A 92,317-nucleotide genomic window follows, 5' to 3' on the forward strand; every position below is an offset into this window, starting at 1 on the left:
TGGCCGGAGAAAGCATACCCTTCGATCACCACTTGAGGTTTCAGTTTTCGTGATTTGGCTTCATCGAGGTCCATCAATAGGCTGACTGCAGCGCCGTCTGTAATGGGTGATGCATTGCCTGCCGTGATGGTGCCATGTGGACGGACAAAAGCCGGCTTTAAGCTACTGAGTTTTTCTAGCGATGAGTTTGCATAAAAGGTATCATCCTGTACAACCAAAGTGAATTTAGGCGGTATGGCCAATGGGCAGACTTCATCTTTAAACTCACCGGCTTCCCATGCAGCTGCAGCATTTTGGTGTGAACGCAATGCAAATTCATCTTGGGCGATTCGAGAAATACCAAATTTAGCGGCCAATTGATCGGCATCGGCTCCCATGGTCAAACCTGTTGAAAATTCAGCAATTGCTGGCGCTTCTGGGGCCAATGAACTGAATTTAAAATCTTTGAATACTTGCCATAAGCCTTTTAATCCTTTGGCTTTCTGTGCTTGTAACAGTGTTTTTTTCAACTTATGGGAGATTCTGACTGGTGCATCCGAAGAAGATTCAACGCCACCAGCTATGGCCACTTTGGCCGCTCCTGACTGAATGGCGTTGGCGGTATTGGTGATGGCGACATTGGCTGATATACAGGCCATGGTGACCGAATAGGCTGGGGTGTCAAGGTTTATACCCGCGCCAATCATCGCTTCTCTTGCTATGTTTGATGTGGATGCATTTTGTATCACGCTGCCCATGGTTACCAAATCACAGTCATCTTCTAAAAAGGGGTAACGGTGTTTGATGTTGTTGATGGCTTCACGAGCCAGGTCATAGGCTTTTAAATCTTGTGCTTTGCCGGTAGGCGCTTTCATGAATGGCGTTCTCAGGCCATCAATCACCGCTACTTTTGAATCTTTAAATATCATAAGTTTACATTATTGGTAGGATTGATTTATTTTCACCATACGCATGCGTATTGTCAAGTGAAACCGAACAGTTCGTACTATATATAACTTATTTTAACCCTTTTAATCATCATGTTCTTAAGCTGTTGGTCATGAATAAATGAAGATTGGTGAATGGCAGGTTAAGGCAAACTGTGGCGTGATTACAAATTATTCAATGGCAGTAAAAGCGTGGAGGTGGCATGAGAGACCTGAATGAGACTGTTGTGTCTGAAATGGGTGGTATTTATACCAACAATTTTTGCAGTTGTGTAGGTATTAATTGACTGTTCAGAATTTGTTGCCTATGATAATTGTTGTTAACAAAATCTTAATCATTTAGAGGAGTGAATATGAACAACGTTTGGGTAGATTTATTGGCACGCTGGGGTCATGGATTATTTGGTATCACATGGATAGGTTTGTTGTATTATTTTAATTTTGTACAAGGTGAATATTTCAAGGAAGCATCCAAAGATGCCTTGCCTGATGTCAAAGCTAAACTGGCCACCAGAGCGTTGTGGTGGTTCCGTTGGGGCGCCATGATGACCTTCATTACCGGGGTGGTTTTACTGGGTGTTTTGGGTTCAAGTTTATCAGGTTGGATCTTATTAGGTGCTGTCATGGGAACATTCATGATGTTGAATGTGTGGTTGATTATTTGGCCCAAACAAAAAGTCGTGCTTGGTTTGGCCTCGGGTGATGTGCCATCCAGCGCTGCAAAAGCCGGTTTGGCATCCAGAACCAATACCTTGTTTTCTGCGCCGATGTTGTTTTGCATGTTGGCATCAAAACATGGGGGTGCGGTGATGGAAGGCATGGTGCCTATCAGCAGTGGTTTGTCCAACGGTTTAATGGCAGCTTTGGCATTGGCAGTGGTACTGGAACTGAATGCCATTTTTGGCAAAATGGGTCCTATGGCCAGTGTCAAAGGGGTGATTCATATGTCATTGTTGTTGACTGTAGCAATGGTTGCTTTGGTGGTTTACCTATAAGGTCATTATAAAGTCAGTTAGTGCAGTTCAATATGCCGGTTCACGTAACTTATATGTGAACCGGCATTTTTGATTGAAATTGAAGAAAATGACCCAATATCTCACGAATTCCTTAACCTGAGCACGCTTTTATAGTATGATGCGCGCTCTTTATGGCCTATAAAGATTTTGAGAGACTTTTGTCTAGTTTGTTGGTCAGAATCATTAATCTAAAATAATGATTCTATTCAGCAACTTAGACAAAGGTCTTTTAATCGTAATTAGACCAATTTTTTAACTTTATCCCAGTGATAAATGACATAAGATTAATGACATGACAGAATTAGCAAAATACAGAAATATTGGTATCTTTGCTCACGTAGATGCGGGTAAAACCACCACTACTGAGCGGATTCTTAAATTAACCGGTAAAATTCATAAATTGGGTGAGGTTCATGATGGTGAATCAACCATGGATTTCATGGATCAAGAAGCTGAACGTGGTATCACCATTCAATCAGCGGCAACCACCTGTTTCTGGAAAGACCACCGTTTTAACATCATCGATACGCCAGGTCACGTTGACTTCACTGTTGAAGTTTACCGTTCTCTGAAAGTTCTTGATGGTGGTGTGGGTGTATTTTGTGGGTCTGGTGGTGTAGAGCCTCAATCAGAAACCAACTGGCGTTATGCCAATGATTCTGAAGTGGCTCGAATCATCTTCGTCAACAAATTAGATCGCATGGGTGCAGATTTTTACCGTGTTGTTAAACAAGTCAAAGAAGTCTTGGGTGCTACACCATTGGTCATGACGTTGCCAATTGGTATTGAAGATGATTTTGTCGGTGTGGTTGATGTATTAACCAAAAAAGCCCACATCTGGGATGATTCTGGTCAACCAGAAAATTTCGAAATTCAAGACGTGCCAGCTGACATGGTTGACAAAGTTGATGAATATTACGAACAATTAATCGAAACTGCAGTCGAGCAGGACGATGACTTGATGATGGCTTATATGGATGGCGAAGAAATATCGATGGATGACATCAAACGTTGTATCCGTAAAGGTACTCGTGATTTGGCATTCTTCCCAACTTACTGTGGTTCAGCGTTTAAAAACAAAGGCATGCAATTAATTTTGGATGCGGTTGTTGATTACTTGCCGAGCCCAGTTGAAGTGGAACCACAAGATTTGACGGATCCAGAAACGGGTGAGCCCACTGGTGAAAAAGCCATAGTGACCGTTGATGAGCCGTTTCGTGCGTTGGCATTCAAAATCATGGATGACCGATTTGGCGCTTTAACCTTTGTGCGAATCTACTCAGGTAAAATTGCCAAAGGCGACACCATATTGAATTCAGCTACAGGTAAAACTGAACGAGTCGGCCGTATGGTAGAGATGCATGCTGATGACAGGAATGAATTAGACAAAGCCCAGGCGGGTGACATTTTAGCCATTGTGGGTATGAAAAATGTACAAACGGGCCACACTTTGTGTGATCCAAAACATGAATGTACCTTAGAGCCAATGATCTTCCCAGATCCAGTGATTTCGATTGCTGTGGCGCCTAAAGACAAAGGCGGTTCAGAAAAAATGGGTAACGCTTTGGGTAAAATGGTTGCTGAAGATCCATCGTTCCAAGTTGAAACTGATGAAGATTCAGGCGAGACTATTTTGAAAGGCATGGGTGAATTGCATTTGGATATCAAAGTTGATATTTTGATGCGTACTTTTGGTGTTGAATTGGAAGTGGGCGCGCCACAGGTGGCATACCGCGAGTCAATCACTACTAAGATTGAAGATTCATACACTCACAAGAAACAATCAGGTGGTTCTGGTCAGTTTGGTAAAATTGATTACACCATTGAGCCAGGTGAAGTGGGTTCAGGCTATGTTTTCGAATCTACAGTAACTGGTGGTAATGTACCTAAAGAATATTGGTCAGCGATTGAAAAAGGTTTTCATAGCTTGATGGTTGAAGGTCCATTGGCCGGTTATCCGTTACAAGATTTGAAATTCACCTTACAAGACGGTGCTTACCATGCAGTGGATTCGTCAACCATGGCGTTTGAAGCCGCTGCCAAAGGTGCTTACAGACAGTCTGTGAAGAAATGTTCTCCACAAATCATGGAGCCAATCATGAAAGTTGACGTATTTACGCCAGACGATCATGTGGGTGACGTGATTGGTGATTTGAACAGAAGACGAGGCATGATCAAGTCGCAAGATCCTACAGCCACAGCTGTAAGAATCAAAGCAGACGTGCCATTGTCTGAAATGTTTGGTTACATTGGTTCATTGCGTACCATGACTTCAGGTCGTGGTCAGTTCTCTATGGAGTTCTCGCATTACAACCCTTGTCCAAATAACATTTCTGAGCAAGTAATTGCAGATGCAAAAGCCAGGGCTGAAGCCAAAAAAGCTTAAGTACTGCTTTTCATAGAAAGTTTAAAAGGGCTGCCTATTGGGTGGCCCTTTTTTTGTCTCTCTATTAATGATTAACCGACGCCTTGTATTGAATCAACAGTTCAGCAGGCCACTTGCCGAGCCAGATTTTACCTGGTAAATTATTTGTCTTCATCAGGTTTACAAATACATGAATTCAATGAGCAATGAAAAAGCCAAGAAACTAGCCAGACAATTGCGCAATGTTGGGCCCAAATTGGCCCAACGGTTAATTGATTCAGGAATAGAAACACCTGCAGCGTTGCGAAAGTTAGGCGCTCAAGAGGCCTTTTTGAAAATGTATCAAACAGGTGATGCCTATGGTGATTATAATGCCGCTTATTTATATGCACTGGAGGGTGCAATCCAAGATTGTGATTGGCTGGGAATTGGTGATGATCTCAAAACAAAACATCAAAAATTTGCACATGCATTACAAGCCCAAAAAAAGCCGAGTCAATAAGTCAGTTATTGATTCTTGAATGGATTAAAATGGTGCCATGGAATCCAAACAAGCAATTAACTTCAAAACCAAACTCAATGTCAACCGACCTTATGACAACAGCAAAAAGGCCAGTGAAGATCCTGTACGCATTGAATATGCCTTGGAGTCTGATCGTGGGCGCATCATTAATTCAGCATCAGTCAGGCGCTTACAACAGAAAACCCAAGTCTTTCCCTTAGAACGCAATGCAGCGGTCAGGTCGCGCTTAACCCATTCGATGGAAGTGCAACAAAATGGGCGGTATATTGTGAAAACCCTGTTTAAAAAATTAGGCACACGAGTGGATGAGTTGGGACTCAATGGCTTACAACCAGCAGTTGAGTCGTTGGTTGAAATGGCTTGCTTGATGCATGACATTGGAAACCCTCCTTTTGGGCATTTTGGTGAAGTGGCGATTTCTGAATGGTTTGCGGCTCATATGGTGGATTTTCCTGCTTTGAAAAATGCAGGCAACCCAAGCTTGGCCAAGCAAATGCTCAATGACTTATTGCAGTTTGAGGGCAATGCCCAGGCCATCCGCCTGACATTTTCATTACAACAAATGAACCTGACTTATGCGCAATCGGCCAGTATATTAAAATACACCCGAGCGGCTTATGAACCCAAACCTCAAGCCAATGATCCATTGAGCTATCTTAAAAAGAAACCAGGTTTCTATTTATCAGAACAACGCTTTGTCCAAGCCATGAATCAGCTGCTGGATATGGAAATAGGGCACAGGCACCCGTTCAGTTATGTGATGGAAGCTGCCGATGACATAGCCTATTGTTTGGCTGATTTAGAGGATGCTGTTGAAAAAGGGATTTTAAGTCTGGATGAATTAACTCGACTGTTGAAAACCACTTATGTGTTAAACGGTGGTAATTTGAATGAGTCCAATGTGTTGTCTTTTATGGGAAACCACAACAGTTTAGAGTCGATTCTGGCTATGGCCAATGAAGCCGGTCACAGAGACACCATCAATCACAATCATGAGTATTTTGTTAAGCTGCGAATTAACTTGATTCACCACTTAGTTGACCATGCCAGCAATCGATTTATAGAAAACATTGATGCTGTCTATAAAGGTAGCATGAACCAAGCTTTGTTGGAAGATGGCAGTGTGGCCAATCAAATCATCAAAACATTCAAACAAGTGGGTTATGAACACGTGTTTAATCACCAAGAAGTTCAGGATTTGGAATTACAGGGGCACCGAATCATCACTGGCTTATTGGATATTTACCAATGTTTACTGCAATTATCCAAAAACCAATTTACTGAACTTTCACAAGGCGCCAATTATGGCATGAGCTACCAAGCATTGTTGTTGAATCGAATTGATTCAAAAATCATAAAAGCATACATCAAAAGTACCCAGGAACATCAGGCTGAAGACAGTGGGCTATGGGAGTTCTATTATCGCTGTCGTTTGATTCAAGACCATGTCAGTGCGATGACTGATCACAGTGCATTGGACGAATTTAAATTATTAACCGTTGCCAACTAAACTGATTATTTGCAGCCAGTAAAAAGGCAAACCTTGGTTTGCCTTTTTACTGAGCTTTTGCAGTGATTAAGGTTGAGGTGCTTCAAAGCCATTGCCAAAAATTAAATCATTGTCGGCAGTGTAACAAGCGCCACCATCAACAAAAATACACTCGACCCATTCAGGGTGATCAATGAAGGGGTTTCTGTTTTCTTGTTTGGTAAAGATGTAATTGTTGCGATTTCTTTCGATGTCATCGACTGGGTCAGCTGCATGCCATTGCAGCAATGTAGAAAGCAAACCCATATAGGGACCATAGCCATTGTTATTGGCAAGTAGGTTGGTGTCATCGGTTAAGACCAAATCAACTTCGTCGATGGCATCGCCTGAATACCGAACATCCATATAAAACATGGCACGCGCAATGTCCCCTTTGCGAAAATTCCATACTTCAAACGAATCTGCGTCGAACCAATTTGAATTGCCTGGATAAACGCCAGAGCCACCACCAATGGTATCGACTTCAGGTGTATTGGGGTCGTCGTGGGTATCAGTAGGCCTTTCATTGCATTGGGCATTGCAGTTATCAAAATAGAGGTTGCCACGGTCTCCGTTATAACCTACATCAGACAACATCAAATGATGGGTGTCTGTTCTGGCTGCATTGTTATCGCCTAAAGAACCTGAGCTGAAACCACGGGATTGAGGCCATGTGTGCTCGCGATTATAGGCTTGTTGTCCACCACCTTGGTAACAATAGTCATTGTTCTTATAAACCATCCAAACATATTCAATCACCTCGCTTGGGTCATTGGTTGGGCAGTCATCTGTGGTTGGGGCTTGATCAGCATATGAAAGCACGTCCCAAGTGTCTTCTGCACCCGATGAATAAGGAAAAACAATGTGGTCATCAATGATGTTATGTAATGAATCTCTGAGGGTTTGTGCATTGCTGGTGTCGGCTGAATCATAATAACCATCTAAGGTGACGCAGTTGATATTTTCAGTGCCAGGTGACGGGGTGAATGCCTTGAATGAAGAGGTGTTCAATTGACCACCTGAACCATTGGTACAACGAATCAATGATTCATTGGTGGCATTTCCATTGGCGTCCTCATCAACTTGTAATTGACCAGGATTAAGTAAGGTCAGCAACTCAGTATCAGGAGGGCCGGAACCATAGACCACGGCATCCATTAAATCGGTATAAGTGATTGGATCACCGGTCATATAATTAATAGAGTCTGCTGCATAAAGGGCCACTGCATCGGCACCATCTTGTAGTTCATTATTGATCAATAAATACCCATTGGTATCTGTGGTCATGCTGTTTAAGCTGATGACACTGGTTGATAAATCAGTGTCACCGTCATACAAAACCAAAGTGTAACCATCCGTTGAGGTGTTTGGATTGCCCAGCAGCTCAATAAAATCAGCAGCTACACTGATGGTATCAATTTCATTGATCACAAACTGTGCAATGGGAGGTGTGATGTTGGAGGCCGCATTCGGGGTCGGCATGCCTTCACCAAAAGTGAAATCTGTATTTTCTGATGTTTCGTCACTGCCAGCAAAACCATTGCCGCCAGATTGAATTTCACCACCTTCGCTTAAATCAATGCGTTGCCAGCTGTTGCCACTGTTGTGAGTACTGGTGCTGATGACCACTTGGTTGGCAATCGATGTGTCATTGAGGTATGTACTGGTATCAGAGTCGGCATCTGGGCCGTCTATGGCTACACTGGTTTTATCAATGGCCTCTACCTTATCCCCCCAAACCACATAGTCCAAGTCTTGTACCAAGTCAGTCACACCATCCCAAGAAAATAAGACCACCACCTCGCCACTGTTGTCTGTTAAGTTTCCTTGACCATTGATAGAGCCAGCAAAAGCTTCTCGCATGTCGGCAATGGCATCTGCTGTCCCGTCTTCATACAGCTCATAGGTGGGGTTTTCTCCATAAGCCGTGAAAAATGAGTTTGAGCCTGCAATTGCGACCGTTTGGTATTCGCCAGCATTGATGGTTGCACCAGCAGGAAATCGTGCAAAAAAATCGGAAAAACCACCGCCACCACCACCGCCGTTAACAATCTGATAATAATAAGTGCCATCACCAGAAAAAGTGGCATCAGTTAAGTAAACGTCTGAAAGGTCAATGGGGTCATTACCGTTGTTATAAATTTCGATGAATTCGTTGCTGTTGGGTATGATGCTGATTTCAGAAATCAATAGGTCTTCTACGCCTGATTGGGCAGAAAATGCCATGCCGATGCAAAGCATTAAGGTGGAGATTTTTTTCATGTCATGTTTTCCGTCTTTTTTTCGAACACAGAATTTTACATGAATTGGGTTACATTTGTGTGACCGAATTAACAGCTGACATTTATTGTATATTGATGGACAAAAAAGGCCGCAATTTATGCGGCCTTTTGATGGTTGTTTTGGTGATTTGCATTATCCGGTGGGTGTAATGAATCGATCGGCAATCATCAGGACAACTCCGGTGGCCATGAAGGCGATGCCAGTGGTGGTCATCACGAAAAACAACGGCAAACCAATTACAATCAAGCCCAATCCTTTCGAAATAAAATCTGACTGGATGGGGTGATGAGTGTCACCTTTCATGAATTGAGTGAGGATGTGGTCCAAACTGAATTTTCCAGCGCCTGAGAATATCAGTGGTAATAACAAAATGACAAACAACAGTGGCAGTTTAAAGTTACCGGCACCTTTGTTTGTGATGGCATAGCCTTCCCACAGCTGACCCAATGATGCATAACTTTCAGGCCAATGCACGGCTGCTGTAGCCACTGCAGTAATCACCAGCAATGACACGGCTGCAAATCGAGTGAATAAACCTAATAGCAGCAAAATGGCAAATATATATTCCCCCCATGCCGCCATAAACCAAGATACATCGGCTGGAATGTGGTTAAACGGGAATGGAAAGTTACTTTGGATGCCAGAGAACCAATTTTCCCCATTGATTTTTTGGCTGCCAGCTTCATAGAATTCCCAAAAAAGTATCAATCGAATCATCAGTGGTGGCACCCATTGCCCAACTGAATTCAGTCTACTGGTTACATTTTCCCACAGGGTTTGCGCATTGTTTAATGACATGGTTGGTTCCTCTTTATTTGTTTTTGACGGTTAAAATGATGTCTTGCTGGTGCCATTGGTTTAAGGTTTGCAGGCCAAATTGTACGAATTGGGCAAGGTCAGGGTGTTGATGTTGTTCACCCAATGTTTCCAGCACCTGTTGTCCTGTTGCTTTTTTGTTGTTAATCAATGTTTCTAACAGCAGGGCAGAAAAGGGGTTCAGTTCTGAAAAATGAACTTGGTATTCAGTGTCTCGCCAAATCAACATAAATAAGGGCTGGTCCAATGGTTGTTTGGGTTGATTACTGGCTTTTATTTGATGCACCGGAAATTGATAAGCCTGAACCTTCACCAGTGGTGAAACTTCGGGTATGGCCATCAATAAATCATTGGTATCAATTGCGGGGTTTTTATTGATTTCGATGTTGTGTTTTTCAAGGTGTAACTCAATCCATTCATAATGGGCCAACTCATAAAGAAAAGGTTTGTTTGGATCGGCTTGCCGGTGTTTTAAGTATTCGACAAATTCCCTGGGTATTTCAGGAAAGTGAGGGGTTTTGTTGTTTTCCATGCGATAAAAATCTCGCACTAAATTTTTCCATGCAGTTTCTTTGTACAAAGACCTGATAACCGGGAAAGAACCAGCAAGCAATCCAGCAATGCTGTTAATGAATAACTCCAGATAAATGGCCATTCGGCGGTGTTCAATCTGATCAGGTATTTTGTTGGCTTCAGGGTTTCTGATGTGTGCCGCGAAATCGACTTGAGCCTGTTTAAATGTTGGCTTGTTTGGCATGGTTGTTACTGTCGCTTTGATACTTTTGTTGTAACTGGTCAATTCTAGAAACTTCTGACAACAGTTCAGCAACTGGGGGAAAATTAAAATCACGCTCTAAGAGGGTGGGGAATACGCCGTAATTTTTATAAGTGTATTCCAATATATCCCATACATTTTCTATGACCTTGGCACCATGGGTGTCAACAATCAAATCTTCGGCTTCATTATAATGGCCTGCAATGTGGATATAGGCGATTCGATCGGTGGGCAGTTGATCTAAAAACTGCAAGGGATCGTAACGGTGATTGATGCTGTTGACATGGATGTTATTGACATCCAAATGCAACAAACAATCCGCTTTGGAGATCACTGCATTGATGAATTCAATTTCAGTCATTTCCGAATTTGGTTGAGTGAGGTAATAAGAGACATTTTCTAGTGCCATTTGTTCGCCAAGAATGTCTTGAACCCTCATGACCCGCTCGGCCACATGATTCACGGCTTCTTCAGTGAATGGTATGGGCATCAAGTCATACAATTGTCCACCGTCTGTACAGTATGAAAGGTGTTCAGAGTAAATGGGGGCATTGATTTCGTCTTTGAATTTTTTAACAGCTTTGACAAATGGAATGTTCAGTTCATCGGGTCCACCGATTGATAAGGATAAACCATGAAGAATCATTGGGTAGCGTTCAGCAAAAGTTCGAAAGTCATGACGGGCTTTGCCACCAACAGTCATCCAATTTTCTGGTGCCACTTCCATGATTTTTACTGGACTCAGGTCTCCGTAAGATTGAAACGGGGACACAAGTCCCCGTCTCAAACCGATACCGGCACCCGAAATGTTTAATAAACTCATTTCAGATTATCCAGTTATTCGCCGCCGCACTTACCTTCGCCGCATTTACCTTCGGCTTTATCGGCTTTATCGGCTTTTTTGTCGTCGCCACATTTACCTTCACCGCATTTGCCTTCGGCTTTTTTGTCATCGCCACATTTGCCTTCACCGCATTTGCCTTCGGCTTTTTTGTCATCGCCACATTTGCCTTCACCGCATTTGCCTTCGGCTTTTTTGTCGTCGCCACATTTACCTTCACCGCATTTACCTTCGGCTTTTTTGTCGTCGCCACATTTACCTTCACCACATTTGCCTTCGGCATCTTTGTCGCCGCCACATCTACCTTCGGCTTTTTTGTCGTCACCGCATTTGCCTTCGCCACATTTACCTTCGGCTTTATCACCTTTGGCTTTCTTGTCGTCGCCACATTTGCCTTCGCCACATTTGCCTTCTCCAGACCCATCGACTTTGGCAATGCGTCCATCAGCATTTTGGTAACCATCACTTAAGTCAGTTTGACCAAACGGGTTATCAGTACCGCTCATCAAAGCGCCAGCTCCAACAACAGTAACGGCTGCAGCAATAGCGGCATTGACTGGTTTTATTTTAAAATTTTTCATAAATATCTCCTCCGAGGGAATGATTAATTAATGTATTCGCAAAACGGTCATCGATTTCAATCGGTTAAATTACCAACCATCAATAAATTGTTTCGGTGTTTATTATAAGCACATAGAGTTGACCATGAACAATTTAATTTATTACAAAAAAAACGCCCAATTTTTGCAAATTGGGCGTTTCAATGGTGCAGTTAATGAAAAATTAACTATTATCTGCTTTTTGCCAAATCTTTAATCATGGCAGCTAAAAACCTAGCAGCTTCACCACCGGTAACTGCACGGTGATCAAATGTCAGCGAAAGAGGAATGATTCTATGCGCTTCCATGCCGCCTAATACGGGCACCACTTCATGTCTGAGTTTGCCTGCTGCAATGATAGACACACATGGCGGGGTAATCACTGGCGTGGCGTAACGACCGGCATAAACGCCGAAGTTTGATAACATGATGGTGTAATCCTTCATGGCTTCGGGAGGGATACTGCGAGTTTTGACCTGTTGTTTAATGGTGTTCATTTCATTTCTGATGTCTTGTGGTGTTAAGGCATCACAATTTCTCATGGTAGGTACAAACAAACCATCTTCAGTGTCTACGGCTATTCCGATGTCGACGTGACTGATCAGTCTTCTGGATAATTTGTCACCATCAAACCAAGCATTCAATGTAGGCTCAGCTTCTGCCGCCACCACCAGTGATCTGATCAATCGTGCTGTGATGTCTTCACCAACTTGCCAGTTGTTGATGTCAGCATCGTCCATGATGGTGGTAGGAACCACGTTGGCATGGGCATTTTGCATCACTCGTGCCATGGTTCTGCGTGATCCTTTGACTTGTTGCCATTCACCATCGGCAACTACTTTGCTTTTGGCTGGTGCCGATTGTTGGGTTACCGCTTGTACGGCTGGTGGTGCTTTGGCTGGTGTTGCCGTTTTTTCAACGGTAGGTTCAGCTTTTGGTGCCGATTTGGGTGTTGCTGTTTTTGCAGGGTTGGCAGCGGCAGATTTAACATCTGAAGGGCGAATCACTCCGCCTGCACCAGTGGCTTCAACCGTGCTCAAGTCTACGCCCAATTTTTTCGCCAAGGCTCTGACCGCTGGGGCGGCTTTTTTGCCACCAAAATCGGTCATGCTGTCAACCACATTGTCAGATGATTCCATTTGTCCTACCACAGTACCGATGGCTTCCTTGGCTTTGGGTGTTTCGTCACTGTCTTTGTCAAGGTCCATCAATACTTGTTCGGCTTCAGCCCTCAGTTTGGCTGGGGTGTCAACTTCATCAGAAGTTTCAGATGCAGTTGAGCTTTCTCCATCAATGCTGAATTCGACCAATGGTGAGCCGGTGTCAATCACGTCACCAGGTTCGCCGTAAAGTTTGACTACAATGCCTGCAGTAGGAACCGGAACATCTACCACGGCTTTTGCTGTTTCCATAGAAACCATGGGCTGGTCAACTTCGACTTTGTCGCCAACCTTAATATGCCATTCAACAATTTCAGCATCAGGTAAACCTTCGCCTAAGTCGGGTAATTTAAATACGCTCATGAAACCTCCATTACTTGATTGACTTTTTCTAATATTCTGTCCACAGATGGCATGTATTTTTTCTCCAACTTGAACAGCGGCATAATGACATCATAACCGGTCACGCGCTTAACGGGTGCATTCAAGTTGTATAAACCTTGGTCTGCCAAGTTAGCCGCAATTTCAGAAGAAACCGAACAGTGTTTGGCTGCTTCTTGAATAATCACACAGCGACCAGTTTTAGCCACTGATTCATGAATGGTGTCCATGTCAATTGGGCTGATGGTTGCCACGTCAATGACTTCGGCTGAAATACCTTGTTCAGCCAGCTTGTCGGCGGCCTCCAGGGTTTCTTTCATCATGGCACCCCATGTCACTAGGGTCACGTCTGTCCCTTCACGAATAACAAAACACATGTCTAGTGGATATTCTTCACCGTCATCTTCCACTTCTTCCTTATTTAAATGGTAAACCCTTTTGGGTTCAAGGAATAATACGGGGTCTGGGTTTCTGATGGCAGCCAACAACAAGCCATAAGCCCTGCTGGGTGATGAGGCCACCACCACGCGGATACCCGGCATATGGGCAAACAAGGCCTCGGTGCTTTCAGAGTGGTGTTCAGGGGCATGGATACCACCGCCATAAGGCGCTCTGATGACCAGGGGACATGTTAATCTGCCGCGGGTTCTGTTGCGCATTCTGGCCGCGTGACAAATGATGTGTTCAACCATGGGATAAATAAACCCCAAAAATTGTGCTTCAGCAACAGGTCTCATGCCTTGAGTTGCCATGCCAACGGTCATACCCGCGATCATGGCTTCTGCCAACGGCGTGTCCAAAACCCGGTCTTCGCCATACTTTTGAGCCAAACCACTGGTGGCTCTGAAAACGCCGCCATTGATACCGACATCTTCACCCAAAACAATCACGTCTTTGTCATGTTCCAACTCATGGGCCAGCGCCATGGTGACGGCTTCTACCATTGTAATTTTAGCCATTAGACTTCTCCTCCAATGCCATCGCATAAGCTTTTTGTTCTGCCAAATCATGTGGCAACTCTTCATACATATAATCAAACATATCCGCCACACTCAAATCAGAAGCATTCTGATACTCTTCTACAGCCGCATCAACTTCAATTTTACAGGTGTTCAATAATTGATTTTCTAACTGTTCATTCCATTGACCTTGGCTGGTCAAGTATTTGCGCATGCGTTTGATGGGCTCAAACTGTCTGGCGTTTTCTACTTCGTCGTCAGGACGGTACCTTGATGCATCGTCAGCTGTGGTGTGATCACTTAATCGATAAGTGATTGCTTCGATGACCGAGGCACCTTTGCCTTCATAGGCCCTTCTTAGTGCAGCTTTAACCGCTGTATAAACAGCAATGTAATCATTGCCATCAACTTGAATCGAGGGTAAACCACCGGCCAGGCCTTTTTGTGCCAAGGTTCTGCCTTGGCTTTGTTTTTTACGTGGGACCGAAATGGCCCATTGGTTATTTACAATCATCAGTACCATGGGTAACTGAAATGCACTGGCTGCATTGATGGCTTCAAGGAAGTCGCCTTTTGAGCTGCCACCATCGCCCACCACTGAAACAGCGGCCCGTTTTTCACCACGCAATTTAAATGCCAATGCAGCGCCTGCCGCGTGGGTGCATTGCGTGGCAATGGGTACACACCAAGGAAAATCGTGCTGCGGACCTGAGAAATTGCTGCCGCGTTCGTCGCCGCCCCAATACAATAAAACTTCAGAGAGTTTGACTCCTCGAAAAAATTGGGCGCCATATTCACGGTACATGGGAGCAAACACATCGGCTTCTGCCATGGCAGATCCGATTCCAATATGGACTGCTTCGTGGCCTAAGCAAGAAGCATAAGTGCCTAGTTTACCGGTTCTTTGTAATGCCACAGCTTTGGTGTCAAAGGTGCGGGTCAAAACCATCAATTCATAGATTGATTTTAACTGTTCAAAGTCGGTTGCGATGGCAGGTTTTTTGTCTCCAACCAGTTCCCCATTGGGCGTCAGATACTGCAAATAGTCGATGTTAAATGATGCAACTGTGGTCAATTTCACTCTCCGAAAATGTTGGCAAAGGGTGTCTCTATAGCGCAACTGTTAAACCAGCGAATGGTGTATTCGTCGCATGGGTTTAATAGCTTGTCACTTTGAGTGAAAGAAATCTCAATTATTTATGCACAATAAATATGAATAAAAGGTCATTGTGAAGACTTCAATCATTATAATGCTTGCAGAACTTGGAGTATATATACTCAAGTTGAGCGGCCAGTATTATATAGGAACGAGCCTTTTTAATAAATGCCATATAGCACATATTATTCGCTTATTTTGTCGGACTTAGGGTTTGTATTGATAAAATAATCGATTGAATTGAATTTAGAATTTGTTATGACTGAGAAAAAAAATATCAGGAAGTTAGAAGAAGGGATTAAATTAGAAGTTTCTGAGCGAAATAATTATGGAGGTTATCTTTGTTTGGATACCTTGTTTTCAGCGCAAAAGCCCATCAGTGACCCTGAACATCATGATGAAATGCTGTTTATTATCCAGCACCAAACCTCTGAATTGTGGATGAAGTTAATCATTCATGAGCTGAATGAAGCGATCCATTGTGTACAAATCAAACGATTGGGTAGGGCTTCAAAAATTTTGGCTAGGGTGAAGCAAATTCAAAAACAACTGTATGAACAATGGTCGGTATTAGAAACTTTAACGCCCAGTGAGTACATGCAGTTCCGACATGTCCTTGGCAATGCCTCTGGATTTCAGTCAGTACATTACCGTCAGGTTGAGTTTTTACTCGGTAATAAAAATGAAAAAATGGTCAATGTTTTTCCCGCAGGATCTGAGTCAAGAAAAGTATTGGAGACGGTCTTGGATTCACCCAGTATTTATGACGTGTTTATTAAGCACTTGTTTGATGAAGGCTATAGTGTGCCAGAAAAATTAGTCAACCGGGATTTGCGCAAACCGCATGTTTTTAACCAAGCATTGATGGAAGTTTTGGTGGTGATTTATAAGCGACCCGATCAGCATTGGGCGATGTATGCTTTGTGTGAACAATTGGTGGATGTTGAACAATCCTTTCAACAATGGCGTTTCAGACACATGAAAACGGTCGAGCGGATCATCGGCTTTAAACAAGGAACCGGCGGCTCATCAGGTGTGGGCTTTTTGAAAAAAGCTTTGGAGTTGACATTTTTCCCTGAACTGCTGCGCTTAAGAACTGAGTTGTAAATTTCAGAACACCATTGCTTCACATTGCTTTTCATTCTATTGACTAAAATAAAGTTTTCTTGAACCAAGGTTTTGTCATGAGTCAACATGAAAGCATCGAAGTGGCTTTATTTCCAATCCCTGGAATGGTTGCATTTCCGGGCACCACTGCTCCATTACACGTGTTTGAGCCCAGGTACCGAGCCATGATCAATCATTGCTTGGACACGGGTGCCTTGTTGGCAGTCAGTCACACCAGGAAAGCCTTACATGCAAACTCAAGCCCGAAAATTAAAAAGATACCAGTGAACAGTTTGGACTTGAACAGCAACTTGCAAACATATGAAGCATTTGAGGTGTTTTCAGCGGGCAATTGTGAATTAATTGAAACCACTGAGGATGGTAGGATGCATGTCGACATACCATTCAAGCATCGGTTGCGCCAACTGGAAGTTATACAACAAGTTCCTTTCAAGACGGTGCGCTGTGAAATATTTGAAGATGCGGAATCACTGCTGGCACCACAACAGCTTGATGACATGCTGGCGGGTTTGCAACAGTTGGTGCTGGCCCTCAGTCAAAAGGCCAATCCAGAGCTGCATGCGGTGTTGATGCAAGATGATTGGCAAAATTTAAGTGCAAAAGCATTCAGTTTTCAGCTGTTTACTTACTTTAAGTTTGAACCAGATTTTATGCAGACTGTGCTTGAACAAGACCGGGTAGAGGATCGATTGAGGTTAATTTGGCAAGGATTCAGCCACAGCATCTGAATTATTCAGTTGAATCGAACTGAAATTGAGAAAACCCCACATTTGAATAGGTTCCTTCCGGTACTTTGGTTTCATGCTCTTTAATCAATTCTGACATGTCTTTTTGGAATTGTTTCATCTTTAAGTCTATCAATTGATTGATTTCATTGTGTTTGCTGTGTGGGATTTTGCTGGAATAAATCGTTGCTTGGTTCAAATTTTGTTTGTGGTCGGTGGCAAACATCTTTTTATAAAAAGTTTGGAACAACCTTTTGGTGGTGACATCGACTTCTTCCGCCAATGCTGCTTGTTTGATCAATTGTTGATTCAATGATTCTGCAATGGTATATGAATTACCATGTTTGGTGATCATTTCATTGCTGATCAATTCTGTGATGACCGCTTTGGCTCTTATGTGATTGCCGTAGATGTTGTCAATCAATGAGCTGAGATTAGAATGTGAAAGCTGAGTGCTCTGAGATTTGGCTTTTTGTAATGCCAAAATTATCATGTCCATTTTGTTCAACACATCTTTTTGTTGATTGTCTTGGCCATAAAATTCAGCAATGGCTCTTCTGTCAATACCTGTTTTGACCGCGATGGCTTGGTTGGTGGGTTTGATTGCTGCTTCTATCAACAGCTCTTCAGCTGCTTGGATGTAAGCTTTTTGAATGTTGGCTTTGAATTCCTGGCATTGTAAGCCAAACTTAATCACCATTTTACTCACAGGTATCAGTGCTTTTTGTAGTTGTACCAGGTGTCTTTTGTCTTGTTCCATAATATTTTGCGCGCATATTTGTACGCAATATTATCACGACACGTAATTGATGTACAATTTACTTAACCTGTACGTTGATACATCATTTTTATCTCATTTCGCAATATGTGAAACGAACAGGGGGAGGTCAAATTTATCTCCAAATCGTGGGACTTAAACAATCCTACACCAGCGGGGCAATACAGAGTTTTGTGGGTTGACGTTTTCTCTCTGTATTGTCCTTGCTATTTTCAGTTCGAATTTTCATTCGACATTAATCATTCTCAATTCATATTTCATCATGTAAAATTCGGACTTTGAATCAGTTTGAATATTTCAATGACTGCACTCAGTGTTAATTTAAATAAAATTGCGCTTTTAAGAAACTCACGTGGAAGGAATTACCCGCATGTGGTTGGTTATGGCGAAAAATTGATTCAGTTGGGTGTTCAAGGATTGACGGTACACCCAAGACAAGATGAAAGGCATGCCACCAGGCAAGACACTCGAGATTTGGCTTTGTTAACCAAACAACACAGTCATGTGGAGTTCAATGTTGAGGGATACCCGGGTGATCAATTTCTGCAACTGATTGAAGAAACCAAGCCAGACCAGTGTACCTTGGTACCAGATGCACCTGATCAATTGACCTCGGACCACGGTTGGAATTTAACCGAGCATTTTGCATGGGTCACTGATTTGGCACAACAGCTCAAAACCATGGGCGTCAGGTCTTCCTTATTTATTGATCCGGATGTGGCACAAATTAAATTGGCAGCTGGAACTGGCGTGGATAGGATTGAACTCTATACCGAATCGTTTGCCAACAGTTTCGCCGCTGGGAATCATGCTGCCGTATTGGCCCAATATGCCGAAGCGGCAGGGTTGGCCCAAGCTTTGGGTTTAGGCGTTAATGCAGGCCATGATTTGGATTTACAAAACCTGGCTGAATTTTTGACCATTCCGGGGATTTTGGAGGTTTCTATTGGTCATGCTTTGACTGTTGAATCACTGGAGTTTGGCGTGGCTGAAGTGATTAAAAGGTACCTGAAGATTTGTACCCCTTAATCTGCTGTAATAATTAGTAATGACAACTTTTTAACATGTTATAATTTCCCGCCTTTTAATAACCATCGAAATTGATAAGAATGGGGATTGTCCCTTTTCATTGGAATACATCATGATTACTGTAACTTTGGCTGATGGAACTCAGCGTAAATTTGATCAAGCATTGACTGTTCAGGCAGTGGCTGAAGACATTGGACCTGGTTTGGCCAATGCGGCTTTGGCTGCCCGCGTAGACGGTGAAATGGTTGACCTGTCACACATCATCAATAAGGACGTTGAATTAACGATAGTGACCGGTAACACCGAAGATGGTTTAGAAGTCATCAGGCACTCTGCTGCCCATTTAATGGCGCAAGCAGTACAGCGACTTTTTCCTAAAGTGGAAGTCACCATTGGACCGGTGATTGAAAATGGCTTTTACTATGACTTTGCGTCAAAAGATCCGTTTCATGAAGATGATTTGGTCAAAATAACCGCTGAAATGAAAAAAATTGTCAAAGAAAAGTTGCCCGTTGAACGGTTTGAGATGTCTCGCGATGAAGCCATCGAATTTTTTGAGCAAAAAGGTGAGAAATATAAGGCTGAAATCATCAGAGACATCCCTGAGGATCAGGTTTTATCTATGTACCGCCAAGGTGAATTTACCGACTTGTGTCGTGGCCCACATGTTCCCAACACAGGGAAAATCAAAGTCTTTAAGCTGATGAGCATCGCTGGCGCTTATTGGCGTGGTAACAGCGACAATGAAATGTTGCAACGGGTCTATGGAACCGCGTGGAGCGACAAAAAAGAACTGAAAACATATTTACATCTGTTGGAAGAAGCTGAAAAGCGTGACCATCGTAAGTTAGGCAAGAAAATGGATTTGTTTCATTTTCAAGAAGAAGCGCCTGGAATGGTATTCTGGCATGATCGTGGCTGGTCAATTTACCAGTCAATCCAGCAGTACATGCGTAAAAAATTAAATGCCCGCGATTACAAAGAGATCAACACCCCATCTGTGGTTGAATACACTTTGTGGGAAAAGTCAGGTCATGCCGATAAATTTGGTGATGACATGTTCAGCGTTGAGTCTGAAAACAGACAATTTGCTGTCAAACCAATGAATTGTCCATGTCATGTTCAAGTGTACAACCAAGGTTTGAAGTCTTATCGGGATTTACCGATACGATTGGCAGAATTTGGATCCTGTCACAGGAATGAGCCTTCAGGGGCTTTGCATGGTTTGATGCGGGTTCGTGGATTTGTTCAAGATGATGCCCATATTTTCTGTCAAGAAAATCAAATCAGTGGCGAAGTTTCACAGTTCATTGATTTCCTGCATGAAGTTTATGCTGACTTTGGCTTTGATGAAATCATTTATCGAATTTCAACCCGTCCTGAAAAACGTGTGGGCAGTGATGAAGTTTGGGATAAATCTGAAAAAGCATTGGCCGATGCTTTGGATGCCAAGGGCATAGATTGGGAAGAGTTGCCAGGTGAAGGCGCTTTTTACGGGCCGAAGATTGAATTTTCGTTGAAAGATTGCTTGGGCAGGGTTTGGCAATGCGGCACCATTCAGGTTGATTTTTCGATGCCCAATCGATTAGAAGCCACTTATATTGATGAAAATGGTGATAAGGTGACACCGGTCATGTTGCACCGAGCCATCCTGGGTTCTTTTGAAAGATTCATCGGTATTTTGTTGGAACATCACGCTGGTAATATGCCTTTGTGGTTGGCGCCAACTCAGGTCGCAATTTTGAATATTACGGGTCAACAGTCGGAATATGCTGAAAAAGTAGGCAAAAAGTTGAAAAATCAGGGCTTTAGGGCAATTTATGACTTGAGAAACGAAAAGATCGGCTATAAAATTCGCCAGCACACATTAAACAAGACAAATTATTTGGTTATTGTGGGCAACAATGAACTGGAAAGTGAAACCATCACTGTGAGATCACATGATGGACAAGACTTGGGTTCAATGAAAGTTGAGGAGTTGGTTCAATTGATGGACCTTCAAATCAACGAGAAAAAATAATTATTTAGGAGGATTGACTAATCGCTAGAAATGACAAAGTACGCAGGAACAACCAAATCAGGGTTCCTGAAGTTAGGCTAATAGACCAACATGGTGAACAAGTAGGTATCGTATCAACATCGGAAGCTCAGGACAGGGCTCGAGGTGCGGGGTTGGATTTGGTGGAAATTTCACCCAAAGCAGCACCGCCGGTATGTAAGATTATGGATTATGGTAAGTTCAAGTTTGAACAAGCCAAGAAAAATCAAATAGCCAAGAAGAAACAAAAGAAAGTTCAGTTGAAAGAGGTTAAGTTCAGACCCAATACTGAAGAAGCGGATTATCAAGTCAAGCTCAGGAATTTGAGAAAATTCATTGATCAAGGTAATAAAGTCAAAGTGACCATCATGTTCAGAGGACGTGAGTTGGCACACAGAGACATCGGTTCAAATATGTTGGATCGATTGGAAAAAGATTTAGTGGATGAAGTGGTTGTTGAACAACGGCCAGCGAAAATGGAAGGTCGATTTATGATTATGTTGTTGGCGCCGAAGCCAGCAAAATAATCATGACAAACCGCGTATCGATAAATACAGTTGGTGAGTGCAACGAATCAGCCGTATTTTCATAAACGCAGTCGCAGTGATTACGGTTTCGCGCAGCGAAGAAGTGGTCATGAAGACACTGAAGCCAAAAGCTTCAAACCGCGTAGCGATAAATACAGTTGGTGAGTACAACGAATCAGCCGTATTTTCATAAACGCAGTCGCAGTGATTACGGTTTCGCGCAGCGAATAAGTGGTCATGAAGACACTGAAGCCAAAAGCTTCAAACCGCGTAGCGATAAATACAGTTGGTGAGTGCAACGAATCAGCCGTATTTTCATAAACGCAGTCGCAGTGATTACGGTTTCGCGCAGCGAAGAAGTGGTCACGAAGACACATAAAATGGGTTTAAATACCTAATAAGAAAAAAGCTGACCAGTGAGTCAAGAACGATTAAAGCCTTAAGGGGCTACTTGCTGGAGTATATAAATAAAATACAGGAGGGCTTTATGCCTAAAATGAAAACCAAAAAGGGCGCTCAAAAGCGCTTCAGAAAAACGGCCAGTGGCTTCAAAAGAAAGCATGCTTTCAGAAGTCATATCTTGACCAAGATGAGTACGAAACGTAAACGTAATTTACGTGGCACCAGCCTGGTGCATGAAGCTGATGAAGCATCAGTGAAAAGACTACTACCTTACGCTTAATTAAAGGAGAAACATCATGGCAAGAGTTAAACGAGGCGTCACAGCACGCAAAAGACATAAAAAGATCCTTAAATTAGCAAAGGGTTACTACAATGCACGTCGTAAAATTTACCGCGTTGCAAAACAAGCAGTCATTAAAGCTGGTCAATATGCTTACCGTGACCGCAGAACCAGAAAAAGAAACTTCCGCGCATTGTGGATCACACGTATCAATGCGGGTGCTCGTAACAATGGCTTGAGCTACTCACGATTTATCAACGGTTTGAAAAAAGCTGATATCTCTTTAGATCGTAAAGTTCTGGCTGATATGGCTGTACACGACAAGGCAGGTTTTGCTGCTGTTGTTGAACAAGCCAAAGCCGCATTGTCATAGTAAACTGTCCCTACCAGGGATATTGACAATCAATAGATTAAGAAGAGGAATCAGTGGTATAGCTGATTCCTTTTTTTATTGCCTGTTGATAAATAAATACAATACAACAACATAATTAACAACCAACAGAGAATTAAAGTGAGTGATTTGAAACAAATCTTAGCAGATGGATTGCAGCAAATTGAATCAGCAGCGACCGTACAAGGATTGGATGACGTCAGGGTGCAGTTTTTAGGCCAAAAAGGCACGGTAACCGTCCAGTTGAAACAACTGGGTCAATTGGCACCTGAGGACAGGAAATCGGCAGGCGCTGAGATCAACCAAATCAAACAGCAATTGTTCACAGCAATCCAAGCGAAAAAAACCACTTTGATGCAAGTTGAGTTGAATCAAAAGCTCATGGCAGAAGCCGTTGATGTGACTTTGCCAGGTAGGTCTGGTGCCAAGGGTGGGGTTCACCCAGTAAGTCGTACCATGCAACGCATCATAGATTTGTTTTCTCAAGTCGGCTTTGATGTGGTGACGGGGCCAGAAATTGAAGATGATTTTCATAACTTTGAAGCTTTGAATTTTCCTGCGCACCATCCTGCGCGCGCCATGCACGACACCTTTTATTTCCCTGACGGTCATTTGTTAAGGACCCACACATCGCCAGTACAAATCCGGGCCATGAAAACCATGAAGCCGCCGATTAAAATCATTGCACCAGGTAAAGTTTATCGCAGTGATTCCGACCAAACACACACACCAATGTTTCATCAGGTTGAAGGTTTGGTGATTGGTGAAAATGTGACCTTTGCATCATTGAAAGGCGTGTTGAATCAATTTGTTAATGCCTTTTTTGAAGATGATTTGCAAATCAGATTAAGGCCATCCTATTTTCCTTTCACTGAACCTTCTGCGGAAGTGGATGTGGAGTGGAAGAAAGAAGATGGTTCTATCGATTGGCTTGAAGTGCTTGGATGTGGCATGGTGCATCCCAATGTCTTGCGATCAGGTGGCATAGACCCTGAAAAATACACTGGCTTTGCCTTTGGATTGGGTGTGGAGCGTTTCGCTATGTTGCGTTATGGCGTACAAGACTTGAGAAACTTTTTTGAAAATGACATGGCATTTTTACGCCAATTCCAATAAATAGGAACAGAAACAATGAAGATAAGTGAGAATTGGTTAAAAGAATGGGTGGCAACAGATGCGTCGACTGAACAGTTGATGTCTGAATTGACCATGCTTGGTTTGGAAGTCGATGGTGTAGAACCTGCTGGCGGTGAATTTTCTGGTGTGGTTGTGGCTGAAATTGTTTCTTGTGAGAAACACCCAGACGCTGATAAGTTAAAAGTCTGTCAGGTCAATGCCGGTAATGAAACCTTGCAAATTGTTTGTGGTGCGCCGAATGCGCGTGTCGGTTTAAAAACAGCTTTGTCGAAAATTGGTGCGGTGTTACCTGGTGATTTTAAAATTAAAAAATCAAAGTTACGCGGTGTCGAATCAAAAGGGATGTTGTGTTCGGAGGTTGAACTGGGTATCAGTCAGGAATCGGATGGCATCATTGAATTGGCTGATGACGCCCCCGTTGGTGTTGATGTCAGTGAATATTTGGCATTGAATGACCAGATCATTGATATTGATCTGACGCCCAACCGTGCAGATTGTTTTTGTATGCGCGGGGTAGCCAGAGATTTGGCTACATTGGGTAACTTAAAAGTTAACTTTCCTACAATAAGCGAACAAAAAGTGACCATTGATGATCAAATCAATGTGTCGATGGAAGCGCCAAAACAATGCCCTAAATATGGTACCAGAGTCATTAAAGGGATTGATAACAGTCAGTCATCACCCACATGGATGAAAGAAAAGCTCAGACGTTCTGGTATTCGGTCGATACACCCTGTAGTCGATGTGACCAATTATGTGATGCTTGAATTGGGTCAGCCCATGCATGCCTTTGATTTGGCTAAAATTGATGGCGATATTGTGGTCAGAATGGCTCAAGACAAAGAATCATTGGTGTTGCTTGATGGCAGCACAGCCGAATTGAATCCAGAGTTCTTACTGATTGCTGACCAAACCAAAGCGTTGGCAGTGGCTGGGGTCATTGGTGGTCAAGACAGTGGTGTTGGCAGTGAAACCCAGGACATCGTGCTGGAATCAGCCTATTTTGATCCAGCTACCATCATGGGCAAGTCAAGAAAGTTGGGTGTGCATACAGAATCAGGCATGCGTTTTGAGCGTGGTGTTGATTGGGGTTTACAGGCTGATGCCTTACAACGTGCCACTGAATTGATTCTGCAAATATGTGGCGGCTCTGTGGCCCCCATTAATATGACTGAACTGACTGGTGAATTACCTAAACAACATCAGATTGCTTTGACAGAAGATAAATTGCAGCGTGTTTTGGGGTTTGTTGTCGAGGCCGATCGTGTGACTCAAATTTTCAATTCATTGGGACTGACTGCGACCTACCAAAACAACAGTTGGCAAGTGGTTTCTCCTTCGTGGCGTTTTGACATGGAGATTGCAGAAGATTTAATCGAAGAGGTTGTCAGGGTGGTTGGTTATGATCAGATGCCATCTCATCGGCTTCATTCTACAGATGCCATCAGGGTGATTCCTGAAGCCATCAAACGCACCCATGTAATTAAATCACAATTGAGTGACTTGGCCTACCAAGAAGTGATCAACTATTCTTTCGTGGCGGAAAAACAATTGGCGGATTTAAAATTAGCCGACCATGCCATTGCGTTGGCCAATCCATTGAATAAAGACATGGCTGTGATGCGTACGCATTTATTGCCAGGACTGCTGGCCAACATCAAATCAAACCTGGCCAGGCAAGAGCAAGATTTAGCACTGTTTGAAATGGGCAAAGTATTTACTGCTGACAATGAAATTGTGCAAACCGATGAGTTGTTACTGGCAAAGACTGGTTTGCAGTCTCCTGAGCAGTGGAGCGCCAACAGTGCTAAAGTGGATTTTTATGACATCAAAGGTGATGTGGAAGTTTTACTTTCTTCGGCCTCGGAAACCATTGATTTTACAGCTGCTGATTATCCTTTTTTACACCCAGGTAGACAGGCTGAAGTTAAGCTCGCAGGAAAAACCGTGGGTTATTTGGGTCAGGTTCACCCGTCCATCTGTCAACAACTGAAAATAAAGCAAGATGTGTATGTGGCTAATTTGAATGTAAATGCCATACAAAACATTACTTTACCGCAATGGCAATCCATTTCAAAATTCCCCAAAGTAAGACGTGATTTGTCAATTGTATTGAAAGATGAAGTGACTTGGGATCAAGTATCACAGGCGATTAACGACTGTTTGGGTGAGAGCCAACAGTTGTTGAATAGCTTGAGGTTGTTCGATGTATATAAGGGAGATAACATTGAAAAAGGATACAAAAGTCTCGCCATGGCTATGATTTTTCAGGAAAAAAATCGAACTTTAGAAGATAAAGATGTGGACAAACTGGTGTCAAAAGCGGTATCCTTTTTGGCAGAACAATTTAACGCAGAAGTAAGAACATGACAGAAACAGTCACAAAAACTGACTTAGCAGAAATATTATATATGGAAGTTGGGCTTAACAAGCGTGAGGCCAGTGAGTTTGTCAGTGTGTTTTTTGAAACCATAAAAGCACAGTTGTTAGATGGCCATGGTGTTAAGTTGTCTGGATTTGGTAATTTTGAATTACGTGATAAGAAATCAAGACCTGGTAGAAACCCAAAAACACTGGAAGAAATACCCATTTCAGCCAGAAGGGTGGTTGCATTTAAGCCGGGACAAAAATTGAGGAATACGATAGAGACATATGCTGGATCAAGGCCACAATAAGACCCTGCCTCCCATCCCCGCGAAAAGATATTTCACCATTGGTGAAGTGTCCACCTTGTGTGATGTTAAGCAACATGTGTTGCGATATTGGGAAAATGAATTTGACAATTTAAACCCAGTCAAAAGACGAGGCAATCGCAGGTATTATCAACGCAACGATGTGATGATGATTAGGCAGATTCGCAGTTTATTGTATGATCATGGTTACACCATTTCAGGTGCCAGACAAAAGCTCAATGGTAAAGTCTCAGAAAAAGAAGCCAGTAAGTCATATCAAGTGATTCAACAAACCCGCATTGAATTGGAAGAAATCCTGGATTTATTGAAGTAAGCACGGTTCAACAAGCTGCCAATTTAATTACCTGTTTTAGCCCTTTAAATTACCAATCTTTGTGATAGAATACGCACGTTATTTCGGAACGTGGCGCAGCTTGGTAGCGCACTACAATGGGGTTGTAGGGGTCGGAGGTTCGAATCCTCTCGTTCCGACCAATAACATTTTGATGGTATTTTTGCTGTCATTTGAATCCTATTCAAACCTTCCTTGTACACCTTTAGCCTAATTAATATTTCAATATCTGACCATGATTGATATAATCGCGCCAGCTATGAACCTTGGGCATTGTATTCAATGCATTTTAATCCTGGGTTTTTTCAAACCATCAATTGGAGACATCAATGAAACAACCAGTTAGAGTCGTTGTTACTGGCGCAGCAGGACAAATCGGATACCAACTTTTATTCAGAATTGCAGCGGGTAATATGCTCGGTCCTGACCAACCTGTGATTTTGCATTTACTTGAAATTCCACCTGCCATGAACGCCGTGCAAGGTGTGGTGATGGAATTGGAAGATTGTGCCTTTCCATTGTTACATGGTGTGGTTGCTACCGATGATGCGAATGTTGCCTTCAAAGATGCCAATTACGCTTTATTGGTGGGTGCAATGCCACGTGGCCCTGGGATGGAACGCAGTGATTTATTGCAAGCCAATGCCAAAATTTTCTCTGTGCAAGGAAAAGCGATGAATGATCATGCAGCCAAGGACATTAAAGTCTTGGTGGTTGGAAATCCTGCCAATACCAATGCCTTGATAGCTCAGCAAAATGCACCTGACATCGATCCTGGTCAGTTTACTGCCATGACTCGGCTAGACCACAACCGTGCCTTGGCTCAATTGTCCGGAAAATTCAATGTACAAACCAATGACCTGACTCGCATGACCATCTGGGGTAACCATTCATCAACCCAGTATCCTGATGTTTCACAAGTTCAAGTGAACGGTTGTGACTTAACGAATGTTGATCAAACTTGGTATGTTGACGAGTTTATTCCTACTGTACAACAACGCGGTGCAGCAATCATCAAAGCCAGAGGCGCATCCAGCGCGGCTTCAGCGGCATCGTCAGCAATTGACCACATGCGAAACTGGGCTTTGGGCACAGCAGCGGGTGACTGGGTCTCTATGGCGATTCCAAGTGATGGCAGTTATGGTGTAGCACCAGGGATTATCTTTTCATACCCAGTCACTTGTGCCAATGGTCAATACAGCATTGTGCAAGATTTGCCAGTGAGTGAATTCTCACAAAGTCGCATCGATGCCACTGAAGCTGAATTACGTGAAGAACGTTCAGCGGTAGAACATTTGTTCTGATTGATTTATATCAAAGATGTTCAACAAAAAACCGCCGGCTTGCTGGCGGTTTTTTTATGCGATATGCATTGAAACATGGTGTGTGTAACATTTATGATATATTGGTGTAATGGGTGGAAGTAATTAAATGAATCAAATGAAAGCAATCATCGATGAGGAAATGAAGTTGATTAATCAACTGATGAACTCGATGGTTTTGGTTTGGATGTTTCTTTCTACTTTTGCACTTATTTTTACTTTACTACGAACAGAACTGACTGGTTGGGGTGGCAAGGAAAATATGTTAATCCTCATCTACATTGCAATCATGTTGGTTGCGGTGTTCCGTAACAGGTTGTCGCCCTATATCAAAGTTTTTTTGTTTATTGCATCACAGGTTTTAGTGGCTATATTGGGGGTGCTTGAATTTGGTTTTATGGCACCGGCTATTTTGTTTTTACCCATGACTGTCATGCTTTTGGCTTGTTTTTACAAGCAAGCCGTCATACTGTTTTTTGCTGGCTTGGTTTTGGTGTTTATTTCATGGGCTGCTTATGCTTTTCACAATGGCTATTTGTCTTTGTCACCTGATGCCAATGTCATATTCATGAATGTTGAACATTGGGTTGTCTATATCATTTGTTTGGCCAACCTGCTGCTTTTTTTACCGATTTCAATCTATAAATACCGAAACAACATGAATCAATTGTTGTTTGAAGTGATGGAACAAAAAAAAGAAATTGAACACTTGGCCAACCATGATTTTTTAACCGGCTTGCCGTTGATTAAATTGTGCATGAGTCAATTCGATGCTTTTTTGGCCAGTGATTATCAAAATAACAAACACTTGGCGATGTTGTTTCTGGATATTGATAAGTTCAAGTTGGTGCTTGATCAATACGGACATGATGCAGGAGACATTTGTTTGATCCATGTGGCCAATAAGTTGAGTAAAGAGGTGAGGTCAGCGGGATTTGCCTGTCGCTTAGGTGGTGATGAGTTTATGGTGCTGTTAAACACCTTTAAGTCAAAAGATGAATTGATTGATAAGGCTGAGCGCATTGTTTCTGAAGTTTCTAGTACCTTTAAATTCAGAGGAAAACACCTGTCTGTTGGGGTGAGTGTTGGTATCGCTTTGTTTGGCGAACACGGAAAAAAATTCCATGATTTAAAACGGGCTGCTGATCGAGCCATGTATCAAGCCAAGTCTTCAAACAACAATTCTATTTGCTTTGCTGAACCTGAAGCAAATTAATGGGATGGTTTTGCTCAATAGCAGATAAATCCGTATAATTCACATTTTTTACGAGATTTGTCCCATGATCAGCGCCAACATCCCACAAACTCCAGCAGTTAAAAATGAACCCATCAGTGAATTCCGACCAGGCAGTGCTGAAACCCTGTCCTTACAAAGTACCATGGACCACATGGCTGCTCAACAAGCGGACATACCCTGTTTCATCGGTGGCCAAGAAGTCAGAACCGGACAAGTTGAAAATGTAGTCATGCCACATGATCACAGTCATGTCTTGGGTCAGGCGCATGTGGGTGGCCATCAAGAGTTGAATCAGGCAGCAGACGCAGCCATCAAAGCCCAAAAAGATTGGGCGGCCTTGCCATGGCAATCTCGCGCCGCAGTGTTTTTAAAGGCAGCAGATTTGTTGGCAGGCCCTTACCGCAACATCATCAATGCAGCCACCATGCATGGGCAATCGAAAAACTGTTTTCAAGCTGAAATTGATGCAGCTTGTGAGTTGATTGATTTTTTGCGGTTCAATGCCTATTTTTACCAACAAATCATGGAACAACAACCGGTTTCATCTCCCGGTGTTTGGAATCAATTGGACTGGCGTCCGTTGGAAGGATTTGTGATGGCCATTACACCGTTTAATTTTACGGCAATTGCTGGTAATTTACCGGCCACCCCTGCGATGTTGGGGAATGTGGTGGTTTGGAAGCCTTCGGGCACACAAATGTTGTCTGCTTATATCATCATGCAGGTGTTTAAAGAGGCAGGCTTGCCTGATGGTGTGATTAATATGGTGGCTGCAGACGGACCAGTGGCTGGTGCTGCTTTGTTACCCAGACCTGATTTGGCGGGTGTTCACTTCACTGGGTCGACACCTACATTCCAACATATTTTTGCTGAAGTGGGTGGAAACATAGGTCGTTATCACTCTTACCCGAGGTTGGTTGGTGAAACTGGTGGTAAAGATTTTGTCTTTGCCCATGAGTCTGCCAATCCGATTGCGGTGGCCACTGCATTGGCTCGTGGGGCTTTTGAGTACCAGGGACAAAAGTGTTCAGCCGCTTCTCGTGCATACATTCCATCAGCCATCTGGCCAGAAGTTAAGGCCCAATTGGTTGAAGACGTCAAATCATTCAAGATGGGAAGTACCCGTGATTTCGGTAATTTCATCAATGCAGTCATTGATGAACGCTCTTTTGACAAAATAAAATCATATGTGGATTTTGCCTCAAATGCTGCCGATGCTGAAATTGTTGTTGGTGGGGTTTGCGATAAATCTGAAGGTTATTTTGTAGAACCCACAGTCATCGTAACCAGTAATCCGCAATTTAAAACCATGCAAGAAGAAATATTTGGTCCGGTATTAACCATTTATGTCTATGCTGAAGCAGACTTTGAGGATACCTTGGAATTGTGTGACCAAGGATCAATCTATGCTTTGACCGGTGCTATTTTTGCGCAAGATCGATTCATGATTAATCACATGGCAGATCGTTTAAGGAATGCAGCGGGTAATTTTTATATCAATGATAAACCAACTGGAGCTGTGGTGGGTCAACAGCCGTTTGGCGGTGGACGTGCTTCAGGAACCAACGACAAAGCAGGCAGTGCTTTGAATTTATACCGTTGGTTGTCACCAAGAACCATCAAGGAAACTTTCGTTACACCAACTGATTATCGTTATCCGTTTTTAGGCTAATTGAATGGATCATGTCACCAAAGGCCGCCTCTGCGGCCTTTGGTGCTTGTGGGTTTTGATGTCAAAGATGACAATAAAACAAATTGATGACAATGCTGTCACTAAGCTGTCATAATATTTACTTATCATGGCGACTTTAACAGACAATTCTTCCGAAATGAATAACAACATATTGATTGTTGAAGACGACATGGCCATACGTGAAATGATGGCTTTTTCATTGCGCAGGGAAGGCTTTGCAACATTCAAAGCCGCTTCAGGACATGAAGCATTAGAACAGTTGAACCAAGTCAATCCTGATTTAATCGTTATTGATTGGGGGTTGCCTGATATGAGCGGTATTGAATTGATAGACATGATTCGCCGCGATGATGTGATCAAAGATGTGCCGATCATCATGTTAACTGCCAGGGCCGAGGAGGCCGATAAGGTCAAGGGGCTGGAACGAGGGGCTGATGATTACCTGACTAAACCGGCTTCCATGCTCGAACTTATGGCCAGAATCAGGGCGCATTTACGTCGATCCAAAGGCTTCGAATTAATTCAGAGTTTGGAATTTCAAGGTATTGTTATGAATTCGGATGCCCATGAAGTGAAAATTGATGGGGTGGCTATCAATTTGAGTTTGACTGAATTTAAGTTGTTGAAATTGTTTCTACAAAATCCCAATAAACTATTGGCCAGAGAACATATTTTGAATCATATTTGGGGTCGCAACACTTTTGTTGAAGACCGCACTGTAGATGTTCATGTGCTGCGCTTACGTAAGGCGTTAAAAACCCACAACAAGGACCAATGGATACAAACGGTCAGGGGTGTTGGTTATAAATTAGCCAGTTAGCTTGTTATGAGGATAGGGATTAAAAAAGCCACTGGATTAAAGTGGCTTTTTTATTTGAGTTGGATTCAGTTAAATGCAATCGATTCAATGTCAGCCCAACGAATCCATTGGTGTTGGTCGCTTGTTTTAACCATCACACCGTTGTTGTCTCGAGAAACACTGCGGTTACCATAAGCAAATATTTTTGTATCATCATGCAGCGTTAATTCCACCCCTGAATCGTTGACTCGAGTGAGTTTCTTGATGTTTTTGAATGGGATATGCCGATTTGACTCATCGACATCAGAATCTAACATTTCAAAAGGACTTTGTTGGTTCAGGTCAAAGGCCATGGTTTCAGCAACGACAGTCGATTCATCCTTCAGTGTGATCAGTCCTTTAAGTGGTGATTGGATGGCTTGATAGTCATCGAAATCCATCCATTCAACATCCACTTCTTGAATGGTTAATTTTTGAAATTGAGCCCATCTGATTTCAATTCTGCCATGGTTGGGATTGTCCAGCCAAATGCCCCGGTTACCATTGTCAACGTCATTGGTGTCTCCTAACATCAAAACCGTACCATCCAGCAATTCCACCTTCGATTTATTGCCTTTGCGTTCGATGCTTCTGATCTCAGAAAACTTGAGGTTATATTCTTGGCCATTTTCATGCCCATCCAGTTTTTCGCTGACCATGCGCTCATCCTTGTCCCACATCACTCGGCCTTTTAAAGTACCCAAGTCGGAAGTGATGGTGCCGTATATGGCTTGATCAAACCTTTTGGCATCATCAGGTGCTTTAGAAAATTCTATGGAAGACAATTCATCCAAGTCATATTCGATGGTGTCGCCTTCTGGGGTTAAAAAATAAACCTCATCGGATAAGTCATTGGTGTCATTGTGTGATTTTATGACGGTGCCATCATGTAAAGTGGCTTGATATAAATCCTTGCTTTCATCAATCGTAAGTTTGGCGATTGAACCAAAGGGCAGGTTGAAATAAGGTCGCTTAATTTCTTTACCAAAAAATGACTTGAAGGTGACCTGTAAACCGCCAATTCTTGCTTGAGGACCGGGTTGATGGTCTTCTAGGGCTTCTTTTTCATCGTCAGTCAAATGTTCGACACCTATGGTCGCTATTTTGTTGCCATTATAGACATCGCTCAGAAAAGCTTCTTGGTCGCCCCAGCGAATGGTGCCGGTGACTTGCTTCCCATTGGTTTCGGTAGCAGTACCATAGATGACTGGCTCGGGGTTGGCAGCCCATATTGAAAAGGCAGTTGAGAGTAGGCCCAGTTGGATTAATTTTTTCATGTTGTATTTACTTGTTAACTTTAATGATTATGTCAGACTCTTGCTTGAATTACATGTAACAAAAGTCCTGATTGAGGGTGATTAGGGCGATTGGTTTATCTGTTGCCATTTTTTGTCCCGATGTTTGTACAGTAGATAGCTGCTGGGGCCAAGCAAGGCATAAGTAAATCCAGTCAGCGGCAGCCATTGATCTGATACCAGCATGGGGAAAATGAATGCCAAAGCACAGACGGTCATCATATTCAATCGCATCATGATTTCTGTGCGGGTATGGAACATTTCATAGTCAGACAGTTTTAATTCCTTTTGACGGTTCAAAGCATGCTTATACAGCGCCAAAAAGATCAGCGAGATAAGAAAAAAACCAGCAGCAAAATATAAGAACAATATCCTCAACTCATCATAGTTACTTAAATTATACTGGCTGGGTAAATAGCCATCAGTGAGCCAGGCAAATAAACCCTGAAACATCATTTTCAAGGGATAAATGAATATCAACATGACTACCAACAAACTGCTGGATAAGAACACAGTCTTGCCATCTTCTAGGCCAAATTGCTTGCTCCAGGTGGCGTGAGAATGCCAAACAAAAACCAGTTGCGCCACACTCAAAACAAATCCAGGTATGTATTTTGATATTTCTATCAGTTCGGGCACGCTTCGTGGAATTTGGTCAATTGAAATGACCAGCATGGTCACCGCAAAAGCAAAGGCGGCATCGACAAACACCTCAATTCGAGTCATGTTCATGCCGCGCTGGCGAAAACCTTTTTCTGTTGGACAATCGGCCAGGAACTCGTCTTTCAATGCTTGCATGTTATTAATTGTAGCCTAAACCAAAGTTGATTTGGGTCCATAATCTGCTTAATCTTTTGCCAGAACTGATTTTAAGAATGCACCCGTATGGCTTTTTTTCACCTTAACCAAATCCTCGGGTGTGCCAGTGGCAATGATTTCACCGCCACCATTGCCGCCTTCAGGGCCTAAGTCTATGACCCAGTCGGCGGTCTTAATGACATCCAAGTTGTGTTCTATCACCATGATGGTGTTGCCATTGTCGCGCAGTCGATGCAAAACTTTCAATAATTGTTTGATGTCAGCAAAATGCAAGCCAGTGGTGGGTTCATCCAATATATAAACGGTTTTGCCCGTGTCACGTTTCGATAATTCTTTGGCCAGTTTAACTCGCTGGGCTTCACCGCCAGACAGGGTGGTGGCATTTTGTCCCAAAGTGATGTAGCTCAAGCCCACATCCAACAATGTTTGCAATTTGGTCGCAATGGTGGGAATCGCAGAAAAGAATGGCAGGGCATCTTCAACGGTCATGTTCAGTACTTGATATATATTTTTGCCTTTATATTGAACATCAAGGGTTTCCCTGTTGTACCTTTTGCCTTTACAGGTGTCGCAAGTTACATATACATCTGGTAAGAAGTGCATTTCAACTTTAAGCAATCCATCGCCCTGACAGGCTTCACAGCGGCCGCCTTTTACATTGAAACTGAACCGCCCAGGTTTATAACCTCGGGTTCTGGCTTCTGGGGTGTTGGAAAACAGGTCTCTGATGGGGCCAAATAATTGTGTATAAGTGGCAGGATTGGATCTGGGTGTTCGTCCAATGGGTTTTTGATCAATGTCGACCACTTTGTCAAACAAGTCTATGTTTTCAAAGCGTTCGTATTTCTGCGCTTGGTGAGAAGCTCGGTTCAAATGATTGGCCAGCACTTTGTAGACGGTTTCATTGATTAGGGTGGATTTGCCTGAACCAGATACCCCGGTGATACAAGTTAATAATCCGGTGGGAATTTCTATGTCGACCTTTTTGAGGTTATTGCCGCTGGCCCCGTACAGTTTAAACATTTTGTCTTTATCGACCGGCAAACGTTTTTTCGGGATGTCAATTTTCAGTTTGCCTGTGAGGTATTGTCCGGTGATGGAGTTGGGGTTATTACAGATTTGTTCGGGGGTGCCTTGAGCCACAATATTGCCACCATGTACACCTGCACCAGGTCCAATGTCGACCACAAAATCTGCCATCCTGACAGCATCTTCATCGTGTTCTACCACGATAACGGTGTTGCCTAAGTTTTTTAAATTAACCAAGGTTTTCAATAATTTTTCATTGTCTCTTTGGTGTAACCCAATCGATGGCTCATCCAATACATACATCACCCCAACCAAACCGGCTCCAATTTGTGAAGCCAACCGAATCCTTTGTGCTTCACCACCTGACAAGGAATCGGCTTTGCGATCGACTGTTAAGTAGTTCAAACCCACATTGACCAGGAAACTCAATCGTTCTTTGATTTCCTTGATGATTTTTTCAGCAATTTGCGCCTTTTGTCCAGTTAATTTAATCTCTTCAAAATGTTTCAATGCACCGGCAATTGACAAAGCGTTGATCTTCGGCAAGGGCACATCATTAATGAATACATTGCGTGCACTGCGGTTCAGTCTTTGGCCTTCACAAGACGGGCAGGCCTTTTTGCTGATGTATTTATTCAGTTCTTCACGCACCATGGATGATTCTGTTTCTTGGTAGCGTCGCTTCATGTTATTCGCAATGCCTTCAAAAGGATGGTTGCGTTCGTACTGGCCTTTGTCGCTGTAATAGGTGAATTTGATGTTTTTATCACCGCTGCCGAAAAACAACACATCTTGAATTTTTTGTGGCAAGTCTTCTAATGGTGTATTGACGTCAAAATCATAGTTTTTGGCCACCGCTTGTAACAATTGAAAATACCAGCCATTGCGTTTATCCCAACCACGGACCGCGCCGTCAGCCATTGATAAAGACTTATTCAATATAATGCGTTCTGGATCAAAAAATTGACTCACACCCAAACCATCACATTCAGAACAAGCCCCATTGGGTGAATTGAATGAAAACAACCTGGGTTCGAGTTCACTGAGGGAGTAATTACAAACCGAACAGGAAAACAATGAACTGAACAACATCTCTATGGGTTCTTCATCCTTGGCTTCATCAAATGAAACCACCATGGCCAAGCCTTCAGAAAGCGACAGCGCCGTTTCAAAAGATTCCGCCAAGCGCTGGGTGATGCCTGCTTTGACTTTGAAACGATCAACCACAGCTTCAATGTGGTGTTTTTGTTTGGGATTCAATTGTGGTAAGTCGTCAATGTTGTACATGGCGCCATCAATGCGCACCCTGACAAAACCACTGCCACGAAGTTGTTCTAACAACAGAACATGTTCACCTTTCCGATTGCGTACCACCGGCGCCAACAACATGAGTTTGCGTCCTTCATCCAGGGCCAGGACTTTGTCCACCATCTCAGACACTTCTTGTGCTTCCAATGAAATACCGTGATCCGGACACCGAGGGGTGCCTATCCTGGCATACAGTAATCGCAGGTAATCATAGATCTCTGTGATGGTGCCGACGGTAGACCGGGGGTTGTGAGAAGTGGATTTTTGTTCAATTGATATCGCAGGAGATAAACCTTCGATGTGGTCTAAATCGGGTTTGTCCATCATCGATAAAAATTGACGGGCGTATGCCGATAAGGACTCCACATAACGACGTTGTCCTTCGGCATAAATGGTGTCGAAAGCCAGTGAGGATTTGCCCGAACCCGATAAGCCGGTGATCACAATGAATTTATCACGGGGTAGGTCGATATCTATGTTTTTTAGGTTGTGCGTTCTGACGCCGCGTAGCGAGATTGTTTTCATGTTGGTCAAGAGTCAATCAAACCCATCATTTTAACTAAAATAGGTGAACGGCATGTGGGTAAATTAAATATATTTGTATTCAGTGCCCCATGTATTGATTGACAAGCCATGAACGGATAATATGTATGGGTTATAATCATTCATTTGGACTGAAATATGAGTCGAAAATCATTGGTACTGTTTGCTTTGGCCTTATTTGCTTTGGCGCTATATGCGGCAGGCTTTAAAACCGGCACTTTTGTTTTGTTTGCTGCGGCAGTGGTGGTTGAATCGTGGTTTTGGTTTAAATTTTTAAAAAGCAGACAGTCAAAAAAATCTAAAATGGATTGATCCATCTATTCACAGCTTAAGATCAATCAGAATAAGTGCTGAATCAAGGGTTATTAATTAATTTATGTTGGTAAAAATAGCGGTTCCAGTTTTCAGGTGCAAAGAAGATGAAAATATCTTTTTTTCGCGCTTATATGACCTGTCTGGCTTTGACCAAATCATCAGCAAAGGAGGGCAATTGTACTTAACCCTGGTCGATGTGGATGAGCAAGAAACGGAGGCAGAAATTCAAGAAATATGTGCTGCTTGGGGCGCCGTGTTTGAAGTTTTAAAATACTGATTGATTAAATCCATCTTCTGATTCATGGTTTGGCTTTATGACATTGATTGAGACCTTCAAAAAATTGGTTGATGAGTTTTGTCCCATCCTTTTTAATGTTGATCAGTTCAAGCCCACTGAGGTACTCAAACAAAAGGCCTTTTAAAAAACAATGTAAGGTTAAAGTCAGTATTTGAGGATCGGTCTTTGGGTTCAGTTGTTTCCTTTGTATGGCCCTTTCAAAATATTGTTCAAATAATTTCAAACTGTTTAACTTTTTGTCTTGGTGGGTTTTTTTGAATTGAGCCAAATGTCCAGAATAGTCACATTCAAAGAACAGTTTCATGATTCGTGTTTTGGTCTTATTTTCATCTAAGTTGTTTAATAGCTTGATACAAAGCAGCTTTAATTGACTGATGGGTTCTTCGGTGTCATGTTCCAAATCTTCTAGTATCAATTGAATAAAAGGTTCGTGCAACAAGCCGTGTAAGGCGTCGAAAATTTCAGGTTTGTTTTTGAAGTGCCAGTAGATGGCACCGCGTGTCACTGCAGCTCGTTTGGCTATTTCATCCAAGGAGGTGTTGAAATACCCCTGTTCTGAAAAACAGTCCAATGCCCCAGTCAAAATTTTCTCTTTGGTTTTTTGTGCTTCTTCTTTGGTCTTTCTCATATTGACAAGTTTAACAGAAGTCAGATTGATTGACAACATACATCCATGTATGTATAATTAAATTTTTTAACTATAACTGCGTTTAAAGCAGTTTGTAAAAGCAAAATCACATGAATTGTTGACTCTTAATATCTGAATTAACAAGACAGACAAGTCGTTCACCCATTACACAATGAGAATTAGAAAATGAAAAACAAGATTGTCCTATTGATCATCATTACATTGTTGGCCATTGCTGGATATTGGATTTATAGCCATTATTTCAATGTGACCCAATCACCACAAAATGGATCGGCAACAATCATGAAGGTCAATGTGACTGCTGTAGAAGTCCATCCTGAAGATGTCACCATGAAAATAGTGCTGCCTGGCAGAACAGCGGCTTATAAACAGTCTCAAGTGAGGCCACAAGTCAGTGGAATCATTAAACAGCGCATGTTTAAAGAAGGGTCACTGGTTGAAAAAGGGCAGCAATTGTATCAGCTGGATGGTGCCCGTTATGAAGCCAATTTGCGCAGTGCCAAAGCCAATTTACAAAGTGCCAAAGCCAACTTCAAAGCCATCAAGGCCAGGTACAATCGGATTTTGTTGTTGATTGAGAAAAAAGCCGTCAGCCAACAAGATTTGGATGATGTTGAAGCGCAACTCGATCAAGCCAATGCAGCCATTTCAGTGGCTGAAGCCAATGTGGCATTGGAACAAATAAATGTGGATTATAGTCACGTTTATGCACCCATTTCTGGACGCATTGGTAAATCAAATTTAACCGTTGGTGCATTGGTTACGGCTGGTCAAGCAGACAGTTTAGCTACCATCACTCAATTGGATCCTATCTATGTTGACATGCAAGTGGCCGGTACAGAATCCGTGTGGGTACAGCAACAAATCAGTTCTGGTGCAGCAATCGAAGTGGCATTAAAGGGACAAGGGTATGAGGCATTCACCGGCGTTTTAGAATTTTCAGATGTCACAGTCAACGAAACCACGGGTTCAGTAGGACTTCGTGCGCTGATGGATAACAGCGAAGGTGGTTTATTGCCAGGTTTGTTTGTTAATGCAGAGATTAACCTGGGACAACAAAAGCATATATTGGTGCCACAAAGGGCCACTACACGAAACCCGTCTGGAGAACTTGTTGTCTGGTTGGTCGGGCCTGACAACCTGGCCAAGCCACAGGTCATTCAAGTCAATAAGGCACAAGGAAATTCTTGGATAGTGACTGCCGGCTTGAAGGCTGGTGATCGGGTCGTGGTTGAAGGTTATCAAAAATTACAGCCTGGTTCTGAAGTTATCGTGTCAAACTGGGACCATGAGTCTGTTTCAAATACCAAGGATCTCAGGGGATAATTTATGGCCAAGTTTTTTATAGAAAGACCTGTATTTGCCTGGGTGATTGCCATCATTATTATGTTGGCAGGCATCTTAGCGATTCGTACTTTGCCGGTTGAACAGTACCCCAAGATAGCGCCACCGACCGTGTCAATTACAGCGGCTTATCCTGGGGCATCGGCTGAAACTGTAGAAAATGCAGTCACACAGGTGATAGAACAGCGTTTGACCGGCATTGATCAATTGCGTTATTACAATTCAAGCAGTCAAGACGGTTCTATGAGTATCAACATTACATTTGAACCAGGTGTTGATCCAGACATTGCACAGGTGCAAACTCAAAACAAAGTACAGGGTGCCGTCAGCTTGTTGCCCCAGGAAGTACAAGCCCAAGGGGTCACTGTCACCAAGTCAAACGATACGTTCTTGTTGGTGGTTGGTATTTACAGTGAAGATGGCAGTGTTTCTCAAGGGGATTTGGGTGATATATTGGCATCGAATTTCAGAGACCCTTTGTCCAGAATCAATGGCATCGGTAGTGTCACTGTCTTTGGTTCACAACATGCCATGCGCATTTGGTTGGATCCAGCCAAATTGTTCAGTTACAACATGACTCCAGTTGATGTGCAAAACGCCATCAGACAACAAAATACCGATATTTCTGCCGGTCAACTGGGTGCCTTGCCTGCGGTTAAAGGACAACAAATCAATGCCACAGTGACGGCTCAATCTAGGTTACAAACAGCTGAAGACTTTCAGAACATCATCCTGCGTGTCAATACGGATGGTGGCCAAGTGAGGCTAAGTGATGTGGCCAGGGTTGAATTGGGATCAGAGTCCTATGGCACCATTGCCAGGTACAAACGTCAACCCGCCACGGGATTGGCCGTTTCTTTGGCCACCGGTGCCAATGCCCTGGATACAGCCAATGAAGTGAAAGCCAAGGTGGCCGAGTTGTCAAAATTCTTACCTGAAAATGTCAAAGTCATTTATCCATTTGACAGCACACCCTTTATTGAGTTATCAATCAATTCGGTGGTACAAACATTGATCGAGGCGGTGGTTTTGGTGTTTTTTGTGATGCTGTTGTTTTTACAAAATTTACGCGCCACATTGATTCCAACCATTGCTGTTCCTGTGGTATTGTTGGGTACTTTTGCCATCCTTTCAGCATTTGGTTTTTCAATCAACGTATTGACCATGTTTGCCATGGTGTTGGCAATTGGCTTGTTGGTGGATGATGCCATTGTGGTGGTGGAAAACGTAGAGCGGGTGATGAGCGAAGAAGGATTGTCACCCAAAGAAGCCACCAAAAAGTCAATGGAACAGATTACTGGCGCATTGGTCGGTATTGCGGTGGTGTTGTCGGCGGTTTTCATTCCAATGGCATTTTTTGCCGGCTCAGCCGGTTCCATTTATCGTCAGTTTTCCATCACCATCGTATCTGCCATGGGCTTATCTGTTCTGGTGGCTTTGGTGTTATCCCCATCATTATGCGCGACCTTCTTGAAACAAAGTCATGATGAACATCGCAGGAAATCCACGGGATTTTTTGGTTGGTTCAACCGCCACTTCAATGCCTTGAGAGCTGGTTATGAAAAAACCATCTCCTACATGGCCAGACGCATCCTGCGTTTCATGTTGCTTTATGGTTTGTTGTTGGCTGTCGTGGCTTATGTGTTTATCAGTTTGCCCAAATCCTTTTTACCCGATGAAGACCAAGGCACGATGTTCGTGATGGTCAATGCACCAGCAGGAGCAACGGCTGAGCGAACCTTGGAGTCGGTGAAACAAGTTGAAGACTATATGCTGGAACAGCAGGGTGACAATGTCGAGCATTTGTTTACCATTGTTGGTTTCAGTTTCAGTGGCGCTGCACAAAATGCCGCCCTTGGCTTTGTGCGCTTGAAAGATTGGTCATTGCGACCAGATGACAACCAAAGTGTGTTTGCCATTGCTGGTCAGGCATACGGTGCTTTTACTCAAATAAAAGACGCCAGTGCTTTTGCTTTTTTTCCACCACCCATTCAAGAGCTTGGTAATGCTTCTGGTTTTGATTTTCAATTGGTAGACAAGGCCGGCTTGGGCCATGAAGCTTTGATGAATGCGCGCAATCAGTTTCTTGGGGCCGCAGCACAAAACTCTCAACTTGTAGGGGTTAGACCCAATGGCTTAAATGATGTACCACAATTCAAAATCAACATAGACAATGAAAAAGCTTCGTCGATGGGTTTGTCATTAAGCGACATCAATGGCACCTTACAAATTGCTTGGGGTTCTCGCTATGTCAATGACTTCTTGGACAAAGGAAAAATCAAAAAAGTATTCCTTCAGTCTGATGCGCCGCATCGAATGAAACCAGAAGACTTGTCTTTGTGGTACGTAAAAAACAACCAAGGTGAGATGGTGGCTTTTAATCGCTTTGCTGAGACTGAGTGGGTTTATGGTTCACCTAAATTAGAGCGCTTTAATGGCGAGTCATCGGTCAATGTGCAAGGTTCAGCAGCACCAGGGGTCAGTACCGGTGAAGCCATGGATGCGGTCCAAGGCTTGGTTGATCAATTGCCTGAAGGCATCGAGCTGGCCTGGTCAGGTCTGTCTTACGAAGAAAAACAAAGTGGTTCACAAGCGCCGGCATTGTATGCCTTGTCTGTGTTGATTGTCTTTTTGAGTTTAGCGGCTTTGTATGAAAGTTGGGCGGTGCCAATTGCAGTTATTTTGGCGGTGCCCTTGGGCATTTTAGGTGCGGTGATAGCCAGTCGTATGTTTGGTTTGTCCAATGATGTGTATTTTCAAGTGGCGCTGTTAACCACCGTTGGCTTGGCATCGAAGAACGCCATTTTGATTGTCGAATTTGCCAAAGAATTGAAAGACCAAGGTGTCGAATTGTTGGAAGCGGTGGCGACAGCAGCCAAGCAGCGATTCAGACCCATCATCATGACATCACTGGCCTTTATCTTGGGGGTTACACCTTTGGCACTGTCCAGTGGCGCAGGTGCCGCCAGTCAAAATGCCATAGGCATCGCAGTGATGGGTGGCATGATTGCATCAACAGTGCTGGCTATTTTGTTTGTTCCCATGTTTTATGTGTTGGTTCAAAAAGTATTCAGAAAACAAAAAGATTAATTACCCACAAGTTTGACCTTTTTGGCGCCCGTTTCATGCGAATGATTCGGGCGTTTTTGTCAGGAAAGAATTCATTCTGGCGGCCACTGTTTTTAGTTATAATCATTGGCATTCATAACAAAAAAATAAAGGGGTATCAGGTATGAAGTCAGATCAACCAGTGGTTTCCGCTGACAGAAACATTGCAGAATTAACCATCAAAGCACTGATTTTAGGTGCCTTGTTATCGATGGTGTTGGCAGCGGCCAATGCTTACATTGGTTTGTTGGTGGGTTTAACGGTTTCAGCTTCGATTCCGGCTGCTGCGGTTTCAATGGGTTTATTGCGTATGTTCAAGCGATCGACCATCTTAGAAAACAACATGGTACAGACTGCTGCATCGGCCGGTGAGTCGTTGGTGGCTGGCATTATATTCACCATTCCTGCTTTGGTGATGATGAAAGCATGGGCAGGTTACGAATATGGACCGATGGTAGCGATTGCAATTGTTGGTGGTATTTTGGGTGTGGCATTCACCATTCCATTGCGTCGAGCCTTGATTGTTGAAGCCAAGTTAAAGTTTCCAGAAGGCGTCGCCACCGCAGCCGTTTTGCAGACTGGTGGGATTGAAAATGACCGCAGCAAGAAAATTGCCAATAAAATTGCAGATGCTGGCTTTGCCACTTTGTTAAAAGGCGCCTTGATCGGTGGGGTGGTTAAACTGCTTGAATCTGGTTTAGGTGTATTGGCTTCTGGTGTTTCCGCAACCAAAGCATTTTTTGGCGGTAAATACCTGTTTATGGGCGATGTAACTTTGAGTCCTGCCTTGTTGGGTGTGGGTTATATTGTTGGTTTAAACATTGCGTTTTTGGTGTTTTTAGGTGGTGCCCTGGGTACTTTAATTGGGGTGCCATTGAATTGGGCCTTTAATGGTGATGCCATCATGTTAGCCACTGGCATTGATTCAGCCAAATCAATGGCCGAATTGAGCTCGGCAGAATGGGGACAAATTGCCGGTCAGTCGTGGCAAAATTGTCGACGCATTGGTGTGGGTGCAATGATGATAGGTGGATTGTGGTCACTGATCAGTTTGGCCAAACCCTTGTGGCAAGGTGTGGCAGCCAGTATCAAAGCCTACAAAGACAGCAAAGGCGAGGGTGGTGGTCTAGCAAGAACTGAATTTGATACGCCGATTCACTTTGTTGGCATCGTGGTATTGGTCGCCATTGTTCCGGTATTTTTAATCTTCAAAAATGCACTGGGGGTTTATCCTGATGCGAACTTCATCGCAGCGGTTATGACTGTGTTGATGTTGGTGTTTGGTTTTATTTTTGCTTCGGTGGCCGGTTACATGGCTGGCTTGGTCGGCTCATCAAACAATCCGATTTCAGGTGTGACCATTGCAACCGTCATTGTCTCTGCCCTGATTTTGTTACAGTTGATGGGCAATGATGGCATGGCTGCCACCTTAGGCCCCATAGCCGTTATATTTTTGGCTGGCTTGATTTGTTCGGCGGCAGCCATTGCTGGCGATAACATGCAAGACCTTAAATGTGGTCATGTGGTCGGGGCAACTCCTTGGAAACAGCAGGTGTTTCAAGTCGTGGGTGTGGTCGCAGCCGCCTTGGTGATTCCATTTGTCTTGAACATACTTGACCAAGGTTATGGCATTGGTCGTGTGTCACCAATAAATCCAAGTGCAACCATGTTGGCAGCGCCACAAGCGGGATTGATGCAAGCATTGGCCAGCGGTATTTTTGGCGCCGGTATTGAATGGGGTTTCATCTTTATTGGATTTGGCTTGGCTGTGGTATTGATTGTCTTGGATAAAATTCAAGAGAAACGCGGTTCAAGTTTCCGTTTTCCAGTTTTGGCAGTGGCGGTGGGCGTGTATCTACCCTTGGGTTTGTCAGTACCGATTTTCATTGGTGGTATATTGGCGCACCTATTGAAGAAAAAAGCGGCCCAACAATCGACTGAGAAACAACAAGTCAAAGAATCCAGTGGTTTGTTATTGGCATCAGGTTTAATCACTGGAGAAGCCCTGATGGGTGTATTGGTGGCAGTGGCTGCGGTCAGCTTCCAAGGCATGGTGCCATTCCTGACATTCAGTGGGGCTTGGTGGTGTGGTGTGGCCGTGTTTGTTGCTGTTATTTACTACATATACAACAAAGTTCAGCGCAGTTAAGCGATTACAGCCGGTAAAAAGGGCGTTTTAAACGCCCTTTTTTGGTTTTCATTTAATGATTATTATGGCTTTATTTGCCTTGGAATTTGGCTTTGCGCTTTTCTAAAAATGCGCTGGTGCCTTCATTTTTGTCTGCTGAAGCACAGCAAATACCAAAGGCTTTGACTTCATAATCCAAAGCATCAGGTAGGGCGCATTCCAGGCCTTTGTTGATGGCATCTATGGTCATGCTCAAAGCAATTGGCGCAGAGGCAGCCAACTGCTGTGCCACTTGCGTGACTGATGCCATTAACTCACCTTGGGGTACCACCCAATTAATCAGGCCGATGTGTTCGGCTTTGTCAGCTGAAACCATGTCTCCCAATAAATTCATTTCCATGGATTTGCTTTTGCCGACCAATCGAGTCAAGCGTTGGGTGCCACCAAATCCAGGTATGACGCCCAATTTGATTTCTGGTTGGCCAAATTTGGCATTGTCAGAGGCGATTCTTAAATGACAAGCCATGGCCAGTTCACAGCCGCCACCCAAAGCAAAACCGTTGACGGCCGCGATGACCGGCTTGCCACAGTTTTCAATGTGATTGAACACGGATTGACCAAAACGGGCAAATTTCATACCGGTCATGGCATCAGTGGTGGCCAATTCGGATATGTCCGCACCGGCAACAAACGCTTTATCACCAGAACCAGTGATGACGATACAAGCGACGTTGTCATCATCCGCCGCACCTTGGATGATGGTGTCTAATTCCTTTAAGGTGGCTTGGTTTAAAGCATTCAATTTATCAGGTCGATTGATGGTGATGGTTAAGATGTTGTTTTCAAGCTGTGATAGGACGTTGGCCATGATTGATTAGATTGATTTTAAGGAAGTGAAATTATACCAACAAACACGGTCTGGCCTCAATTCATTATGTTTTTGTTAAATCAAGGCTCATTCGGCGTTGATCCGTGGATTAAATGAACTTATTAGTTACTCGCTTGTCTTGTTTAACTCTAATGCCTGACGTACAATACGCGGCTGAATTTGTTAAGAGGTTTTGAATGAAAAAATTAATTACATTGATGTTTTTGACCACAGCATTTATCGCTGTAGCTCAAACAGAACAAGCAATACCAAAAAGCGCAGACATCACGTTTGACAAGGCTGCTGCTTCTTATGCCATCGGTTTTCGCATGGGTTTGCAAATGGCTGGCCGTGAAGGCAGTGCTTTTGATGTTGATATTGACCAAGCCATCAAAGGCTTGAAAGAAGGTGCCGCCAAAAGTGAGCCAAGCATCGATAAAGAGGCGATGGCTACTGCATACGCCAATTACCAACAAAAACTGCAATTGTTCCAACGTGAAGAATATTTGGCCATGGCTGCCCAAAGTCAAAAACGCAGTGACGACTTTTTGGCACAAAACAGATCTAAAACAGGCATCAAGGAATTGGCCTCAGGTATTCAATACCGTGTGATCGAAGCTGGTTCAGGTAAAAACGCCAGTTTAGACAACACTGTTAAGGTTCATTACAGTGGTAAATTAATCGGCACAGAAGTGTTCGATAACTACCAAGAATTTGACAGCACTTACAAAAATGGTCAGCCATTAGAAATGGACATGAAACAAATTGGCATGCCAGGTTGGAGAGAAATCATTCCAATGATGAAAGCAGGCGATAAATGGCAAGTATTTATCCCACCAGAAATGGCATACGGTGTGAAAGGACAAGGTCCTATCGGGCCTAATGAAGTTTTGGTTTTTGATGTGCACTTACTTGAAATCAAATAAATACAGCTGACACTGTAAAGATCGAAGAGGCAAGTTGCAGAACTTGCCTTTTTTGCTTTCTGCCATGGAAAATTTCAGTCAAAAAGTTAAGCCGCACCTCAATCAAAGTTTGATTGACGAAGACCTGTGGACAGGTGCGCCTGGCGAGATGGAACGCGCGGCAGCGGTGTTGTTTCCATTTTATTGGAAACAGAATGAGCCTTGGGTCTTGTTGACGCAGAGGAATGCCGATTTAAAACACCATTCTGGGCAAGTCAGTTTTCCGGGTGGTGGTTATGAAGCCCATGATAAAAACATCAAACAAACCGCTTTGCGCGAGACCCATGAAGAAATTGGGATTGAAGCTGGCTTGGTTGATGTGTGGGGGTTTTTAGATGGAATTGCATCAATCAGTGGCTTTCATGTCACGCCATTTGTTGGCGAAATCAAGGACGTTTCACAGCTGGTGATTGATGAAAATGAAGTAGATAGGGCCTTTGGTGTACCGTTCTCGTTTTTCCAAAATCGAGACAACCGGGTTAAAAACAAAGTGAAGACACCTTTTGGTGATCGACATTACTATGTTTTTGATTACAAAGGTGATGTGATTTGGGGCTTAACTGCACAAATCATTGTACAATTAGTCGATAGAATAAATAAATAAGCTTATGAGTGGTAAAGTTTTTATAAGAACACATGGTTGTCAGATGAATGAATACGATTCTGACAAGATGCAAGACGTGTTGCTGAAGTCGCATGGCTTAAGCATCACTGATGTGGAAGAAGATGCTGATGTGATTTTGATCAACACCTGTTCAATCCGTGAAAAAGCACAAGAAAAAGTATTTTCTCAATTAGGCCGTTGGCGCAAAATCAAAGAGAAAAATCCAGATGTCATCATTGGAGTGGGTGGCTGTGTCGCTTCACAAGAAGGGGAAGCCATCATCAAGCGAGCGCCTTATGTGGATTTGGTGTTTGGGCCACAAACCATTCATCGATTGCCAGAATTGTTGAATGAGCGCAATAAACAACAAAAGCCGCAGGTAGACATTTCATTTCCTGAAATTGAAAAGTTCGATAACTTACCTAAACCCCGTAAAGACGGTCCATCTGCCTTTGTTTCAATCATGGAAGGATGCAGTAAATACTGTTCGTTTTGTGTGGTGCCCTATACCCGTGGTGAAGAAATGTCACGTCCAATGGATGGTGTGCTGTCTGAAATCATGCAATTGGCCGAACAAGGCGTAAAGGAAGTTAACTTATTGGGACAGAATGTCAATGCCTACAGGGGCTTATCACATGATGGTGACATTGTTGATTTGGCGTTGTTGATTCACTATGTGGCTGCCATTGAAGGCATTGAGCGCATTCGTTTCACCACTTCACATCCCGTTGAATTCACCGATGGCTTGATTGAAGCATTCCGTGATGTACCAGAGTTGGCCAACTACCTACACTTGCCAGTACAGAGTGGTTCTGATCGCGTTTTGTCAATGATGAAACGGGGACACACCGCTTTGGAATACAAACAGAAGATTCGTAAATTACGTGAAGTCAGGCCTGACATCAGTTTGTCTTCTGATTTTATCGTAGGATTTCCTGGTGAGACTGCCAAGGATTTTGATGACACCATCAAATTAATCACAGACATTGGCTTTGATCAATCATTCAGCTTTATTTATTCAGCGCGGCCTGGGACACCGGCCTCTTCGATGCCTGATTTGGTGTCTATGGAAGAGAAAAAAGCCCGCTTGCAAAAATTACAAGCCACCATCAATGAAATGGCGGCCAAAATCAGCCAAGAAATGGTAGGCAGCACCCAGAGAATACTGGTCGAAGGCACCTCTAAGTGGTCTGATGAAGAATTGTCTGGTAAAACAGAAAACAACCGTGTGGTCAACTTTGCTGGCCCCAAACGTTTGGTAGGTGAAATGGTCGATGTGGTCATCACCGAAGCTTTAAGAAACTCATTAAGAGGTCGTATTCTAATCAATGATGAATGAAATAAAAGAGCAGGGAAGCACGAACTCCACCGTTCGTAACATGGAAATTTCTGACTTAAGCAATGGTGCCTTGGCCAATTTATATGGCCACCATGATGCCCACCTTAAACAGTTGTCAGAACACACCCAAACTGACATTCACGCCCGCGGCAATAAATTTCAAATAGAAGGCGGTGTTAGCCATGTAGAACATGCAGCCAAAATGCTGTTCTTGTTGGTTAAAGAAGCCAGAAAAGAGGCATTGAATCCAGAAATTGTGCACGTTATTTTGGCAGGTAATGCCACCAAACCGGATTATGAGCCACAAGAAGTGGCGATCAAAACCAAAGCGGGTGTAATCACCGGACGTTCTGACAATCAGAAAGAGTATCTACATAACATCGTCACCCATGACATCAATTTCGGCATTGGTCCGGCAGGCACCGGAAAAACCTACTTGGCCGTGGCTTGTGCGGTTGAAGCTTATATGAATGATCGGGTGCGCCGTTTGGTATTGGTCCGACCTGCTGTTGAAGCGGGTGAGCGATTGGGATTTCTGCCTGGTGATTTGAGCGACAAAGTGGACCCATATCTGCGTCCCTTGTACGATGCTTTGTATGACATGTTGGGTAACAACAAAGTTGAAAAAATGCTGGAAAAAAACGAAATCGAAATTGCACCATTGGCCTTTATGCGCGGTCGTACTTTGAATGATGCTTATGTGATTTTGGATGAAGCACAAAATACCACAGTCGAACAAATGAAAATGTTCCTGACCCGTACCGGTTTCAACACCACGGTAGTGGTGACCGGTGACATCACCCAAGTTGATTTGCGCCCAGGTGAAAAATCTGGTTTGAAACATGCCATGGATATCTTACAAGACATCAAAGGCATCAGCTTCAGCTGGTTTAAATCCAAAGACGTGGTCAGACATTCGTTGGTACAAAAAATTGTTGATGCTTACGACAACCAGAAAAAATAAGCGTCAGAGGATTCAGTATGATTAGCCTCGAATTAATCAACGAAAACAACTTGGCAGCACCTGATTCTGCCCAATTCCAAATTTGGTTGAATCAGGTTGCTGAAAAACTGAACATCACTGGCGAAATTTGTATCAAGATTGTGGATGAAACTGAAAGCCACGATTTAAACCACAGCTACCGTGGCATAGCCAAGCCGACCAATGTATTGTCCTTCCCTGCCGAAATACCTGATTTCGTTGAGTCCACCCATTTAGGCGACCTCGCGATTTGTGCGCCGGTGGTCATCAGAGAGTCAGTAGATCAAAACAAACCAGCGGTCAACCATTGGGCCCACATGAGCATCCACGGCACCTTGCATTTATTGGGTTATGATCACATCGAAGATGTCGATGCTGAGGAGATGGAAACTCTGGAAATAGAGTTGTTGAAAGCATTGGGTATGGTTGATCCATACCATTGAATTTTCAATCGTTTAAAAACCCCTGACACCCATGGTTGGTATTGGCCAATAGCTGATCAATCCTTGTTGTATAATTTACTGGACAATTTACCTGGCATAACGCCAGCAGGAGGAAACGATGAATTATATTGATGGTTTTGTGGCAGCAGTTCCAATTAAGAATAAAGATCAATACATTGAGCATGCCAAATTATGCGCTGAGGTCTTTAAGGACAATGGGGCGCTAAAGATCATAGAGTCATGGGGTGAAAATGTCCCGGATGGAGAGGTGACTTCATTACCCATGGCAGTGAAATGTAAACCAGACGAAACAGTGGTTTTTTCAACCGTTGTTTGGCCTTCCAAGGAGGTCCGTGATGCAGGTTGGCAAGCAGTGATGGAAGACCCCAGAATGCATCCAGATCAAAACCCCATGCCTTTTGACGGCAAACGCATGATTTATGGTGGTTTTGATGTCATCTTAGACGTCTAGGTTGGGTTGGTTTTTTGATCAATCAGGGTGTAAGTTCGATCTTGACGATGAACACAACAAATCTTGACGGAAAGGGTGTTATTCAGTCAAACTACTTAATTTAACCGGAATGATTCAAATGATGAAATGGGTGTTTATGATTGCCAGTCTGTTGCTGATGACTTTTTCAGCTGGTATGGCTGCCGATCAGAAGTCAGGGGTGGAGGCTTTACCTTCTGATCTTAGGGCTTTGCTGCGGCAAGAAATGAGGGCGATTGAAACCGCCATGAAAGACATGGTTTCATTCATTGCCGCTGGAAACTATAAACAGACAGAACAATTGGCCAGCCAAATTGAAAACAGTTTTATTCTCAAACAAAACCTCACGCAAGCACAAATGCATCAATTGCATACCTTGTTGCCAGAAGATTTTTTACAACAAGACCTTCAATTTCATTACTATGCCGGCATGCTACAACATGTGGCCGCCAACAAAAAACCAGAATTGGTGGCATTTTATTATGGCCAGTTGCTTGAATCATGTGGCAGCTGTCACCAAGCCCATGCCCAACACCAGTTTCCGTTGTATCAGAAAACGCCTGAGGCGAAACAACATGGGCATTGAAGCTTGAGCAGAAACTTTTCCCCCTGCGTTTCTAGGCGCTGTCTGTTAAGTGATTGACTGAGTCAAAGCTGAGATTCAATTAAACTTAACCACTGCTTGGGGGTCAATCTATACAAGTGTTCTTGATTTTGACAGGTGATGGCTTTGAGTGTACGTGTTTATGTTATTTTGTTGTTATTTGGTGTGGCCTTGGTTGGCTATTTATTGGGCCGACCTTATTGGCACCCTGTTTACGTGAAAGCCTTTGGTGCCAGAACTGTGGCCGAGGTGATCAATCAATATGGCGATGCGGCTCGAAAGGTGCTCAAACCACAGTTTACATCTGTCGGTTTATCCTATCCTCCGCAAAAGATCGCACTGTTGGCGTTCAAAGACCGCAATCAGCTTGAACTGTGGGCTTCCAGTCATGATCAATGGCGTCAGGTTACAGATTACACCATCAGGGCAGCCAGTGGAGTGCTCGGGCCGAAATTACGTGAAGGTGACAGACAGGTTCCCGAAGGCCTGTACCAAATCATTGGACTCAATCCAAACAGTTCATACCATTTGTCAATGAAACTCAATTACCCCAATTCCTTTGATCTTAAGTGGGCTCAGCTAGAAAACAGAGACCAGCCTGGCAGTGATATATTTATTCATGGCAAAGCCGTTTCTATAGGATGTTTAGCGATGGGTGATGAGGTCATCGAACAATTATTTACTTTGGTGGCTGATGTGGGCAAACACAATGTTCAGGTCATTATTGCGCCTACCGACCCCAGAAAAACCCCGCTTGTTCCAACTGTTGGATCACCTGCCTGGGTCACTGAGTTGTATCAAAACATCACAGCCGCTTTTACCAGGTTCAGGCTGCAGTCTTGATACACCTTGACTTATGTAATGTAAATTAATTGATGCATTAAGTACATATACTGGCTTAAAGTAAAATTAAATATACATTAAACCTAAATGTATTTGCTTTTAATGCAAAGATAAGTTACCATAACAAGGGTGATAACTATACAATGAATAGAAAACTATCCTTAACAATTGGTGAGACAAGCAATGAATTTCAACTCAATGACAGATCAAGCCGTGGCTAAAGAACTGGGTCGCAGGATTGAACAATTGCGCTTAGAGCGAGATTTAACTCAACAAGCTGTGGCTGATGAGGTGGGTTTGTCGCGAATCAGTTACCGCCGTCTGGAGGCCGGTGAAGCCAAATTAGTCAATGTGGTGGCGGTGTTGCGGGTTTTTGGACAGGTGTCTTTGTTAGATCATGCCATTCCTGACACGGTATTCAGTCCGATGGAGCAGTTGAAGTTACAAGGCAAAAAACGACAAAGGGCATCTGGCAGCAGAAAGTTGTCAAGCCAAACAGAGTCGGGCGATGAAACGACCCACCAAGAAAAAGCTATGGACTGGTGATGAATCAATTGGCTGAAATCAGATTGTGGGGCCACTTGGTGGGTGCTTTGGCTTACCAACAAAAAACGGGGTTCAGTACTTTTGAATATTCGCCTGAATGGCGCCAATTGGGGGCAGAAATTGCACCGATTACCATGCCATTGGCTGCCACCAAATACAGTTTTCCAAGCCTGAATTACGAAACATTTCATGGCTTACCAGGCATCTTTGCAGACGCATTACCCGATGACTTTGGCAATGCAGTGATCAATGCCTGGCTCAGTCGTCAAGGCAGGGACACAAAATCATTCTCTCCGGTGGAGCGCTTGTTGTATACCGGTACCAGAGGCATGGGTGCTTTGGAGTTCTTGCCGATGCTGGACAGGGGTTACCAAGCAGGGGAGGTGTTGGACATGACGTCTTTGATTGGTATGGCACAACACATACTGGATCAGCGCGCAGGTTTGAATAAGCACTTCGATGGCAACCAACAGAACAACAGCCAAAGCAACAACGAGCCCAATAACAGTGCCATGCATGCGATTCTTCAGGTAGGCACATCGGCCGGTGGTGCGCGAGCCAAAGCAGTGATTGCCATCAACCAAGAACGCAGTGAAATACGTTCAGGTCAAGTGCCAGCTCCAGCAGGGTTTGAGCATTATCTATTGAAGTTTGATGGGGTGGAAGAACACAAAACCAACAGCGAAACTTTTGGAGATCCACAAGGCTATGGACGAATGGAGTATGCTTATTATTTGATGGCACTGGATGCCGGTATAAGCATGGCGCCCAGTGAATTGTTACTCGAGGGACGTCGCGCACACTTTATGACCAAGCGCTTTGATCGCATAGGCAACCACAAATGCCATTACCAGTCATTGTGTGGTATGGCCCATGCCGATTTTAAACAACCAGGTGCTTTCAGTTATGAAGAATTGTTGTCAGTGGCCAGACAGTTACGCTTACCCCGAACTGACGCCATTGAGTTGTACCGGCGGATGGTGTTCAATGTGGTGGCACGGAACCACGATGACCATTGTAAAAATTTTGGTTTTGTGAAAAATGATTTAACCGATTCATGGCGTTTATCACCAGCTTTTGATGTGGCCTATAGTTATAAGCCAGGATCACCCTGGGTGTCATCACACCAACTGAGTCTCAATGGCAAGCGCGATCATTTTAAACGCTCTGACTTGCTTGAAGTAGCGAAAGCGATTGCCAACTTTCGAACCGCCGATGAGCTGATTGACGAAGTTTTGTCAGTGGTCGCCAAGTGGCCAGAGTATGCAGAAAAGGCTGGCGTAGATGAACGCTTTGCTGCTGATATTTTCAGCCACTTAAGGTTAACTATTTAGCAGTAAACCATGACAATCCATTACCGAACTTACCGAACAAGTGATCAACAACAAGTCGTTGATTTAATCATCGGGATTCAAAGCGAAGAATTTGGCGTGGCGATTACAGTTGAGGATCAGCCAGATTTAAGTGACATCCCCGACTTTTATCAACAAGGCAATGGTCATTTTTGGGTCGCTATCTATGAGGATCGAGTGGTCGGCACCATCGCATTGCTTGACATCGGTAAACAACAGCTGGCGTTGCGAAAAATGTTTGTGGCAGCAGCCTTCCGAGGTTCAGCATCAGGTGTGGCCCAAAGCTTGCTCAAACGATCTCATCAATGGGCCATAGAACAAGGTGTTACCGATATATATTTGGGCACCATAGACGTGTATCAGGCGGCCATGCGGTTTTATGAAAAAAATGGCTATAACAAAATCAAAAAATCAAACTTGCCTCAATCCTTTCCGTTGATCGCGGTGGATAATGTGTTTTATCGAAAACACTTACAGTACAACTGCTGAGTTTGGGTGAAGGCTGTACTGATTCCCATCGCCAGATCCAGATAAACTTGCTGTGTTAGAATAATGACTCTGACCGGCCAATGTCTGCGATAAAAATCATGAAAAACTGCTGTAAACCATCACTTCATCCCGCAAAAACGACTGTGCGCCTTGGCCTATGCCTGTTGCTAATTATCTCCACTGCTGAAGTATTGGCCCATGAACCTGATCAGGCTTCAATCGATGCCACCATGCGCGACATTGGAATCATGTACATCATCAGTGATGACAGAAAGCTGCCCAAAGAAAACCGCATCAAATGGGAAGCAGGGTTGGCAGAATACATTGATTTCGCGTCATTGAATCAGGGCATGAAAGAGCGGGTCAAAGCGGCCATTAAGCTTGCCGATGAAGCCAATATGGATGAAACAATGGCCACTCAAATAGCAGAAAAAGCGGTGCGGTTTTTAGTTCCCAGGGAATTGTCAAACTACATGCAGGCTTATCTGAGAGCGAAAGCCAAGGTGGCTGAGTTGCTACCTTGTGATCAAGTCTATGAACAGGAAACAGCCGATGGTTTTACCCTGTGTGTGCGACATGTATCAAAACATGAAAGGCATGTGGTTTTTATGGGTGACGATTTGTCACAACTGGTCAGTTTGGAGTTTCAAAAGCGAAAACGCTGGATGTTGGTTAACATCAATGCGCCCATTTCAGAAAAAAAACTGTTAACCCTTACCATGTGGAAATAAGCTTGGCTTTTTATCCAGTTGAGGGTTCAATAAAAGACCAAATCAAGCCATCAATCTGACTTTAAGTATTTGGCATGATAGACCAAATGATCTTCAATAAAGCTGCTGATAAAATAATAGCTGTGATCATAACCTTGTTGCATCCGGAGATTCAATGGGTGCTGATTGGCCTCACAGGCAGCGACCAATAACTCTGGTTTTAAATACGCTTCAAGAAATTCATCGTCAGTGCCTTGATCAATCAACAGCGGCATTTTATTTTGTGTGTTTTTGATCAATTCAACGGTGTCGTATTGTTCCCATTGGCTCCTATCTTCGCCTAAATATCCGCTAAATGCCTTGATTCCCCAATCGTTTTGGGTTGGGGCTACTATGGGTGCAAATGCACTGACCGATCGGTATTTGCCGGGATTCTTTAAAGCCATGGTTAAAGCACCATGACCACCCATGGAATGACCGAAAATGGATGAGCTATTGGTTTGGATTGGAAAGTTTTGTTCAATGATTTCAGGCAATTCATGCACCACGTAGTCGTACATCTGGTAATTTTTGGCCCAGGGTTCAGCCGTGGCATTCAAGTAAAACCCAGCTCCAGAGCCAAAATCATAACTGTCGTCCTCACCTTCAATCCCTAAATTTCGTGGGCTGGTGTCCATGGTCACCAAGGCAATGCCATGTTCAGCTGCATATTTTTGTGCACCTGACTTGATCATGAAATTTTCTTCGGTACAAGTTAAACCAGAGAGGAAGTACAGCACAGGCACTTGATGCGTTTGTGCTTGAGGTGGCAAATAAACCGCAAAGCCCATCGAACAATTGTTCACTTTCGAAAGGTGTTGGTAAAAGGAAAGTTCGCCGCCGTGTAGTTTGTTTTTACTTTTCAATTCCATGCATAAGCTCCGGTTCAATCAAAAGTGATGACGCTGCGTATTCCGTTGCCTGCATGCATCAAGTCAAAGGCTTCATTGATTTTGTCCAAGGGCATGGTGTGAGATACAAACTCATCCACTTTTAGTTCACCTGCCATGTATTGATCTACCATGCCTGGCAATTGACTGCGACCTTTAACACCGCCAAATGCAGAGCCTCGCCACACCCGACCAGTGACCAACTGAAAAGGGCGGGTGGCAATCTCTTGGCCCGCACCGGCCACACCAATGATGACAGATTCACCCCAGCCCTTGTGACAACACTCCAGAGCAGAGCGCATCAGTTCAACATTCCCCACGCACTCAAATGAATAATCAACACCACCATCGGTTAAATCAATCAAAACATCTTGAATGGGTAGTTCATGGTCTTTGGGGTTGACGAATTCAGTGGCACCCATTTGTTTGGCAAACTCAAATTTATCAGGATTGATGTCTACCCCGATGATGCGACTGGCACCGGCCATCACAGCACCTTGAATCACCCCACAACCAATGCCGCCCAATCCAAAAACAGCCACAGTAGAACCTGCTTCGACTTTGGCTGTGTTCAATACTGCACCCACACCGGTGGTGATGCCACAGCCCAAAAGACAGACTTTGTCTAAGGGGGCATGTCGATTGATTTTTGCCAGCGCAATTTCTGGAACCACAGCATATTCTGCAAAAGTGGATGTACCCATATAATGGTAAATGGTTTGGCCATTGAACGATAAGCGTGAAGTGCCATCAGGCATCAAGCCCTGGCCTTGGGTGGCACGAATGGCTTGGCACAAATTGGTCTTACCTGAGGTACAAAAATTACATTCACCACATTCTGGCGTATACAGTGGAATCACATGGTCATCGACTGCGACTGAAGTCACGCCTGCGCCGATTTCGACCACGATGGCACCACCTTCATGACCCAATACAGATGGAAATATGCCTTCTGGATCAGCCCCTGATAAAGTGAATGCATCGGTATGGCATACCCCAGTGGCGACCATTTTAATCATCACTTCACCCGCTTTAGGGCCCTGAATGTCTAAGGTTTCTATGGATAATGGTTGACCTGCTTCCCAAGCCACTGCTGCACGAATTTTCATTTTTTTTAACTAAGAGTATGGCATTTAATAATAACACAGCTGAAATGTCGTTGCGCTTTCATGTGATCGTTTTAATGCTGTAAATTGAGCAAAACAATCCTCCACATGACCCCTTTACTTGAATATATATCTAAGGTCTCAAACCCAACTTTTTCATGGGCTCTGATTGAACGTGTATTGGTTTCGGCAATTTCTGTGATGATGAATTTAAAATGCGGTGACATTTGCTGTTTCATGCCTTGATAGAGTGCTGCAAAAACTCCTTGTGAGCGATGTGATTTTGCGATACAAATTTGACCCATGATAAAATATTGATCAGGTTGAATGATGTTGTTTTGGTATCGCAGGGCATTAATTCTTTTAAACATCGGTAACAGTACCGAAATTTTAGTTGAAAATTCTTGTAACATTACCAGCGCATAGCCCACCACTTCATCGCTATTTTTGGCGATGGTGTGTGGATGTTTCTGATTCATTTCATGCAAAATGGAAAAATCATGTTTGACCGTAACAAACCCTTGTGATTTGGCCTCTTCAGGTGAAACGTTTGCGGCCAAGTTTTCTTTTTGAAGCTTTAATATTCCCAATATATCTTGTCTTGTTCTGGCGGCTGTGATTTTAATATGACTCATGATGGTGTGGTAGTTGGAATCTACATTTGGCAATCGTCATCAGGGCAAGGCAAATGCTCGACTTGGATGGTGGTGTGTTGAATCTCAAAATGTTGTTTTAGCGAGGTTTTAATGGCTTTCAACACATCGGTTTCGGTTTGAATTTCATCAATGGTTACATGCAGTGTCATGAGGTTAATGTCATTGGTCAATGACCAAACATGGATGTGATGGACATCAACCACAGAAGGTATGTCAGCAATCAATTGTTGTTTGACCTTTGCTTCATCAACTTCATCTGGAGAACCTTCAATCAGTATATGTGCCGATTTTTTCACCACATGCCAACCAGACCTTAGAATCAATACAGCCACCAACACCGACAACACCGGATCAGCCCAATACCAACCAAAGTACATAATAAGAATGGCAGCCACAATGGCGGCCACAGACCCCAGTAAATCGCCCAACACATGGATCATGGCAGATTTTAGGTTTAGGTTTTCTTGGTCACCACCGCTGAGAATTTTAAAAACCACGATGTTGACGATTAAGCCCAGAACCGCAATGACCAGCATGGGTGTGGCCATAACAGTCACTGGTTGAAAGAAGCGTTGGGCGGCTTCAATCACAATCCAAGCTGCAATCACCAACAGACTCATACCATTGACAAAGGCTGCCAATATTTGAAATCGGTGCCAGCCAAAACTGCGGGCTTCATCAGCACCCTTGTCACTGTATTTAAAAGCTAACCAAGAAAGCAACAAAGCCAAGGCGTCACTGAACATGTGACCGGCATCAGCCAACAGTGCCAATGAACCAGAGATGAGACCGCCGATGATTTCGGCAAACATGAAAGCAAAGGTCAATACCATGGCCCAAAGCACGCGCACTTTATTGTCTTGGTTAACTGCTACGCTGTGGTCATGGTGTCCATGATCATGATCATGTGAATGGTCTGAGTGATTATGTGGTTGATTCATTGGTGTAGTTTACTGGTGTTTGCCTTTGTCCCAACCTTTTTTGCCAAAATATTTCATGCCAGCATCCTCAGCGCCAGTTTCCAAAGAGGTTCCCATGGAATCATTCCATCGATTCAAATACCCAAACAAGGCAATGACACCCAAAATTTCAACCACTTCACCATCATCCCAGTGTTTTTTAAGTTCAGATTCAATTTTTTGGTCCACTGCATTGGGCACACTGGATGCCGCCAATGCAAATTCAAACATGGCTTTTTCTGCATCGGTGAATAAATCACTGCTTCTGAATTCCCAAATATGATCCAATCGCTGTTGTGATCCACCATAGCGTTCAGCTGCTAAAATGGTGTGAGCCTGACAGTAGCGACATCCGGTTTGGGCGCTGGTTAGATAACCCACCAAACGTTTTTGTTCGGCGGTGACCCGACCTTCATTGGCCATCACGGCCATATTCAAATTGACAAAAGCTTCAGCAATGGCAGGTCTTCTTTGCATGGTCAGTACACTGTTGGGACAAAAGCCCAAAGTTTCATTAAAAAACTTTACCAGTCTTTCGACTTCAGGGTTGGCGAATTGATCAAGTGGGTCAATTAAAGGCATGTGGTCTCACTTATTTTTAAAAGGATTAGGCTAAACGGGGCGTAGATAAAATTCAAGGATTATTCATCACTCATGCTTTAATTTTCTATACAGTGACACCATAATATAGTTTGATCATTAATCCAGAGAATCCCATGACAACATTTTATGACCTGAAAGCCGAAACCTTGAACGGCAAAGAACAACCACTTGACGCTTACAAAGGCAAAGTGGTCTTGGTGGTTAATACAGCCAGTAAATGCGGCCTGACTCCACAGTATGAAGGTTTACAAGCCTTGTATGCTGAATACAAAGAACAAGGTCTGGAAATACTGGGTTTTCCATGTAACCAATTCGGCAAACAAGAGCCCGGTGATGCAGACCAAATCAGTGAGTTTTGTGAGATCAATTATGGTGTAGGTTTTCCCATGTTTGGTAAAATTGACGTCAATGGCAAAGACACCCACCCAGTTTTTGAATACTTGAAAGATGAGTTACCAGGAACCTTGGGTAAGAAAGTGAAATGGAATTTCACTAAATTCTTGGTCGGTAAAGACGGCCAACCCATCAAAAGATTTGCCCCAACCACCAAACCAGAAGACCTCAAGAAATACATTGAAAAAGCCTTGGCTGCCTAAGTAACAAACGCACTGCCACCTGTCGACACCGCCAAGGATGGCGGTGCTAGAATCGAGACAGGATCAGAGATCGAAGTGTCATCCTGAGCGTAGCCGACGCCACCAAGGATGGTGGTGCTAGAAAGTCATCCTGAGCGTAGCCGAAGGATCTCCTAACGCTGGAATGGTCGAACAGGAAACAGAGACACTTCCAACTGTAGGTGCCTTAAGCGCGACAAGTGGCATCCTGAGCACTTCGACAAGCTCATTGAGCTAACTACCTAGCCGACTGTGCACTTCGACAAGCTCAGTGACCTTCCTAGAAAGTCATCCTGAGCGTAGCCGAAGGATCTCGTTTGCGCAGCAAACATCCGAAGGATCTCCCAAAGCTGGTATGGTCGAACAGTAAACAGAAACACCTCCACCCAACAGTAGGGCCCTTAAGGCCAATAGGGGCTAAAGCACGATAAGTGGCATCTTGAGCCCAGTCTACGCCGCAAGAATGCTGTTGTTTTCCTCGAGCCTTAATCCATACCTATTGGTGAACCTGGTGGTATCGCAGATTCTGTGCTTTCAATCGGTGCGGTTGGGTTATCTAAAAATTGCACAATAGCAGCCGCTGCGGTTTGGTTAAAGGATTTGTGCTTTTTGCTTTTGCTTAAAACCTTTTGTTTGCTTTGTAAAAAACCGGTGACTGTGGCATGGGTGACTGGTGCTGCTTTTTTATCTACCGCCAAGGCCATGATTTGTTTGAGTGTGACCCAATTTATGCCTTGTTGGATGGTTTGGGCATAGTTATTTGTGTGGTTTTGCTCCCAAGTGTGCTGCCACAATTGCGACAACACTTCAGACAGACTAGGATAAGCTGCATTCCTTGCATGGTGTTCGACCAAACGGTTGGCACGTTCTGCGTTCAGTAATAATTGAAGTGAATGTTTGGCTGCGGTTTCAGCCACTCCCAAGGCATCGAAATTCAGCCCAGTGCGGTGAATAAAATGCTCACGGTCGCGGTAACTGCCCTCAGTCGGTGGCAGCAACAGAGGCAATAAATCTTCAGGCAGAGCCAAGGTTTCGACCGACAAAGTAGCCAGCACTGCATCCAATGCCTTTTGTTGTGCAGCGGCAGCAACAATTTGAGCTTTGACATCAGGTTCGCCTTTGATGGCGTAGCGGTAATTAACCCCAGCAATCAATTTAACCGCCGCTTCTGTTTGGTAACGATGAAACAAATAAACCGGCACCAAATGAAGTTCTAAACTGGCCACTGCTTGACCTGATTTAATGGTGCTCAAACCAAAATGATCCAATGCGATTTGGCGCACTTTAAGAACATCCATTAAGCCTTGTGCTGCATCGGCTCCATTGTCCCACAGGTGGGCGAACGGTTGGCTGCCACCAGGGGTTCTGGCATCCCTGTCAGCGATGAAAACATGACCGTCTTCACGCGCCTTATCTAACAACTGGTTGAGGGCTTGGTATTCATTGGATGTCCCAAAATCTTGGTATAAATAGGCCAAGGAGACTTTGTCCCATGAACCAATACCCACATCATAGGCGTCGGATAAATCCAAAGTGCCTTGGTCGGTTATTTTGATCAAGGGATGTGGATAATCCATCACCGAGGCGCGGTTTATGCTGCTGGTGTAAAAGTTGTGGATTAAACCCAATGTATGACCGACTTCATGGGCAGAAAGTTGACGCAAGCGAGCCAGCGCCATGTCCTGAATGTCTTTTTCAACGGCACTGACATCTTTTTGACCATCATACGGTGACAACAAACTTTGGGCCAACAACATGTCCTGACGAACCCTGAGAGAGCCTAAAGTCACATGACCTTTGAGTATTTCCCCACTGCGTGGATCAACAATGCTGGCGCCATAAGACCAACCGCGGGTTGAGCGGTGAACCCACTGTATGGTGTTGTACCGCATGTCCAAAGGATCGGCGTCTGCAGGCAACAACTTAACTTCAAAAGCATTGGAAAAACCTGTCGCTTCAAAAGCGTCTTCCCACCACCTGGCACCATCCAATAAAGCCGAGCGAACCGGTTCTGGCGTACCAGGATCCAAGTAATAAACGATGGGTTCAAGTGGGTCAGAGACCGCAGCTGTCGGGTCTTGTTTTTCCAATCGATGACGGATCACCCATTGTTGGTCCATGGATTCACCCAGTGGTACGGCGTAATCTTTGAAACTGATTGGGATGCCGCCTGAACGTGGGTCAAAACGTCTGGTTTTATAAGGAACATCAGGCAGTTTGACCAATGAATGGTGGGTTCTGATACTGAGGGTGTCACGGCTGGGTGCGACTGAACTGATGTGTTTACCTGGTTTGCTGCCTTGTAAGGTGATTAAGGCTTCGAACTCGGTGTTTTCTGGAAAATTCTTGCTGTTGTCCATGAATATGGCAGATCGGTTGCCATCTACAGTGAATTGGCCTTCGTTCATTTGAGCCAAACGGTCGGTGATGCCTTGTGAATCGCGCAATAAATAATCGGTCCAATCGACCAAGACATGTCCATCACTTTGTGCCATCACAGCACCACCCCACAGCACAGATTGTGCAAAGCCATCTTCGACAGCTTGTCTTTCTGCCGCATTGTCAGAATAGGCACGGTAGGATTGGTTGGGTTCAACCATCATGACTTTGTGACCCAAACGTTTGAATTGCACCAAACTGTAACCACCAATTTGTCCACGATCCAAACCGATGTCATTGGACCCGACACCAGACTGTAGGTAGTAAACATAAAGTAAATCGGTATTGAACTGGGCTATTTCTAAATAGATTTTACCTGAGGTCTCATCCCAATAAAAATCAACAAAACCGCTGTGTTTCTGCATGTCAGCCGTGAAAGTCGCAATGTCTTTTTTATCAGCTGCTGCGGGCTCAGGGGCTTCGGCCAAAGACGCAAAACTCATGAAAAGTAAGATCAGGATGGTGGTTTGAAAACGCATAGATTCCTCTTGTCTGGGTCAAAATAATGGCATTTATTGTGCCAATCCTAACGTCAAAAGTCACCAATAAAGATTTGGCAATGTAACAAACTTAAGAATATTGTATCGGGTTGTTGGCTTCAGCCAACCCTTTTTCCTGGTAATCGGAGTATATAGGTCGACTGAAGTCGACAACCCAGGAGTAAGACATAAGGTTTGGGTTGTTGGCTTTAGCCAACCTTTTGCTTTTGCAATTGAGCCATACTGGTCGACTGAAGTCGACAACCCAGGGGTATGAAATAAAACTGAAGTGGATTACCCGAAGGTAAGACATAAAGTTTGGGTTGTTGGCTTTAGCCAGCCTTTTGCTTTTGTAATCGAGCCACACAGGTCGACTGAAGTCGACAACCCAGGAGTAAGACATAAGGTTTGGGTTGTTGGCTTTAGCCAACCCTTTTCCCTTTGTAATCGAGCCACACAGGTCGACTGATGTCGATAACCCAGAGGCATGAAATAAAGCTGAGGTGGATTACCCGAAGGTATGAACTGAAATAAAATGGCAATTAAGTCTCAATAGAATTTAAATTAAACTGTGGTTGAAAGTATAATGCGCCACATGAAAATAGAAGCCATTTTACAAGACCGTTCGGGCGGTCAATGCGAGTTGTGTCAAGCAACGGATGACCTACAGGTTTATCAAGTTGAGCCGGTTGAACAGATTGATGTTGAGTCATGTGCATACCTTTGTGGTACCTGCAGAACTCAAATCGAAGACAAGGAACAAACAGCAGCCAACCATTGGCGGTGTTTGAATGAAAGCATGTGGAGCGAAGTACCCGCGGTTAAAGTTTTGGCTTGGCGGTTGTTGACCCGTTTATCAGCTGAAGGGTGGCCACAGGCTTTGTTGGACATGATGTATTTGGAAGACGATCAATTGAAATGGGCCAAAGCCACCGGTGAAGGCACCGAAGAAGTGTTGCATACCGACTGTCATGGGGCCAAGCTGGAAGCAGGGGACACGGTTACCTTGGTTAAAGATTTGAAAGTCAAAGGGGGTGGTTTCACCGCTAAACAAGGTACCGCCGTCAGGAACATTTCATTGGTGCCAGATAACCCGGGTCAAATCGAAGGCAAAGTTGAAAGCCAGCGCATCGTGATTTTAACTGAATATGTGAAGAAATCTTATTGAGTGCTTTGCTGTAACAGCAAATCAACAAAAGTCATCTTCATAATAGCTCATCAAAGACAATCCAGATCGCTTGGTTTCTTTTTTTCCTGCGATCACGCCACGGCATTTTTTGTTGCCACAATTGCATTTGAATTGTCGAAACAAGTAATCCTCAGTGGCACTGTAATCGATACTGATGTACGAGCCAGGTTCGATGTCTGTCAGGGCAGTGGCAATCAATTCTTTGGTGTTGATGGCGGTATTGGGCACACAAGAGTGAATGAAGTAGCCGATAAAATACTTGTCATTCAAATGTTTCTTTTTGCTGATTCTGAAAGAATGGGGTCTGATTGAAGTCACCACATCACCGGCCAGTTTGGCGATGATTTCGCCTTTTTTAAACCGTTTCAATGTCACCATGCCACTGCCTACGACATGATTTTTATATTCAATTTTAAAATCTTTTGCTTGTGGATACAAAGGATCTTGTCCATATTCTGGTGGATACAACATGATTGCAAATCTTCCTCAAGAGCTTAGTAAAATGAGCCATTTTTGGCCCACTGCAAGATTGATAAATCAATAATGCATTTATACTAAAAAAAATTTGAAATGCAATAATTTTTTACTCCAAACCGAATTTTGACAGGCGCAAACATAGAAGGCTTATCTACCCAGCTGAGCAATCAGATTTATGGTTCGGTTTGATTGATCCTTGGGTCGGCTTCGTGAGAATGTAAGGTTTTACCCGGTGTGAGGTAGTATTCTTTGGTTTTACAACGGATTTTTTGTCGGTGCCACAAACCCCTGGGAATGGTGATGAAATCACCTGTTTTGATGCTGTGACGGGTTTTTTTATCGCCTTCAAAGGGTAAAACTTCCAAGGTGATCTCACCTTCTATCACATGCAACAACTCCTCACAATCCGGGTGCATTTCCCACGGAGACCAGTCACTGGCAAGCGCCCAAAACACGCCGCTGCCACCTTCATTGAAGGCATCCAATTCATGAAATTCCATTTCATCCAATTGAGTCACAATGTGGTTTGGATTAAAGACTTGCATATTAAACCCCAGTAATAGATGAACATAAGATTATATAACAACTCAATAATTGGACGCACTTAACAATTATTAAATTCAAAGCACACTATAATTTATGCTCAATGATGAACGGTGTTAGGTATAAATGATTAAATTGAGCGGTTTGGGCATGGTGCTTTTGTTTGGTAGTTGTGCCCTGCAGGCGACAGACTACCATGTGGATTCGAATCCACCTTATTTCAACATCGGCGATGTTCCTTGGGCGACGATACAAGCGGGTGACCGGGTCTTTATCCATTGGAGAACCGCACCATATAAAGAAAAATGGGTGATCAATGCAGTGGGAACTGAGTTGAACCCCATCCATGTTATCGGCGTCAACGGACCCAATGGGGAACAAGCCGTTATTGATGGCAATGGAGCGACCACAGTACCTGGAGTTAATTTTTGGAATGAACGGCGAGGCTTGATTAAAATTGGTGGATCCAACACGCCCAATAATCATTTGCCTGAACACATCATCATCGAAAACTTGGACATCCGTTCTGCCAGGCCACCCTACCAATTCACCAATGATGGTGGTGGCACAGAAACCTACGCCACCAATGCAGCCAGCCTGTATGTCGAAATTGGTGCGAACATCACCTTCCGTAACAACACCATTCGTGATTCAGGCAATGGCATTTTTGTCGGGGCCAATGGCGGACAAACCCAAAACATTTTGATTCAAAACAACCACATCTATGACAACGGCATCGACGGCCGTATTTATGAACACAATACCTACACCGCTGCGATTGGAATCGTCTATGAAGGCAACCGTTTTGGTGCTTTGCGCGAAGGTGCTTTGGGGAATAACTTGAAAGACCGTTCTGCAGGATTGGTGGTTAGGAACAACTGGATTGAAGACGGTAACCGCCAACTGGATTTGGTTGATGCAGAGGATTCTTCGGTGTTGGTCAATCATCCCAGTTATGCCACCACCCACGTCTATGGCAATGTGTTGATAGAGTCTGACGGGCAGGGCAACTCACAAATGGTGCACTATGGTGGCGACAGTGGTACTGTGGCTGACTACCGCAAAGGCGACTTATATTTTTATAACAACACCGTCATCAGCACCCGCACCGGAAACACCACTTTATTACGCCTCTCAACCAATGATGAAACAGCCCACGTGTTCAACAATGTCTATTATGGCACCGGCAACGGCGGTTTATTGGCTTTGATCGGCGGCAATGGCCAGGTCAACATGCAGCACAATTGGTTCAAAACTGGCTGGCAAGACTGCCACTGTACCCCAGCTGGCAGCATCACTGACCTGGGTAATAACCTCACCGGCACTGATCCCATGTTTTCCAACTTGGCAGGCCAAACCTGGTCACCAACCGCCAATTCAGACTTAATCAATAATGGCATGCAACCCTTGGCTGCGGTACTGCCAGATCACACCTTACTCGAACAATACCAAGAACACCAATCCACCCAAAGCCGACCCATTTCAGGTACCACAGACATCGGTGCTTTCGAATATTGTGACGAATTGAGTTGTGACTTAATTTTCACCAATGGTTTTGAATAACAACCGCTTATCAAAGCGGTAAACACCTACAGTGGGCTGTTGATATGGATGTCATAAAGTAATATTGAAACCCAAAAAACACACCCCCAAACCCCTTGTCAAAACTGCCAAGGATGGTGGTGCTAGAATCGAAACTGGATCAGAGATCGAAGTGTCATCCTGAGCGTAGTCGACGCCGCCAAGGATGGTGGTGCTAGAATCGAGACTGGATCAGAGATCGAAGGATCTCATTTGCGCAGCAAACATCCGAAGGGCCATTTACAATAAAAAACAAAACCCTCTGTACTGTCATCCTGAGCGTAGTCGAAGGATCTCCCAACGCTGGCATGGTCGAACAGAAAACAGAGACACTTCCAACTGTAGGCGCCTTAAGCGCGACAAGTGTCATCCTGAGCGTAGCCGACGCCACCAAGGATGGTGGCGCTAGAATCGAGACTGGATCAGAGATCGAAGGATCTCGTTTGCGCAGCAAACATCCGAAGGATCTCCTAAAGATGGATAGCTCAACCAGAAGGATCTCCTAACACTGGAAAATACAAACTAAAAATAACATCATCCTGACCATTGAATTCAGTCCAATGAAACCACACTCATTTGATGTTGTTTAATCTATAATAAACCTTCAATTTAAAAGGCCTGAAACCATGGAAGCTTTGATAACTTTGTTTGCTGATCCACACACTTGGCTGGCTTTGGCCACGCTGATATTGATGGAAGTTATATTGGGTATTGATAACCTGATATTTATCTCGATCCTGACCAATAAATTGCCGAAAGAAAAACAAGCCAATACCCGAAAAATCGGCATTATTTTGGCTTTGGTGTTGCGTCTGGGCTTACTGGCCACCATTGCATTCATCGTGTCATTGACCCAACCCTTGTTTGAACTTTTCGACCATCCGTTTTCTTGGCGTGATTTGATCATGCTTGCAGGTGGTTTGTTCCTGGTTTGGAAAGCGACTAAAGAAATCAGGTACATGGTTGACCCTGATAAAATCAACAAAGCCGATTCTTTGAGTTCACAAGTGACTCAAGGTGTTGGTGCCGTGATGGCTCAAATCATCGTACTCGATTTGGTGTTTTCGATTGACAGCATCATCACTGCGGTCGGTATGACGGATCATTTACCGATTATGGTGGTGGCGGTGGTTGTTGCTGTGTTGGTGATGTTACTGGCAGCCGAACCATTGTCTAAATTCATCGACAACAACCCAACCATCGTGATGCTGGCTTTGGGCTTTTTGTTGGTGATTGGTACCACTTTAATTGCCGAAGGTTTTTCCATCCATTTCCCCAAACAATACATCTATGCAGCTATGGCCTTCTCAGTGTTTATAGAGACCTTGAATATGCTGGCCAAAAGGGCCAAGAAAAAAGCCAATGACGCTTGAAATGAAAGCAGAAAAATGGCATTGGGTTGAAGGTGATTTGCATCATCAAGATGTTCGACAATTGTTAGAAGAACACCAGAGCCGAATGGCAGAGCATTCACCGCTTGAAAGCCGGCATGTGTTAAATATTCAAGCCTTGCAGCGTCCTGAAATCAGCTTTTATTCATTGTGGTCTGAGAATAAATTGCTCGGTTGTGTGGCTTTGAAACATTGGCAGGATCATCTGGCTGAAATCAAATCAATGAAAACATCGCCCGCATTCGTCCGTCGCGGCGTCGGTCAAAGGTTACTTGAATACATCATCGAGACAGCCCAATCCAAGGGATACCAACAACTTAAGCTAGAAACAGGCTCTATGGATTATTTTAAACCCGCCAGAAACCTCTACCTCAAGCATGGATTTGAATATTGCGAACCCTTCGGCGATTATGTGAAAGACCCCAATAATGTGTTTATGTGCTTAGCGCTGTGAATCTTAGTTTTCAAACAAAGGCTGTACACACTGCTGCCGATTAGTTGACCAGAGCTGTGATTTTCCTAGCATGTCAATGACCCACATGGATGTGGGAAATGCAGCCTATTGCCCGGAGCAATCGCTGCCGAGCGTAGCCGACGCCACCAAGGATGGTGGTGTTAGAATCGAGACTGGATCAGAGATCGAAGGATCTCCCAACGCTGGTATGGTCGAACAGGAAACAGAGACACTTCCAACGCTGGAAAGACCAACTAGAATCACAAGCACTCAACTGACTCACATACCTTTGGCCTAAAAACTTTGATTTTTCATTGTTTCAGCTTATTGAACTGCGCCAACTGTTCCGGTGTGGCTTCCGGTTGGTGCTTTGCTTTCCATTCGGCATAGTCCATTTTATAGATCATTTTTCTGGCTTCATCGATATCGATATCAACACCGATTTCTTGGCCTTCTTGAACCGTCCATTTGGACAGGCAGTTGCGGCAGAAATTGGCCAGAATCATCAAGTCGATGTTTTGTACTTCTTTGTGTTGATCAAAATGTTCGATCAAACGATCCAATACGCGGGCTTTGATTTCAGTTTCTTTTTCCATGGTCTTTTAATCTGAATAAAAGCATTATTCTAACATTCAGCCGCCTGAATTAAATGACAACAAAGCCAGGGCTTTGAAATTTTTTACCGACATTCATCGACCCAGTAATCTGTTACAATCGATGCAGATACCCAGACCCAAGCCAAAGAATCAACAGCATGAAAGCAGCCACCGCAGAACAAAAAGACCTGACCCAAGGATCGGTCTATAAACACATGATTCGCATCGGAATACCGGCGGCACTGGGCATGGTGTTCAATACCTTATACAACCTCACCGATAACTGGTTTGCTGGGCAGATTTCTGATGTGGCACTGTCAGGGTTGTCGATCGCCAGCATTGTGTTCGCTTTGTTTCTGGCTTTGGGCATGGGCTTACAAAGTGGCACTTCGGCGATGGTGGCGGCTGACCTGGGCAGCAAGCGAATAGATAAAGTGCGTGAATGGATTGATTGTTCACATGGCATCACCTGGTTTTTGTCGGCGGTGATTTTGTTGTTGGGCTGGTTGTTCGCTGATGATTTATTGGACTTCCTCAGTGACGACGCGCAGATCGTCGCGGTGGCCTGGGATTACACCTCGGTGATCTTATTTGGTAATCTGTTTTTTAACCTGACCAGCTGTTTTGCCGGTGCGCTGATTGCCCACGGAAATACCACCAGTTACCGCAATGTTCTGATCTTTGGTTTCTTTGCCAACTGGTTATTGAATCCTTTGTTTATCTTTGTCTTTGATTTTGGTGTCGCGGGTTTGGCTTGGTCGACCTTGGTGATCAAAATGGGTTCATCGCTGTACCTGTGGAAAGTGCTGATGAACGAAGTCGGTGTTTGGTCTAAACCTGCGTATAATTTCGATCACTGGAAACAACTGCTGGCACAAATCATGCCCGCCAGCATGAACATGCTCACCATCATTATCGGTGGTTTCATCACCATCTACTTCATCTCACAATTCGGTGATTATCCAGTGGCCGGTTATTCAGTTGGCATCCGCCTGGAACAGTTGTTGCTGATGCCTGCCTTGGGCTTGAATGCATCTGTGATGGCCTTGGTCGGACAGAACTACGGGGCAGGGAACATCGATCGGGTCAAAGAAATCTACAGCAAATCATTAAAAATCGCTTTGCTCATCTCAGTATTCTTCATCCCCACCATGATTTTCCTCTCACCCCTGATGATGACCCAGTTCAGTGATAATCAAGAGATTGTCGATGTCGGTGTCTACTACCTCAGAGCCGACGCCTTCGCCTTTTACGGCTACATGATGCTGTTCTGCTCCAACGCCTTACTCCAAGCCATCAAACAACCCTTGTTCCCCTTGGTCATCGGCGTCCTGCGCCAAATGATCCTCCCCATCATCGCCTTCTACGTGCTGATTGAAGTTTTGGATTTCGGCCTCTATTCAATCTTCTGGTCGATAGTTGCCATCGTCCTAACCAGCTCCATAATAGCCCTGATATACACCCAACACCGTCTAAAAATCCTCAAACCCAAACCCCAAACCGACTGAGCACTTCCAACTGTAGGCGATTTAAGCGCGACAAGTGGTATGCTAAGCACTTCGACAAGCTCAGTGACCTTACTAGAAAGTCATCCTGAGCGTAGCCGAAGGATCTTGTTTGCGCAGCAAACATCCGAAGGATCTCCCAAAGCTGGTATGGTCGAACAGGAAACAGAGACACTTCCAACAGTAGGCGCCTTAAGCGCGACTGGATCAGAGATCGAAGGATCTCGTTTGCGCAGCAAACATCCGAAGGATCTCCCAACGCTGGAAAGACCTAACAGCAAACAAAAACACTCCCAACGCCAGATAACCCAATCAAAAAATCACAGCCTACAACAGGTCCATAAAACAATCACACCGCTTCTAGGTGCCCAAGCCAGGCTTTCTGAATTATAATGGGCCCTCTGAATTTAAAGCTGAATGAACATGCCTACGAGAAACGCCACCAAAAAGACAATTGCCTTATTGGTTTTTACAGTTGTTGCTGTTTTCTCTGTTCAATACATAATGGCCAGTGATGTCTATGCCTCATCAGCCCCGAAAGTCATTATTCAAGCCATGGCTGAAGACGAAATTCAACCTGAGTTATTGCTCGATAAACAAGGCCGGGTGCATTTGCTTTACTTTAAAATAGCAGACAGCAAAAGCCGAATGGGGCATTTGTTCTATAAACAATACCTGCCTGATACCGAAGCCTGGTCTGAAGCCATCCAGATTTCACAAAAATCCTACCGCCAACCCGATGTGATAGCGACAGCGAAACTGGCGGTTGATGATTTGGGTCAAGTACATGTCACCTGGCTGGGACAAAACCCAACGGCTTATATGTACAGTCGTTCAGACGCCGAACTTGAAAATTTTTCAGCAGAACGTTCTTTGGTGACTGAATACCCAGAAGGTGCTGAGGCCAGCGCAGTGATATCTGCCCATAAAAATACCATCACCATGAGCTGGATGGCTGGATGGGACGAAAGTTTGCGCACCGTTTATTCCATGAGCTCGAATGACTATGGGAAAACCTTTGGTGAAGAAACCATGATTGGAGACCAAAGCATCGGTGGCTGTGCATGTTGTGGTTATGCCAGTGAATACACCCAGCAGGGCGAGTTGTTGGTGGCATACAGAAGCGCCCAAAATGGCACAGAGAGAGACATGCAGTTGTTGTCATTAATCGATGATCAAAAACAGACACAACTGGTGGATAAATGGCAATACAGTTCCTGTCCAGTAAGCACCAATGACCTGACCCAAGATAACCAAGGTAATCTATGGATCACCTGGGAAACAGCCGGTAAAATCTATACCTCGCCGATTAACCCAGACAAACAGGCCAAGCCGGTTTTAATCAAAGAACCCGAACAAGCAATCCGCCAAAAACACCCCACGATGGCCATCAATCATTCAGGCGTTAAATTAATCGCCTGGAGCGAAGGCAACGGTTATTTTTCAGGGGGTGAATTGAAACTACAAATGCTTGACCCAGATTCAAAAACCCTAGAATCCCCCAGCACAAAAGGCATGAACCCAGCACAATTCAGCCGCGTCGCAGCAAGCGCATTACCCAACGATTCATTTTTGGTGTTGTACTGAATTCAGAATAACCGCAAAGTCAGAGAACAACACATAACCCCATGTATTCAGCTCACTGAGCCTGTCGCGCTTAAGGCGCCTACAGTTGGAAGTGCAATAAAAAAACAACATCCCAAACCCCATTGATATTCTCACAAACATGTCATCCTGAGCGTAGCCGAAGGATCTCGTTTGCGCAGCAAACACCCGAAGGGCCATTTACAATAAAAAACCAACAACTCAAACCCCATTAATATCTTCCAAAACATGTCATTGACCCACATGGATGTGGGAAATGCAGCCTATTGCCCGGAGCAATCGCTGCCGAGCAAAGTCTATTTGTACTGTCATCCTGAGCGTAGCCGACGCCACCAATGATGGTGGTGCTAGAATCTGTAATGTCATCCTGAGCGTAGCCGACGCCACCAAGGATGGTGGTGCTAGAATCGAGACTGGATCAGAGATCGAAGGATCTCGTTTGCGCAGCAAACATCCGAAGGATCTCCCAACGCAGGAAAGCCCATTCAAGAAACTGAAACACTTCCCACCAAAAGTAGGGCCTTTAAGGCGCCTACTATTGGCAGAGCAATGAAAAAAATAACGACCCTAACCTCATTGAATACATGTACTAAGGTCTGATACATGCCATTTGATGGATGGCTGAAAATGTTTGATTCCTGGCCGCATCTAAAACGAATAATCGAATGGTGGCATCGCCTTCACGAACACAAGTGATGCTGATGGGTGTGTTGTACTGCAAAGGGCCTTGAACGCCATCAGGTGGTCCGGGGTTTTGTCCAGCCAGCTCAATAATCCCAGGACCTCGCAAGGCGCCGGTTAGATTAACGTGAATCGCATCCAAACCACTGGCGACACCTTGTCCAGGTCCAGTCGGATCGTCGGTGATGTTGACATTGACAGCAAAAGTCTCACCCACTTGCGCCACATTGGGTGCCGCAAATAAAGCCACAACCGGTTCAACGCGGTCTCTGACTTTGAATTTTTTGGTGACTGGCTTGTTGGGTTGAACCACAGAGTGATTGCAGATGATGCTGCCTTCTCGAGAGCGACCGGTTGGGTTGGGCGTGAAGCTGGCTTGAGCGTGATAGGGTTTGGTCTGTGCTTGAATGACTTGGCCACTGGGTGGAGATAAGGCACCATCACCATTGTTTAAAGTCAAAGTAAAAGCCCCTGCTTTATTGGCCGTACATCGGACCACCATGGAAACGGATTCTGGGATGTCATCAGGCACCAAATTCAATGTTTTACAACCACTGAGACACATCAGTGGGAGCAGTATATAGTGTGTTTTGATCATTTTATTTTTAAGGATTGTTTTCATCGGTTCACCTCATAAGTTGGTAGTGTGTCACAGTAGAAATCAGGTATATTTAAAATAGATATAAATTCCCAAAAATCTTCGCCTTGTAAAAACATATGCGAAAAAATCATTGCATTCACGCCAATTTTTTATCGCCAGATTGACACTTTCGATCGACGACTCTGACCCATTGATACCTTCCAAAAACATGTCATTGACCCACATGGATGCAGGAAATGCAGCCTATTGCCCGGAGCAATCGCTGCCTTGCGTAGCCGACGCCACCAAGGATGGTGGTGCTAGAATCGAGACTGGATCAGAGACCAAAGTGTCATCCTGAGCGTAGCCGAAGGATCTCCCAACCTAGAAAGTCCGAGCTGGCAACAGAGACACTTCGATAAACTCAATATAATACCTGTCGAAGATCTTAACCTCTTACCCATTAATTAATTCTACTGCACTTATCGCATTGATTCCGTAGTTGAAAGTTGAACTCGTTGATTAATGCTGTTTGTTTCGTTATATTGATGAATTAATTTATCCATCAATACTGAATCAATATAAAGGAAGCTCAAATTAAGACATTAGTGAAGAAAATTATCAGTCACCGAGTAGTGACTGGTTCGTTGATATTAGTCCTGTTAGTCTCTTGCCAAAGTGAAATTCAAAATTCATTTGTGCATGGTTTGAACAAAACACTTAGTACCGAAAATAGATCTCAATACTCTCTAAATTTCAAATATTTTCGTGACGATGATAGTGTTGATAATCGAACTGTGTTGGCATTTTATCCAACATTTGCGGAAGTGAATTGTACCAACAAAGAAATTAAACTAAAAGTCAATACCAAACGAAGTCGTTTCAATGTATTGGAACAGCTTGAAAATGAAGAACAAATCTACGATGAAGATGATGAGGAGTTTATGGAACATGCAATTGACTTAGTTCATCAATTAGGCTCTGGTTCTTTTGATGAATCATCTGGTTTAATTACAATTGAATATAAAATCATAGAGAACAATGATTTTAAACTCTTAGATCAAGCGAATGAATTACATGATGTTGAGAAATACAACGAAGCATTGAATGTACTTGAAGAATTGTCACCAGAGGCTTCTGAACAAGTCTGTATTCTATACCTTAAAGCTAAAATTTATAATGAATTAAAGGAATACAATTCATCAATAGGATATTTGACACAAGCCTTAGAGCGGTCTCCTTTGAATGATAATTTATTATATTCCAGAGCGCACAGGTACAATAAGTTAGGTGAAACGAAACTTGCATTAGGTGATTTAGATGCTTCTCGATCAATTAACCCAACTCATTACGAGATATATTATTTATATGACAAAATATATTCTGATCATGATGATTACCGCCAAGCAATCAGATACAGTTCATTAGGGCTAACCTATCGTGATGATGATTATTTCTATAATTTGAGAGGGTGGAACTATTATATGAATGATAATCTGGAACTGGGTTTGTTGGACTTTGAGAAAGCCATACAAATTGAACCCAATAATGCAAATTCATACGAGGGAATAGCTGCAATATATATTGAACAAGGGCACTTCGATGAGGCATTAAATCTGATTAATAAATCGATTGAGTTAGATGGAGTTAACACCAATCGATTGAACCAGATAGCTTATATTAATAGTGAAATTGGTAAATATGACAAAGCTGTAATATCTTATTACAAAGCAATCGACACTGGTCAACCTAATAGCAGAACATATAACAACTTAGGTTGGATCCATATGGAACACAAACGTTTTAATGAAGCCATTTCAGTTTATGAGAAAGCCATAGATAAAGGTTTTGGATCAGAATTATTGTTTAATAATTTAGGAACTGCTTATTTTTTCAAGAATCGATTTAAGGAAGCCGTTTCTTATTTTGAAATTACCAAAGATTATGATGAAGGATTGAATACATTTTCCTACGCTTGGCTTGCGAAGTCATATATAAAATTAGGTAATTTAGACGAAGCATTTAAGAATGTAAAAACAGTCATAACATTAAATCCTGAATATTCAGATGGCCTTCATGAATCTTGGGAGTTGGAATCCACTCCACTTGATTTGTTATTAATCGAATTAGAAAATGCAGCAATAACCGCAGAACGAACGGACATTGTAAATCAGTTAAAGATTATTAGGGAGCAACTATAATGAGGATAATATTATTATCTAGCATACTAGTGATAACTTTATTTGGTTGTAAAAACAGTGATACCAAAGAGATAATTGATCAGTTAATAAAAGAAGGAAAAAACTTCACTTATAAAACAGTAGACCAAGGATTTTTAGAAGAAACTTTTTACACAGCGAACAATGTCACAAAGGTTTATATAGAGTTTGATATTTTGAGCAAACATTCAGAAGGTGAATGGCACCCAGTTAATTCTTTGCAGTTACTTGACCTAACTAGTGAAAATGTAATTCACATCAAGTATGTTGTTGCTGAAGATGCTGAATTTATCAACGTATTAATCAAATTTGAAGATAACAAATATTTTGATGAGGACTTTGTTCTCTCGGAACCAATCAGAACAATGTCTGTTACTTGGCATGATCGTGAAGTTCAAATTAGTGCAGAGGGGTTTGAATATGCACTGAGCATTCCGTTTGAAGTTGAGTTTGTTGGAAATCTGGTTTCATCAATGGAAGTTATTAACCAAATTCATTTTGAGTAGATAAGAGTTTTTTATTAAATTGCATAAATAATAACCCTTGTAAAACGCAAACAACAAGACGTCTTAAGAATAATCACCATCAAACACCCCCCCCGTTTTACCAACCGAAGCAACTCACAGCGCAATTGACATCAGGTGTCATAAAGCACAACAAACAACACCAAACAAACAACTTCCAAGCCAATCCCAAAAATAAACGTGTAATATTTTTCTGTTCACACATGTACGAATTGAAATGTGGTTTTGATTTGAGTATATTGCATATTAAAGCGATTAATTAAAATGGAAAGTTATAAGGAATGACTGAAAAAACCCAAACAAATAGCAAAATATTTTCACTTAAGTATTCAAACTATGTTTTTTTGTTTACATATATTTTAATAGCCCTTATTTCATTTTTTGCAGTACAAGAATTCAGTAGTTATGTACTTGGTAGCACCTTCGGAAGAATGCTGGGTACATTAGTAATCAGCACAATTTTTGGCTATGTTTGTTGGCTGTTTTCATTTAAGAATAAAATAATTGGAGAGTGGGGATTTAATTTGATGGTGTTATACATCATTTTTGTATTACTTTCTTCCTCATATAAATTGTATCAATTAAATTCAGTGTCACAAGATTTTCAAATAGCTGAAAATGAATTTGATGCCGTGTTAAAACAAGAGGACTCATCTGTTGATGAAATCAGAGATGCATATAAAGAATACAAGGACAGCATGTATGCAACAATAAACAAACAAGTTGAAAATTCTAGTGGTAAAAGCAAACAAGCTATTCTAATTCAAGAAGCCTATTTACGAGAAATTGAACCAGCTCTAAATAACTGGCAAGATAATATAGCTCGATTTTTAGAAAAAGATGTATTGGATCCGTCAATGATTAAAGTAGATCCGGTTGTATATCAAAACCGATTGAAAACGATTCAAAACATGTTGATTTCAACTCTTGAATACAAAGAAATTATTATTAATATGGAAGATCAAATTAGTGAACGATTGCTGCCATTAAATTTGTCTCGAAAACAATACGATCAAATCGTAAAAGATTTCATTTATTCACCAGATTTTACGATTGAACAGCTTGAATTTGCTATAGACTCATTGATAGCGTATCTTGACCAATCGCGAAAAGTTTTAAACATACTTAACTACAATCAAGATAAATGGTTTTTTGAGGGTAATGAATTCTTCAGCGAAGATGACGACTTTATCATGGATTATAATTTAGCTCTTGAAAACCTTTGGATGAAAGAAGCTAAGTTCCAAGAACTTTTTCAAGCGGTGTATAAATTAAATTGACCTCATGAAATTTGCCAGTCTAATTCTCCTCTTCTTAACCGCCGGCATGGTTCAGTCAAAATCATTTTCAAGTGCAGAATACCAAGCCATGCAATGGGTTGGCGCTACATTTTTATCATTGTTGTTAATTGGAGTTGATGACCAACTGCAGGAAGACGTTAGGACGTTCTTAGAGAATGACGAACCAAAAAATTGGGATGATAATGCCTATATTTACCTATGGGCAATAGATGTGGCCAGTGAAAATACCTATGAAACTGGAAAAGAGATGTCACGAAAGGTGGTAGAAGCTAACTCCAGATATAAATACGAAATGGAACCGTATGACAGCTCATTCTTGTATGAATACGAATACATAAGTACCAGCAACAAAGATTTTTATTGTACATATTCATTCAATGACTGTTTTCCTGCAATATATCTTGAAATTGAGAATGCATTGAAACATGTAAAAACTGATTATGTTATGTATGAAAGGTACCAACAATTTTTAAAATATGAACACACATCACCACCTTATATACCTAAGTTTGAAGCGCCTTGGCCAAATGTTTCTGTGTTGACATATGGACACCAGCTTAATCAAGCAGTCATGATAGAAAAATTATTTAATCATGAACATGGTGAATTCATAAGATTATTTGAAGATGACACTTTGAATTTAAAAACAATGTATTCAAAAACCAATTCGGCTTTAAACAAAATGGTTTTACTTAGTTTGATTGATAAGAACATTGAACTCATTGGGCATCTATTTCAACTACAACACATCGATGCTGAACTGCTGAATTCTACTAAAATACTACAGTTACTTACAGCAACAGAGTTGTCAGGTTATGAGATGCTTGCATTTGAATTACGAGTGATGATGAAAATAGTTCAAGAACTGTCTGAGAACCCTCATTATTTGATTAAGCCTTCAGATAAATACTTAGGGAGTGCAATAACCAAGAAATTGATGCCCCTGGTCTTCAAAGCCAACTTAACTTTGAACAGCATGTATCACGAATATGTTTCCAAAGTTTTGGAATACTCTAAATTAGCTCCAGCCGATTTTTACATTCAATATGATCAGTTAAACGTGAATGTAAAGTATGATTATATAAGAGCTTCAGTCTCTTCCTATCTGGCTTCTTTTATTACCAACGATAAGTCAATATACCTTCGCTACCAAGGTCGGATTCATTCATTGAATATGAAAATTCAATTGCTTAATGCATTGGTTGAACAAGGTTCTTTCGAAAAAGTTATAGTAAAAGCAGAGCAGGGACATCAACCCTATTTAAATCATTATGACCAAAGTCCTCCATATTTTGAAAACGATAAAATATGTTATTCAGGACTGTTTGAGTTCAATGATAAATTCAGATGTATGTCAGTTTTAAATTAACCTAATAAATACAGCATACCCATATTTTTATTATGGATTCCTGTTCATCTGTTTTAACAGAAACTTTCGATCCTCATCAGCTTCAATGTGTTTTCTGACTTCAGCTAATTTTTTTCTGTTTTTGGGTATTAGCAGGTATACAAAGGAATAAATAGTTAAAGCGATCATCAAAATCACCCCAATATGATTTGTGTTGATGTTTTGCCAGTAAATGATGAGATTCCATATATATTGACTATAAACTATAGTTGTAAATATCCCAAAAAACGTAATCGCAAACCAAATATATATCTTGTCACATTTATACAGCTTAATACTAATTGCTAATGTAATGAAGAAAATGACAAATAAAGATAATTTGTAATAGTCCAAACCTATTAGTTCAATCACTGGTATTTTATACCTAGGAATGAAAGTACCAAATAAAAGAAAAAACCAAATAATAATGATGTAAAGAGAAAAGGGACGTTTCATATTGTTGTTTATTAGTAATAAATTGAGGATTCTAAGTTTTATTATATTGAAAAAAAATCATGCAAGTTGACAAAAAATGCCAATTTACTCCGTAAAAACCCCGTTCAAATAAAATAATCAAGCAATTGTGATGTTCATCCATGTACCCGTTGAAAAAGTACGAGCAATTGGGTATATTAATTGCTCAATTGTGTGAATGAAAAGAACAAGTTAAAAAGGGGACTGAAAAGGAATGACTGAAATAAATGAAAACCAGCAGTTTCTAACTGACTTAGAAAAAAAGCTGTGGAACGCGGCTGATAAATTACGTTCAACCCTCGATGCCTCACAATACAAGCACACCGTATTGGGTTTGGTTTTTTTGAAATACGTATCTGACTCTTTTTATATCCGTCAAGATCAGCTTAAAGCACAATTTCAAGATCCAGAGCATGATTACTACCTCGACCCAGAAGATTTTGATGGTGCTGATTCAGAAGAATATCAGCAAGAGCTTAATACAGAACTGGAAGAACGAGATTATTACACCGAAGCCAATGTGTTTTGGGTGCCACAACAAGCGCGTTGGAAGTTTTTACAAGACAACAACAAAACAGTCATCGGTGGCGCGGAAATAACATTAGCGGATGGCACTAAAAAGAAATTCAGTTCCATTGGACATTTGATCGACAATGCATTGGATGCCATCGAAGCAGTTAACCCAAAGCTCAAAGGTGTATTGAATAAACTCTATACACGATTACAAATTGACCAGACTAAGCTTGGTGAGTTGATTGATCTGGTGGCGACCATACCCTTTAAACACCAATCCTTAGACTCTAAAGACATTCTTGGCCATGTGTATGAATACTTCTTGGGTCAATTTGCTTTAGCTGAAGGTAAAAAAGGTGGACAGTATTACACCCCTAAATCCATTGTAAGTCTGATTGTACAGATGCTCGAACCGTTTAAAGGTCGGGTCTATGATCCAGCCATGGGTTCAGGTGGCTTTTTTGTCCAATCCGAACACTTTATCAAAGCCCACAAAGGCCGCATTGGTGAAGTCTCCATCTACGGTCAAGAATACAACCACACCACATGGCAGTTAGCCGCCATGAATATGGTGATACGCGGCATTGACTTTAACTTCGGTAAAGAACCCGCCAACACCTACACCAATGACCAACACCCAGACCTGCGTGCTGACTTCGTCATGGCCAATCCACCGTTCAATATGAAAGAATGGGACACAGGTGTCAAAGACGATGACCCACGTTGGGTCTATGGCAAACCACCCTCAGGCAATGCCAACTTCGCCTGGCTCCAACACATGCTCTACCATTTAGCACCCAATGGCAGTCTAGGCTTATTACTCGCCAATGGCTCCATGAGTTCCAACACCAAAGGCGAAGGTGATATCCGCAAAGCCTTGGTCGAAAATGATTTGGTCGAATGCATGGTCGCTTTGCCCGGGCAACTGTTCACCAATACGCAAATCCCGGCCTGTATCTGGTTCCTAACCAAAAACAAAGGCGAACGCACCAGTGCAACAGGCAGAAAACTACGAGATAGAAAAGGCGAAGTCCTATTTATCGATGCCAGAAACCTCGGTTACATGAAAGACCGGGTGCTCCGCGACTTCACCCAAGATGATCTCAACCAAGTCACCGAAACTTTCCATGCTTGGCAATGCTCCCCAGACTGTCATTCCCGCGAAGGCGGGAATCTTCTTGAATATGCGGATGAACCTGGTTTCTGCAAAAGCGTCAAACTCCCCGAAATCCAAAAACACGATCACGTCCTCACCCCAGGCCGTTATGTGGGTGCAGTCGCAGAAGAAGACGATGGAGAACCCTTCGCCGAAAAAATGGCACGATTAACAAGTCAATTAAAAACACAGTTTAAAGAATCGGATCGTTTAGAAGCTGAGATTAAAAATAACTTAGCGGGATTGGGTTACGATGTCTAAGTTTCCCCGAGAAGTATTAGGTGAGTTAATTACACACCAAAAAGGGTTCGCTTTTAAGTCCAAAGACTATCAAGAGACGGGAATACCAGTTGTTAGGGTAAGCAACTTTACTGATGATTCAATTGATACTTCTGATTTGAAATTTGTCAGCAAGGAAATAGCTAATGAAAATCAAAAAGTAGCATTGAAGACGCATGATGTAATTATTGCGACTGTAGGATCTTGGCCCAAAAATCCTGCATCAATTGTTGGAAAGACTATTTGTGTTCCATCAGAAATGAATGGCGGACTAATGAATCAAAACAGTGTTATTCTTAGGGTGAATAGTCAGTGCGAAACTGATCAAAAATACTTATTTATTGCTCTTAAAACTAAACTGTTCTCCGAGTATTTAGTCTCGACTGCTCAGGGAAGTGCAAATCAAGCAAGTGTTACTCTAAGTGATATTTTTTCTTATGAGGTTGAATGGCCTGAACCTCATATAAGAAGATCAATAGTGAGTATGATTGATTCAATTAATCAAAAAATCGAACTCAACCGCCAAACCAACCAAACCCTAGAACAAATCGCCCAAGCCATCTTTAAAAGCTGGTTCGTCGATTTCGAACCCACCCGCGCCAAGGCACAGGTTCGTGCCAGTGTCGCGGAGGGCAGGATACCCGGGAGCGACCAAAATCTGCCGCTTGATTTTTCAAAAGAAGATGAAGAAAAATTAGTAGAGCGCGCCGCCATGGCCGCCATCAGCGGCAAAACCCCAGAAGAACTCGACCAACTTAACCCAGAACAACTAAAACAACTCAAAAACACTGCCGCTTTATTTCCTGATGCATTGATTGATTCAGAGCTGGGGGAGATACCTGAGGGGTGGGAGGTCAAAACTTTTGGCGAAGTGTCTAAATGTTTCGATTCCAAAAGAGTACCATTGTCTAAGAAAAAACGTGAAGAGAAAAAGCCAGGTAATATCCCCTATTATGGTGCTACTTCGGTCATGGATTATTTAAATGAATATATTTTTGATGATATATATTTACTACTCGGAGAAGACGGTTCTGTTATTAAAGAAGATGGTTCACCATTTGTTCAATATATATGGGGAAAAGCATGGGTGAATAATCACGCACATGTTTTACAAGGAATAAACAATGTTTCAACCGAACACTTGATGATATTTATCCAAAGTCAAAATATAGCTGCATTTATCACAGGAGCAGTTCAACTAAAACTTAATCAAGGAAATATGAATAATATTCCTTTTTTAGATGCTGGAAAAAAAATTAACAATAGTTTCTATAAGTTTATTTCACCTTTGTATGAAAAAGTCAGAGAAATAAGTGAAGAGAATAAAACACTAATGGATTTGAGAGATGCTTTATTGCCTAAACTACTTTCTGGCAATCTAGCTATAAATGAAGTAACAATATGAATGACTCCGACCAAATTTATCCTACAAGAGATATACATCATTATAAGAACCTTACTTCTTGGCCTGAATTTACCATCTATGACAAAACTATTGATGGATTGATACCTTCTACAAGGTTAGATAATTGGGAAGACTTTCATAGTGTTGTCAAATCTTATAGAAATGATGAAGAAGGTGCTGAGTATATATATCGTGGTCAACACAATTTTAAATGGGAGTTGCAACCATCTTTAGATAGGTTGATTTCGGGAGCTATTAAAGAAGAGTTTGCTAAAAAGCAAATTAGGAATTTTAAACTGTCAATTCGAGGGCGGGTTCCTGATAATGCTATTTTACATGAACAAGAAGAAGAGCTTTGGGCTATAGGTCAGCACCACGGTTTAGCAACTCCATTATTGGACTGGACCATGGCGCCATATGTGGCTCTGTTTTTTGCTTTTGTTAATGAAGATCCTGACTCATGGGTAGACAAAGATGGTAACCCAACTAATTATAGTCGTTCTATTTATATACTCAATAAATCATTTATTGAGGATTTAATAGAAGATGAATATACAGATCCTTTAGTAGATGGTTATCCAAAAATTGTTGAGCCTTCAAAGGATGATCATGGAAGACTGGTAAATCAAGCAGGGCTTTTTACACAGGCTCCTTATGGTGAAACTATAGAATCTGCCGTGCTTAGAGCCCTTGTTGATTCTGAAGTTGACGTAGATGACCCAACTGAGGTTAGTAAGTATATTTGTAAATTGCACTTACCAAATTCAAAAGAAATTAGACGTGATTGTTTGCTCCATTTAAGAAAAATGAACATTCATCATGCAAGTTTGTTTCCAGATGTAATTGGAGCATCTGGTTATTGTAATGATTTGATCAGTGAATATATTGAAAAGCATAAATCATCTTCAACAAACACAATTAAAAATAATGTAATTATTGAAAATAGAAATTCAAATGAAATTGTGTCAAAGGACAAAGTTCGTAAAGAATATGTAATTAATGAAACTAACAAAATATTAAAGAAATTAATATCTTCTCTACTCGTAATTGATAATGTTGAAAAGTCAGTAAATGAATCTCAGTTAAAAACTGTATCTAAAAAAGCATTAGAATTTATTGAAGAAAAAGCTGGTGTAGATTGGTATGTTAGAGATTCTCAAATATCTAGGCTAAAAAATATAATTCGAAGAAATCTTAAAAGAGTTGCCTATCCTGATGATTTTATTTCTGAAGCAGCTCACTCTCTTGCTCACGAAATTGCTAAAATGAGTTTTGAAAAGGAAAGAGATTCGAAAGTATCACAAAGTTCAACTTTCAAAAGGGTTTGGGGCTCAACTGAAGCATGATAACCGAAGACCAACTAGAACAACTCTGCATCGAATGGTTCCAGTCCATCGGTTATGACCATATCTGTGGTTATGACATTGCCCCTGACGGCATCAATCCAGAAAGGTTTGATTACCGCCAAATTATCTTAAATGATCGATTGCTTGATCGATTACAAACCTTCAATCCACAGATTCCACACGCTACTTTAGAACAAGTTGTACTGCAACTGAGTAAAGCCGAAACGCCAATATTGATTAAAAATAACAAAAGCTTTCATCAGTTGTTGTTGCAGGGAGTTAAGGTTGAATATAAAGAGAACGATAAATCTAAAGTTGAATATGTACAGCTGATTGATTTCGAAAAAGTCACCAACAATCAGTTTTTGGTGGTCAATCAATTCACCATCACTGGCACCAAAGGTAATCGTCGTCCAGATGTCATTGTTTTTATCAATGGTTTGCCATTGGCGGTTCTTGAGTTGAAAAATCCTGCAGATCATCATGCTGATATTTGGCAATCCTTTCAGCAGTTACAGACCTATAAAGATGAGTTGTCGGGTTTATTTGGTTTCAATGAAGCCTTAATTATCAGTGATGGGTTGAATGCGAGAGTGGGGTCCTTAACAGCCAATAAAGAACGCTTTATGCCTTGGCGTACGATCAGTGATGAAGACGACAAGCCGTTGTTTAAATACGCATTAGAGACATTGGTAAAAGGTTTTTTTCGACCTGATTTATTTCTGGATTACATCAAGCATTTTATTTTGTTCGAAACCGATGGCGACACGATTATCAAAAAGATTGCAGCTTACCACCAGTTTCATGCGGTCAGAGAAGCGGTCAAAGCCACCGTCGTAGCGTCTACTCAAAGTGATGAGATCAAAGAAAAAAGAGCCACTTATGGTGATGAAGTGGTGCCAGGATCGGGTAAAGCGGGCGTGGTTTGGCACACGCAAGGGTCTGGTAAGTCTATCTCTATGGTCTGTTATGCAGGTAAACTCTTAGCCCAACCAGAAATGAACAACCCAACGCTGGTGGTGGTAACGGATCGTAATGATTTGGATGGTCAGTTATTCAATACTTTTAAGATGGCCAAAGAAGTCTTAAAGCAATCACCGGTACAGGCGGGTGATCGAGATGAGTTGCGTGATATTTTGTCTTCTCGACAAGCAGGCGGAATTGTTTTTACCACCATTCAGAAATTCGCTTTAATGAATGATGAGTCATCACATCCGGTATTAAGTGATCGTCACAATATAGTGGTCATCAGTGATGAAGCCCATCGCAGCCAATATGGCGGTAAAGCCAAATTAAATCCGAAGACGGGTGAATACACCTACGGTTACTCAAAACATTTACGTGATGCTTTACCACAAGCTTCTTTTATTGGCTTTACTGGTACGCCCATAGACCAAATTGATAAAGACACCCGCGCGGTATTCGGTGATTATGTGTCTATTTATGACATCCAAGATGCAGTAGATGATGGGTCGACTGTGCCGATTTACTATGAATCACGACTGGCTAAACTCGATATCAATGTAGAGGATATTGAGGCATTGAATGACGATGTGGATGAAGTGATTGAAGATGAAGAAGACATCGCAGCACGTGAAAAGACCAAATCCAATTGGTCGGCCTTAGAAAAATTGGTCGGCAGTCAGGCTCGCATTGACCAAGTGGCAGAAGACCTGGTCGCTCACTTTGAAAATCGTCAGGCCTCAATAAAGGGTAAAGGCATGATCGTTTGTATGAGTCGAGAAATTTGTGTCGATACTTACAATGCCATCGTTGCAATACGACCAGAATGGCATGATGACGATACATCAAAAGGCGCGATCAAGATTGTGATGACGGGTTCTGCATCGGATAAAGCCAAGATGCAGCCACATATTTATAACAAAGAAACCAAAAAACAGTTTGAGAAACGGTTTAAAGATGTCAATGATCCATTGCAATTGGTCATTGTCCGCGATATGTGGCTCACGGGCTTTGATGCACCGAACTGTCATACCATGTACATCGACAAACCCATGAAGGGTCATAACCTGATGCAAGCCATTGCTCGGGTCAATCGCGTGTTTAAAGACAAACCAGGCGGCTTGGTTGTGGATTATATTGGCATAGCTAACGAGCTTAAGGAAGCACTGAAAACATATACCAATTCAAAGGGTAAAGGCAAGCCAACGCACAACACCAGTGAGGCTTATGCCATTTTGTTAGAGAATCTAGATAAGTTGCATGGCTTAATGCATGGTTGCGATTACAGCGATTACGAGGATAAAGCGTTACTGCTGTTACCAAAAGTTCTGAATCATATTTTGTCCTTGGCTAACAATAATGGCGATTTAGACGGTAAAAAACGTTTCTTAGACATCATGGCTAGAATACGGTCAGCCCATACATTGTGTGGCACCATGGATGAAGTCAAACCTTTACACAAAGAAATCGCATTTTTTGAAGCGGTAAAAAGGGCGCTTACAAAATACACTACAGTCGCTAAACGCTTATCCGAAGAAGAGAAAAATTCTGCGCTGAAACAAATCATTGATAACGCCATATATTCTGATGGTGTGGATGACATATTTAACCTAGTTGGTTTGGACAAGCCAAACATTGGATTGTTGTCGATAGAGTTCCTTGAAGATGTGGCCAATATGGAGGAAAAGAATCTGGCCGTCAGCTTGTTGGAAAAACTGCTCAGGGATGAAGTCAAACACAAGATGAAATCCGATGTGGTTTCAGAAAAGAAATACTCAGACCGCATTATGGAAACCCTGCGTAAATATCACAACAGGGCGATTGAAACCGCACAAGTCATCGAAGAACTCATCCAAATGGCCATGGATATGGTTAAGGATGCAGAAATGGCTCAAAGTTCAGGATTAAATGCCGATGAGATAGCCTTCTACCGAGCATTAATTCAAAACGAATCAGCTGTGAGGGAGTTGGGTGATAATAATCTCAGAGAGTTGGCTATTTTTATCACTGAAAAATTAAGAAAGAGTACCACTGTAGACTGGCAAGTTCGCGACAGCGTAAGAGCCAGATTGAGAAACTTGGTAAGACGCGCACTTAAACGCTGGAAATATCCACCTGACAATGCAGAAGAAGCGATTGAGTTATGCTTAAAGCAAGCAGAGGTATTGAGTCAGGGTTGGAGTGGATGAAAATGAGTCTCTTAAAAAATGAATTGCAAGCAATAAATGAATAAAACGTATGAAAGAAACAAAAAATGTCAGTGTTCAACAGATTTCACTTAAAGACCTTTTTAAAAGCAATTTTTTTTCGATTCCCGAATATCAAAGAGGGTACAGTTGGGGAAAGGCTCAAAGAACAGCTTTGTGGGAAGATATTGTATCGCTTTTGGACTTTCGACAAGAAGAAAGTTACAAGCATTACATGGGTACAATAGTAGCTGTAAAAGGAGATGAATTTTGTCACTATGAAATTGTTGACGGTCAGCAAAGAATTACATCGCTCCTATTACTTATAAATACAATTATTTCACATAAAAAGTTTCCAGCTGAAAATCATGATTCGAAATTAAAAACCTATATAAATAGGAATAATGAAGATGTGTTTAGGTCGGGTTTGCAAAGTAAAATTCTTGCAAATGTTTTTAACGGGAATTTATGTTTTTATGATAATAAAAAGTTGATTCAACAGGATCAGAATATTCTAGATGCTGTTAATGAATTTGATGACCTGGTTGAACTTTATTTAAACAAATTTGAGTCTAATTTGCTTGAATTGCTAAGTTTGATTGAGAATCAACTTGGACTGATATTTTTTGTACCGGCAGTGAAATCAGTAGCTGGTAGGATGTTTGAAGTTATCAATAATAGAGGCAAAAGTTTAAGTGAGCTCGATAAAATTAAAAATTATTTTGTGTATGTTGCAGAAATTGAAAGTAATAAAACTTTCATAAACAAAATAAAAGACAATTGGGGTGAAGTTTTAGAAAACATGCAATTTGCAGGCTTTGTATCTACTGAAGAAGAAAATGAATTTTTAAGATATTGTTGGATAGTGTTTGGTTCTTCAAATAAATCAAAAAGTTATCATATCTATAAGTCATTAAAAAGCCAGTCAGCAAAGGAAAATGACAAAATTAAGTATTTATCTGATTTTTTTGATTTTATCCATTTGTCGAGTATAAAGATAAAAGAGTTATTTAATGCCTACCCACAAAAAGGAAGTAATAATTCTGATGAGGTGTATGAGTATGAAAAGCTTGCCATTCAACTGAATATAACAAAAGCTAGCGTAATGCCTCTGGTGTTAGCTGTTTTAACTAAGCAAACTGATTCTCAAAATACTCTTGAATTGATTAGGCTAATAGAAATTTTGAATTTTAGATATTATGTGACCGAAATTGCTAATAGAAATGATACAGGTCAAGGTGAATTATACAAGTGGGCAAATTGGTATTTCAAAGGACTTGATGAAAAGAAAAACATTTTCGGTGAAGTTGAGTTAAAGAAAAATGTAATTAAATTCATGGAGGATAATGCTAAGGATGATTTGTTTGTTAACAAGCTAATATTACAGCAAAATGAAAATATGGATTTTTATCACTGGAAGGGACTTTTATATTTTTTATCAAGGTATGAGCTCAGTCTAAGAGATAATAAAACACAAACTCATTCTCTTAAAGATATTATGCCTAAAAGGTTGTCCGGTAAGTCGAACGACCATTCAGAAAGAGAGCATATTTGGTCAAAGAAGTTAGAAGTTAATAAGATTCCTAGATCAGAACTTGAATTTTTAATTGGTCTCAATAAAAACAGATTGGGTAATTTTACACTTTTGCGAAGGGATCATAATTCAGAAGCTGGTAAAAAGCCAATAAATGAGAAGTTAAAAACTTACCATGAGAGTACTAGGTATATGACTAGAAACGTTGAAAAATGTTATAAGAATTTAAACAAAAAAGTATTTGATAAAAAAAAGGGTAAGGATGTTTTAATTTGGACTAAGTTACTAGATAAATTAGAAGAAAATTTGGTTAATTTTGCTTTAAAAGAATGGGCTTTTGATCCCCAAGTAATCAGGACTGTTGATATAAGAAGCTTTGATTATGATAGGTGCAGACCACACAGTGAAACTTTTAAGATCAAGTACCATTAAGATTATTAATAATAAAACCATGGCAACTTATAAACAAATACAGAATGACGTTAAAATTAATAACAATAAGTCAGTAAAAACTTGTTGGATTGCACATGTCAAAGAGCTCAACGGTCTAAACCCCCGTAGGGCGTTCAACCGTAAATCAAACAAACGAGTATATGAATGCCCTGATGATAAGAGACTGATTATTGAGGAATCGATGATGAGGTTTGGTATGCTGAAAAAATGAAACCCCAAACCATCCAAATATTCCTCCCCGAAGGCTCACCAATCTCAGTCAAAGAAGTCGAGCTGACCAATCGCCTGATCAAAATCATTTGGTTTCCGCGCACGGCTATAGTTGTGGTGAATGCTTATTATGCAGATTCAATTAAAAGCCATTTAAAAGTATGATTTTGGACTTTTTAGTCAAAATTATCTATAGCAAATATCTTATGAGTCTGTAAGAATATTCCTATGGAATGACTGTACCTCATTTATGATTGTAAGTAACAGAGAATTTATATAATCTTTTTTTAGTTGGTACATTATTACAACCGCACAAATTGATAAAAAATGAAAAATAAATATTTAAGCTATATTTCCGATAAACACTTGTTATCTTGTATAGAAAATCTTCACAACTCTTATCTCCGAGCAAAAGCAGATATCAGTAAAAAGAAGTTTTACAAAAACAAAATTGATGTAATTAAGCTGACTTTTGACTCTAGATTTAACGATTTAGATGAAAAAACATTAATCAAAGCAGAAATTAGTCGTCAAATAGATAAATCTATTAATAATTCAATTGGAACATTTCATGAGGAAATTTTAGGTGGGATAAAAAATTATGAAATGGGGACATTAAGTGGTTTTGATATAAAGGCCAAAAATGACACTTTATTTGCAGATATAAAAAACAAACATAACACCATGAATAGTAGTTCTGCAGAAAGTTTGTTTCAAAAATTAGCTCGTTATGCTGATACTTATAAACAAGCCAATTGTTATTGGGTTCAAATATTATCAACTAAAAGTTTTAATGAACATTGGGTAAGTATAATAAATGGTAAAGAATACAGTCATAGTCGTGTATTTAAAATTTCTGGAGATCAGTTTTATCAAATGTTAACAGGTGAGAAAACTGCTTTGTTAGATTTGTATATGGTTTTACCAAAAGCGATTGATGCATTTTTAAAATCAAATAAAAAATCAAAAATTCCAGAAAATTCTGCATTAACTGAAATTAGTGTAGGGGCTAAAAAATCTCAACGAACAATTTTGGATGAAATCACATTTGAAAATTACAGCTACTATTTAGGTTTTGATAAAATTAAGTAAGTTTTAACAACTCAAAGTTAACAATTATATTTTTCATAATAATCATTTAGAAATTTTACTACAGAATACCCAATCTCTTTTCCCAAGTTCACAGGGACTGCATTGCCAATTTGCTTATACTGTTGTGACATTGATCCAACTATTTCCCAGTCATCTGGAAATGTTTGTATGCGTGCATATTCTCTAACTGTAAATGGTCGAGTTTCATCTGGATGACATCTTTCAGTTTGTTTCTGTGCTGGGCTACAGGTCAAAGTTAAACTGGGTTCATCCCAACCAATCCTTCGTGCCATTCCTGTTTTGCCCCCGCCTAGATAAAAGCTTTTTTGCATGTATTTCTTTTGAATATCTAGGGGCAAGTCTCTCCAGTATCCTTTAGGAGGAACTAATTTCAAAACTTCTTTTTTATGATCAGGGTATTTAGCACCTGCAGAAGCAGGTACATCGGTGTCAAAAAGGTCTCCTACTTTTAGAGCGTCCTCCAAATTATATATTTTGTCATCTGGGGCTGGATATTTATATTCAATGTTAATGTCTTTTCTAACACCAACTAAAATTAAGCGTTCTCTTTTTTGAGGTACTTTATAGTTTATTGCTTTTAATACTTGCACTGGAGATACTACTTTATAACCAATTTCATCAAGGATTGAGATCATTCCTTCTAGAGTTTTGCCTTTATCATGATTCAATAAACCTCTGACATTTTCTCCAATGCAAATTTTAGGCTTTACCTCATTAACAACTCTGGCAAACTCGTAGAATAGAGTGCCTCGAGCATCATCTAGACCAAGTTTTTTTCCTGCATAGCTAAATGCCTGGCAAGGAAATCCACCAGTGACAATATCAATTTCATTGTGATACTTATTAAAGTCAAAATTCTTTATGTCTCCTTCTAAAACATTCCATTCTGGGCGGTTTTTTCTTAATGTCTGGCATGCCCACTTGTCAATTTCATTAAGTACCTTACATTTTATTCCGGCTTTTTCCATACCCAATGCCAAACCACCAGCTCCGGCAAATAACTCAATTGCAGAAAAGTCTTTTACAGGAATTTCTTTGTTTGATCTTTGTTTTGATTTTTGATTTTCGGAAAACTCTGGAAAGATTTCTAACTGCTCTTTGTGGTAAACTCTGTAATTACTTATAGGTTCACGAATAGCGTTTAATTTATTGGTTTTATCCCATCTTCTGAGGGTTTCAGGGGTTTTACCTATGAGTTCAGCTGCTTCTGAAATAGTATATGTTTTTTTCATAACCACATTATACAACCTTATACATGGTTATCAATTGTTATTTAGATATATTCTTTGAATTTATTCAGGAATTAAATTAGAAGCTTGTTTTCAAATAAGTCTTAATTATAAATTTATTTGATATTGAATCCTTTTATTCCTGATTCTTGAGTTTAATTCTTCAATGCTTAATAGTACAAAAGAAGGTGCTTTTTCATTTAAAGTAACAAAACAAAAAAAGAATTTTTCACCTAACAGTTTTCCGAAATTAAACTCATTTTCCGTTGCCCCAAAAAAGAATCCTTTAGGATTGTCTGGCAAATATTTCTTAGTTGTTTTAAGTTCTACGAAAATAATATCTTCTAAGTAGGTTTTTATTAATTTTGAATTAACTTTTTGGTTTTTTAAGTTAGGGATGTAAATTAGATCAAATGACTGTAAATATCTCCTATCTATTTTCAATGTATCTAACAAATGCTTTTTAGTGTCTAAGTCAATTTTAAAGAAGCCGGTGTGATTTTGTAAAAGAAATAAAACACCTTCTTTTTCAGTTGTGTTATTGGATAGGGTATGACCTTTCCCCAAACTTAACACCACTGCTTGGATGAGATAATTCATTTTAAGCTGCCTGCTCAGCAAATGCTACTGGTGTTAAATAATCCAGAGAACTATGTGGTCTGACAGTGTTGTAATGTTTCCTCCATTTTT

Annotated in this window: 83 protein-coding genes and 1 tRNA gene (1 of these 84 running past the window's edge); 56 read left to right on the forward strand and 28 right to left on the reverse strand. The window is 42.2% G+C overall.

The window, feature by feature from the left end; translation table 11 throughout:
* A protein-coding gene (locus CCS90_RS12910; RefSeq protein WP_099019989.1) for an acetyl-CoA C-acyltransferase crosses the window boundary here: on the reverse strand, positions 1-908 show its 5' portion. It extends 388 nt beyond the left edge of the window; only the first 908 of its 1,296 coding nucleotides appear in the window; the start codon lies at positions 906-908; the stop codon falls past the left edge of the window.
* Between the two features lie 371 nt (positions 909-1,279).
* Between CCS90_RS12910 and CCS90_RS12915 the strand changes: the two genes are divergently transcribed.
* The 4 genes from CCS90_RS12915 to dgt all read left to right on the forward strand — a co-directional run bounded on the left by CCS90_RS12915 (position 1,280) and on the right by dgt (position 6,340).
* Positions 1,280-1,921: a urate hydroxylase PuuD gene (locus tag CCS90_RS12915; protein ID WP_099019990.1), complete on the forward strand. Its 642-nt coding sequence runs from the start codon at positions 1,280-1,282 to the stop codon at positions 1,919-1,921.
* 304 nt (positions 1,922-2,225) lie between these two features.
* Complete coding sequence (gene fusA / locus CCS90_RS12920; RefSeq protein ID WP_442757012.1) at positions 2,226-4,328, forward strand: elongation factor G; 2,103 nt, start codon at positions 2,226-2,228, stop codon at positions 4,326-4,328.
* A gap of 169 nt (positions 4,329-4,497) precedes the next feature.
* Entirely contained in the window at positions 4,498-4,809 is a 312-nt protein-coding gene (locus CCS90_RS12925; RefSeq protein ID WP_099019992.1) for a TfoX/Sxy family DNA transformation protein, read from the forward strand.
* Positions 4,810-4,846: 37 nt separating this feature from the next.
* Positions 4,847-6,340, forward strand: coding sequence for a dGTPase (gene dgt / locus CCS90_RS12930; RefSeq protein ID WP_099019993.1), 1,494 nt, complete (start codon positions 4,847-4,849; stop codon positions 6,338-6,340).
* A 66-nt stretch (positions 6,341-6,406) separates the two neighbouring features.
* On the opposite strand, the gene CCS90_RS12935 is transcribed toward dgt, so the two are convergent.
* The 8 genes from CCS90_RS12935 to pdhA form a co-directional block, all read right to left on the reverse strand.
* On the reverse strand, positions 6,407-8,620 hold the full coding sequence (locus tag CCS90_RS12935) for an endonuclease (protein WP_099019994.1): 2,214 nt from the start codon (positions 8,618-8,620) through the stop codon (positions 6,407-6,409).
* A gap of 153 nt (positions 8,621-8,773) precedes the next feature.
* Positions 8,774-9,439, reverse strand: coding sequence for an HvfX family Cu-binding RiPP maturation protein (locus CCS90_RS12940; RefSeq protein ID WP_099019995.1), 666 nt, complete (start codon positions 9,437-9,439; stop codon positions 8,774-8,776).
* A 13-nt stretch (positions 9,440-9,452) separates the two neighbouring features.
* Entirely contained in the window at positions 9,453-10,214 is a 762-nt protein-coding gene (locus tag CCS90_RS12945) for an HvfC family RiPP maturation protein (protein ID WP_099019996.1), read from the reverse strand.
* Positions 10,192-11,055: an HvfB family MNIO-type RiPP peptide maturase gene (locus CCS90_RS12950; RefSeq protein ID WP_099019997.1), complete on the reverse strand. Its 864-nt coding sequence runs from the start codon at positions 11,053-11,055 to the stop codon at positions 10,192-10,194. Before CCS90_RS12950 ends, CCS90_RS12945 begins: the two co-directional genes overlap by 23 nt.
* Before the next feature lie 14 nt (positions 11,056-11,069).
* Positions 11,070-11,654 carry an HvfA family oxazolone/thioamide-modified RiPP metallophore gene (locus CCS90_RS12955; protein WP_099019998.1) on the reverse strand — a complete coding sequence of 195 codons (585 nt, stop codon included), beginning with the start codon at positions 11,652-11,654 and terminating at the stop codon, positions 11,070-11,072.
* A 209-nt stretch (positions 11,655-11,863) separates the two neighbouring features.
* Positions 11,864-13,195, reverse strand: a complete 1,332-nt coding sequence (locus tag CCS90_RS12960; RefSeq protein WP_099019999.1) for a dihydrolipoamide acetyltransferase family protein — start codon at positions 13,193-13,195, stop codon at positions 11,864-11,866.
* Complete coding sequence (locus CCS90_RS12965) at positions 13,192-14,223, reverse strand: alpha-ketoacid dehydrogenase subunit beta (protein WP_442757010.1); 1,032 nt, start codon at positions 14,221-14,223, stop codon at positions 13,192-13,194. Before CCS90_RS12965 ends, CCS90_RS12960 begins: the two co-directional genes overlap by 4 nt.
* On the reverse strand, positions 14,165-15,247 hold the full coding sequence (gene pdhA / locus CCS90_RS12970) for a pyruvate dehydrogenase (acetyl-transferring) E1 component subunit alpha (RefSeq protein ID WP_099020072.1): 1,083 nt from the start codon (positions 15,245-15,247) through the stop codon (positions 14,165-14,167). The genes CCS90_RS12965 and pdhA overlap by 59 nt, the downstream gene beginning before the upstream one ends.
* Positions 15,248-15,586: 339 nt before the next feature.
* Between pdhA and CCS90_RS12975 the strand changes: the two genes are divergently transcribed.
* Both CCS90_RS12975 and CCS90_RS12980 read left to right on the forward strand, forming a co-directional pair.
* Positions 15,587-16,435: a tryptophan 2,3-dioxygenase gene (locus CCS90_RS12975; protein ID WP_099020001.1), complete on the forward strand. Its 849-nt coding sequence runs from the start codon at positions 15,587-15,589 to the stop codon at positions 16,433-16,435.
* A 77-nt stretch (positions 16,436-16,512) separates the two neighbouring features.
* Positions 16,513-17,184: an LON peptidase substrate-binding domain-containing protein gene (locus tag CCS90_RS12980; RefSeq protein ID WP_133566559.1), complete on the forward strand. Its 672-nt coding sequence runs from the start codon at positions 16,513-16,515 to the stop codon at positions 17,182-17,184.
* A gap of 1 nt (position 17,185) precedes the next feature.
* Here the strand turns inward: CCS90_RS12980 and CCS90_RS12985 are convergent, their stop codons facing one another.
* Entirely contained in the window at positions 17,186-17,941 is a 756-nt protein-coding gene (locus CCS90_RS12985; protein WP_099020003.1) for a hypothetical protein, read from the reverse strand.
* A gap of 318 nt (positions 17,942-18,259) precedes the next feature.
* Between CCS90_RS12985 and CCS90_RS12990 the strand changes: the two genes are divergently transcribed.
* The 14 genes from CCS90_RS12990 (at position 18,260) to CCS90_RS13055 (ending at position 31,859) form a co-directional block, all read left to right on the forward strand.
* Positions 18,260-18,988: a pyridoxine 5'-phosphate synthase gene (locus tag CCS90_RS12990; protein ID WP_099020004.1), complete on the forward strand. Its 729-nt coding sequence runs from the start codon at positions 18,260-18,262 to the stop codon at positions 18,986-18,988.
* 112 nt (positions 18,989-19,100) lie between these two features.
* Positions 19,101-21,008, forward strand: a complete 1,908-nt coding sequence (thrS, locus tag CCS90_RS12995) for a threonine--tRNA ligase (RefSeq protein ID WP_099020005.1) — start codon at positions 19,101-19,103, stop codon at positions 21,006-21,008.
* A gap of 20 nt (positions 21,009-21,028) precedes the next feature.
* Positions 21,029-21,553 (forward strand): translation initiation factor IF-3, encoded by a 525-nt coding sequence (infC, locus tag CCS90_RS13000; protein ID WP_099020006.1) that lies wholly within the window; start codon positions 21,029-21,031, stop codon positions 21,551-21,553.
* 487 nt (positions 21,554-22,040) lie between these two features.
* Positions 22,041-22,235, forward strand: a complete 195-nt coding sequence (gene rpmI, locus CCS90_RS13005) for a 50S ribosomal protein L35 (RefSeq protein ID WP_099020007.1) — start codon at positions 22,041-22,043, stop codon at positions 22,233-22,235.
* Positions 22,236-22,251: 16 nt separating this feature from the next.
* Positions 22,252-22,608 (forward strand): 50S ribosomal protein L20, encoded by a 357-nt coding sequence (rplT, locus tag CCS90_RS13010; RefSeq protein WP_099020008.1) that lies wholly within the window; start codon positions 22,252-22,254, stop codon positions 22,606-22,608.
* Positions 22,609-22,746: 138 nt separating this feature from the next.
* On the forward strand, positions 22,747-23,742 hold the full coding sequence (gene pheS / locus CCS90_RS13015; RefSeq protein ID WP_099020009.1) for a phenylalanine--tRNA ligase subunit alpha: 996 nt from the start codon (positions 22,747-22,749) through the stop codon (positions 23,740-23,742).
* 15 nt (positions 23,743-23,757) lie between these two features.
* Positions 23,758-26,133 (forward strand): phenylalanine--tRNA ligase subunit beta, encoded by a 2,376-nt coding sequence (pheT, locus tag CCS90_RS13020; protein ID WP_099020010.1) that lies wholly within the window; start codon positions 23,758-23,760, stop codon positions 26,131-26,133.
* Positions 26,130-26,438: an integration host factor subunit alpha gene (locus CCS90_RS13025; protein ID WP_099020011.1), complete on the forward strand. Its 309-nt coding sequence runs from the start codon at positions 26,130-26,132 to the stop codon at positions 26,436-26,438. The genes pheT and CCS90_RS13025 overlap by 4 nt, the downstream gene beginning before the upstream one ends.
* A complete protein-coding gene (locus CCS90_RS13030; RefSeq protein ID WP_099020012.1) occupies positions 26,416-26,769 on the forward strand; it encodes a MerR family transcriptional regulator in 354 nt (117 codons plus the stop codon). The genes CCS90_RS13025 and CCS90_RS13030 overlap by 23 nt, the downstream gene beginning before the upstream one ends.
* Before the next feature lie 84 nt (positions 26,770-26,853).
* Positions 26,854-26,930: transfer RNA gene (locus tag CCS90_RS13035), tRNA-Pro, on the forward strand.
* Positions 26,931-27,116: 186 nt separating this feature from the next.
* Positions 27,117-28,091, forward strand: coding sequence for a malate dehydrogenase (locus CCS90_RS13040; RefSeq protein ID WP_099020013.1), 975 nt, complete (start codon positions 27,117-27,119; stop codon positions 28,089-28,091).
* Positions 28,092-28,218: 127 nt separating this feature from the next.
* Positions 28,219-29,325, forward strand: coding sequence for a GGDEF domain-containing protein (locus tag CCS90_RS13045; protein WP_099020014.1), 1,107 nt, complete (start codon positions 28,219-28,221; stop codon positions 29,323-29,325).
* Between the two features lie 64 nt (positions 29,326-29,389).
* Positions 29,390-31,018, forward strand: a complete 1,629-nt coding sequence (pruA, locus tag CCS90_RS13050) for an L-glutamate gamma-semialdehyde dehydrogenase (protein WP_099020015.1) — start codon at positions 29,390-29,392, stop codon at positions 31,016-31,018.
* A gap of 127 nt (positions 31,019-31,145) precedes the next feature.
* The gene (locus CCS90_RS13055; RefSeq protein ID WP_218961666.1) at positions 31,146-31,859 is read left to right on the forward strand and encodes a response regulator; all 714 of its coding nucleotides are present in this window, start codon (positions 31,146-31,148) and stop codon (positions 31,857-31,859) included.
* 65 nt (positions 31,860-31,924) lie between these two features.
* Here the strand turns inward: CCS90_RS13055 and CCS90_RS13060 are convergent, their stop codons facing one another.
* The 3 genes from CCS90_RS13060 to uvrA all read right to left on the reverse strand — a co-directional run bounded on the left by CCS90_RS13060 (position 31,925) and on the right by uvrA (position 36,853).
* On the reverse strand, positions 31,925-33,154 hold the full coding sequence (locus CCS90_RS13060; protein WP_099020016.1) for a hypothetical protein: 1,230 nt from the start codon (positions 33,152-33,154) through the stop codon (positions 31,925-31,927).
* Between the two features lie 81 nt (positions 33,155-33,235).
* Positions 33,236-33,970, reverse strand: coding sequence for a TMEM175 family protein (locus CCS90_RS13065; protein WP_099020017.1), 735 nt, complete (start codon positions 33,968-33,970; stop codon positions 33,236-33,238).
* Between the two features lie 48 nt (positions 33,971-34,018).
* Complete coding sequence (gene uvrA / locus CCS90_RS13070) at positions 34,019-36,853, reverse strand: excinuclease ABC subunit UvrA (protein ID WP_099020018.1); 2,835 nt, start codon at positions 36,851-36,853, stop codon at positions 34,019-34,021.
* Between the two features lie 156 nt (positions 36,854-37,009).
* Here uvrA and CCS90_RS14965 point away from each other — a divergent pair, with 156 nt between their 5' ends.
* Both CCS90_RS14965 and CCS90_RS13075 read left to right on the forward strand, forming a co-directional pair.
* Positions 37,010-37,183 (forward strand): hypothetical protein, encoded by a 174-nt coding sequence (locus tag CCS90_RS14965; RefSeq protein ID WP_162846914.1) that lies wholly within the window; start codon positions 37,010-37,012, stop codon positions 37,181-37,183.
* Positions 37,184-37,247: 64 nt separating this feature from the next.
* Positions 37,248-37,463 carry a hypothetical protein gene (locus CCS90_RS13075; protein WP_099020019.1) on the forward strand — a complete coding sequence of 72 codons (216 nt, stop codon included), beginning with the start codon at positions 37,248-37,250 and terminating at the stop codon, positions 37,461-37,463.
* Positions 37,464-37,485: 22 nt separating this feature from the next.
* Here the strand turns inward: CCS90_RS13075 and CCS90_RS13080 are convergent, their stop codons facing one another.
* Positions 37,486-38,112 (reverse strand): TetR family transcriptional regulator, encoded by a 627-nt coding sequence (locus CCS90_RS13080; protein ID WP_162846913.1) that lies wholly within the window; start codon positions 38,110-38,112, stop codon positions 37,486-37,488.
* A 186-nt stretch (positions 38,113-38,298) separates the two neighbouring features.
* Here CCS90_RS13080 and CCS90_RS13085 point away from each other — a divergent pair, with 186 nt between their 5' ends.
* From CCS90_RS13085 to CCS90_RS13095, 3 genes are all read left to right on the forward strand, one after another.
* Positions 38,299-39,459, forward strand: a complete 1,161-nt coding sequence (locus CCS90_RS13085; protein ID WP_099020021.1) for an efflux RND transporter periplasmic adaptor subunit — start codon at positions 38,299-38,301, stop codon at positions 39,457-39,459.
* Positions 39,460-39,462: 3 nt separating this feature from the next.
* Positions 39,463-42,567, forward strand: coding sequence for an efflux RND transporter permease subunit (locus CCS90_RS13090; RefSeq protein ID WP_099020022.1), 3,105 nt, complete (start codon positions 39,463-39,465; stop codon positions 42,565-42,567).
* 142 nt (positions 42,568-42,709) lie between these two features.
* Positions 42,710-44,734 (forward strand): OPT family oligopeptide transporter, encoded by a 2,025-nt coding sequence (locus CCS90_RS13095; protein ID WP_099020023.1) that lies wholly within the window; start codon positions 42,710-42,712, stop codon positions 44,732-44,734.
* 70 nt (positions 44,735-44,804) lie between these two features.
* On the opposite strand, the gene CCS90_RS13100 is transcribed toward CCS90_RS13095, so the two are convergent.
* Positions 44,805-45,581 (reverse strand): enoyl-CoA hydratase/isomerase family protein, encoded by a 777-nt coding sequence (locus CCS90_RS13100; RefSeq protein ID WP_099020024.1) that lies wholly within the window; start codon positions 45,579-45,581, stop codon positions 44,805-44,807.
* A 197-nt stretch (positions 45,582-45,778) separates the two neighbouring features.
* On the opposite strand from CCS90_RS13100, the gene CCS90_RS13105 reads away from it, so the two are divergent.
* From CCS90_RS13105 to CCS90_RS13160, 12 genes are all read left to right on the forward strand, one after another.
* Complete coding sequence (locus tag CCS90_RS13105) at positions 45,779-46,507, forward strand: FKBP-type peptidyl-prolyl cis-trans isomerase (protein WP_099020025.1); 729 nt, start codon at positions 45,779-45,781, stop codon at positions 46,505-46,507.
* A gap of 64 nt (positions 46,508-46,571) precedes the next feature.
* Positions 46,572-47,150 (forward strand): NUDIX hydrolase, encoded by a 579-nt coding sequence (locus CCS90_RS13110; protein ID WP_099020026.1) that lies wholly within the window; start codon positions 46,572-46,574, stop codon positions 47,148-47,150.
* 4 nt (positions 47,151-47,154) lie between these two features.
* Positions 47,155-48,489, forward strand: coding sequence for a tRNA (N6-isopentenyl adenosine(37)-C2)-methylthiotransferase MiaB (gene miaB / locus CCS90_RS13115; RefSeq protein ID WP_099020027.1), 1,335 nt, complete (start codon positions 47,155-47,157; stop codon positions 48,487-48,489).
* A 40-nt stretch (positions 48,490-48,529) separates the two neighbouring features.
* Positions 48,530-49,453, forward strand: a complete 924-nt coding sequence (locus CCS90_RS13120) for a PhoH family protein (RefSeq protein WP_211337076.1) — start codon at positions 48,530-48,532, stop codon at positions 49,451-49,453.
* A gap of 17 nt (positions 49,454-49,470) precedes the next feature.
* Positions 49,471-49,914, forward strand: coding sequence for an rRNA maturation RNase YbeY (ybeY, locus tag CCS90_RS13125; protein ID WP_099020028.1), 444 nt, complete (start codon positions 49,471-49,473; stop codon positions 49,912-49,914).
* Positions 49,915-50,032: 118 nt separating this feature from the next.
* Positions 50,033-50,386, forward strand: a complete 354-nt coding sequence (locus CCS90_RS13130; protein ID WP_099020029.1) for a DUF1428 domain-containing protein — start codon at positions 50,033-50,035, stop codon at positions 50,384-50,386.
* Positions 50,387-50,507: 121 nt separating this feature from the next.
* The gene (locus tag CCS90_RS13135; RefSeq protein ID WP_180236534.1) at positions 50,508-50,990 is read left to right on the forward strand and encodes a cytochrome c; all 483 of its coding nucleotides are present in this window, start codon (positions 50,508-50,510) and stop codon (positions 50,988-50,990) included.
* A gap of 144 nt (positions 50,991-51,134) precedes the next feature.
* Entirely contained in the window at positions 51,135-51,851 is a 717-nt protein-coding gene (locus CCS90_RS13140) for a L,D-transpeptidase family protein (protein ID WP_442757011.1), read from the forward strand.
* Positions 51,852-52,034: 183 nt separating this feature from the next.
* Positions 52,035-52,397: a helix-turn-helix transcriptional regulator gene (locus CCS90_RS13145; protein WP_099020032.1), complete on the forward strand. Its 363-nt coding sequence runs from the start codon at positions 52,035-52,037 to the stop codon at positions 52,395-52,397.
* Positions 52,397-53,731 carry a type II toxin-antitoxin system HipA family toxin gene (locus CCS90_RS13150; RefSeq protein ID WP_099020033.1) on the forward strand — a complete coding sequence of 445 codons (1,335 nt, stop codon included), beginning with the start codon at positions 52,397-52,399 and terminating at the stop codon, positions 53,729-53,731. Before CCS90_RS13145 ends, CCS90_RS13150 begins: the two co-directional genes overlap by 1 nt.
* Positions 53,732-53,740: 9 nt before the next feature.
* Positions 53,741-54,238, forward strand: coding sequence for a GNAT family N-acetyltransferase (locus CCS90_RS13155; protein WP_099020034.1), 498 nt, complete (start codon positions 53,741-53,743; stop codon positions 54,236-54,238).
* Between the two features lie 164 nt (positions 54,239-54,402).
* Positions 54,403-54,969 (forward strand): hypothetical protein, encoded by a 567-nt coding sequence (locus CCS90_RS13160; protein ID WP_133566557.1) that lies wholly within the window; start codon positions 54,403-54,405, stop codon positions 54,967-54,969.
* Positions 54,970-55,019: 50 nt separating this feature from the next.
* Here the strand turns inward: CCS90_RS13160 and fghA are convergent, their stop codons facing one another.
* From fghA to CCS90_RS13185, 5 genes are all read right to left on the reverse strand, one after another.
* Positions 55,020-55,859 carry an S-formylglutathione hydrolase gene (gene fghA, locus CCS90_RS13165; protein WP_099020036.1) on the reverse strand — a complete coding sequence of 280 codons (840 nt, stop codon included), beginning with the start codon at positions 55,857-55,859 and terminating at the stop codon, positions 55,020-55,022.
* A 14-nt stretch (positions 55,860-55,873) separates the two neighbouring features.
* Positions 55,874-56,986, reverse strand: coding sequence for an S-(hydroxymethyl)glutathione dehydrogenase/class III alcohol dehydrogenase (locus CCS90_RS13170; RefSeq protein WP_099020037.1), 1,113 nt, complete (start codon positions 56,984-56,986; stop codon positions 55,874-55,876).
* A gap of 71 nt (positions 56,987-57,057) precedes the next feature.
* Positions 57,058-57,618, reverse strand: a complete 561-nt coding sequence (locus CCS90_RS13175) for a GNAT family N-acetyltransferase (protein WP_133566556.1) — start codon at positions 57,616-57,618, stop codon at positions 57,058-57,060.
* 20 nt (positions 57,619-57,638) lie between these two features.
* Positions 57,639-58,580, reverse strand: a complete 942-nt coding sequence (locus CCS90_RS13180; RefSeq protein WP_099020039.1) for a cation diffusion facilitator family transporter — start codon at positions 58,578-58,580, stop codon at positions 57,639-57,641.
* A gap of 9 nt (positions 58,581-58,589) precedes the next feature.
* Positions 58,590-59,180, reverse strand: coding sequence for a carboxymuconolactone decarboxylase family protein (locus tag CCS90_RS13185; RefSeq protein ID WP_099020040.1), 591 nt, complete (start codon positions 59,178-59,180; stop codon positions 58,590-58,592).
* A 134-nt stretch (positions 59,181-59,314) separates the two neighbouring features.
* On the opposite strand from CCS90_RS13185, the gene CCS90_RS13190 reads away from it, so the two are divergent.
* Positions 59,315-59,797 carry a glutathione peroxidase gene (locus CCS90_RS13190; RefSeq protein ID WP_099020075.1) on the forward strand — a complete coding sequence of 161 codons (483 nt, stop codon included), beginning with the start codon at positions 59,315-59,317 and terminating at the stop codon, positions 59,795-59,797.
* 503 nt (positions 59,798-60,300) lie between these two features.
* Here the strand turns inward: CCS90_RS13190 and CCS90_RS13195 are convergent.
* Positions 60,301-62,733 carry a zinc-dependent metalloprotease gene (locus tag CCS90_RS13195; RefSeq protein ID WP_099020041.1) on the reverse strand — a complete coding sequence of 811 codons (2,433 nt, stop codon included), beginning with the start codon at positions 62,731-62,733 and terminating at the stop codon, positions 60,301-60,303.
* Between the two features lie 595 nt (positions 62,734-63,328).
* Here CCS90_RS13195 and CCS90_RS13205 point away from each other — a divergent pair.
* Positions 63,329-63,901, forward strand: coding sequence for a PhnA domain-containing protein (locus CCS90_RS13205; RefSeq protein WP_099020043.1), 573 nt, complete (start codon positions 63,329-63,331; stop codon positions 63,899-63,901).
* A 21-nt stretch (positions 63,902-63,922) separates the two neighbouring features.
* Here the strand turns inward: CCS90_RS13205 and CCS90_RS13210 are convergent, their stop codons facing one another.
* Complete coding sequence (locus tag CCS90_RS13210; RefSeq protein WP_099020044.1) at positions 63,923-64,393, reverse strand: SET domain-containing protein-lysine N-methyltransferase; 471 nt, start codon at positions 64,391-64,393, stop codon at positions 63,923-63,925.
* Positions 64,394-64,572: 179 nt separating this feature from the next.
* On the reverse strand, positions 64,573-64,944 hold the full coding sequence (locus tag CCS90_RS13215; protein ID WP_099020045.1) for a cupin domain-containing protein: 372 nt from the start codon (positions 64,942-64,944) through the stop codon (positions 64,573-64,575).
* 124 nt (positions 64,945-65,068) lie between these two features.
* On the opposite strand from CCS90_RS13215, the gene CCS90_RS13220 reads away from it, so the two are divergent.
* The 3 genes from CCS90_RS13220 to CCS90_RS13235 all read left to right on the forward strand — a co-directional run bounded on the left by CCS90_RS13220 (position 65,069) and on the right by CCS90_RS13235 (position 68,368).
* Positions 65,069-66,505 carry a right-handed parallel beta-helix repeat-containing protein gene (locus CCS90_RS13220; protein ID WP_099020046.1) on the forward strand — a complete coding sequence of 479 codons (1,437 nt, stop codon included), beginning with the start codon at positions 65,069-65,071 and terminating at the stop codon, positions 66,503-66,505.
* A gap of 644 nt (positions 66,506-67,149) precedes the next feature.
* The gene (locus CCS90_RS13230; protein ID WP_099020048.1) at positions 67,150-67,896 is read left to right on the forward strand and encodes a TerC family protein; all 747 of its coding nucleotides are present in this window, start codon (positions 67,150-67,152) and stop codon (positions 67,894-67,896) included.
* A gap of 1 nt (position 67,897) precedes the next feature.
* Positions 67,898-68,368: a GNAT family N-acetyltransferase gene (locus tag CCS90_RS13235; RefSeq protein ID WP_099020049.1), complete on the forward strand. Its 471-nt coding sequence runs from the start codon at positions 67,898-67,900 to the stop codon at positions 68,366-68,368.
* Positions 68,369-68,679: 311 nt separating this feature from the next.
* Here the strand turns inward: CCS90_RS13235 and CCS90_RS13245 are convergent, their stop codons facing one another.
* Positions 68,680-68,964: a DUF1244 domain-containing protein gene (locus CCS90_RS13245; RefSeq protein WP_099020051.1), complete on the reverse strand. Its 285-nt coding sequence runs from the start codon at positions 68,962-68,964 to the stop codon at positions 68,680-68,682.
* A 158-nt stretch (positions 68,965-69,122) separates the two neighbouring features.
* On the opposite strand from CCS90_RS13245, the gene CCS90_RS13250 reads away from it, so the two are divergent.
* A complete protein-coding gene (locus CCS90_RS13250; RefSeq protein WP_099020052.1) occupies positions 69,123-70,472 on the forward strand; it encodes an MATE family efflux transporter in 1,350 nt (449 codons plus the stop codon).
* A 420-nt stretch (positions 70,473-70,892) separates the two neighbouring features.
* Positions 70,893-72,056: a hypothetical protein gene (locus CCS90_RS13260; RefSeq protein ID WP_133566555.1), complete on the forward strand. Its 1,164-nt coding sequence runs from the start codon at positions 70,893-70,895 to the stop codon at positions 72,054-72,056.
* Between the two features lie 607 nt (positions 72,057-72,663).
* Here the strand turns inward: CCS90_RS13260 and CCS90_RS13270 are convergent.
* Complete coding sequence (locus CCS90_RS13270; RefSeq protein WP_099020056.1) at positions 72,664-73,377, reverse strand: hypothetical protein; 714 nt, start codon at positions 73,375-73,377, stop codon at positions 72,664-72,666.
* Positions 73,378-73,486: 109 nt separating this feature from the next.
* Between CCS90_RS13270 and CCS90_RS14860 the strand changes: the two genes are divergently transcribed.
* The 12 genes from CCS90_RS14860 to CCS90_RS13330 all read left to right on the forward strand — a co-directional run bounded on the left by CCS90_RS14860 (position 73,487) and on the right by CCS90_RS13330 (position 90,377).
* Positions 73,487-73,696, forward strand: a complete 210-nt coding sequence (locus CCS90_RS14860) for a hypothetical protein (RefSeq protein ID WP_143751562.1) — start codon at positions 73,487-73,489, stop codon at positions 73,694-73,696.
* A 247-nt stretch (positions 73,697-73,943) separates the two neighbouring features.
* Entirely contained in the window at positions 73,944-75,536 is a 1,593-nt protein-coding gene (locus CCS90_RS13275; RefSeq protein ID WP_133566554.1) for a tetratricopeptide repeat protein, read from the forward strand.
* Complete coding sequence (locus tag CCS90_RS13280; protein WP_133566553.1) at positions 75,536-76,060, forward strand: hypothetical protein; 525 nt, start codon at positions 75,536-75,538, stop codon at positions 76,058-76,060. The genes CCS90_RS13275 and CCS90_RS13280 overlap by 1 nt, the downstream gene beginning before the upstream one ends.
* 299 nt (positions 76,061-76,359) lie before the next feature.
* Positions 76,360-77,358, forward strand: a complete 999-nt coding sequence (locus tag CCS90_RS13285; RefSeq protein WP_133566552.1) for a hypothetical protein — start codon at positions 76,360-76,362, stop codon at positions 77,356-77,358.
* Between the two features lie 4 nt (positions 77,359-77,362).
* A complete protein-coding gene (locus CCS90_RS13290; protein ID WP_133566551.1) occupies positions 77,363-78,748 on the forward strand; it encodes a hypothetical protein in 1,386 nt (461 codons plus the stop codon).
* A gap of 706 nt (positions 78,749-79,454) precedes the next feature.
* Entirely contained in the window at positions 79,455-81,170 is a 1,716-nt protein-coding gene (locus CCS90_RS13300; RefSeq protein ID WP_211337075.1) for a class I SAM-dependent DNA methyltransferase, read from the forward strand.
* The gene (locus tag CCS90_RS13305; RefSeq protein ID WP_099020062.1) at positions 81,163-82,593 is read left to right on the forward strand and encodes a restriction endonuclease subunit S; all 1,431 of its coding nucleotides are present in this window, start codon (positions 81,163-81,165) and stop codon (positions 82,591-82,593) included. Before CCS90_RS13300 ends, CCS90_RS13305 begins: the two co-directional genes overlap by 8 nt.
* Entirely contained in the window at positions 82,590-83,939 is a 1,350-nt protein-coding gene (locus tag CCS90_RS13310) for an FRG domain-containing protein (RefSeq protein ID WP_099020063.1), read from the forward strand. The genes CCS90_RS13305 and CCS90_RS13310 overlap by 4 nt, the downstream gene beginning before the upstream one ends.
* Positions 83,936-87,091 carry a type I restriction endonuclease subunit R gene (locus CCS90_RS13315; protein WP_099020064.1) on the forward strand — a complete coding sequence of 1,052 codons (3,156 nt, stop codon included), beginning with the start codon at positions 83,936-83,938 and terminating at the stop codon, positions 87,089-87,091. The genes CCS90_RS13310 and CCS90_RS13315 overlap by 4 nt, the downstream gene beginning before the upstream one ends.
* A 49-nt stretch (positions 87,092-87,140) precedes the next feature.
* The gene (locus tag CCS90_RS13320) at positions 87,141-89,054 is read left to right on the forward strand and encodes a DUF262 domain-containing protein (RefSeq protein ID WP_099020065.1); all 1,914 of its coding nucleotides are present in this window, start codon (positions 87,141-87,143) and stop codon (positions 89,052-89,054) included.
* A gap of 228 nt (positions 89,055-89,282) precedes the next feature.
* Positions 89,283-89,450 carry a hypothetical protein gene (locus CCS90_RS14970; protein ID WP_162846910.1) on the forward strand — a complete coding sequence of 56 codons (168 nt, stop codon included), beginning with the start codon at positions 89,283-89,285 and terminating at the stop codon, positions 89,448-89,450.
* Positions 89,451-89,612: 162 nt separating this feature from the next.
* A complete protein-coding gene (locus tag CCS90_RS13330) occupies positions 89,613-90,377 on the forward strand; it encodes an Eco47II family restriction endonuclease (protein ID WP_099020066.1) in 765 nt (254 codons plus the stop codon).
* A 17-nt stretch (positions 90,378-90,394) separates the two neighbouring features.
* Here CCS90_RS13330 and dcm read toward each other — a convergent pair whose 3' ends face one another.
* The 3 genes from dcm to CCS90_RS15230 all read right to left on the reverse strand — a co-directional run.
* Positions 90,395-91,630 carry a DNA (cytosine-5-)-methyltransferase gene (gene dcm / locus CCS90_RS13335; RefSeq protein ID WP_099020067.1) on the reverse strand — a complete coding sequence of 412 codons (1,236 nt, stop codon included), beginning with the start codon at positions 91,628-91,630 and terminating at the stop codon, positions 90,395-90,397.
* Positions 91,631-91,735: 105 nt separating this feature from the next.
* Positions 91,736-92,227, reverse strand: a complete 492-nt coding sequence (locus CCS90_RS13340; RefSeq protein ID WP_099020068.1) for a hypothetical protein — start codon at positions 92,225-92,227, stop codon at positions 91,736-91,738.
* A 1-nt stretch (position 92,228) separates the two neighbouring features.
* Positions 92,229-92,317: integrase core domain-containing protein (locus tag CCS90_RS15230; RefSeq protein WP_143751563.1), on the reverse strand; the 89-nt coding region annotated here is incomplete at its 5' end.

The organism is Marinicella litoralis (assembly GCF_002591915.1).
Taxonomy (GTDB): Bacteria; Pseudomonadota; Gammaproteobacteria; order Xanthomonadales; family Marinicellaceae; genus Marinicella; species Marinicella litoralis.

Excerpts from the sequence above, each read along its gene's own strand:
- CCS90_RS12915 (WP_099019990.1), top strand. The coding sequence starts at position 1,280 with ATGAACAACGTTTGGGTAGATTTATTGGCACGCTGGGGTCATGGATTA.
- CCS90_RS12925 (WP_099019992.1), top strand. The coding sequence starts at position 4,498 with ATGAATTCAATGAGCAATGAAAAAGCCAAGAAACTAGCCAGACAATTG.
- dgt (WP_099019993.1), top strand. The coding sequence starts at position 4,847 with ATGGAATCCAAACAAGCAATTAACTTCAAAACCAAACTCAATGTCAAC.
- CCS90_RS12935 (WP_099019994.1), bottom strand. The coding sequence starts at position 8,620 with ATGAAAAAAATCTCCACCTTAATGCTTTGCATCGGCATGGCATTTTCT.
- CCS90_RS12940 (WP_099019995.1), bottom strand. The coding sequence starts at position 9,439 with ATGTCATTAAACAATGCGCAAACCCTGTGGGAAAATGTAACCAGTAGA.
- CCS90_RS12945 (WP_099019996.1), bottom strand. The coding sequence starts at position 10,214 with ATGCCAAACAAGCCAACATTTAAACAGGCTCAAGTCGATTTCGCGGCA.
- CCS90_RS12950 (WP_099019997.1), bottom strand. The coding sequence starts at position 11,055 with ATGAGTTTATTAAACATTTCGGGTGCCGGTATCGGTTTGAGACGGGGA.
- CCS90_RS12955 (WP_099019998.1), bottom strand. The coding sequence starts at position 11,654 with ATGAAAAATTTTAAAATAAAACCAGTCAATGCCGCTATTGCTGCAGCC.
- CCS90_RS12960 (WP_099019999.1), bottom strand. The coding sequence starts at position 13,195 with ATGAGCGTATTTAAATTACCCGACTTAGGCGAAGGTTTACCTGATGCT.
- CCS90_RS12965 (WP_442757010.1), bottom strand. The coding sequence starts at position 14,223 with ATGATTTGGCAGAACAAAAAGCTTATGCGATGGCATTGGAGGAGAAGT.
- CCS90_RS12975 (WP_099020001.1), top strand. The coding sequence starts at position 15,587 with ATGACTGAGAAAAAAAATATCAGGAAGTTAGAAGAAGGGATTAAATTA.
- CCS90_RS12980 (WP_133566559.1), top strand. The coding sequence starts at position 16,513 with ATGAGTCAACATGAAAGCATCGAAGTGGCTTTATTTCCAATCCCTGGA.
- CCS90_RS12985 (WP_099020003.1), bottom strand. The coding sequence starts at position 17,941 with ATGGAACAAGACAAAAGACACCTGGTACAACTACAAAAAGCACTGATA.
- CCS90_RS12990 (WP_099020004.1), top strand. The coding sequence starts at position 18,260 with ATGACTGCACTCAGTGTTAATTTAAATAAAATTGCGCTTTTAAGAAAC.
- thrS (WP_099020005.1), top strand. The coding sequence starts at position 19,101 with ATGATTACTGTAACTTTGGCTGATGGAACTCAGCGTAAATTTGATCAA.
- rpmI (WP_099020007.1), top strand. The coding sequence starts at position 22,041 with ATGCCTAAAATGAAAACCAAAAAGGGCGCTCAAAAGCGCTTCAGAAAA.
- rplT (WP_099020008.1), top strand. The coding sequence starts at position 22,252 with ATGGCAAGAGTTAAACGAGGCGTCACAGCACGCAAAAGACATAAAAAG.
- pheT (WP_099020010.1), top strand. The coding sequence starts at position 23,758 with ATGAAGATAAGTGAGAATTGGTTAAAAGAATGGGTGGCAACAGATGCG.
- CCS90_RS13025 (WP_099020011.1), top strand. The coding sequence starts at position 26,130 with ATGACAGAAACAGTCACAAAAACTGACTTAGCAGAAATATTATATATG.
- CCS90_RS13030 (WP_099020012.1), top strand. The coding sequence starts at position 26,416 with ATGCTGGATCAAGGCCACAATAAGACCCTGCCTCCCATCCCCGCGAAA.
- CCS90_RS13040 (WP_099020013.1), top strand. The coding sequence starts at position 27,117 with ATGAAACAACCAGTTAGAGTCGTTGTTACTGGCGCAGCAGGACAAATC.
- CCS90_RS13045 (WP_099020014.1), top strand. The coding sequence starts at position 28,219 with ATGAATCAAATGAAAGCAATCATCGATGAGGAAATGAAGTTGATTAAT.
- pruA (WP_099020015.1), top strand. The coding sequence starts at position 29,390 with ATGATCAGCGCCAACATCCCACAAACTCCAGCAGTTAAAAATGAACCC.
- CCS90_RS13055 (WP_218961666.1), top strand. The coding sequence starts at position 31,146 with ATGGCGACTTTAACAGACAATTCTTCCGAAATGAATAACAACATATTG.
- CCS90_RS13060 (WP_099020016.1), bottom strand. The coding sequence starts at position 33,154 with ATGAAAAAATTAATCCAACTGGGCCTACTCTCAACTGCCTTTTCAATA.
- CCS90_RS13065 (WP_099020017.1), bottom strand. The coding sequence starts at position 33,970 with ATGCAAGCATTGAAAGACGAGTTCCTGGCCGATTGTCCAACAGAAAAA.
- uvrA (WP_099020018.1), bottom strand. The coding sequence starts at position 36,853 with ATGAAAACAATCTCGCTACGCGGCGTCAGAACGCACAACCTAAAAAAC.
- CCS90_RS14965 (WP_162846914.1), top strand. The coding sequence starts at position 37,010 with ATGAGTCGAAAATCATTGGTACTGTTTGCTTTGGCCTTATTTGCTTTG.
- CCS90_RS13075 (WP_099020019.1), top strand. The coding sequence starts at position 37,248 with ATGTTGGTAAAAATAGCGGTTCCAGTTTTCAGGTGCAAAGAAGATGAA.
- CCS90_RS13080 (WP_162846913.1), bottom strand. The coding sequence starts at position 38,112 with ATGAGAAAGACCAAAGAAGAAGCACAAAAAACCAAAGAGAAAATTTTG.
- CCS90_RS13085 (WP_099020021.1), top strand. The coding sequence starts at position 38,299 with ATGAAAAACAAGATTGTCCTATTGATCATCATTACATTGTTGGCCATT.
- CCS90_RS13090 (WP_099020022.1), top strand. The coding sequence starts at position 39,463 with ATGGCCAAGTTTTTTATAGAAAGACCTGTATTTGCCTGGGTGATTGCC.
- CCS90_RS13095 (WP_099020023.1), top strand. The coding sequence starts at position 42,710 with ATGAAGTCAGATCAACCAGTGGTTTCCGCTGACAGAAACATTGCAGAA.
- CCS90_RS13100 (WP_099020024.1), bottom strand. The coding sequence starts at position 45,581 with ATGGCCAACGTCCTATCACAGCTTGAAAACAACATCTTAACCATCACC.
- CCS90_RS13105 (WP_099020025.1), top strand. The coding sequence starts at position 45,779 with ATGAAAAAATTAATTACATTGATGTTTTTGACCACAGCATTTATCGCT.
- CCS90_RS13110 (WP_099020026.1), top strand. The coding sequence starts at position 46,572 with ATGGAAAATTTCAGTCAAAAAGTTAAGCCGCACCTCAATCAAAGTTTG.
- miaB (WP_099020027.1), top strand. The coding sequence starts at position 47,155 with ATGAGTGGTAAAGTTTTTATAAGAACACATGGTTGTCAGATGAATGAA.
- CCS90_RS13120 (WP_211337076.1), top strand. The coding sequence starts at position 48,530 with ATGGAAATTTCTGACTTAAGCAATGGTGCCTTGGCCAATTTATATGGC.
- ybeY (WP_099020028.1), top strand. The coding sequence starts at position 49,471 with ATGATTAGCCTCGAATTAATCAACGAAAACAACTTGGCAGCACCTGAT.
- CCS90_RS13130 (WP_099020029.1), top strand. The coding sequence starts at position 50,033 with ATGAATTATATTGATGGTTTTGTGGCAGCAGTTCCAATTAAGAATAAA.
- CCS90_RS13135 (WP_180236534.1), top strand. The coding sequence starts at position 50,508 with ATGAAATGGGTGTTTATGATTGCCAGTCTGTTGCTGATGACTTTTTCA.
- CCS90_RS13145 (WP_099020032.1), top strand. The coding sequence starts at position 52,035 with ATGAATTTCAACTCAATGACAGATCAAGCCGTGGCTAAAGAACTGGGT.
- CCS90_RS13150 (WP_099020033.1), top strand. The coding sequence starts at position 52,397 with ATGAATCAATTGGCTGAAATCAGATTGTGGGGCCACTTGGTGGGTGCT.
- CCS90_RS13155 (WP_099020034.1), top strand. The coding sequence starts at position 53,741 with ATGACAATCCATTACCGAACTTACCGAACAAGTGATCAACAACAAGTC.
- fghA (WP_099020036.1), bottom strand. The coding sequence starts at position 55,859 with ATGGAATTGAAAAGTAAAAACAAACTACACGGCGGCGAACTTTCCTTT.
- CCS90_RS13170 (WP_099020037.1), bottom strand. The coding sequence starts at position 56,986 with ATGAAAATTCGTGCAGCAGTGGCTTGGGAAGCAGGTCAACCATTATCC.
- CCS90_RS13175 (WP_133566556.1), bottom strand. The coding sequence starts at position 57,618 with ATGAGTCATATTAAAATCACAGCCGCCAGAACAAGACAAGATATATTG.
- CCS90_RS13180 (WP_099020039.1), bottom strand. The coding sequence starts at position 58,580 with ATGAATCAACCACATAATCACTCAGACCATTCACATGATCATGATCAT.
- CCS90_RS13185 (WP_099020040.1), bottom strand. The coding sequence starts at position 59,180 with ATGCCTTTAATTGACCCACTTGATCAATTCGCCAACCCTGAAGTCGAA.
- CCS90_RS13190 (WP_099020075.1), top strand. The coding sequence starts at position 59,315 with ATGACAACATTTTATGACCTGAAAGCCGAAACCTTGAACGGCAAAGAA.
- CCS90_RS13195 (WP_099020041.1), bottom strand. The coding sequence starts at position 62,733 with ATGCGTTTTCAAACCACCATCCTGATCTTACTTTTCATGAGTTTTGCG.
- CCS90_RS13205 (WP_099020043.1), top strand. The coding sequence starts at position 63,329 with ATGAAAATAGAAGCCATTTTACAAGACCGTTCGGGCGGTCAATGCGAG.
- CCS90_RS13210 (WP_099020044.1), bottom strand. The coding sequence starts at position 64,393 with ATGTTGTATCCACCAGAATATGGACAAGATCCTTTGTATCCACAAGCA.
- CCS90_RS13215 (WP_099020045.1), bottom strand. The coding sequence starts at position 64,944 with ATGCAAGTCTTTAATCCAAACCACATTGTGACTCAATTGGATGAAATG.
- CCS90_RS13220 (WP_099020046.1), top strand. The coding sequence starts at position 65,069 with ATGATTAAATTGAGCGGTTTGGGCATGGTGCTTTTGTTTGGTAGTTGT.
- CCS90_RS13230 (WP_099020048.1), top strand. The coding sequence starts at position 67,150 with ATGGAAGCTTTGATAACTTTGTTTGCTGATCCACACACTTGGCTGGCT.
- CCS90_RS13235 (WP_099020049.1), top strand. The coding sequence starts at position 67,898 with ATGAAAGCAGAAAAATGGCATTGGGTTGAAGGTGATTTGCATCATCAA.
- CCS90_RS13245 (WP_099020051.1), bottom strand. The coding sequence starts at position 68,964 with ATGGAAAAAGAAACTGAAATCAAAGCCCGCGTATTGGATCGTTTGATC.
- CCS90_RS13250 (WP_099020052.1), top strand. The coding sequence starts at position 69,123 with ATGAAAGCAGCCACCGCAGAACAAAAAGACCTGACCCAAGGATCGGTC.
- CCS90_RS13260 (WP_133566555.1), top strand. The coding sequence starts at position 70,893 with ATGCCTACGAGAAACGCCACCAAAAAGACAATTGCCTTATTGGTTTTT.
- CCS90_RS13270 (WP_099020056.1), bottom strand. The coding sequence starts at position 73,377 with ATGAAAACAATCCTTAAAAATAAAATGATCAAAACACACTATATACTG.
- CCS90_RS13280 (WP_133566553.1), top strand. The coding sequence starts at position 75,536 with ATGAGGATAATATTATTATCTAGCATACTAGTGATAACTTTATTTGGT.
- CCS90_RS13285 (WP_133566552.1), top strand. The coding sequence starts at position 76,360 with ATGACTGAAAAAACCCAAACAAATAGCAAAATATTTTCACTTAAGTAT.
- CCS90_RS13290 (WP_133566551.1), top strand. The coding sequence starts at position 77,363 with ATGAAATTTGCCAGTCTAATTCTCCTCTTCTTAACCGCCGGCATGGTT.
- CCS90_RS13300 (WP_211337075.1), top strand. The coding sequence starts at position 79,455 with ATGACTGAAATAAATGAAAACCAGCAGTTTCTAACTGACTTAGAAAAA.
- CCS90_RS13305 (WP_099020062.1), top strand. The coding sequence starts at position 81,163 with ATGTCTAAGTTTCCCCGAGAAGTATTAGGTGAGTTAATTACACACCAA.
- CCS90_RS13310 (WP_099020063.1), top strand. The coding sequence starts at position 82,590 with ATGAATGACTCCGACCAAATTTATCCTACAAGAGATATACATCATTAT.
- CCS90_RS13315 (WP_099020064.1), top strand. The coding sequence starts at position 83,936 with ATGATAACCGAAGACCAACTAGAACAACTCTGCATCGAATGGTTCCAG.
- CCS90_RS13320 (WP_099020065.1), top strand. The coding sequence starts at position 87,141 with ATGAAAGAAACAAAAAATGTCAGTGTTCAACAGATTTCACTTAAAGAC.
- CCS90_RS14970 (WP_162846910.1), top strand. The coding sequence starts at position 89,283 with ATGAAACCCCAAACCATCCAAATATTCCTCCCCGAAGGCTCACCAATC.
- CCS90_RS13330 (WP_099020066.1), top strand. The coding sequence starts at position 89,613 with ATGAAAAATAAATATTTAAGCTATATTTCCGATAAACACTTGTTATCT.
- dcm (WP_099020067.1), bottom strand. The coding sequence starts at position 91,630 with ATGAAAAAAACATATACTATTTCAGAAGCAGCTGAACTCATAGGTAAA.
- CCS90_RS13340 (WP_099020068.1), bottom strand. The coding sequence starts at position 92,227 with ATGAATTATCTCATCCAAGCAGTGGTGTTAAGTTTGGGGAAAGGTCAT.